Below are 88973 nucleotides of genomic sequence, written 5' to 3' on the forward strand. Positions count from 1 at the left end.
CGGTGATGGTCAGCGACGGGTTCACGCCCAAATTGGCAGTGATCGTCGAACCGTCGATGACGTGCAGCCCCGGATGCCCATGCATGCGGTGGTAGGGATCGACGACACCCTCGGAGCCGGTCTCGCCGATCACGCAACCGCCGATGAAGTGTCCCGTCATCGGGATATCCGCCAGATCCGCCCACGCGCCGCCGGCGATGCCGTCGAGGTGTTCCGCCGCGCGCCGGGCGACCTCGTGGCCGACCGGGATCCACGTCGGATTCGGCTCCCCCACGCCCTGACGGGTCGCCATCCGTCGCCCGAACAACCAGCGCCGCGTGTAGGTGGTCAACGAGTTATCGTGCGTCTGCATCACCAGCAGCGGGATGGTCTGTTCCGACCAGTGCTTCGGGTTTAGCAGGCGCCGGAGGTCTTGGCGTTGGCGCACAATCTCTTTCAGTCCCGTCCGCCAGCGGCCACGACCCTTTCCAAGCCCGTCCAGGCCGTCCACCAGGACGGTGCCGAGCAGCCCCATCAGGTTGGAGCCATGGCCATAGCGGCAGGGCTCCACATGGGTGTGGCCGTCCGGATGGATCGACGACGTGATCGCGACGCCCTCCGAGTAATCCACGTCGTCGCCGCGCGCCCGCACCGCCAGGATCGCCTCGGAGTTGGTCCGCGACAGCTCGCCGAGCCGGGCCGAGACGCGCGGCAGGCTGCCGCGGTCGCGCAACCGGTGCAGCAGCCGCTGCGTGCCCAGGGCGGCGGCCGAGAACACCACCTGCTCGGCGGTGAACGTACGCCGGCGCCGGCGGATCTTGCCCCCGGTGCGGCGCGTGATCACGTCAAATCCGCCGCCGGGACGCGGCCGGACATCGACGACCGTGGTCAGCGGATGGACCTGCGCGCCGAGCTTCTCCGCGAGGTACAGGTAGTTCTTGACCAGCGTGTTCTTGGCGTTGTGCCGGCAGCCCGTCATGCATTCGCCGCAGTGCAGGCAGGCGTTGCGGTCGGGTCCCGCCCCGCCGAAGTAGGGGTCACCGACTGGGGCGCCCGGGGTGGCGGGGACGCCGTCCCCACCGTCGAAGCACACCCCGACCCGGGTGGCATGAAAGGAATCCGCGACCCCGAGGTCGGTGGCGATCTGCAGCATCACCTTGTCCGAGGGCGTTATTCGCGGATAGGTCGCCACGCCGAGCATCCGCTTCGCCTGGTCGTACGGGGCCGCGAGTTCGTCTTTCCAGTCGGTGATGTGACTCCAGCGTGGGTCGGCGTAGAAGGGGTCACCCGGCTCGTACAGCGTGTTGGCGTAGACCAGCGACCCGCCGCCCACCCCGGCGCCGCTGAGCACCACGGCGTCGGAGAGCAGGTCGATGCGCTGGATGCCGTAGCAACCGACCGCGGGCTTGAACAGGTAATCCCTGACATGCCAACTGTTTTTGGCGAAGTCTTCGTCACGGAACCGTCGGCCGGCCTCGAGTACGCCGACGCGGTAACCCTTTTCGCTCAGGCGCAGCGCCGTGACGCTGCCGCCGAAGCCGGACCCGACGACGAGCACGTCGTAGTCGAATTGGGTCATGCGCCGACCCGCTCGGGTTCCTTGGCCGGTTGGACTTCCATGTAGTCCGCGAACGCCACCGTCCGCGCGCGCCGCTGATATTCGCGAACCAGGCCCGGCCAGTTGGTGGTGACCCGCCCCGAGGCGGCGCGGTACCAGGAGTCGCACGTGGTCCACACCCCGTTCTCGAGGCGGGACTGGATGCCGGTGTCGTAGGCCTGTTCAACGCTGCGCCGCACCTCGAACGCGCGACCAGGGGCGCCACTGGCGAGCCGCTCGGCGATCTGGCGGATGTAGCGGGCCTGCTGCTCCATCATCAGGATGATCGAGCTGCTGCCGAGATTGGTGTTGGGGCCGTAGATCAGGAACATGTTCGGGAAGCCGGGCACGGCCATGCCGAGGTGGGCGCGCGCCCCCTGGGCCCACTGCGCGTGCAGATCTCGCCCGTCGCGGCCGGTAATCGTCATCGGCGCAAGGAATTCGGTGGCCTTGAACCCGGTGCCGTAGATGATGACGTCGGCCTCATGCCGCCGGCCGTCGGCGGTGCGTACCCCGGTCGCCGTCACCTCGGCGACTTCGCCGGTCTCGACCGAGACGTTGTCGCGAGCCAGCGCCGGATACCACTCACTACTGAACAGCACCCGCTTGCAGCCGATCGGATAATCGGGGGTCACTTTGGCGCGCAACACCGGATCCTTGATGTGCCGCTTGATGTTCAACGCCGCGACTATGCCTATCAGCCGGGCCAGCGGGGCGACCTTGGTCAGCGCCAACCCGAAGAACTCCGAGATCTCCCAGATCAGCCCTCGCATGGCGGCGGCGAATCCCGGCACCTTCCTGAAGGCGGCATGGTGCGCCACGGTGTAGGCGCGATCCGGCTTCGGGATGACGTACGGCGCGGAGCGCTGAAAGACGGTGACGAGGGCCGCGGCCTCGCGGATGCGGGGGACGAACTGGATCGCCGACGCGCCGGTTCCGAGGACCGCCACGCGCTTGCCGGCGAGGTCGACGTCGTGGCGCCACTGCGCCGAATGGAATGACGGGCCCGCGAACGTGTCCAGCCCCGGGATGGCCGGAAACGCCGGACGGGACAGCTGGCCCACGGCGGGCACCAGGATGTCGGCCTCGACCGTCTCGCCCGCCGACGTCCTCACCCGCCAGGTGGCGGTGCCGTCGTCGTAACAGGCTGAGGTGACCTCCACGCCGGTCCGCACCGAGTCCCGCAGGCCGAACCGGTCGGCGGTGTCACGGATGTAAGCGAGGATGTCGGGCTGCTCGGCGTAACGCCGGCCCCAGTTCGCCTTGCGTGCGAACGAGTAGGAGTACAGGTTCGACGGGACGTCGCAGGCGGCGCCCGGGTAGGTGTTTTCCCGCCAGACGCCTCCGACATCGCCGGCCTTCTCCAGCACCGTCACGTCGGCGAGGCCGTCTTTGGATAGTTCGTACGCGGCGGCGAGGCCACCGAAGCCGGCCCCGATGACCAGCACGCGAGGGCGATGGGTCGACGTCATGGCTCAAACGCTAGGAGGGCGCGACGCGATGCCCGGAGTCGATTGCGGTCGAAAAATCCATAATTCCGGCCACAGCGCCGGACCGACGAACGCGTTCAGACGGCGAGAGACCGCGCGCGGGGCGCCACCGAGCGCTGGTAGCGGGCCGGCGTGGTGCCCGTCCAGCGTTTGAACGCGGCGATGAAGCTGGTCGCCTCGGCGTAGCCCAGGCGCAGCGCGACGTCGTCCACCGAAAGGGCGCCGGTGGCCAGCAGCTCCTCGGCCAGCACGCGATGGACCTCCTCGACCAGTTCCCGAAAGGTCGTGTTCTCCTCGGCCAGGCGCCGGCGCAGCGTCCGCTCGCTCATCGCCAATTGCCGGGCCACGGCCGCGATCGTGTGCGGTTCGCCGTCGATCGACGCCAGCCGTTCTCGCACCTGCAGTGCGACACCTGTCCTGGCCCGGCGGCGTTCCAGCAGGGCGCTGCACTGTTGCTCGCACATGGCCACGCTCATCTCGCTGGCGCGGGGCAGCCGTTTGTCCAGCAGCGCGAGCGGCAGGCGTGCGACATTGGCCGGCGAGTCGTACCGCGGTGCCACGCCGAACGCGTCGTGGGCCGCGTCGGCACCCGACGGCGGCGCCGGGCCGGTGAATTCGATCGAGGTGAACGGGACCCGGCTGCCCAGCAATTCCGCCATGACGCGCGCGATCGCCGCGAGGTCACGGCGCACCAGAAACTCGGCCACCGGACCGGTGAGGTCGGGCAGGTCGAGCCGCAGCGCGGCCACCGGTCCCTCGACGGTGACGGTTGGCAGGCAGAAGCCGTAGCTGAGCTCGTAGTACCGCGCCGCGAAGCGGACGGCATCGCCCAGCGTCGAACTGGTCAGGCAAGCGAAGCCGAAGATCCCGAGCGACCCGACGTGATAGCTGCCGCCAACCCGCATGCCCAGGTTGGCCGCGTCACCCAGCAAGTTCACCAGATTCGTCGCGACCGCCAATTCCTGGCGCCCGACGATCATCCGGTCGTGATCGCGCAGGTCGGCTTCCGACAGTCCCGACCCGTTGAGCACGTCCGCGACGGCAAGCCCGTTCTTGCAACCGAACTCGGTCATCAACGCGACACTGGCCGTGCTCCGCGGGAAATCCCAATGCGACACCTGGGATCCGACGAACACCTGCACATCTCCCAGTATGGCCAATAATCTCCGGCCGAATGGCCGCATCGCCATCGCGCCCCCGGGCGGGCCGCCGACCCTTTACCCGGGTGGACAGCGGGAGTATCGTTCGCGCGTGTCAGCCTGGCGCGGTGAGCGTGGTCGGAGGTGACGCCGGTGGGTCGTGTCGCGGTGATCACCGGGGCCAGCCGGGGAATCGGCGCCGCAACCGCATTGGCCTTGGCGGAGCAGGGATTTCGGGTGGTGGTCAACTACCGGTCCAGCGCCGCGGAGGCCGACGAGGTGGTGGCGGCCGCGACGTCCGCCGGTGGCGAGGCCATCGCGATCCGAGCCGATGTCACCGAACCCGACGACGTCGCCGCGATGATCGGCGAAACCACCCGGAGGTGGGGCGGCGTCGACGTGCTCGTGCACAACGCACTGATCCCCTACGCCGTCACCTCGTTCGCCGACCTGAGCTGGGAGCAACTGGGCGGCAAACTGGACCGAGAACTACATGCCGCCTTCCTGATGACCAAAGCCGTTGTGCCCGAAATGATTTCGCGAAGCTATGGCCGGCTGATCTATCTCACCACGGTGCTGTCTCGCCGGCCCCGGCAGGGCATGATCACGGTGGGAACCGCCAAGGCGGCAATGGACCAGTTTGTCCGGTACGTCGCACTCGAGCTGGCCCCGCACCAGATCACCGCGAACCTCGTTTCGCCCGCCACCGTTGCCGATCCCACGGCGAACGCGTTGCTGACGCCCGCAGAGATACACCAGCTCGGCGCGACGAATCCCATGGGGAGGCTTGTCAGCCCCGGCGAGGTGGCCAACACGGTGGCGTTCCTGGCCGGCGAGGACTCCGGTTTCATCACCGGCCACTGCCTGGAGGTCAACGGCGGCCTGGCCATGAACTGAGAAGGGGATTCGGTGTGCAGACGATCGATCTCGCTTACGTCGGGCGTGGCATTCACGAGGAGCTGGTCGCCCATGTCGCCGATCAGGAGGGCTTCTACCAGGACGAAGGTGTCCACGTCGCCATCCGCGACGGGGTCGGCTGGAAAGCGGAGCGGCTGCGCCACGCCGCGGTGATCGGCCTGGGCCGCGCCCTGCTGTCGCGGCTGCAGGACGGGATCAGCTGGAAAGCGTTGAGCGTCAACACCGATCGCCCGCTGTTCTGGTTTCTCGGCAACGCCGAGGTGAAGTCGATGGCGGACCTTCGCGGGCGTCGACTGGCCGTGCACGCCGGCGACAACCCGCCGGGGACCTTCGCCCGCATCGTCCTGCGCAAGCACGGGCTGGACCCAGACCGCGACCTGCACTGCGTGGTGCGGCATCCGGGTGACTACCAAATGGACCTCCGCCGGTTGCGTGACGGCTCGATCGATGCCGCCTACGTTGGCAGCACCCTCTCCCCCGAACAGGTCGCCGCCGAAGAGGGGTTCCACCTGCTGGCCTGGGTCGGCGACCACTTCCAGATCCCCACGGTGGGCGTCGCCGTCGACCCCGTGCATATCCCACCGGACAGCCCGGCGCTGCAGGCCGTGATCCGGGCCAACCGACGTGCGCTGCGGCTTCTCGCCGAACAACCCGGCCGTGCCGCCGTCTACGTCAACTGGTTCCTCGACCGGCTCACTCCCGACGAAGCGCAACGGCACTACGAGCGTTATGTCGGCCCGTATTTCACTCCCGACTATCGGGTTGACCTGGACGCCGCGCAGCGGGCGATCGACGCGGTCGCCGGGGAACTCGGTGTCGCCCCGATAGCTGCTGCGGCCTTCTATGAATGCGGCGGCGGCCTTCGATCTGCTGGTGAGGCTGTCGCAGACCTCTAACACTCCGTTGGCCGACCTGGCCCGCAGGCTGATCCAGATCGACCACCCCAGCAGATGACCGCTCGGGCCCGAAAAGCCAACGGACGGTGAGCAGTTAGGCAGCCAGGTCGTCGTCGGCGCGGCGGACCGCGGCCGCGCGCTTGCCACGCCGCCAACCACGAACCGCGGCGATCGCGGACTTCAGACCGCGACGGCGGCCGGTCGCCGGATCGGTGCCCACAAAGCCGGGCTCGAGCTCGGCGAACATCCGCTCACTGCGCGTCTCCGGCGCGTTGTCGGCGTCGTCACGCAGATACTTGTTCGGCAGCGAGAGCTTGGCCAGCGTGCGCCATGTCTTGGCATACTGAAACAGGAAAGAGCCTGTGGTGTAGGGCAAGTCGTACTTGTCGCAGACCTGGCGCACCCGCACCGAGATCTCGTGCAGCCGGTTACTCGGCAGGTCCGGGTACAGGTGGTGCTCGATCTGGTGGCACAGGTTGCCGCTCATGAAACGCAGCGCCGGGCCTGCCTCGAAGTTGGCGCTACCCAGCATCTGACGCAGGTACCACTGCCCCTTGGTCTCGCCGATCATGTCGGTCTTGGTGAATTTCTCTGCGCCGTCGGGGAAATGGCCGCAGAAGATCACCGCGTTTGCCCACACGTTGCGAATCACGTTGGCAAGCGCGTTGGCCTTCAACGTGGACTTGTAGGTGGCGCCGGGCGACAGCGACGTCAGAGCAGGGAACGCGACGTAATCCTTGAGTACCTGGCGGCCGGCTTTGGCCAAGAATTCGTCGACCCGTTGCCGGGCCTCGTCGTTGTCCATGCGGCGCTTGGCGATCTTGCCGAGTTCCACGTGCTGCAGGCCAACTCCCCACTCGAAGAGCAGCGCGAGCATGGTGTTGTACACCAGGTTGAGGAGGTTGAAGCGCTTCCAGCGCTGGTCGCGAGTGACGCGCAGCAGGCCGTAGCCGACATCGTCGTCCATCCCGAGAATGTTGGTGTACTTGTGGTGCACGAAGTTGTGCGTGTAGCGCCAGTGCTTGGACGACCCGCTCATGTCCCACTCCCACGTCGAGGAGTGGATCTCGGGGTCGTTCATCCAGTCCCACTGGCCGTGCATGACGTTGTGGCCGATCTCCATGTTCTCGACGATCTTGGCCACGCCCAGGGTCACCGTCCCCGCCCACCAGGCCGAACGCCGCGAGCTGGCGACCAGCAGCAGCCGGCCCGTCACCTCGAGCGCGCGCTGGGCCGCGATGGTGCGGCGGATGTAGCGAGCGTCCCGCTCGCCGCGTGAGTCTTCTACGTCCTGGCGGATGGCATCGAGCTCAACGGCCAGGCTTTCGATATCGGCGTCCGTCAGATGGGCGAATACGTCGACGTCTGTGATCGCCATCGTCGTCATCTCCCTGCGGTCGATTGGTTGGTCTTAACGTTCCAGACCTACGCTATCGTAACCTACGAAGCCGTAGGTTACCTGTGAGTAGCCTTTAAATGTCGAGCACGCAATCGCCCGAAGCCGCGGACACGCAGGTCTGCACCCGAGTCCCCGGGTCGTGCTCCTGGCCGGTCCGCAGATCACGCACGTGCCCCTCGACCAGGCTCACCACGCACGACTGGCAAATCCCCATGCGGCACCCGAAGGGCATCTGCACCCCCACGCCCTCGCCCGCGTCCATCAGCGACGTCGCGGCGTCGGCAGCCGCGGTGCGTCCGCTTTGGGCGAAGGTAACCGTTCCCCCGGCGCCGGTGGGTGCGGCCTTGGACACCGCGAACCGCTCGAGGTGCAAGCGCTCGCCGATGCCCGCGGCCGACCATACGCGCTCGGCCTCGGCGAGCATGCCTTCCGGCCCGCAGGCCCAGGTCTGCCGGTCGCGCCAGTCCGGCACCTCCCGATCCAGCACCGACAGGTCGAGACGGCCCTGCGTGCGTGTCTCGCGTAGCCGCATCCGATAACCGGGATGCTCGGCGGCCAGCGCGGCCAACTCGGCCCGGAACATGACATCGGATTGGGTGGGCGCCGAGTGCACGTGAGCGATGTCACCAATTTGGTTGCGGCGCACCAGGGTCCGCAGCATCGACATCACCGGCGTGATCCCGGATCCGGCGGTGAGGAACAGGATCGACTCGGGCGCCGGGTCGGGCAGCACGAAGTTACCCTGCGGCGCGGCAAGCCGGACGATGGTGCCCGGCTCGACGCCGGCCACCAGGTGCGACGACAAAAATCCCTCCGGCATCGCCTTCACGGTGATGGTCACGGTGCGGCCGGAACCGGAGCGCGCGGTCCCGCCGGCCGGAGCCGAGGTGAGTGAATACGACCGCCAGCGCCATCGCCCGTCTATCAGCAGCCCGATGCCGATGTACTGGCCCGGCTGGTAGTCGAAATTGAAACCCCAGCCCGGCTTGATCACCAGGGTCGCGGAATCTTCCGTCTCGCGGCGCACCTGCAAGATCCGTCCCCGCAATTCGCGCGCCGACCACAGCGGGTTGGCCAGATGCAGATAATCGTCGGGCAGCAGCGGCGTAGTGATGCGGGCTGCCAGCTTGCGCAGTGCGTGCCAGCCGGGATGCCGGTCCGCGCCGGCGACAACGGGTCGCTTGGTATCGACGACGTTGCCCGTGATCGATGGGTTACGTCTGCCCAGGGGAAGCTCCTGCTCACGATGTGTCGTCTGACTTGCGCTCACATTGTGATCGATTCTGTGCGCTCCACGAAACCTACGGTACCGTAACCTACGGTGTCGTAGCTAGCGCCGCAGCGTGGATCACCTCACATCAGCTCCAGCAGAAACGGCAACTCCTGGTTGGCGTACCAGGCCAGATCGTGGTCCTGCGCGTCGCCGACGATCAGGTCCGCGTCCTCGTCACCCAGGTCCGCGGCGTCGACGGCCTCGATGGCCTTCGCCACCGCCGGTTCGGCCCCGGCGTTGTCGACGTAGGCGGCGATCACGTCCTCGATCGGCACCGGACCGGACAGCCGGACCACGGCGTCGTCGAGGTCGGGACGGTACGTGACCTCCTCGACGTCGGCGGCCAACACCGCGCGCCGCGGCCGCAGTGACTCCGCCCCTTCGGCTTCCGTTTCCCGGGCGGCCAGCAGGCGCAGCGACGCCAGCGCCGCCTCGCGCAGCGCCACGTCGGCGAGCTCGTCGTCGTCGCCCTCGGCGTAGGCCTCGCGCAACCTCGGCGTCAGCGCGAACGCGGTGCCGTTGACCGGCCGCAGCGAGCCGTCGGCGACGAGCTGCGCCAACATGGGCAGCGTGGCGGGGATGTATACGACCGTCATAAGCGGCTAGATGAGCGTGGCCGCGTAGTCGTCGACGTACGTCGACAATTCGCGGGGCGGGCGCTGGTAGTTACCGCTGACGACGGGCCGCTCCGGCAGCTTGACCTTCGGCGTCTCGACGTCGTGGTAAGGGACGGTGGACAGCAAATGGGCCATCATGTTTATTCGCGCGTGTTTCTTGATGTCCGATTCCACGATGTACCAGGGGCTCACCGGGGTGTCGGTGTGCACCATCATCTCGTCCTTGGCACGCGAATAATCATCCCACCGGTATAGCGATTCCATGTCCATCGGGGACAGTTTCCATTGCCGCACAGGGTCGTTGCGCCGGGCCTTAAACCGGCGCAGTTGTTCGGCCTCGGAAACCGAGAACCAGTATTTGCGCAACAATATCCCGTCGTCGATCAGCATCTGCTCGAAGATCGGCGTCTGCCGCAGGAACAGCGCATGCTCTTGGGGTGTGCAATATCCCATCACCTGCTCGACGCCGGCCCGGTTGTACCAGGACCGATCGAACAGCACGATCTCCCCTTTGGTAGGGAGGTGGGCGATGTAACGCTGGTAATACCACTGTCCGCGCTCCCGGTCGGTCGGCGCGGGCAAAGCCGCGATGCGGGTGATGCGGGGGTTCAGATATTCGGTGATCCGCTTGATGGTACCGCCCTTGCCCGCCCCGTCGCGGCCCTCGAAGATGACAACCAGGCGTTGTTCGGCGTGCCGCAACCACTCCTGCAGTTTCACCAATTCGGTTTGCAGCCGGAACAATTCGGCTTCGTAGACGTGGTCCGAAATCTTGGGCACGGCCGGCCGGGCCGACTTTTTCTTGTTCGGCGCGCCGTTACTTTTCGCGGTGCTCACAGCAACGAATGATAGCCCCACGCAGGGGTTTTCATCGCCGACTAGGACCGGGACGCCTCGAGTAGTTCTTCGAGCGCCTGGTTCAGCAGCCCGGGCAGCAGGTCGACATCGCTCATGGCTTCGCGGTCGGCGTTGATCCCGTAGTACAGCTCGCCGTTGTACGAGGTCACGCCGATGGCCAGCGCCTGATTGTGCAGCAGCGGCGGCACCGCATAGGTCTCCAGCAACTTGGTGCCCGCGATGTACATCTGCGACTGCGCGCCGGGGGCGTTGGTGATCAACAGGTTGAACGTGCGCTTGGAGAAGCTCGGAAAACTGGTCGCCACCCGGATGCCCATGGCGTGCAGGGTCGGTGGGGCGAAACCCGACAGGGTGACGATGGTCCTGGCGTCCACCAGCTGGGCGGCCGTCGGGTTCGACTCGGTTGCGTGCGCGATCTGCGACAGCCGCACCACGGCGTTGGGCTCTCCCACCGGCAGGTCGACGAGAAACGGCATCACCTGGCTGATCGCCTGACCGGGACCGCTCGCGTCGAGGTCGCCGTCGTCGTAGACCGGCAGCGGCGCCATCGCCCGCACCGTCGCGGTCGACGACACCGCCACTCCCCGTGACATCAGCCAGTTCCCCAGCGCGCCGGCGATCACCGCGAGGACAACGTCGTTGACGTCGCAGTCGTAGCGCGCACGCACGGTGCGGTAATCCTCGAGCCTGCCCCGCGCGACCGTGAACCGCCGGTGCCGCGACACGGTGGCGTTGAGCGGGCTGCTGGGTGCGGTCCCCCGGGCCACGGTGCGCACCAGGTCGACGGCCCGGCGGCCGGCCTCGAGCAGCTCGCCGTGGTTGGTCACCAGACCGCCGATCATCGACCCGACGGCCTGCAGCTGGGCGCCCGGTCCCGTGACCCATTCACTGATCGCGCCCAACACCAGCCGGGTGTTGCCGGGGTCGCGCTCCGGTATCCAGATGTCCTCGGGGAAAGGTGGCGGCCGCTTCGTCCGATCCCCGATGACGTGATTGATCTCCAGCGCCGACATGCCGTTGATCAATGCTTGATGCGACTTGGTGTAGAGGGCCAACCGGTTCTGGGACAGGCCTTCGACCAGGTACATCTCCCAGAGCGGGCGCGACTTGTCCAGCGGCCGGGCGGCCAGCCGCGCGATCAGCTCGTGCAGCTGCTCGTCGCTGCCCGGCGAGGGCAACGCCGAGCGCCGCACGTGATAGGTGATGTCGAAGTCGTTGTCGTCCACCCACACCGGTCGCGCCGTGCCGACCCGCACTTCCCGCACCTTCTGCCGGTAGCGCGGTATCTGTGGCAGCCGCTGCTCCACGGTGGCCAGTAAGTTCTCGTAGCTCAAGCCGGCACGGGGGCGACGCAGGATCGACAGCGATCCGACGTACATGGGGGTCGCGGTGTTCTCCAGCCGATAGAACGACGCGTCCGGCGGGGACAAGCGAGTCACCATGCGGCGCCGTCCTCCTGGTCAGTTCGTCGCCCGTGCGCTCGGGGCCCCTGGACCCGTGGGGCCCGATGTCCCGACCACGGTAATCGTGTGGCAGTGCACCAAGTCAGCGTGGGTACGCGCGCGGCCGAGTTGTGCCATGATGACCACTGACTAACCGCTGTCTGCCCCTCTCCAGCAGGCTTGAAGGTCCGGCCGCAGAGTTGGAGAGTGCGCGTTGAACAGTAGTCCCGTTGCGAATCCATCTGACGCTTTCACCGTCATACCAGTCGCCGACTACGAGCCGCCGACGCAGGACGTTCCGCGCACCGTCCCCCATTGCGGGCAATCCGCCCGACCGCCGTTGCGCCGCCGCAGCAGCCACGCACCCGCGCGGCCCTGCACCGGGCAACCCGGCGGGGGGTCGGCACCGGATCCGAGCGCGGTCGTGTCCCCGCGGCTGCGCCAGGCGGCCGTCTTCGCCGACGCCGCGCTGCGCCGCGTGCTGGAGGTCATCGACCGCCGCCGTCCTCCCGTCCAATTGAATCCGCTGCTGGCGCCAAGCCTGGTGGATTCGGTTGCCGCGGTTGGTCGTTCGGCCGCAAGCCGTAATCGCGACGCCGCCGTATTGCGCCGCATGCGGGTGCAGCCGTCCGGTCACCCTGAGCCGGATTCGGCGGTCGAGGTCTTCGGTTCCTACAGCCGCGGTAACCGGATGCACGCTATCGCCGGCCGGGTCGAGCGGGTCACCGCTGCGGGCGGCACCCGATGGATGGTGGTGGCCCTGCACATCGGATGACGGCGGCCACTCGGTCAGGTCGTCGCTGCGGTGCCGGCCGCCCGCGGGCCGCCGGCGTAACGGGTGAGGATCGGCCCCACGATCGCCATGATGAAAACGTAGGACGTCGCCAGCGCCGCGACGGCGGGCAGCGACTTGCCCGCCAAACCGATGATGATCAGCGAGAACTCACCGCGGGCGATCAGCGCGGTGCCCGCCCTCAGTTGCCCGCGCCGAGCCACCCCGTCGTGCCGGGCGGCGAACATCCCGGTGGCCACCTTGGTCGCCGCGGTCACCGCCGCCAGGATCAGTGCCGCCGGCAGCATCGGAACCAGTTCGTGCGGGTCCACCGAGTAGCCGATCGCCAGGAAGAAGATGGCGGCGAACAGGTCGCGCAGCGGGCCCAGCACCTGGCGCGCCCGCTCGGCCGTCTCGCCGGTCAGGGTGAGGCCGACGAGGAAGGCGCCGACGGCGGCCGAGGCGTGCAGCGACTCGGCCATGGCCGCCACGATCAGGGTGATGCCCAGCACCCGCAGCATGAGCTGTTCGGAGTCGGGGTGTTCCACCAGCCGGTCCACGTGGTGGCCCCATCGGTAGGACGCGGCGAACGCCGCCATCAGCGCGCCCACGGCCACGACCATGCCGCCGACGGCGTGCAGCCACCCGCCGCCCGAGGCCAGTACCGCGAACAGCGGCAGGTAGGCGGCCATCGCGAAATCTTCGAGCACCAGCACCGACAGCACCGCCGGGGTCTCCCGGTTGCCGAGCCGGTGCAGGTCCCCCAGCAGTCGCGCGATGACGCCCGACGAGGAGATGTAGGTGACGCCGGCCAGGCACAGAATGGCCACGCCGTCCAATCCCATCAGCCAGCCGGCGATCGCGCCGGGTGCGGCGTTGAGCACGATGTCGACGCCCGCGGACGGCAGGTGGTGGCGCATGCTGGAGGAGAATTCGGCCGCCGAGAACTCGCAGCCCAGGGTGAGCAGCAGCAACACCACGCCGATGGGTGCGCTGGTGGTGATGAACTGCCCGCCGGCCGCCAAGGGGAGAATGCCGCCGTTGCCCAAGGCCAGGCCCGCCAGCAGGTACACCGGTATGGGCGACAACGCGAATCGCCGTGCGGCGGCGCCCAATACGGCCAGAGTGGCCAGGAGGGCGCCGAGTTGCAGCAGCAGCGTCCCCGAAATCTGCACCGGCTCAGCCTTTGTCGATAATTCTCTCGACGCCCGCGATGCCGTTCTCGGTGCCGATGACGATCAGAACGTCTTGGGCGTGCAGCATCTCGGCCGGCCCAGGCGAGGCCAGCACTTCCTCGTTGCGCACGATCGCCACGATGGACGCGCCGGTACGGGTGCGAGCCCGCGTGTCTCCCAACGGGTGATCCACGAAGGGGCTGCCGGCCAAAATGTGCACCTGGCCCGTCTCGAGTCCGGGGATTTCGCGGGCCAGCTCGGTGAACCGCTCGGCGATCCGCGGCGCCCCCAGGATCTGGGCCACGGCTTCGGCCTCCTGATCGTTGAGGTGGAGCAGCGGCCGGGCCTCGTCCGGATCTTCGCGCGCATACACGACGACATCGAAATCGCCGCTGCGCCGAGCGATGATGCCGATGCGGTCGCCGTTGCGATCGGTGAATTCGTAGCGAAGACCGACCCCGGGGAGCAACACCTCCTTGACATCCATAACGTCAATCCTGACAGGTCGCCCGGCGCTACTGTAAGCGGATGGATGGAAACACCGTCAGCGTCGAGCGTGTCATCAAGGCGCCGCCCGGCGCGATCTTCGCGCTGCTGGCCGACGCGGGCAAGCACGCCGGCTTCGACGGCTCGGGATCGGTGAACCACGCGTCGGAAACTTCGATCCCGCTGACGATGGGTTCGAAATTCTCGATGGCGATGCGGGGTCGCAAGGAAACGCTGTTCATCCCCTACCGCACCACCAACACGGTTATCGAGTACGAACCGGATCGCCGCATCGCGTGGCAGACCTTCGGGATGGGCGGTCTGGTCGGCGGCCGCATCTGGCGATACGAACTCGCGGCCACCGACGCCGGCACGCTGGTGCGCGAAACCTGGGACGTGTCGCGCGACAAGCAGAAGTGGATGATCACCAGCGGTTCCATGCCCCGCCAAACCGAGCAGGGCATGGCCGCGACGCTGGAGCGGATCGCCGCGCTGCTGGAAACCTAGTGCAGTTCCGCCGGTTGGCCGGGGCCTCGGCGCTGGCGGCGTCCTAGCGGCAGCAGCGCCGGTACCTCGCGCCGGTAGTTGCGATAGTCGTCGCCCAGCGCGGCAACCAGGTCTCGCTCTTCGAACTGCGTGGCGATCAGGATGTAGCCCGTCATCGCGATCGAGAAGAGCAGATGCCCGGCCGTCATGGTGGGCGCCGCCCAGAAGGCGATGATGAAACCGAACATGAGCGGGTGACGCACCAGTCGGTAGAAGAACCGAACCCGGAAATCAAGGTCGGTGTAAGGCTTTGCGCGCCAAGCGAAGTAGACCTGCCGGAGCCCGAACAAGTCGAAATGGTTGATCATGAACGTCGACGCCAGGGCGATCGCCCAGCCGAGCCAGAACAGCGTCCACAACGCCAGGCGTCCGAGCGGTACTTCAACCTCCCAGATGACGGCCGACATCGTTCGCCACTGCCAATACAGCAGCACCAGCACGACGTTGGACACCATCACGTAGGTGCTGCGCTCTATCGAAGGCGGCACCAACCGCGTCCACCGCGACTTGAACCCCGGCCGTGCCATGACGGTGTGCTGGAGCCCGAACAGACCGAGCAGCACCATGTTGACCAGCACCGCCTGGCCGATCGGCGCGGATATCCCATGGTCGACCGTCCTCGGCACCCAGAAGTTGCCCAGGAACGCGACAAGATACAGAAATACGGCAAGAAAGAGCAGATAAGCGGCCGCGCCGTAGCCGACCGTCAGATAACGCTTCATTTGCTGATTGTGCGCCTGATCGGCGCGCACGCATATAGGTCATTTGCCCCAATTTTCTGCGGGCGCGGCCGCTGGCGTGGCCGCTCACCGGTCGATCATTTGAGGCAAACGCCTCATGTGGCGGCGCACGGGGCGGACCGATGATCACGGGTGACAGGCCTACCTCGAGAAGCACGGAGACACATCATGAGCGAGTCCACAGGCAACAGCCCTGCCATCGAGCTGCTCGTTGCTCACCCGGCGCACGTGCCGGACGGCGCACGGATCGACGCAATCGATATCGGCCGGCGCGTTGGTGGCCGACAACTCCTGCACGACATGTCGCTCTCCGTCGAGCCCGGCGAACTGGTCGCCGTCGCCGGCGGTAGCGGAGCCGGCAAAACCACGCTGCTGGAGGTCCTCGCCGGGCTGCAACCGCCGTCCGCGGGCGAGGTACGGCACGACGGCGTCGTCCCGCGCAACCGCGCCCGCGCCGGCGCGACGGTCGGCTACGTGCCCCAGGACGACATCATCCACCTCGAGATGCCCCTGCGCCGCACCCTGCGCTACGCGGCGATGCTACGGCTCCCCGGCGGCACATCCGCGGCCGAAGCTGAGCGGGTCGTCGACGAAACCCTGCAAAGCCTCGACCTGTCCGACCGGGCCGACGTGCCGGTGCGTGCGCTGTCCGGCGGCCAGCGCAAGCGGGCCAGCATCGCCGTGGAGTTGCTGACCCGGCCACGCCTCTTCTTCCTCGACGAACCCACTTCCGGGCTCGATCCCTCCACCGCCGCTGAGGTGATCCGCCTGCTGCGCCGGCTCAGCCGGCGGGGCGTCACCGTTGTGCTGACCACCCACGAGCCGGCCGCCATCGAGCAGTGCGACCGCGTGATATTTCTGGCGCGCGACGGCCACCTGGCCTTCGCCGGCACCCCGGGCGCGGCCCGCCGCTACTTCGGCGTGCAAGACCTCACCGAGGTCTACGACCGCCTCGCGGGGGAACGCACTCCGCGGGTCTGGGCGGATCGGTTCGCCGACGGCCGCGAGAAGCCAACGGCCCGGCCCGGATTCACTCGCGAGTCCGTCTCGGCCACGCCGCCCGGCGTCAATCGCACGGGCACGGTCCGGCAATGGTGGCTCCTCACCCGCCGCAACGTCGATGTTCTGTTTCGCAATCGGCTGACCCTGGCGATCCTGCTCGGCTCGCCGGTGCTGGTGACGGCGATGATGGCGACGTTGTTCAAGCGGGGTGCGTTCGATCCGGGTGACGCCGCCGGCGTCGGTCCGGCCCAGATCGTGTTCTGGATCGCCTTCGACGGCTTCTTCTTTGGGCTCACCTACGGCTTGCTACAGATCGTCGGCGAGTTTGCCGTCTTCCGGCGCGAACGCCTGGCCGGGCTCAGCGTGGGCGCGTACGTGGCATCAAAGGTGGCGGCGCTGCTGCCAATTCTCGCGGCGGTGAGCGCGGTGTTGCTGGTGGTGCTGCGGGCGCTCGGCCGACTCCCCGCGCTCGGGTGGCACGTGTACGCCGTGCTGTTCGCGACCGTTGTGATCGAAGCGATCTCGGCACTGGCGCTGGGGCTGTTCGCCTCGGCCGCCGTCTCCAACGCCGCGCAGGCGGCCCTTGCCCTGCCGATGCTGTGCTTCCCTCAGGTCCTGTTCGGGGGCGCCATCGTGCCCGTCGACCAGATGGCCACGCCCGGACGCCTGATGAGCCTGGTCCTGTCCAACCGCCACGCCTTCGACGCGTTGGGCCGCGACCTGCGACTCGACCGCTACACCACCACGCTGCCCGCCATGTCCGCCTACCGGCAGACCTTTCAGGGAGGCAACGTCGTAAGCCTCATCGCGCTCGGCTCGTTCGCCGTCGCCCTCACGCTGGCCACCGCGTGGGTGCTGGACCGGCGATCCCGGCCCGGCGCATCCATGCGATGACCGCCGCGCCGGGCGGGCTTTCGTGGACGGTCGTCAGTTGGCGACGCCGCCGCTCAAGCCGTGCCGGGTCGCGTACAAGCTGGCTCCGATCCGGTTCGAGACCTCGATCTTGGCGTAGATGTGTTCGACGTGATTGCGTACCGTCTTCTCGGAAATCCAGAGTGCCGAGGCGATCTCCTTGTTGGAAAGCCCCTGTGCGACATGGAGCAACACTTCGGCCTCGCGCCGCGTCAATCCCGCCGGCCTGGCGGCTCTGCGCGACGGCCGGTGACCCGCGGCTTCCAGGACGGCTTCGACCGCGTCACCGTCCAGGCGGCCGCGCACCGCCCCGTCTCGCAATTTCCTGGCCGCGGCGTCCCCGTCGTGGGCATCGCGATAAGGCCGCGGTTCCGTTGCGGAGCAATAGCTTTCGGCGGCCGCGAGCACACGGTCACGAACCGACAGGTCATCACCGCGCAGACCGTTCGGGTAGCCCGACCCGTCCAGCCGCTCGTGATGGTTCACCGCGACCTCCCGGACGGCCTTGAGCCCACCGACCCGGGCCAGGATCCTGCCGGTCAGATAGGGGTGCAAATGCACGCGCTCGCGTTCGGCATCGGTCAAGGCGCCCGGCTTTTCCCACACCTGGTTCGACACGCCAATCCGACCGAGATCGTGAACGTAGCCCGCGCGGCGCAGGATGTCGATCTCGTCTTGCGGCAGCCCCGCGCATTGCCCGGCGCTCTCCGCCAGTTGCGCGACGGCACGCGAATGACCAAGAGAAAAAGGGCATTTCAGATCCACGAAGTCACCCATCGCGCACAGAAGTCGGTCCAGCGCCGGTCCGCTCATCGCCTCGCCCGGATCCGGCGCCAGACCGGCGGCCGTCGACCACACGTCTTCGTTCTCGCGTAGCAGGTCGCCGGCGGCCGCGGCGAACACCGCGACGATATCCGGGTCGAACTGTTTGCCGCTGCGACGGCGAATCTCCGAGATTGCGGCGCCCGCGCCGTAAGCGCGATGGTGCACGTCGGCGATGTCGCAGATCTGCGCCACCCGCATCGCCACGGGTATCTGGCTTCCGGCGGCGCCGGCGGGGAGACCGCTACCGTCCCATCGTTCGTACGCGTAGGGCAGGGCTTTACACACATCGGCGCCCAGCCCGATCTCCTCGGCCAGCAGCGCGGCCGACAGGCAGTGGGAGTGCACCAACGCGCCGAGATTTCCGCGCGCGTCCCAGAAAACCTTGGCCGCCAACTGGGCTCGTTTCGGCAACGTCGTCCCACGGCCCAGATTGGTCATGAGAAATCGGCGGTACGGCGCGCCCGACCAGTCGATGTAGTGGCTGTCATGTCGCACCGCGATGTCGTCGCCGAACCACTGCGCATACTCGTGCGAGTCGGCGTGACAGCCGATCCACATCACCAGGGCCGTGTAGAAGACGGTCCCGCACTCGCGCTCGTCGAGGCCCAGCCGCGTCGCCAATCTCGACCCCATCGCCGCCGACCGCAGCATGTGATCCATCGGCTGCCCGAGCCCGAGGTCGATCGCCAGAGATAGCGCCGCCAGGACATCGGTCCGCGACACGGCTCCGTCGAAGGGCATGGAACTCGTCCCTTTCTCGGCCCCTCATCGGCGCGGCGCCTGTATAGCCACACGAAAGCCGATGCCTGATAAGCCTAGGGCATGGGGGTTGCCAGCCGCACGCTGTCGGCGAGCGTGAAGCTAGTCGCGCCCGGGCGAGACGCTAGCTTCACAGTCGGCGCAGGGGCGCCTACGGTCCGATCGCCGGGCTCAGCGCCGCTTGACCGACTTGGGCGACTTGGTGCCGCGGCCCTGTTGCCTCGCCGCGGCGCGGCGCTCACGCCGGCTGGCGCCGCCGGGCACCCCGGCCGGGGCCTTACCATCGCCACCGTTGCGCTGCAGCGCCGCCGAGCCGTCCTCGGACGGACCGGAATAGGTCATGGCCGGCGCCTCGGTCTCGATCCCCTTGGCGCGCAACTGGGTTGGCGCCTCCTCACGCACGGCCGTCGCCGCGCCACCCTGCTGCGCGGCGGCCGCGGTGGCGAATTCCTCCAACCCCTCCGGCGCTTCGACCGGCGCGACCTGCGGGCTGGGTACCGCCTCGACGGTGACATTGAACAGGAAGCCGACCGACTCCTCCTTCATACCGTCGAGCATCGCCATGAACATGTCGTAACCCTCGCGCTGGTACTCCACCAACGGATCGCGCTGCGCCATCGCGCGCAGCCCGATGCCCTCCTTGAGGTAGTCCATCTCGTAGAGGTGCTCGCGCCACTTGCGGTCGATGACGTTGAGCAGCACGTTGCGTTCCAGCTGGCGCATCGCGCCCTCGCCGGCGATCCCCTCGAGTTCGGCTTCCCTTGTGGCGTAAGCGTTTTCGGCGTCTTTCAGCAGCTCCTCGAGCAATTCCTCCCGGGTGAGGTCGTCTCGGTCGGAGTCGGCGTCGTGCTGGGTCAGCGGCGCGTGATCGATGCCCACCGGGTACAGCGTCTTCAGCGCCGTCCACAGGGCCTCCAGGTCCCAATCCTCGGCGTAGCCCTCGGCGGTCGCGCCGTTCACGTAAGCGGTGACCACGTCGCGGACCATGTCCAGCGCCTGCTCCTTGAGGTTCTCACCCTCCAGGATGCGGCGACGCTCGGCATAGATCACCTTGCGCTGCTGGTTCATCACCTCGTCGTACTTCAGGACATTCTTGCGGACCTCGAAGTTCTGCTGCTCCACCTGGGTCTGGGCGCTCTTGATCGCGCGGGTGACCATCTTGGCCTCGATCGGCACGTCGTCGGGCAGGTTCAGCCGGTTGAGCATCGCCTCGAGCGCCGCGCCGTTGAACCGGCGCATCAGTTCGTCACCCAGCGACAGGTAGAACCGCGACTCACCCGGGTCGCCCTGCCGGCCGGAGCGGCCGCGCAGCTGGTTGTCGATGCGGCGCGACTCGTGGCGCTCGGTGCCGAGCACATACAGGCCACCGGCCTCGATCACCTCTTCAGCCTCTTTGGCCGCCTCCTCCTTGACCTTGGGCAGCTCCTCATGCCAGGCCGCCTCGTACTCGTCGGGCGTCTCCACCGGGTCGAGGCCGCGCTCACGCAGCCGCTGGTCGGCGAGGAAGTCGGGGTTGCCGCCCAGCACGATGTCGGTACCGCGGCCGGCCATGTTGGTGGCCACGGTGATGCCGCCGCGGCGGCCTGCGACGGCGACGATGGTCGCCTCCTGCTCGTGAAACTTCGCGTTGAGCACGTTGTGCGGCACGCGGCGCTTCTGGAACTGCCTCGACAGGTACTCCGAGCGCTCGACGCTGGTGGTACCGATCAGCACCGGCTGGCCCTTTTCGTAGCGCTCGACGACGTCATCGACCACGGCGATGTATTTGGCTTCCTCGGTCTTGTAGATCAGGTCGGACTGGTCGGCGCGGATCATCGGCTTGTTGGTCGGGATGGGGACCACGCCCAGCTTGTAGATTTCGTGCAGCTCGGCCGCCTCGGTCTGGGCGGTTCCGGTCATGCCGGCGAGCTTGTCGTAGAGCCGGAAGTAGTTCTGCAGCGTGATGGTGGCCAGCGTCTGGTTCTCGGCCTTGATCTCGACGTGCTCTTTGGCCTCGATGGCCTGGTGCATGCCCTCGTTGTAGCGGCGGCCATAAAGCACGCGGCCGGTGAACTCGTCGACGATCAGGACCTCGCCGTCACGCACGATGTAGTCCTTGTCGCGATTGAACAGCTCCTTGGCCTTCAGCGCGTTGTTGAGGTAGCTGACCAGCGGCGAATTGGCCGCCTCGTACAGGTTGTCGATGCCGAGCTGGTCCTCGACGAACTCCACGCCCAGCTCGTGCACCCCGACGGTGCGCTTGCGCAGATCCACCTCGTAGTGGGTGTCCTTCTCCATCAGCGGCGCCAACCGGGCGAACTCGCTGTACCAGTTCGAGGCGCCGTCGGCGGGGCCGGAGATGATCAGCGGGGTGCGCGCCTCGTCGATCAGAATGGAGTCGACCTCGTCGACGATGGCGAAGTTGTGCCCGCGCTGCACCAGGTCGTCGAGAGAATGCGCCATGTTGTCGCGCAGGTAGTCGAAGCCGAACTCGTTGTTGGTGCCGTAGGTGATGTCGGCGTTATAGGCGACCCGGCGCTCGTCTGGTGTCATCTGCGCCAGGATCACGCCGACGTCCAGGCCGAGGAAGCGGTGCACGCGGCCCATCCACTCGCTGTCGCGTTTGGCCAGGTAGTCGTTCACGGTGACGACGTGCACACCCTTGCCGCCGATGCCGTTCAGGTAGGCCGGCAGCACCGAGGTCAGCGTCTTGCCCTCGCCGGTCTTCATCTCGGCGACGTTGCCGAAGTGCAGTGCGGCGGCGCCCATCACCTGCACGTCGAAGGGCCGCTGGTCAAGCACCCGCCAGGCGGCTTCGCGGGCCACCGCGAAGGCCTCCGGCAGCAGGTCGTCTAGGCTTTCGCCGTCGGCGTGCCGCTTCTTGAACTCGTCGGTCTTGGCCCGCAACTCGGCGTCGGTGAGCTTCTCGATCTCGTCGGACAAGGTGTTGACGTAGTCAGACACCCGCTTGAGACGCTTGAGCATGCGACCTTCGCCAAGGCGCAGCAACTTCGACAGCACAGCTATGTCCCCTGTTGGTAGGAGTCTTGTATTGAGCGACTCCCATGGTAGGCGACGACCCCCCGATGGCCGCCGAACCTCAGGAGAGCCTGATCAGCCCGTAGTCGTAGGCGTGCCGTCGGTAGACCACGCAGGGCCGTTCGGTCTGCTTGTCGTGGAACAGGAAGAAGTCGTGTCCGACGAGCTCCATCTCGTAGAGCGCGTCGTCGACCGTCATCGGCGTGGCCGGGTGCTCCTTGGTCCGCACGATCCGTCCGGGCTCATGGTCGCGCTCCACGCCGTCGTGCCCGTCCGGCGGGGACTGCGCCGCGCTGCGCGGCGGGGCAGGTGGCGGCACCGCGGTGGCGGCGGCCAATGACACGGGGGTCTTGTCGCCGTAGTGCACCTTGCGACGGTCCTTGACGCGGCGCAGCCGGTTCTCCAGCTTGTCGACCGCGGACTCGAACGCGGCGTAGAAACTATTGGCGCAGGCTTCCGCCCGCGTCACCGGGCCGCGGCCACGGGCGGTGATCTCCACGCGCTGACAGGATTTACGCTGACGCCGGTTGGGCGCGTGCTTGAGCTCGACATCGAAGAGATAGATGGAGCGATCGAACCGCTCGAGGCGAGCGAGTTTTTGCGAGACGTACAGACGGTAATGATCGGGGATTTCCACGTTGCGGCCCTTGAACACAACGTCGGCGGTGGTTGTCGGTGGGGCTTGCCCGTCGGTGACGGGCGGTTGGTCCAGAATCTGACCGGAATCCACGGATAGCCTTGACATACGTGACAACTCGTTTCTCTTCTTCACGTCACACGCGCCCTGCGTGCCCGGCTGATTAACGCGCCGACGAGGTGGGAGCGGTTCGAGACTGGCTACCGCCGCAGGCTGCCCGCCGGAGCAAGGTGTCGATTACTCACCCCTTCCCGCGGATGGGTCTCACCTGCACGTTCGCGACCAGTGAGTCAGACCGATGAGTCGTTCTTCGTTGTTCTCGACGTTAGCTCGTGTTCGCCCGCCGATGCCACTAATTTCGTCGAGCTGTTGCATGTTCTTCACAACCTCTTGGCCGGCCCATAAGTTGGCGGCCGCGGCCGATTCAGACCGCGGCGATCGCCAGCACCGCGGCGACCCGAACCCCAGCGGCCTGCAGGATCCGCACCGATTCGCGGGCCGTCGCCCCGGTGGTGACGATGTCGTCGACGAGGATGACTTCGCCGCGCGGCGGCGAGCCGCGCAGCACCACCCGGCCGGCGATGTTGCGCTCGCGCGCCGTGGTCCCCAGGCCCACCGAGTCGCGCGTCAGCGCCTTGAGCCGCAACGCCGGCGCGACCGTGACGTCCGGATGCCGCGCCACCGCGGCGCGCGCCAGCCGGGCGACGGGGTCACCGCCGCGCCGGCGCGCGGCCGAACGCCGGGTGGGTGCGGGCACGACGGTCAGCGGGGTCGGCACGATCCCCCACGACACCAGCCGGTGCACCCCGATGGCCAGTGCGCGGGCCAACGGTTCGACGAGGTCGGCGCGGCCCTGCTCCTTGAGCGCCAGGATCGCGCGCCGCCGTGCATTGGCGTAGCGGCCCAGCGCGAACACCGGGACCTCCGGGTCGATGCGCGGGTTCACCACATGCGGCTGATCGGCGGTCACCGACAGCTCGAGGGCGCACGCGTCGCACCAACGGGTCGACGGCGCCCCGCAGCCGCCGCATTCGGCCGGCAGGAACAGATCGAGCATGGCGTCAGTGTGCCGCCCGGGTGTGACAGCCGCCCGCTCGCGCTACCCCGGCACCGCCTCGATCAGCGCTGCGGGCCCTCCATCGTCCGCACGGCGACGCGCCGCAAACCCGATTGGTCGATATTCGCGACCGTGCGTTTGCCGATCAAAGTGACAACGGCCCGCATTCACGCGCGGCCGGTATTGCCATGGCCTACAAGGTCGTTGAGCACTCACAGGCACGCTGGCGGGCCATCAGCACCCCGCACTTAGTCGCCTCGTCCGTGCCGGCGCGGCGTTCCACGAATGCAAAACTGCTCGAACGCCTCATCGGCATCACGCTCACCGAACCTATCGAGCCAACCGAGACGGAGGTCGGCTGAAACAACACCGATCCACAGGTATTGACAATTGGTGTCATGACCAAATACTGACGGGTATGACCGCTGCCAGAAGAAACCTCTGCATCCTTTACGGTGTGATCGCGCTGGTGGCGCTCATCGCCACTTGGGCGCACAACATCGCGTATTTCTCGGCCGGCGGAGACACGCTCGACTTCCTCGCCAGCTGTTTCGCGAATCACGCGGTCAGCTCCATGACCATCGACCTCACACTTGTCTCCGTCGCAGCGCTGGTCTTCATCGTTGTCGAGGCACGCAGGACCGGCGTCAAGTACCTGTGGGTGTACGTCGCGCTGGGGTTCGTCGTCGATATCAGCGTGGCCGTTCCAGTCTTTCTCATCGCCCGGGAGCGGCGTCTGGCGCAGCTCCAGGACGTTTGACTCCGTGCAGGCTGGCACAGCCACAACATCATTCCCCACTCCTACCCGGACTTGTTGCTTCGCAGCATCGTTCACGTGCTTCCGCTGTGATGACTGGGATACTTGTGTTGGCTGATCCGCGAAGGTGGTCGCGATATCGACGATATCGCCGCCGCCGTCGTGCGCCAGCAATTCAGCGATCACTCTTCGCGTAATGGCCGAAGTGCCAAGCATAATCACCGAACTGACCAGAGCGTAGTACCCCCGAGTCGGTACCTTTGCCGTCAGGGACGGTCACGTATGAGGCCGACCTGGAGGGCTTCGCCTGGGCTGCCGCGATGTGCCTCAGGAGATGCCGCGCGCGGCCCTGGAAGCCTTCGCCGCCATTCTCGACTGATATACGGCACACCGAACCCGCCACGCAGTAGCGAGATCCTGTCTGACGGGTGACGTCCAAAGCCCGCAATCGGGCCTACACCGCGGCGCATCAATCACCCGGGTGAATGTGCGATTGGGGTGATGACACCTCACCCCGTCTTGCCGCACTCTCAGTACATCCAGACCCATGCCGGGGTGTCAGCCCCTTCGGAGCCGCCCTCGCGCTGAGCTGCTTTCGAGCAACGATACGGAGCATGGCGATCGAAACGGATCCGTGCGCCAGTAGGAAGGATGCCCTGTATGAGTTTGAGGGCCAATGGCATACATTCTGGAACGCTGGCGATGAGCCCGCCCGCATCCTCGAGATCATCTCCCCCGCGGGCTTTGAGCAGTTCTTCGACGAACTCTCCGCCCTCGGCGGCGTAGACAGGATATCGAAACAGGACCTGGACGCACTCTGTGCGCGATACGACCTGGAGATGGACATCGACAGCGTCCCCGAACTATGCAAACGCTTCGACTTGAAATTTCCCGGCGAACTCATTTGATAACGAGCTGTACGGGCCATGCGCGCTGGCGCCCCGAAGATAGTTGTGTACCGCGATTTGTTGTTGTGAGATCCCTTCTACCAAGGAGAATTTGATGAAGGCGCTACGCCAGTACGCGGACGGGTTGCGGCTTGAGGAGATTGCCCGACCCGTACCAGGTCCCGACGAGTTGCTCGTTCGCGTCCACGCCGCGGCGATCACGCGGGATGAGCTGACCTGGTCTACCGATCGGCTGCCTGCGATTCCCTCCTACGAGCTGTGTGGCGTCGTCGAGTCGACACACGAGGAGGTCATCGCGCTGACGCCGTTCGATCGCGATGGCGTCGCCGCCGAGTTCGCGGCGGTGCCGAAATCCCTACTTGCGCAGAAGCCTTCCGCATTAACTTATGCGCAGGCGGCGGCGCTTCCGCTGCCAGGGACGACCGCGTGGCAGGCGCTGGTCGTCCATGGCAAGGTCAAAAGCGGCGAGCGGGTGCTGATCACCGGCCCCCATGGCGGAGTTGGACACATTGCCACCCAACTCGCGTCTCACCTCGGGGCGGTTCTGGTCGAAGAAGGCGAGGCCTGTGACCTGCTCTTCGACACCACCGGCGGGGAAGCGCTCGCGCGTAGTGCCGGCGGCGCCGCACGGATCGTCACGGTCGCAGCTGAGGCGCCCGGCGCCCAGTACTTCGTTGTGGAGCCGGACGGTGCGCAACTCCGTGAGTTGCCGGAATTGAAGCCGCAGATCGACAGCGTCTTTCCGCTGGACCAGTTCGAAGCGGCTTTCGCTCGCACCGCCGAACACGGCAAGAAGGGAAAGGTTGTGCTTCGCGTCTCCTAGCTATAACCCGGCCGGCGGAAACGGGTGACACTGACGGTTGAACGTGCGACACGGTGAATTCGACGACGTGTATTGCCGTCCATCCACATCATCGCGACTATCAAACCGAAGGCCGAATCCGTTAACCCCACTAGCGACGGCCTAGCCCGGCAGCACCGGGGCCGCCCCGGGAACCGTCAGCCCGGGGACGTCCGCCCAGCCCTGCTGACCGTCGGCCGACGGCGAATACTGCAGCACCCCTTGCGGACCCGCGACGTAGGCCGTCGACGGGTTGGCGACCACCGTCGTCACCGGCATTTGTAAACCGTGCGGCGGCGCGTCGGAGTTCACCCCGTCGATGTTCACGTACGACACCGGATGGCTGGCGTCGGTACGGGTCACCACGAGGTCATCACCGGTGCGCCACGACAGCGACACCACCGAGTTCCCAAGCCCGAAACCAAGCCGGCGCGGGAAGGTCAGGGCGTACTGCCCGGCCTGGGTCTGCTCGACGCTGGCGAGAATCACCTGGCCACCGATCACCATCGCGGCGCGGGTGCTGTCACGGGACAGCTGCAGGTCGGTGATCGGTCCCGGGAACCGCGTGGCCACCGCCATCGAATCCACCGGCAGGCGCGCGGGTTGGCCGGAGGCCGGCTCCTGAATCGCCCGCAACACGTTGTTGCCGTCGACCACCACCCAGACAACGTCATCCAGCGACCAGGTCGGCCGCGACAGGGTGTGCCCGTCGGCGGACTGCACCGCCTCCTGGCCGAGATCACCGATCCACAAGGACGCGGCCATGTCCGGGGCACCGCGATGCAGGGTCACCACCGACGCCGCCTGCCTGCCGCTGCGCGACAGCGCCGCGCCGGTCTGGTCACCCATGCGCCCGAACGCGCCGGCCACCATCGTCGTGTGCTGGCCGTCCAGCGACACCAGTGAGCCGTTCACCAGCGCGTGCAGACCCGCGCCTGCGCCGTCGGCGGCGCCGGGATCGGTCGCCGCGACATCCGAGGTGGTCCACCCGTCGCGGAACCGGTCGTCCAGCGGCGCGCCGTCGGCGCTGATCACATACGGTCCGCGGATGTCGGCCCTGGCCAGGGTCCAAATGATCTGTGCCGCAAGCAATTGCCGGCTGTGCGGATCGGTGGTGGACAGCTTCTCGAGATCGACGCGCGCACCGCCGTAACCGCGTCCGATGCCGTTCTTGCCGCCGTCGGCCCGGGTCACGGGCCCGCGCAGCCGAAGTGGCGGTGCGAGTAGGTTGCGGACCGTATGCGCCATCTCGGGCCGCGGCCCGGCGATCAGCTTGGAGATCAGCTCGGTGGCCAACTGGTCGTGGTCGGGCACCGCGACATAGCGGGGGTCGGGAACCACCGTCTTGCCGGTCGGGTCGTCGAAGTACAGGGTGTTGCGTTTGTAGGTGGACTGAAACTGCTGCCAGTCCAGGAACACCCCGTTGGGCAGCCGGTCGATACGCCAACCGCCGGAAGTCTTGACCAATTCGATCGGACCCGGGTCGGGCAGCACCCCCTCGGCGGTCTCGAACACCCCCACGTCGGACAGCGAACCCAGTATGTCCGCCCGCATTGTCGCCGAAACGCGTTCGGCCGCACGGGTTTCGACGAACACCACATGGTCGATCAGCAGCGCGCTACCGGCATCGTCCCAGGCGTTGGAGGCAGATTGGGTGAGGAACTGCCGCGCAGCCAGATGCCGGTTCGCGGGATCGGCTGTGGCCTTGAAGAATTCGCGGAGCAGCACGTCCGGGTCCATGCCCGGGGTCGGCTTGGGCAGGTTCGACGGCGCAGGCCGCTCGACCGTGCCGATGGCTTGGGGCGCCGACGAGCTGGGCACCCCGGCGCAGCCGGCGAGCAGCATCGCCAGCATCAGCAGGCCCGACAACCGCCGCATCACAGGGACCTCTCGGCCGGTTCTCGTTGCCGCGGACGGTCTTTCGCGTGCTGAGGGCCGGTGGGCGCGGGCTGCGGAATCGGCTTCATGGGCAGCGGGCTGGTGGTGACCTTGTGGCCGCGAACCAGCGGCAGCGTCAGCCGGAAGCACGAGCCGTCACCCGGTTCGCCCCACGCTTCCAGCCTGCCCTGGTGCAGGCGCGCGTCCTCGATGCTGATCGCCAGGCCGAGTCCCGTGCCGCCGCTGCGACGCACCCGCGAGGGGTCGGCCCGCCAGAACCGGCTGAACACCAGCTTCTCCTCACCCGGTCGCAGCCCGACCCCGTAGTCGCGGACGGTGACGGCAACCGTGTCCTCGTCGGCGGCCATCCGGATCTTGACCGGCTTGTGCTCGGCGTGGTCGATGGCATTGGCGATCAGGTTGCGCAGGATGCGCTCCACGCGGCGCGTGTCGACCTCGGCGATCACCTCCTCGGCCGGCAGATTCACCTTCAGTTCGATGCCGGCGTCCTCGGCCAGATGCCCCACGTTGCTCAGCGCGCTCTGCACGGTGGTGCGCAGGTCGACGGCCTCGACGGACAGTTCGGCGACACCCGCGTCGTGCCGGGAGATTTCGAGCAGGTCGTTGAGCAGTGACTCGAACCGGTCCAGCTCGTTGACCATCAGCTCGGTGGAGCGGGCCAGCGTGGGGTCCAGGTCGGCGCTGTGGTCATAGATCAGGTCGGCGGCCATCCGCACCGTGGTCAGCGGGGTGCGCAGCTCGTGGCTCACGTCGGATGTGAAGCGCCGCTGCAGATTACCGAACTCCTCCAGCTGGGTGATCTGGCGCGACAGGCTCTCGGCCATGTCGTTGAACGACATGGCCAGCCGCGCCATGTCGTCCTCGCCGCGCACCGGCATACGTTCGGACAGGTGGCCCTCGGCGAACCGTTCGGCGATGCGCGAGGCCGATCGCACCGGCACCACCACCTGCCGCGACACCAGCAGAGCGATCCCGGCCAGCAGCACCAGCAGCACCGCGCCGCCGGTGATCATGGTGCCGCGCACCAGCTGGATAGTGGCCTGCTCGTTCTTCAGCGGGAAGATCAGGTACAGCTCCAGGTTGGCCACCTGGGACGACGCCGGCGTGCCGACGATCAGCGCCGGACCGGAGAACCCGTCGGTGTGCACGGTCGCGTACTGATAGGAAGCCTGCCCGGCCTTGACGAAACCGCGCAGCGAGCCGGGCACCTGGTCGACGGGGCCGGCCGTGGTGGCCGCGCGGGGGCCGTCGCCCGGCACCATCAGCACCGCGTCAAAGGCGCCCGCCAGCCCCGCACCCGAGGCCGGATCGGTCTTGGAGGTCAGCGTGTTGCGTGCCAGCTGGAGGCTGCTGTCCAACGAACGCGCCTCTTCGCCGTTGACGATCCCGCCCACGGTGGTGCGCGCCCGCTCGATCTGCTCGATCGCCGCCTTGACCTTGACGTCGAGCACGCGATTGGTGACCTGACTGGTCAAGACGAAGCCGAGCGCCAGGATGACCGCGAGTGACAGCCCCAGCGTCAGCGCCACCACCCGCAGCTGCAGCGAGCGCCGCCAAGCGATAGCCACGGCCCGACTGACCGTACCCATGCCACGAGTCATGGGGCCGGAGCGCCCCCAGCGGCTCCGAGTGCGTCGCCGGGAGCCCCAGATCACCGCCGGCGCTCCCCCCTACGACGCTCTGGACGTGCGCAGGTCACGGAGGTCCGGCCTTGTAACCCACTCCTCGAACGGTCAACACCACGGTCGGGTTCTCAGGGTCTTTCTCGACCTTGGCCCGCAGTCGCTGGACGTGCACGTTCACCAAGCGGGTATCCGCCGGGTGACGATAGCCCCACACCTGTTCGAGCAGCACATCACGAGTAAACACCTGCCGCGGTTTGCGCGCCAACGCCACCAGCAAGTCGAATTCCAGCGGTGTCAGGGAGATCTGCTCGCCGTTGCGCGTGACCTTGTGCGCCGGCACGTCGATCTCGACGTCGGCGATGGACAGCATCTCGGCCGGCTCGTCGTCGTTGCGTCGCAGCCGCGCCCGCACCCGGGCCACCAACTCCTTGGGCTTGAAGGGCTTCATGATGTAGTCGTCGGCACCCGACTCGAGGCCCAGGACCACGTCGACGGTGTCCGTCTTGGCGGTCAGCATGACGATCGGCACGCCGGAGTCGGCGCGCAACACCCGGCACACGTCGATGCCGTTCATGCCGGGCAGCATCAGGTCCAACAACACCAGATCGGGGCGCAGTTCGCGCACCGCAGTCAGGGCCTGGGTGCCGTCACCGATGACCGCAGTGTCGAAACCCTCCCCACGAAGCACGATGGTGAGCATCTCGGCTAGCGAAGCGTCGTCGTCGACGACCAAAATCCTTTGCCTCATGGAGTCCATGGTGTCACCAGATCGGGACAAAACTCGGGCACCACACGGGCGTTTCTCCTTCGAAACGGCCGAATCGTGACAAATCTGTGCTAGTTGGCGCCCAAATCGGCCGCCAACCGGCCCGGATCGACGTCAGCGTCGACGCTGCGCCAGCGGCCGCCCCAGCCCGCGGCGGCCAATTGGGCATAGACCGCGCCCGTGCGTTGCTGCAGCCCGTCGTCGCGTTCGTAGCTGTCGCGCGCCCGGCCCGGATCGGACTCGGCCCGGCTGCGGGCGCGCCTGCCGGCCAGTTCGGCCGGGACCGCGAGCAGCACCTGCCAGTCGGGCGCGGGCAGCCCGAGGCGCTCATATTCCAGCGCGTGGATCCATCGCACGGCAGGCCCGTCGGCGTCCTGGTGCAGACGGGCGGCGGTGTATGCCGCGTTCGAGGCGACGTAGCGATCCATGATCACCACGTCGTGCTCGCGGCGCAGCGCAGCGATCTCGTCGACCGCCCCGGCGCGGTCCAGCGCGAAAAGCATCGCCATCGCGTACACCGACGACGCGAGGTCGCCGTGGTCGCCGTGCAGCGCCTCGGACGCGATGTCGGCGGTCACCGATCGCCCGTACCGCGGGAAGGCCAGCATGCCGACCGACTTGCCGTCGGCCTCAAAGAGGGCGCGGAGCTTGTCCGTGAGCGTCCGCTTGCCGGCGCCGTCGATACCTTCGATCGCGATCAGCACGGCGCGAGCCTATCGCCGCCGAGTGCCGCACCGGCGCGACACTCGGCGGCCGCGCGGCTCAGTAGCGGTAGTGGTCGGCCTTGTACGGGCCGTCGACGTCGACGCCGATGTACTCGGCCTGCTCCTTGGTGAGCTTGGTCAGCACGCCGCCCAGGGCCTCGACGTGGATGCGGGCCACCTTCTCGTCGAGGTGCTTGGGCAGCCGGTAGACCTCGTTGTCGTACTCGTCGTTTTTGGTCCACAGTTCGATCTGCGCGATGACCTGGTTGGAGAAGCTGTTGCTCATCACAAAGGACGGGTGCCCGGTCGCGTTGCCCAGGTTCAGCAGCCGGCCCTCGGACAGCACGATGATCGACTTGCCGGTGTCGGGGAAGGTCCACAGGTCGACCTGCGGGCGGATGTTGGTCTTGGTGGCGCCGGACTTCTCCAACCGCGCGATCTGAATCTCGTTGTCGAAGTGGCCGATGTTGCCCAGGATCGCCTTGTCCTTCATCGCCTTCATGTGCTCGAGGGTGATGATGTCCTTGTTGCCGGTCGTGGTGATGATGATGTCGGCCTCGCCGATCACGTCCTCCACCCGCTTGACGTCGAAGCCCTCCATCAGCGCCTGCAGGGCGTTGATGGGGTCGATCTCGGTGACAGTCACCCGAGCGCCCTGGCCGGCCACCGACTCGGCGGACCCCTTACCGACGTCGCCGTACCCGCAGACCAGCACCTTCTTGCCGCCGATCAGCACGTCGGTGCCGCGGTTGATGCCGTCGATCAGCGAGTGCCGGCAGCCGTACTTGTTGTCGAACTTGCTCTTGGTGACCGAGTCATTGACGTTGATCGCGGGGAACGCCAGGTCGCCGGCGGCGGCGAACTGGTAGAGCCGCAGCACGCCCGTGGTGGTCTCCTCGGAGACGCCCTTGATCGACGCGGCGATCGTGGTCCACTTGTCCTTGTCGGTCTCGAAACGCTCGCGCAGCAGGTTCAAAAACACCCGGTGCTCGGTCGAGTCGTCTTCCTCGTCGGGCGGCACCACGCCGGCCTTCTCGTACTGCGCACCACGCAGCACCAGCATGGTGGCATCCCCGCCGTCGTCCAGGATCATGTTGGCCGGCTCGTCGGGCCAGGTCAGCACCTGCTCGGCAGCCCACCAGTACTCCTCGAGCGTCTCGCCCTTCCACGCGTACACCGGAACGCCCCTGGGCTCCTCCGGGGTGCCGTGCGGGCCGACCACCACCGCGGCCGCGGCGTGGTCCTGGGTGGAGAAGATGTTGCAGGAAGCCCAGCGCACCTGCGCGCCCAGCGCGACGAGGGTCTCGATCAGCACCGCGGTCTGCACGGTCATGTGGAGCGAACCCGAGATGCGCGCGCCCTTGAGCGGCTGCACGTCGTGATACTCCCGGCGTAGCGACATCAGACCCGGCATCTCCTGCTCCGACAGCTCGATGTCCCGGCGACCGTAATCCGCCAACGACAGATCGGCGACCTTGAAATCGATGCCGTTTCGAACCTCGGGAGTGAGTGCGTTTTCGGTCGTCGTCATAGGTGTGTTCTTCCTTCTTCGGCTCGCTCGTATCCAAGCGGTAATTAGCTTAGGTATGTTCTTGGGCCACTGTAGTCGCGGGCCGGCGCGCCTTGCGGGTCAGGGAACGTTGACGACGCCGTGCCGCTCCGCGAACGGCGTCATCAACCGGGCCAGATCGGCCGCCACGTCGTGGTCCGCCTCGGGCGGCATCGACACGTAGCTCAGCGCCAGCCGCACGATGGCACGCGCCAGCACCCCGGCGTCCTCGTCGCTGGCGGCCACCCAGCTGTGCGTCAAAGCCGTGGCCAGCCGCTCGGAGGCGCGGTTGATGATGGGGGCGCTGCCGATGGTAATGATCTGTAGCAGGTCCGGCTTCGCCACCCCGGTGAGCAACGAGATCACCAGCGGGTCGGCCGAGAGCTCGGTGAACAGGTCGCGGAAACCCTGCAGGAACGCCTGATAGATGTTGCCGGCGTTCGCCAGTAGCGCAGCGTTGACGGCGTCGACCAGCCGATCGGCCAGGCGCAGGCCGTACCCCTGCGCCAGGCCCTGCCGCGACCCGAACTCGTTGTAGATCGTCTGCCGGCTGATGCCCGCTGCGCGGGCCACATCGGACAGGGTGACGGCCGACCAGTCCCGGGTCAGCAGCAGATCCCGCATCGCATCGAGCACGGAGTCACGCAGCAGGGCACGCGACGCCTCGGCGTACGGCATCCGCTTCACAGGCGCGACAATAGCGGCTTTCGCTGCGGCGGTGGCTCCGATCACGACCGCGCGATCTCCACCATCTCGAAATCGGTCTTCGCCGCGCCGCAATCCGGGCAGCTCCAGTCCGCGGGGATGTCGGCCCACCGCGTCCCGGGGGCGATGCCATCCTCGGGCCAACCCTTGGCCTCGTCGTACTCGAATCCGCACTGCACGCAGATGAAAAGCTTGTAGTCGTCGCTCATCGGTTCACTCCTTCTCGGATCTGGGTGAAATCGACCTTTTCGCGCACCGCACAATCGGGGCAGCACCAGTCTTCGGGGATGTCACCGAAGGGCGTGCCGGGCCGAAAGCCTTCCCGCGGTTCGCCTTTGGCTTCGTCGTAGGTGTAGTCGCAGCCGGGGCAACGGTAGGCGGTCATGCCGCCACCCCGTAGCGCGCCAGCAGCTTCTCGCGCAGGCGTGGCTGCACGTTGATCCGGGTGATGTCGCCGTCGTAGTGCGCCAGCACGCGATGGTCCATCACCTTGCGCCACAGGGGCGGGAAGTAGGTGAGCGAGATCATCGACGCGTACCCGCTCGGCAGGTTGGGCGCGCCCTCCATGCTGCGCAACGTCTGATACCGCCGGGTGGGGTTGGCGTGGTGATCGCTGTGCCGCTGCAGGTGGTACAGGAAGAGATTGGTCACCACGTGGTCGGAGTTCCAGCTGTGCACCGGCGCGCAGCGCTCGTAGCGCCCGTTCGAATTCTTCTGTCGCAGCAGGCCGTAGTGCTCCAGGTAGTTGACCGATTCGAGCAGGCTGAAGCCGAAGACCGCCTGGACGATCACGAAGGGGATCAGCGCGGGGCCGAAGGCCGCGATCAGCACGCCCCACAGCACCACCGACATCAGCCACGCATTGAGGACGTCGTTGGACAGATACGTCTTGGGGTGCCAAGGGCTGGAGCCCTGCCGGCGGATCCGTTGCGCCTCCAGGCGCAGTGACGAACGCAGGCTGCCGAAGACGCTGCGCGGCAGGAACTCCCAGAAGGTCTCGCCGAAGCGCGCCGACGCGGGGTCCTCCGGGGTGGCGACGCGCACGTGGTGGCCGCGGTTGTGCTCGATGTAGAAGTGCCCGTAACAGGTCTGCGCCAACGTGATCTTGGACAGCCAGCGCTCCAGCGAGTCCTTCTTATGGCCCATCTCGTGGGCGGTGTTGATGCCGACGCCGCCGAGCACGCCGACCGACAGCGCCAGCCCCAGCTTGCCGGCCCAGCCGAGGGCGCCGTCAAAGCCCAGCCAGCTCAGGTTCGACGCGGTGAACAGGTAGGCGCCGAAGACGACGCTGAGGTATTGGAACGGCACATAGATGTAGGTGCAGTAGCGGTAATACTTGTCGTTCTCCAGCTGCTCCATCACCTCGTCGGGCGGGTTCTGCCCGTCGGGTCCGAAGCGCAGGTCGAGGATCGGCAGCAGAAGCCAGAGCAGGATCGGCCCGATCCACAGCGGCACCTGCGCGGCGGCGTGCCAGCCCAGCCGGTTCAATCCCCAGATGAGCGGCAGCATCACGAACAACGCCGTCGGGGCGATCAGTCCCATCAGCCACAGGCGGCGCTTCTTGTCCCGCCAGGCAGGCGGCTCGGATTCCCTGCTCAGTTGCGGTTCGAATGTGGTCATATGCCAAACCTCCTTGTGAGTCACACCACGTTGAGATTGGACAATACCGGCCTTTGCGTCTTCTGTCTAGACAAACGTCGGTAATTTGTAAAGCGATCTGAAAATTTACGGCACCGGACTGTTGGGGTCGGCCTCGAGCGCGCCGGCGTGTTCGGTCTCCCGTGCCGCACGCCGACCCAGCACCGAGTGCCGGTAGCCGTACCCCGCGTAGATGGCCGTGCCGACCGCCAACCAGACCGCGAACCGGACCCAGGTGAGGGCCGTGAGGTTGAGCATCAGCCACACGCACGCGGCAATCGAGGCGATCGGGAGCAACGGAACCCACGGCGCCTTGAACCCGCGCTCCAGATCCGGCCGCGTCCGGCGCAGCACCATCACGCCGGCCGACACCAGGACGAAGGCGAACAGGGTCCCGACGTTCACCATCTCCTCGAGCTTGGTAATGGGGAACACCGACGCCGTCACGGCCACCACCACCGCGACCACCACGGTGATCCGCACCGGGGTGCCGTGCGAGCCCGTCTTGGCCAGCGACCGCGGCAGCAGACCGTCGCGCGCCATCGCGAACAGGACCCGGCACTGGCCCAGCATCAACACCATCACCACGGTGGTCAGTCCCGCCAGCGCCCCGATGGAGATGATCTTGCTCGCCCAATGGATGCCGTTCGCGGTGAAGGCGGTGGCCAGGTTCGCCTGCCCGCGGCCCCCGACCGTCTTGAGTTGGGTGTAGGAGACCATGCCGGACAGCACGACCGCGACAGCGACGTAGAGCAGGGTGACGATGCCCAGCGACGCCAGGATGCCCCGCGGCACATCGCGCTGCGGATTCTTGGTCTCCTCGGCCATGGTGGCGACGATGTCGAACCCGATGAACGCGAAGAACACGATCGACGCCCCCGCCAGCACGCCATACCAGCCGTAGTGGCTGCTGTGCGCGCCGGTCAGCAACGACAGAACGGACTGGTCGATGCCCTTGGCATCGCCGCCCGCCTCCGCCTTCGGGATGAACGGCGAATAGTTGGCGCGCTTGATGTAGAAGACGCCGACCACCACGACGAAGATCACCACCGACACCTTGATCGCGGTGATCACCGCGGAGAACCTCGAGGACAGTTTGGTGCCCAACGCGATCAGGGTCGCCACTCCCGCGACGATCACCAACGCCCCCCAGTCCACCTGCGCCGAGCCGAATCTCGCCGTGCCGCCGGCGAATCCGAACACGGTGCCCAGATAGCTCGACCAGCCCTTGGCCACCACGGCGGCGCCGATGGCCAGTTCGAGCACCAGGTTCCAGCCGATGATCCAGGCCAGGAACTCCCCGAAGGTGGCGTAAGAGAAGGTGTAGGCGCTACCGGCCACCGGCAGCATCGAGGCGAACTCCGCGTAGCACAGCGCGGCCAACGCGCAGGTGCCCGCCGCTATCACGAACGACACCCAGATGGCCGGGCCGGTGATGTCGCCGGTCGTCGACGCGGTAACCGTGAAGATGCCGGCGCCGATCACCACCGCGACGCCGAACACCACCAGGTCCCGCCAGGTCAGGTCCTTGCGCAGCTTGGTGTCCGGCTCGTCGGTGTCGGCGATTGATTGCTCGATCGACTTCGTCCGCCATCGATTGACCATGCATTCGCCCTTTCCCAGCGCTGCGAGCCATTGGTCCGTCACAGTACTGGGTACTCTCGGCAAATGCCGGACAGCGGAGCAACGGCCAGGAATCACGCCGTGGTCATCGGGGGCAGCATCGCCGGTCTTTGCGCCGCAAGGGTGCTTTCGGATTCGTATGCGCGGGTGACGGTGTACGAGCGCGACGAGTTGCCGGCCGAGCCGGCGAACCGGGCAACGGTTCCCCAGGACCGGCATCTGCACATGCTGATGGCGCGCGGGGCGATGGAATTCGAGGACCTGTTCCCGGGCCTGCTGGACGACATGGTGAGCGCCGGCGTGCCCAAATTGCAGAACCGGCCCGACTGCATCCACCTCGGCGCCGCGGGCCACGTGCTGGGTACCGGCCAGACCCTGCGCGACGAGTTCACCGCGTACGTGCCCAGCCGACCACATTTGGAATGGCAGTTGCGAAAACGCGTCCGCGGCATCGACAACGTCACCGTGGCGCGGCGCTCGGTGGCCGAGCCGCGGTTCGACCGGGCCCGACAACGGGTGACCGGCGTGCTGCTGGATCCGGCCGACCCCGAAAGCAACGACCCCGAATTCGTGGCCGCGGATCTGGTCGTCGACGCGGCGGGCCGGGGCACCCGGCTGCCGGTGTGGCTGGCCGAATGGGGATTCAAGCGTCCTGTCGAACAGGAGCTGGACATCGGCATTCATTACGCCACCCAGCGATTCCGCATCCCCGACGGGCTGATTGCGGAGAAGGTGGTGGTCGCCGGCGCGTCGCATGACATGTCGCTGGGGCTGGGCATGCTCTGCTACGAGGACGGCACCTGGGTCCTCACCACCTTCGGTGTGGCCAACGCGAAACCGCCGCGGACCTTTCCCGAAATGCTCGGGCTGGCGCAGCGGCTGCTTCCAGACCACTTCAATGCGGCGCTGACGCGAGCCGAGCCGCTGGGCGATCCGGCGTTTCACGCGTTCCCGGCCAGTAAGTGGCGCCGCTACGACAAGTTGGATCGCCTGCCGGCCGGCATCGTCGCGTTCGGCGACGCGGTGGCCAGCTTCAATCCCACCTTCGGGCAGGGCATGACGATGACCTCGCTGCAGGCCGGGCATCTGCGCCGCGCGCTGCAATTCCCGGACGATCAACTCGCCGCGGAGCTGAACCGGGCCACGGCCAAGAGCACCTTCCCGGTGTGGACGATGAACGCGATCGGCGACGTCACGTTCCACCATGCTGGCTCCAAGCAGCCGATCCCCTGGTGGTGGCGGCCCTCAGGTGCGCTGTTCGATCAATTCCTGGGCGCCGCCGAGACCGAACCCGTTCTGGCGGAATGGTTCTTGCGGCGCTTCTCGCTGCTCGACAGCCTCTACATGGTTCCGCCGCCGCGGATCGTCGGCCGCGCGATGGCGCACAATCTGCGGCTGTGGTTAAGCGAGCGGCGCGAAGCCGCCAAACGGCGGCGCCAGCTCACAACCCAACCGTCGCCCTGAACAGCTTGGTGGGTTCGTGCGCCTCCAGCCGGATCGGGGCGTCGTCGGCCGCCACCCAGGCGGCCATCCCCCGCTTCAACGTGAGCGAGCCGGACTTGCCGTGCACCGTCGTGCAACCCTGGCTGCACAACAGGATCTGTGGGCCGTCGTGGCTGCAGCTCGCGTCCACCTCGTGGCCGACGTACTCGTCGTCCAGCTCCAGCAGGGCGACCGCGAACTCGTCGGTCGGCGTCTCGTAGATCAGTCCCAAGCCCTCACGGCGGATCGGCGGCCGCAGCTGCTCCTCGGTGGTGGGCGCGAAGTCCAGGACGCGCAGCAGCTCGGGCACGTCCACGTGCTTGGGGGTCAGGCCGCCGCGTAACACGTTGTCCGAGTTAGCCATCACCTCCACCGCGAAACCGCGCAGATAGGTGTGCAGGTTGCCGGCGGAGACGAAGATGGCTTCGCCCGGGGCCAGGCTGATGCGGTTCAGCAGCAGCGCCGCCAGCACGCCGGCGTCACCGGGATAGCGTTCGCCGAGCTCCAGGACCGTCTTCGCCTCGGCCGCGAATTCGGTTGCGCCCGAGCTGAGGTATGCGATGGCGCCGTCCAGCACGGCGGCCACGAGCACGTCGATGTCCGGCTGCGGCGCGGTGATCCAGGTGGTGAACAGCGCGCGCAGACCGTCGGCGTCGGACTGGTCGTTCAGCAGGTCGATGAACGGGTCGAGGTCGGAGACGGCCAGGGCTCGCAACAGCTCGACGGTGCGCGAGACCTGCCGGAATCCGGCCAGCGCCTCGAACGGGTGCAGCGCCACCAGCAACTCGGGCTTGTGGGATGTGTCGCGGTAGTTGCGCACCGGCGAGGTCAGCGGAATGCCGACCCGCTCTTCGCGCAGATAGCCCTCGGCCGCCTGCGCGGCGCTGGGGTGCGCCTGCAGGGACAGTGGCTCGTCAGCGGCCAGCACCTTGACCAGGAACGGCAGCACGTCGCCGAATCGCGCCCGCGACGTCTGTCCGAGCTGGCCCTCCGGGTCATCGACCAGCGCCTCGAGCAAGGTGATTTCGCCGTTGTCCGTTTCCAGCCACGCCGGATCGCCGGGGTGCGCCCCAAACCACAGCTCCGCCTCCGGATGCGCCGCCGGTACCGGACGCTCGGTGAATTCGGCGATGGCGGTACGCGAACCCCAGGCGTACGTTCTCAAGGCCCCGCGAAGCAGTTCCACTGTTGTATCTATCCCCGCACCAGTCGCATATAAACCGCGGCCATTTCCAGCCGGACGGCCAATACTGCCAGTTGCTGCTCGGGGAAACCGGGGCCCCCCAGCGCCGGCGAAACGCCGTAGCCGGCCGAGCCGCCGGGCCCGTCGGGCACGTCCTCGGCAGCGAGCAGGTACACGTCGTCGAGCCCGGCGGTCCGCGCAGCGACACCCGTCTGCTCGGATGCCAGGACGACGGCCAGCACACGCAACCGCTGCGGCAAGGGTCCGTCGATCTCTTCGTCGTGGAACAGTGCGGCGTCCGGGTCCTCGAAGCCCGCCGATGCCCCGGCGCGCAAGGCGACCACCGCGTCCGCCAGCCCGGCAGCCGGAGTCACCTGGTTCGCGACCCGCAGCAGCACCGAGCTGCCGTGCCGGGCCAACGCCAGCGTCGCGGCGCCGTCGCCGGCCAACACCACCTGACGCTCGGCGATCCGCGCGGCGAGCAGTTTGGCCGGGTTGGTGAACAGCTCGCGGGCGGCGCTGTTACGCAGCGCCTCGGCGTCCAACTCGTCGGCGAGCAGCGCCAGGTCGACCTTGGGTCGGGGGTCCACGGCGTGCAGCAGGGCGAGCCCGGCGGCAAGGTACCGGCACAGTCCGAACTCGTCAGGAACCCAGAGCCGGGGCGACAGCACCGCGGCGCCCCCGGCGGTGGCATCCCGCAACGGGCCCTCGTAGGGCGCCGCCACGACCACCCGGGCGCCCCGGCGCAACCCGGTGGCGGCCGCAGCGACCAGCGCGGGATCACCCGGATCGCCGCCCGCGACGACCAGCACATCGAGCGGACCCACCCACGGCGGTGCCTCGTCGGCAAGGGTGAAGGGTTGGGAAGCGGTTCCACCCATGGTCGCGGCCAGCATCGTCCCGGCGGTCTCGGCGGTGCCGCGCCCGGCGACCCAGATGACGCTGCGCGGACGGTCGTCGGCGCCCAGCGGCCGCAGCGCCCCCTCCTCGACAGCCGCGGCGACCGCACGCACCTGGGCACCGGCCGACGAGGCGGCGCGCAGCAGGCCGTCGCGGTCGGCGGCCAGCAGGCCATCGGTGTCCTCGAGATCGACCGCCCGGGTGGCGTTCACGGCGCGGCCTTCACGGCCGCCGAGGCCGCGGTGATTTCGGAACTGATCTGGTCGACGACCGCGGCAACGTCCTCGACCGTGCGCGCCTCGACGTTCAGCCGCAGCAATGGCTCGGTATTGGAGCTGCGCAGGTTGAACCAGCTGCCGTCGCCCAGGTCGGCCGTCACCCCGTCCACGTGATCGAGGGAGTGAATCCGCGTACCGAACGACTTCAGTACCGCTTCCGTGCATCGCCCGGCGTCGGCGACGGTGAAGTTGATTTCGCCGGACGATTCGTACCGCTGATAGTCCGCGGTCAGCTCGGACAGCGGGCGGTCCTGCTCGCCGAGGGCGACCAGCACGTGGAGCGCAGCCAGCATCCCGGAGTCGGCACCCCAGAAGTCGCGGAAGTAGTAGTGCGCCGAATGCTCGCCGCCGAAAATCGCGCCGGTGTCGGCCATTAACGCCTTGATATAGGAGTGCCCGACCCGGGACCGCAGTGGTGTGCCGCCGCGCTCGGCGACAAGTTCGGGCACCGCGCGCGAGGTGATCACGTTATGGATGATCGTCGCGCCGATCTCGCGGCTCAATTCACGCGTGGCCACCAGGCTGGTCACCGTCGACGGCGAGACGGGGTTGCCGCGTTCGTCGACGACGAAGCAGCGATCGGCGTCGCCGTCGAAGGCCAGCCCGATGTCGGCGCCGGTCTCGCGCACGAATGCCTGCAGGTCCACCAGGTTGGCGGGGTCGAGCGGGTTGGCTTCGTGATGGGGAAATGAGCCGTCGAGCTCGAAGTACAACGCCTCCAACGTGATCGACCCGATCGGGCCGAGCACGGCGGGCGTGGTCAGACCGGCCATGCCGTTGCCGGCGTCCACGGCCACCCGCAGTGGGCGCAGCCCGGAGGTGTCCACCAGCGACCGCAGGAACTGACCGTAGTCGGCCAGCACGTCGCGCTCGCTCACGTCTCCAGGTTCCCCCTCGTAGGGGTCGACGCCGGCGATCACGTCATCGGCGACCAGCCGCAGCCCGGTCTCGGCGCCGACCGGTTTGGCCCCCGCCCGGCACAGCTTGATGCCGTTGTAGGCGGCCGGGTTGTGGCTCGCGGTGAACATGGCGCCCGGGCAGTCCAGCATTCCGGAGGCGAAGTAGAGCTGATCGGTGGACGCCAAGCCGATGCGCACCACGTCCAGTCCCTGGCTCCTCACCCCGGCGGCGAACGCGGCGGCCAGCGTGGGCGAACTGTCCCGCATGTCATGGCCGATCACGACCCGGCGCGCGCCCTCGCCGCGCATGAGTTTGGCGAAACCTGCGCCGAGATCGGTGACCAGCGGCTGGTCGAGCTCTTCGCCGACTAGCCCACGCACGTCGTAAGCCTTGACGACGCGGTGGACAGTCGCGGCGGGCCGAGACATGCGGGACTCCTGACGACGTGAACTCTTGGCGTCAGCCTATCGGGCCACGGAGAACTGGAGCCCCGGCGGTGCGTGCGGATTTCGCGTCCCGCCGGTCAGGACCGCGCTCCGTGGCGGGTCGCCACCATGGGGCTAGTCGGTGGGATCGGGCAAGACGCGCAAATGTCCGCGGCGCCGTCCGGAGCGATGCTCGGGCGGTGCCAGCACGCTGCTGCTGGGCGCGGTGGCCTGGGATCCGCCGTGATGGATGTGCGCGTCGGCGAAGCCGTTCACCGGCGTCGCGACGCCGGCGTACGGAACGCCGCGATCGCCGCGCTCGCGCACCGCGTCGGCCAGGGCGACCAAGTCGTCCTCGTCGGGGTGGGCGGGCTCAGAGAGGAGGGGCCCGGCATGGCGCATCAGCTCCCACCCACGGGGTGCGGTGATCCGGCCGGCATGGTTGACGCACAAATCCCAGGAATGCGGTTCCCGCGCGGTCGCCAACGGACCGACGACTGCCGTCGAGTCCGAATAGACGAACGTCAGGGTCGCCACGGCGTAGTGCGGGCACCCGGGCCGGCAACAGCGACGGGGAACGTTCACGATCGAAAGGCTATCGTGCGCAAACGTCGCCGAAGCGCCGGACACGCGCAACTCCTCGGCCCTCGATGTGCAACCGTTACCATCGGCGCGTGGGTGATTCGCGCAGCTCCCCGCGAGGTGATCGGTTCTCCGACGGATCGGCTCCGCGCCGGGCCGGGGCCCACCGACTCTTTCGCAGGGGCCGCGACATGCGCGGCCCGCTATTGCCCCCGACCGCGCCGGGGTGGCGCACCCGCGCCGAGCGATTCGACATGGCGGTGCTGGAGGCCTACGAACCCATCGAGCGAAGTTGGCGGGATCGGCTGGCCGAACTCGACGTGGCCGTCGACGAGATTCCCCGAATCTCGGCCAAGGATCCCGAGAGTGTGCAGTGGCCACCCGAGGTGATCGCCGATGGGCCGATCCCGCTGGCACGGTTGATCCCGGCCGGCGTCGACATCCGCGGCAACTCAACGCGGGCGCGAATTGTGTTGTTCCGCAAGCCAATTGAGCGACGAGCCAAAGACACCGTCGAGCTCGGCGACCTGCTGCACGAAATACTGGTGGCCCAGGTCGCGATCTACCTCGACGTTGAGCCGTCGGTGATCGATCCGACGATCGACGACGAATAACTTCTCCGGTCGCGCGTTGAGCGCTGGAGGCTTAACGCTCAGCGCGCGGTGTGATCAGCGTGCGTCAGATGATGCCGCGCTTGAGGCGGCGGCGCTCGCGTTCGGACAAGCCGCCCCAGATGCCGAAGCGCTCGTCGTGCTCGAGGGCGTACTCGAGGCACTCATGCCGCACCTCGCAGCCCAGGCAGATCTTCTTGGCCTCGCGGGTGGAGCCACCCTTTTCCGGGAAGAAGGCCTCGGGGTCGGTCTGGGCGCACAGCGCGCGGTCCTGCCATTGGTCGGCGACCGGCTCCGGCATGGGCTCGGGCTCGAATGCGATTGGGGCATCAGGAACCACGGTCAAATGCGGCCGAGCGGGGCGGTCCAGTGCCGGGTCGATGTCGGTGTGCGGCGTGCTCGCCATTGCGCCTTGAAAAGTTTCGTAAGACATACGGTCGTCCGCCTCCTCAGCTTGATTGAGAGAGTGTGATTGGTTTCCCACTGTTCTGATGTACAGACAATTCGAACAAGTGATCGAATCTCGGTCTGCGACACCGGAGTCGGCCGGCCAACCGGGAAATGACACTGTTGTGATTAGACACGGGTTGATCTGCCGGGTCAAGCACTTCGGCGCATTTCCATACCATCTCGTGATCGAATTTCGGCGTTTCTGTTGTTTCGGGCCTTCGGCGTGTCGATCACAATGCCCTCAACTTCCCCAGAAGTTGCCCACAACCGGTGGGGAACCGCAACTTTGAGGCTCCCCCGATGGGCCCGCCGCGGCGCTGCCGCCGGGCAGTACTGTCGTGCAATGTGAAGGTCACCGTTCTGGTCGGTGGGGTTGGCGGCGCCCGCTTCCTGCTGGGGGTTCAACAGCTGTTCGGGCTCGGTCAATTTCAAACGCAACGGCGCCAGGACACGGAAGCCAACAGTCACGAGCTGACGGCGATCGTCAACATCGGCGATGACGCCTGGATCCACGGACTGCGAATCTGCCCCGATTTGGACACCTGCATGTACACCTTAGGTGGAGGTGTAGATCCGGAGCGAGGGTGGGGGCACCGCGACGAAACCTGGCACGCCAAAGAGGAATTGGCGCGCTACGGGGTGCAGCCGGACTGGTTCGGGCTCGGCGACCGTGACCTGGGCACCCACCTGGTGCGCACCCAAATGCTCAACGCCGGCTACCCCCTGTCGCAGATCACCACCGCACTGTGCGACCGCTGGCAACCCGGCGCGCGGCTGTTGCCCGCCAGTGATGACCGGTGCGAGACCCACGTGGTGATAACCGATCCCGACGACGGCAGCCGGCGGGCCATTCACTTCCAGGAGTGGTGGGTGCGCTACCGGGCCCAGGTGCCCACGCACAGCTTCGCGTTCGTCGGCGCCGAAAAGGCGGCCGCCACAATTGATGCCACCGCGGCCATCGCCGACGCCGACGTCATCCTGCTGGCGCCCTCGAACCCGGTGGTGAGTGTCGGCGCCATCCTGGCCGTCCCCGGCATTCGCGGCGCGCTGCGCGCCGCGAAGGCACCGATCGTCGGCTACTCGCCGATCATCGGTGGAAAGCCTTTGCGCGGCATGGCCGATGCCTGCCTGTCGGTGATCGGGGTCGAATCCACGGCCGAGGCGGTCGCCCGGCACTACGGCGCGCGGCGGGACACCGGCATCTTGGACGGCTGGCTGGTCAGCGAAGGTGACGGGGCCGGATTCGAAGGCGGCATCGACGGCATCGCGGTGCGCTCGGTGCCGCTGGTGATGACCGACCCGAAGGCGACCGCCGAGATGGTCAGGGCCGGGCTCGACCTGGCGGGGGTGACGCCGTGATGCGCGACGACGCAGTGGCTTGCGGGGAACGACGCGATGCGAAGGAGCGGCGCCGATGACTTCGGCGCCCCGCGAGCACGGCACCGCCGCCGCCATCGAAATCCTGCCCGTCGCCGGGTTGCCCGAATTCCGGCCCGGCGACGATCTGGGCGCGGCCGTCGCCGCGGCGGCGCCATGGCTGCGCGACGGCGACGTCGTCGTCGTCACCAGCAAGGCGGTGTCCAAATGCGAGGGCCGGCTGGTGCCGGCGCCGCAGGATCCCGAGGAGCGCGACCGGCTGAGGCGCAAGCTGGTCGACGACGAAGCCGTCCGGGTGCTGGCCCGCAAGGGCCGAACCCTGATCACCGAGAACCGGATCGGCCTGGTGCAGGCCGCCGCGGGCGTCGACGGATCCAATGTCGGCAGCGACGAACTGGCACTGCTGCCGGTCGACCCGGACGGCAGCGCCGCGGCGCTGCGGGCCGCGCTGCGTGAGCGGCTCGGTGTCGAGGTCGCCGTGGTCATCACGGACACCATGGGCCGCGCCTGGCGCAACGGGCAGACCGACGCGGCCGTGGGTGCCGCGGGTCTGGCTGTGCTGCACGGCTATTCGGGGGCGGTCGATCGGCACGGCAACGAGCTGCTGGTCACCGAGGTGGCGGTGGCCGACGAGATCGCCGCGGCCGCCGATCTGGTCAAGGGCAAACTGACCGCGATGCCGGTGGCGGTGGTGCGCGGCATGTCCGTGACCGACGACGGCTCAACGGCGCGGCAGTTGTTGCGGCCGGGCCCCGAAGACCTGTTCTGGCTCGGCACCGCCGAAGCCCTCGAGGCCGGCCGCCTCGAGGCGCAGCTGCTGCGCCGATCGGTGCGCCGGTTCAGCGCCGAGCCGGTGCCGCCAGACCTGGTGGAAGCCGCCGTCGCCGAAGCGCTGACCGCGCCGGCTCCGCACCACACCCGCCCGGTGCGGTTCGTCTGGCTGCAGACGCCGGCCGCCCGGACCCGGCTGCTGGATCGCATGCAGGACAAGTGGCGCGCCGACCTCGCCGGTGACGGGCGGCCCGCCGACTCGATCGACCGCCGGGTGGCGCGCGGCCAGATTCTCTACGACGCGCCAGAAGTCGTCGTCCCGTTCATGGTGCCCGACGGCGCCCACTTTTATCCCGACGCCGCCCGCACCGACGCCGAGCACACCATGTTCACCGTGGCCGTCGGCGCGGCCGTGCAGGCCCTGCTGGTCGCGCTGGCGGTGCGCGGGCTGGGCAGCTGCTGGATCGGCTCGACGATCTTCGCCGCCGACCTGGTGCGCGCCGAGCTCGGGCTGCCCGCCGATTGGGAGCCGCTGGGCGCCATCGCCATCGGCTACGCCGCCGACCCGGCCGGGCCGCGCGATCCGGCGGACGCCGGTGATCGGCTGATCCGCAAGTAATACTGAGCCCATGAAGGGCCAGATCCACCTTGCGCCGCGGCTGACCGGCAACGCCTGGGCGTCGTCGCGGGATCGGCGGAACCGGCGAGGGTCACGATGAGCGTTCGGGAGTCGGCGATCGCGATACTGTCGAATTGGGAGCCGCCCGACCCGGCCCAGGATTCGTTGCGCCACGCCGTGCTGGCGTTCGTGAACGCCCGCAGCGATGCGTGCCGGCGCGAGTGCGTGCCAGGCCACGTGACCGCGTCGGCGCTGGTGGTGGACCATTCGGGCAGCCAGGTGCTGCTGACCTTGCATCCCCGCCTCGGCCGGTGGGTGCAGCTGGGCGGCCACTGCGACGACGAGGACACCGACGTCCTTGCCGCCGCGCTGCGCGAGGCCACCGAGGAGTCCGGCATCGGCGCCCTACGCATCGAACCGCGCCTGGCCGCGCTGCACGTGCACCCGGTGACCTGCTCGCTGGGCGTACCGACCCGCCATCTCGATTTGCAGTTCGTCGCGCACGCTCCCGCCGGCGCGCAGATCGCCATCAGCGACGAGTCGGACGACTTGCGGTGGTGGCCCGCCGACGCCTTGCCCGAGGGGACGGACCACGCACTCGCCTACCTGGTGTCGCGCGCGACGCGACGAATGTGAAGCTAGCTACACGTTCGGCCTCGAGCGTGAACCTAGCTTCACGCTCAAGGGAAAAGTGAGGGCCTCAGACGTCGGACGAGTAGCGGATCCCGCCGTCGGGAATCGACACACCGGGCCACACCCGGGCGCCGCGCAACAACTCGCAGCGCGCTCCGATGTCGGCGCCGTCGCCGATCACGCCGTCGCGGATCAACGCCCGGGGGCCGATGCGCGCGCCGAAGCCGATGATCGAACGCTCGATCACGCTGCCGGCCTCGACCTTGACGCCGTCGAAGATCACCGCGCCGTCCAGCCGGACGCCGGGGCCGATCTCGGCTCCCCGCCCGACGACCGTGCCGCCGATCAGCACCGCGCCGGGCGACACCGCCGCGCCGTCGTGCACCAACTGCTCGCCACGGTGGCCATGCAGCGCGGGCGACGGGGCGATGCCGCGCACCAGATCCGCCGAGCCACGGACGAAGTCCTCCGGGGTGCCCATGTCGCGCCAGTAGCTGGCGTCGACGTAGCCGCAGACCTTCACGCCGGGATCGGCGAGCAGTGCCGGGAACACCTCACGTTCCACCGAGACCTCCCGGCCGCGCGGAATCCGGTCGATCATCTGGCGCGAGAAGATGTAGCACCCGGCGTTGATCTGGTCGGTCGGCGGGTCCTGGGTCTTTTCCAGGAAGCCGGTGACGCGCCCCTCCTCGGTGGTCACGCAGCCGAACGCCCGCGGGTCGCCCACCCGGACCAGGTGCAGCGTGACATCGGATTCTTCAGCCGTGTGGAAGTCGAGCATCTGGCCCAGGTCGGCTCCGGAAAGCACGTCGCCGTTGAACACCATCGCGGTGTCATGCCGCAGATGGCCGGCAACGTTCGCGATGCCGCCGCCGGTGCCCAGGGGCCGCTCCTCGGTGACGTATTCGATCTGCAAACCCAGCTTGGACCCGTCGCCGAACTCGGCCTCGAACACCGCGGCCTGATACGACGTGCTCAGGATGACGTGGTCGATGCCCGCCGCGGCGACCCGCGAGAGCAGATGCGTGAGGAACGGCAGCCCGGCGGTGGGCAGCATCGGCTTGGGCGCCGAGAGCGTCAGCGGCCGCAGCCGGGTGCCCTTGCCGCCGACCAGGATCACCACATCGACTTCTGGAGTTCCCACCTCAGTGTCGCCCTTCTAGGAGTTTCCGCCGCCCGGCGGCGCGCTGAGCACTGCGCACCATCAGGCGCGAACGCACCACCAGCGAGGCGCGCAGCGTCCAGCGCAGCGGAGCGCGCAACCAGCCGGAATGCCGGTCGGCCAGAAACATATACGTGCTCTTGTGGTGCGCGGCCAGGTGGCTGGCCGGGTCCGAGCCGGTGGAGTGGCCCTTGTGATGCAGCACCTCCGCCGACGGCACGTACACCGACAGCCAGCCGGCCTTGCCGAGGCGGTCGCCCAGATCGACGTCTTCCATGTACATGAAGTAGCGCTCGTCGAACCCGCCGATCTGGCCGAACGCCGAACGCCGCACCAGCAGGCACGACCCCGACAGCCAGCCCACCGGCCGCTCGCTGGGCTCCAGCCGCTCCTGGCGGTACGCCGCCGACCACGGGTTCCTCTTCCAGAACGGCCCGACGACGGCGTGCATGCCACCGCGGATCAGGCTGGGTAGGTGCCGCGCCGACGGATACACCGACCCGTCCGGATCGCGGACCAGCGGGCCCAGGGCGCCGGCCCGCGGCCAGCGCGACGCGGCGTCCAGCAGTTCGTCGATGCTGCCCGGGCCCCACTGCACGTCCGGGTTGGCGATGATCACCCAGTCGTCGTGGGGGTCCAGCTGTGCGACGGCGCGATTCACGGCGGTCCCGTACCCAAGGTTGGCTCCCGTGTGGAACAGCCGCACGTTGGGATAGCGGTCGACGGCCGCCTCCGGGGTGCCGTCGGTGGAGCCGTTGTCGGCCAGCAGCACGCACACCTCTCGCTCCGTGGCCAGCGACAGGGAAGCCAGGAAGCGTTCCAGATGCGGACCCGGTGAGTAGGTCACGGTCACGACCGGCAGGACGTCAGTCACGCGTAGAGGGTAACGGTCGATCGGTCGCGGCACCGCTATCGGCGGCGAGCGCCGCGGCAAGCGCAGCGCGCCACGGCCGCAGGGGCCGCATCCCGGCCGCGACGGACTGGCCGCTGGACAACGCGGAGTAGACCGGTCGGGGGGCGGGGCGCGGAAAGCGATCGGTGGTGACGGGCCGCACCCGCTGCGGGTCGGCGCCGCATTCTTCGAACACGGCGCGGGCCTGATCGAACCGCGAGCACGCGCCCTCGTTGGCGGCGTGCAGGATCGGGCCGGGCGTGCGATCGTCGACGATCTGCAGCAGCGCGACGGCCAGGTCGCCGACGTAGGTCGGCGAGCCGGTCTGGTCGTCGACCACGTCCACCGGCCCGTCCCTGGCGGCCAATCGGCGCATGACGGCGACGAAGTCCTTGCCCGTGCCCCCGGTATAGACCCAGGCGGTGCGGACGACCACGCCTTGGGAGGGCTCGGGCAGCGCCGCGAACACCGCCCGCTCCCCCGCAACCTTGCTGCGCGCATACACACTCTGCGGCGCGGTTTGGTCGGTGGGCTCGTAGGGCCGCGGCGCCGCGCCGCCGAAGTCGCCGTTGAACACGTAGTCGGTGGAGACGTGGATCAGTTGCGCGCCGACCCGCGCGCAGGCGCGCGCGATGTGCCCGGGCCCGGCCTCGTTGACCGCGAACGCGCGGGCCTCGTCGGTTTCCGCGCCGTCTACGTCGGTGTAGGCCGCACAGTTGATCACCACGTCCCCGCGCTGCACGATCCGCTCGGCAGCCGCGGGATCGGTGATATCCCACTGCGACGACGTCAGCGCCAGCACGTCACGGACCTGACCCGCCGTGAGCGAGGTCAAATAGCCGCCAAGCTGGCCACCGGCACCGGCGATGACGATCCTGCCTGACATGGTTCGAGTCTGGCATGGCCCAACGAGGCGCAACCAAGCCCGGGGCACGCGGGTGCCGGCTACCAGTGAAGCCCCTGTGTCGCAAGTAATGTAGTGGGATGCCTGTGCAACGTGTGGTTCGTGTGATTGCCACCGCGCTGACGCTCGCGGTCGTCGTCGGCACCGGGATCGCCTGGAGCAACGTCCGGTCCTTCGAAGACGGCATCTTCCACATGTCCGCGCCCTCGCTGGGCAAGGGCGGCGACGACGGCGCGATCGACATCCTGTTGGTCGGCATGGACAGCCGCACCGACGCACATGGCAATCCCCTGTCGCAGGAGGAATTGGACGCGCTGAAGGCCGGCGACGAGGAAGCCACCAACACCGACACGATCATCCTGATCCGCATCCCCAACAACGGGAAGTCGGCCACCGCGATCTCGATCCCACGCGACTCCTACGTCGCCGCCCCGGGCCTGGGCAAGACCAAGATCAACGGCGTCTACGGCCAGACCCGGGAGGCCAAGCGCACCGCCCTGGTCAAGGCCGGCGCGTCGGCTACCGAGGCCGCGGCCCAGGGCACCGAGGCGGGTCGCGAGGCGCTGATCAAGACCGTCGCCGACCTCACCGGCGTCACGGTCGACCACTACGCCGAGATCGGCCTGCTCGGCTTCTCGCTGATCACCGACGCCCTCGGCGGCGTCGACGTGTGCCTCAAGGAGCCGGTGTTCGAACCACTTTCGGGTGCCGACTTCCCGGCCGGCCCGCAGCGACTCAGCGGCCCCGAGGCGCTCAGCTTCGTGCGCCAGCGCCACGAGCTGCCGCGCGGCGACCTGGACCGGGTGGTGCGCCAGCAGGTGGTGATGGCCTCGCTGGCCCACCGGGTCATCTCCGGCCAGACCCTGTCCAGCCCCACCACGGTCAAGCGGCTGGAGGCCGCCGTCCAGCGCTCGGTGGTGATCTCCGCCGGTTGGGACGTCATGGACTTCGTGCAGCAGATGCAGAAGCTGGCCGGCGGCAACGTCGCCTTCGCCACCATTCCGGTGCTCGACGGCGCCGGCTGGAGCGACGACGGCATGCAGAGCGTGGTGCGGCTGGACCCGCATCAGGTCGCCGACTGGGTGGGCGGCCTGCTGCACGATCAGGAACAGGGCAAGACCGAGGAGATCGCCTACACACCGGCGAAGACCACCGCCAGCGTCGTCAACGACACCGACATCAACGGGCTGGCCGCGGCCGTATCGGACGTGTTGAGCGCCAAGGGCTTTGCCGCGGGCACGGTGGGCAACAACGACGGCGGGCACGTCAAGGCCAGCCAGGTGCGCGCCGCCAAGAGCGACGACCTGGGGGCCAAGGAGGTCGCCAAGGAATTGGGTGGGTTGCCGGTGGTCGCCGACACCTCGCTGGCGCCGGGTGCGGTCCGCGTGGTGCTGGCCAACGACTACAGCGGTCCGGGCTCGGGCCTGTCCGGCGGCGAGACGGTCATGCCGGCCAAGGTGTCCACCGCCGGCGCGGTGGCGACCGATCCCAGGGTTCCCGCGCCGTCGCCGATCCTGACCGCCGGCTCCGACAAGCCGGAGTGCATAAACTAACGACCAGTGCAACAACCGATCACGCTGAGCGGGGCCATCCTCGATCCGATGCTGCGGGCGGATCCGGTCGGCCCGCGCATCACCTACTACGACGACGCCACCGGCGAGCGCATCGAACTGTCCGGTGTGACGCTGGCCAACTGGGCCGCCAAGACGGGCAACCTGCTACGCGACGAGTTGGGCGCCGGACCGTCCAGCCGGGTGGCGATCCTGCTGCCCGCGCACTGGCAGACGGCGGCGGTGCTGTTCGGGGTGTGGTGGATCGGCGCCGAGGCCGTGCTGAGCGGCCCAGCCGACTTGGCTTCGGACATCGCGCTGTGCACGGCCGATCGCCTCGACGAGGCCGACGCCGCCGTTTCGGGGGGCGAGGTGGCGGTGCTCTCGCTGGATCCGTTCGGCCACCCGGCACCCGAGCTGCCGATCGGCGTGACGGACTACGCCACCGCGGTGCGGGTGCACGGCGACCAGATCGTTCCCGAACCGCGCCCGGGGCCCCCGCTGGGCGGACGATCGGTCGAGCAGGTGCTGGCCGATTGCCAAAGCTCGGCCGCGACAAGGGGTTTGACGTCGAGCGACCGGGTGCTGTCCGGCGCGTCGTGGTCCAGGCCCGCGGAGCTGGTCGACGGCCTGCTGGCGATCATGGCCGTCGGCGCCTCGCTGGTTCAGGTGGCCAACGCCGACCCGGCCGGGCAAGAGCGCCGAATCGAGACCGAAAAGGTCACCAGGGTGCTGTAAAGCCCTGCGGCCCCGGCGGACCTGCCGTACCAATGCTTCCCGGGTGGCGGCTTGACCGGCGGCGTCCATCCGTATCCGGGCGGCGGACCGAATGCGGGTGGGCGGGGCGGCTGCTGACCCGGATACGGCGGCGGATGGAACCCCGACCACGGGGGCGGATCGACGGACAACGGTGGCTCCTCTGCCGGTGCTGACCCTCCGACCGTAGCCAGACACGCGCCCGGCGCAAGCCGGCCCCACAACACATATTGATATCGCTATATTTCGATGTTAACGTCGTCCGAACATGGGCATAACGCTCCAGACGATAGAAAGGGTGCGGCGATGGCGGTGTACGGGCTCCTGGCGAAGGCAGCAGGCACGGTGGTCACCGGGTTGGTCGGCGTGACGGCCTACGAGGTGGCGCGCAAAGCCGTGGCCAAAGCGCCGTTGCACGAGACCGCGGTCAAGGGGGCCGAGCTCGGACTGCGCGGCACCCGCAAGGCCGAGGAAGCCGCCGAGTCGGCGCGCCTCAAGCTCGCCGACGTCATGGCCGAGGCCCGCGAGCGCATCGGCGAGGAGGCGCCCACGCCGTCGATCGCCGACACCCACGACCACGAGCACTGATCGGGCGACATGGACCTCGCCCTAGTCCCGGACATCGCAGACGAGGTGCGGACCGAAGACTTTGCGCTGCAAGTCGTTTCGGATGCCGCCGGGCGTATGCGGGTCGCCGTCGGGTGGGTGCGGGCCAACTCCCGGCGCGCCGTCGCGGTCGAAGAGGCCGTCGCCAAGTGCGAGGGCGTGCGCGTGGTGCACGCCTACCCGCGCACCGGATCGGTGGTCGTCTGGTACTCGCCCCGGCGCTGCGACCGCTCGGCGGTGCTCGCCGCCATCGGCGATGCGTTGCACGTCGCCGCCGAGCTGATCCCGGTCCGCGCGCCGCATTCGGAGGAGATCCGCAACGCCGACGTGCTGCGCATGGTCGTCGGCGGTGCCGCGCTGGCCCTGCTCGGCGTGCGCCGCTACGTCTTCGCGCGGCCGCCGCTGCTGGGACCCAGCGGCCGGCTGTTCGCCACCGGCGTCACCGTCTTCACCGGCTATCCGTTCCTGCGCGGCGCGCTGCGGTCGTTGCGTTCCGGCAAGGCGGGCACGGACGCGCTGGTCTCGGCGGCGACGGTGGCGAGCCTGGTGCTGCGCGAGAACGTCGTCGCGCTCACCGTGCTGTGGCTGCTGAATATCGGTGAGTACCTTCAAGATCTGACGTTGCGCCGCACCCGGCGCGCCATCTCCGAACTGCTGCGCGGCAGCCAGGACACGGCCTGGATCCGGCTAGCGGGCGGCCCCGAAGCCGGCACAGAAGTTCAGGTGCCGATCGACACCGTGCAGATCGGCGACGAGGTGGTGGTCCACGACCACGTCGCCATTCCGGTCGACGGCGAGGTGGTCGACGGCGAGGCGATCGTCAACCAGTCCGCGATCACCGGGGAGAACCTGCCGGTCAGCGTGGTCGTCGGCGCGCACGTGCACGCCGGATCGGTGGTGGTGCGCGGACGCCTGGTGGTGCGGGCCAGCGCGGTCGGCAACCAGACCACCATCGGCCGCATCATCACCCGGGTCGAGGAGGCACAGCACGACCGTGCGCCGATCCAGACCGTCGGCGAAAACTTCTCGCGCCGTTTCGTTCCCACCTCGTTCATCGTCTCGGCCATCACGCTCGCGGTCACCGGTGACGTCCGCCGGGCGATGACCATGCTGCTGATCGCCTGCCCGTGCGCGGTGGGCCTGGCCACCCCCACCGCGATCAGCGCGGCGATCGGCAACGGCGCCCGTCGCGGCATCCTGATCAAGGGCGGGTCGCACCTCGAGCAGGCCGGCCGGGTGGACGCCATCGTGTTCGACAAGACCGGCACGCTGACCGTCGGCCGCCCGGTGGTCACCAACATTATTGCGCTGCACAAAGATTGGCAGCCCGAGCAGGTGCTGGCGTATGCGGCCAGTTCGGAGATCCACTCCCGGCACCCGCTGGCCGAGGCGGTGATCCGGTCCACCGAGGAACGCCACATCACCATCCCACCGCACGAGGAGTGCGAGGTCCTGGTGGGCCTGGGCATGCGGACCTGGGCCGACGGCCGGACCCTGCTGCTGGGCAGCCCTGGACTGCTGCGCGCGGAAAAGGTGCGGGTGTCCAAGAAGGCCTCGCAGTGGGTGGAACGGCTGCGTCGCCAGGCCGAAACCCCGCTGCTGCTCGCGGTCGACGGCAAGCTGGTGGGATTGATCAGCCTGCGCGACGAGGTGCGCCCGGAGGCCTCCGCCGTTCTGAAAAAGTTGCGCGCCAACGGTATCCACCGAATTGTCATGCTCACCGGTGATCACCCCGACATCGCCGAGGTGGTGGCCGGTGAGCTCGGGATCGATGAGTGGCGCGCCGAGGTGATGCCGGAGGACAAGCTCTCGGCGGTGCGCGACCTGCAGGACCAGGGCTACACCGTCGGCATGGTGGGCGACGGCATCAACGACGCCCCCGCGCTGGCCGCGGCCGACATCGGGATCGCGATGGGGCTGGCCGGCACCGATGTCGCCGTCGAGACCGCCGACGTGGCGCTGGCCAACGACGACCTCCATCGCCTGCTCGATGTGCGCGACCTGGGCGCCCGCGCGGTCGACGTGATCCGGGAGAACTACGGCATGTCCATCGCCGTCAACGCTGCCGGGCTGATCATCGGCGCGGGCGGGGCGCTGTCCCCCGTGCTGGCCGCGATCCTGCACAACGCCTCGTCGGTTGCCGTGGTGGCCAACAGTTCTCGGCTGATCCGCTACCGGCTGGACCCTCCGCGCGGCTCGGCGAACGGCGAGCGCGCCGGCTGAAGGCCCGGCAGCCGCATTCCTCGCCGCGCCCGGTCACGCGCCCTGGCGGACCGCGACGCCGGCGATGGCCGGCCCGGCCGTGACGGAACGCGGAGCACCTCGCGCCCGGGCACCCGGCGCCGGTAGTTATTGTTGCTAACCAGTAGATCGGAAGGGGTTTCGTCGATGGCGCGCACCGACAACGACAGCTGGGACCTGGCCACCAGCGTGGGAGCTACCGCCACCATGGTGGCCGCCGGACGAGCCCGGGCGACCCTGGACGGGCTGATCGACGACCGGTTCGCCGAGCCGCTGGTGCGCGCGGTCGGAGTCGACTTCATGACGCGGTGGGCCGCCGGCGAGCTCGACTCCGCCGACGTCGACGTGCCCGGCGCCGCGTGGGGCATGCAGCGGATGACCGACATGATGACCGCCCGCACCCGCTACATCGACGCGTTCTTCGCCGAGGCGGGAGCGGCCGGCATCGACCAGGTGGTCATCCTGGCCTCCGGCCTGGACGCGCGCGCCTACCGGCTGCCGTGGGCGCCGGGCACCACGGTGTTCGAGATCGACCAGCCGCAGGTGCTCGAATTCAAGGCCAGCACCATCGCCCACCTCGGCGCCGAGCCCACCGCCGAGGTGCGCGCCGTTCCGATCGACCTGCGCCACGACTGGCCGTCGGCGCTACGCCAAGCCGGCTTCGACACCGGGCGGCCCGCCGCCTGGGCCGCCGAGGGACTGATCGGCTTCCTGCCGCCCGAGGCTCAAGATCGGTTGCTGGACAACATCACCGCGCTGTCCGCGAACGGAAGTCAGTTGGTGGCAGAGGTTTTCGCGAATACGGGCGTCAGCGGGGACGCGCTGAACGCGGCGAGCGAGAAGTGGCGGCGCAACGGCCTGGACATCGCCCTGGGTGAACTGGGTTTCCCCGGCGAGCGCAACGACGTGGCCACCTACCTGCAGCAGCGAGGCTGGCAGCCGGTCCGCACTCCGCTGAACCAGATGCTGGCCAACAACGGCCTGCCGCTGCAGTCGACCGACCCCGGCGCGCCCTTTGCGCAGAACTACTACTGCACCGCGGTGTTGCACAGGACAGGTTAGAGGAAGGCAAACGCGATGCCAAACAGCAAGCCGGCCAAGCCACTTGACGGATTCCGGGTGCTCGACTTCACCCAGAACATCGCCGGGCCGATGGCCGGACAGGTGCTGGCCGACCTGGGTGCCGAGGTCATCAAGATCGAGGCGCCCATCGGCGAGGCGGCCCGGCACATCACCGCGGTCCTGCCCGGGCGCCCGCCGCTGGCCACCCTGTTCCTCCCCCACAACCGGGGCAAGAAGTCAGTGATGGCCGACCTGCGCAGCGACGAGGCCAAGCAGCAGATCCTTGCGCTGGTCGATACGGCCGACGTTGTGCTGGAAGGGTTTCGGCCCGGGGTGATGGAACGCATGGGACTGGGTCCCGACGAGCTGCAATCGCGCAATCCCAAACTCATCTACGCGCGTCTTTCCGCGTACGGCGGCAACGGCCCGGAGGGCAGCCGGCCGGGCGTCGACCTGATGGTCGCCGCCGAGTCGGGCATGACCACCGGGATGCCGACGCCCACCGGCAAACCCCAGATCATCCCGTTCCAGCTCGTCGACGCCGCAAGCGGTCACGTGCTGGCCCAGGCCGTGCTGGCCGCGCTGCTCAACCGCGAGCGTCACGGTGTGGCCGACGTCGTGCGGGTCGCCATGTATGACGTCGCGGTCAGCCTGCAGGCCAGCCAGCTGACCATCCACCTGAACAAGCCGACCGAGGCGCCGAAGCCCGACGCGGTGCCAAAGCCCAAGAAACGCAAGGGTGTTGGGTTCGCCACCCAGCCGTCGGACGCCTTCAAGGCCGCCGACGGGTACCTGGTGATCAGCGCGTACGTGCCCAAGCACTGGGACAAGCTGTGCGAGATCATCGGCCGGCCCGACATGCGCGACGACGAGCGGTTCATCGACCAGCGCGCGCGGGCGCTCAACTATCCCGAGCTGACGGAGGAGCTCGAGAAGGCCCTGGCCGCCAAGACCGCGGACGAATGGGTGCGGCTGCTCCAGGACGGCGGCCTGATGGCCTGCCACGCCTACACCTGGAAGCAGGTGGTCGGCACCGCGCTGTTCGCCGAGAACGAGCTTGCCCTGCCGGTCGGCGAGGGCACCGATGAGGTCACGGTAATCCGCACTCCGGCACGCTATTCCAGCTTCGACGCGGCGGCCGCCGAACCCCCGCCGGCCCTCGGCCAGCACACCGAGGAGTACCTGGGCGCGCCGCAGCCCACGTCGTAGGCCTCACGGAGTCAGCTTGACCACCCGGTCGTTGCCGCGGTCGGCGACGTAGACGTTCTGGTCCTTGTCGACCGTCACCGCCAACGGGGTGTTCAGCCCGTCGAACGGCAGGACGGTCCCGGTGGTCGCGCCCTGAGGGTACTTGACGACGTCGTTCTTGTCGTGCTCGGTGACGTACACCGTGCCGCTGTTGTCCACGACGATCCCCCAAGGCACGGACAAGTCATGAAATGGCAACTCCGACGCGGTATTCGACGCAGCGTCGAGCTTCACCACCCTGTTGTTGTCGGTGTCCGCGACGTAGACGTTGCCCGCGGGATCGACGGCCACTCCGTCCGGGTTCTTGAGGCCGTTGAACGGCAGCACGGTTTGGGTGTTGGATCCGGCCGCCAGCTTCACCACCCTGCTGTTGCCTCGGTCGGCGACGTACACGGCGCCCTGGCTGTCGACCGCGACGCCCTCCGGATAGTTCAGGCCGGAGAACGGCAGCTGCTTCTGATTGTTGGAGCCCGCGGCCATGCTGACCACCCGGTTGTTGAAATCGGCGACGTACACCGTGCCCGCGCCGTCGACCGCCAAGCCCTGCGGCTGGTAAAGCCCGTTGAACGGCAGCACCGTCGTGGCGTCCGAACCGGCCGTCAGTTTCACCGCCCGGCCATACATGCCCTCGCTGGTCACGTAGACGTTTCCGGCGCTGTCCAGTACCACCCCGCCCGGAGACAAACGAAAGTCAATGTCCTTGAATGGCAACACACTTTGACCGCTCGCCTGCTTCGGTCCCGAGGATTCGGTGGACAGGTAGCCGACGACCGCCACGACGAAAGCGACGAGCGCGACGAGAGCGATGGCGCCGACGATGATCCACTGTTTGCGCTTGTTGTCGTGCGGGACGGCGGGACGCCCGAAGTCCGTGCCCGGTCCATACATTCGGCCGGAAGTCGTTGGGGCGGCGCGGATCAGCGAGGGGCCGGACCGGTCGCTCCGGCTCGCACCGATGCCCCCCGAGGGCCACGGACCCGCCACGGTGTTGGCGCCCGGCGACGGAACAAACGGATCCGGCCCGCGCGTGAAGCGCTGATCGTTTGCAACCGCACCCAGCGCCGCACTCTCCCCCTCGCGCAGAATGCTGGTGGCCTTCCGTTGCTCGGATGTCGTGAGCGCCTCGTGGGCGGCGGCGGCGAATTCGCCTGCGGTGCGATAGCGCTCCTCGGGACGTTTGGCCATGCCCTTGGCGATCACCTCATCCAAGGCGGGCGGAAACGCGCCGGGGCGCAACTGGCTGGGCGGCGGCGCCGTCTTCGTCAGGTGCGCGGCGACCAGCCGTTCGACGGTGTCGGCCCGGTATGGCGGCGAGCCGGTCAAGCACTCGCTCAAAACACATGCGAGCGAATATATGTCGACGCTATGGGTGACCTCATCGTCGGTGAATCGTTCCGGGGCCATGTAGTAATACGTTCCGATCGCGGTTCCGACCTGAGTCAGGCCTGGATCGGTCGCCGCCTGCGCGATGCCGAAATCCGCCAGGTAGGCGAAGTCGCTGGGGGTGACCAGGATGTTTCCCGGTGTGACATCGCGATGCATCACCCCGGCGGCGTGTGCAGCGTCGAGCGCGGCGGCGACCTGGCGGATGATGGCGACCGCCCGCGGTGGGGCCAGCGGCCCGTCCCGATGCAACAGCGTGCCCAGATCGACACCGTCGACGAGGCGCATGTCCACGTAAAAGCGGCCGTCGATCTCGCCGTAGTCGTGAATCGGCACCACGTGCGGTTCGGTCAGCCGCCCCGCGATGTCGGCCTCGCGTTGCAGGCGGGCGCGGAACTCCGAGTTGCCGGTGAACTGCTGCGAGATCAGTTTCAGGGCCACCATGCGGCGCTTGCGGGTGTCCTCGGCCTCGTAGACCTCACCCATGCCGCCCTGGCGCAGCAGTCGCACGAGTCGGTAGGGGCCGAACCAGGACCCGACCCGCGATGCCGGCCCGCTATCGCTCACCCTCGAACCTCCTTCGCTTGTCCTTAACTCGGTCAGGAAATCGCATTGACCGCGCTCGACAGCTTCGCCGTGAACGAGCTGGGCAGCGGGATGGAGCCATACTGGTCCAAACCGTCCTGGCCCGGCCCGATCGCCGCCTGCATGAACCCCTTCACCGCCTTGCCCGTGGCCGCGTCGGGGTACTTCGAGCAGACGATTTCATAGGTGGCGAGCACGATCGGGTAGGCGCCGGACTGCGTCGGCTTGTAGAACGACGAGGTGTCCAACACCAGGTCGTTGCCCTGCCCACTGAAGGTCGCTCCGGCGATCGTCTTCCCTACGGAGTCCTTGGTGATGGGCACCGCGTCCGGGCCGGCCGACGTGATGATCGACGCCATGCTGAGCTGCTTTCCTACAGCGAAGGACCACTCGTTGTAGGTGATCGACCCCTCGGTGCTCTGCAGCAGCGCCGACGTGCCGTTGTTCCCGCTGGCACCCTGCCCGACGCCGCCGTTGAACGTCTCGCTGCCGCCCTTGCCCCATGCGCCGTCGGAAGCGCCATCGAGATATTTCTGAAAATTCGCAGTGGTACCGGATTTGTCGCTGCGGAAGATGACCGTGATGGGCGTCGAGGGCAGGTTGAGGCCCGAGTTGATCGCCTTCAGCGCCGGGTCGTCCCACTTGGTGATGGTGCCGTTGAAGATCTTCGCGACGGTCGGCCCATCCAATTTCAGCCCGTTCACCCCACTGAGGTGATAGGTGACCGCGATCGGCCCGAACACGGTGGGCAGATCCCAGGCCGGCGAACCACACCGCTGCGCCGCCCGGTCGGTCTGGCCCGTGGAGGGGTCCAGGGGGACATCGGACCCGGCGAGGTCGGTCTGGTTGTTGACGAATTCCGTCACGCCGGCGCCGGACCCGTTCGCGTTGTAATCCAGGGTGTAGCCGGGGCAGGCGCGAACGTAGGCGTAGACGAATTGCTCGATCGCGTTCTGCTGAGCCGTCGAGCCGCTGTCTTTCAGCACCTTCTTGCCGCCGCAGTCCACCGTCGGCGCCTTGGCGCCGGACGAACCCGAGTCACCGCCGCACCCTGTCAGCCCCAGGGCGGTGACGGCCACCAGGCTCAGTGCGACGCCAACTCGAGCGAACCTCACAAAACTCCTTCGATCGTCAACAAAAGTTAACCAATCGCGAATATACAAACCCTTGACAAAGAATAAGAGGTTAATGAGCGGTGACCGCGTGCCGCGCTCGAACACGTAGCATCGGTTGTCAATGCGTCGCGAACAACAAATACCTGCCGCAGTTGCGGTTCCTGTCGCCGATGATGGCCAACTCATGCGCGCGGTCGACCTGACCCTGGGATTCGGCCCCAAGACGGTCCTCGAGCAGGTCAGCCTCGATTTTCCCGCCCGCTCGGTCACCACCCTGCTGGGCCCGACCGGCTCGGGCAAGACCACCTTCCTGCGGACCCTGAACCGGATGAACGACAAGGTCTCCGGATTCCGGCACAGCGGCGATGTCCTGTTAGGCGGGCGCACCATCTTCGCCGACCGCGACCTGATGGAGTTCCGCCGCAGCGTCGGCATGCTGTTCCAGCGTCCCAATCCGTTCCCGATGTCGATCATGGACAACGTGGTGGCCGGCGTGCGCGCTCACAAAATGGTGCCGCGCAAGGAGTTCAGAAAGGTCGCCGAGTCCCGGCTCACCGAGGTCGGCCTCTGGGAGGCGGTCAAGGATCGGCTCGGTGACTCGCCCTTCCGGCTCTCCGGCGGCCAGCAGCAGCTGTTGTGCCTGGCCCGGGCGCTCGCCGTCAACCCGGAGGTGCTGTTGCTCGACGAGCCCACCTCCTCGCTGGACCCCACCACGACCGAAAAGATCGAGGGACTCATCCGATCACTCGCCGACCGGCTGACCGTGGTCATGGTCACGCACGACCTCGCGCAGGCCGCCCGCACCGGTGACCGGACCGCCTTCTTTTTCGAGGGAAGGCTGGTCGAGGAGGGGCCGACCAAGCAGCTGTTCCTGTCGCCGAAGCATGAGGAGACCGTCCGCTACTTTGCCCCGTTCCGGCCGGCCGAGGGCTCCTCGCACGAGGGGGGGTCGCGGACGGTCGACAGCGGGAGAGAGCCTGCCGGAGAAGAAGAAGCGAGGACGTGAAGACCCGTCTGGGTACGCTGCTGGGCCTGGTGGCCATTGCGCCGCCGGCCCTGGGGATCGCAGCTTGCGGTTCGAGGGCGACGGGTGGTGCGGCGAGTACCGGGCCGACCGCCCGCAGCGTCGCCACGGCGCCGGCGGGATCGACGATGGAGCTCTCGGAGACCGGCAGCACACTGCTCTACCCGCTCTTCAGTGAGTGGGGCGCCGCCTATCGGGCGAAGTACCCGAACGTCACCATCACCACCCAGGGCAGCGGCTCGGGCGCCGGGATCTCCCAGGTCGCGGCCGGGGCGGTCATCATCGGCGCCTCCGACGCCTACCTGTCCGAGGGCGACATGGCCGCGCACAAGGGATTGCTGAACATCGCGCTGACGATTTCGGCTCAGCAGGTCAACTACAACCTGCCCGGCGTCCATCAGCACCTCAAGCTCAATGGCAAAGTGCTGGCCGCCATGTACCGGGGCGCCATCAAAACCTGGAACGACCCGCACATCGCCGCCATCAACCCCGGCCTGCAGCTCCCGGATACCCCGGTAGTTCCGCTGCATCGCTCCGACGGCTCCGGCAGCACGTTTCAGTTCACCCAGTACCTGTCCAAGCAGGACCCCGACGGCTGGGGCCGTTCGCCCGGTTTCGGCACCACCGTCGCCTTCCCGGCGGTGCCCGGCGCGCTGGGCGAGAACGGCGACGGTGCCATGGTGACCGGCTGCGCCGCGAACCCCGGCTGTGTGGCCTACACAAGCATCGGCTCGCTCGACGAGGCCGACCAGCAGGGGCTGGGTGAGGCCAAGCTGGGCAACGCCTTCGGCAAATACCTGCTGCCCAAGGCCAAAAGCATTCAGGCCGCCGTCGCCGGCTCCGCCTCGAAAACCCCGGCGAACCAGGCGATCTCGCTGATCAACGGCCCGGCCGCCGACGGCTACCCGATCGTCAACTACGAGTACGCCATCGTCAACGGAAATCAGCGCGACGGCGCCACCGCCCAGACCCTGCAGGCATTCCTGCACTGGGCGATCACCGACGGGAACAACGCCTCGTTCCTGGACAAAGTTCACTTTCAGCCGTTGCCGGACCCGGTGGCGAAGTTGTCGGACGCCCAAATCGCCAAGATCAGCGGATGAGCCAGTAACAAGGGACACCAACGAAAGGGAGAAGACCGTGAAAGTTCGGATGAGTAAGTTGCTGGCGGTGGCCGCCGCCGCGCCGTTGGTGGTGGTCGCGGCCGCGTGTGGTTCGAATTCGCAGAGTGGTTCGCCGAATCAGGGTGGTGGCGGCGGCCCGGTCGCGACGACGCCGGCGTCATCGCCGCTGACGTTGTCCGAGACCGGCAGCACGCTGTTGTACCCGCTGTTCAACCTGTGGGGCCCGGCCTATCACGACAAGTACTCGAACGTCACGATCACCACCCAAGGCACCGGCTCCGGCACCGGGATCTCCCAGGCCGCGGCCGGCGCGGTCGCCATCGGCGCCTCCGACGCCTACCTGTCCGAGGGCGACATGGCCGCGCACAAGGGATTGATGAACATCGCGCTGGCCATTTCGGCGCAGCAGGTCAACTACAACCTGCCCGGTGTCACCGAGCACATCAAGCTCAACGGCAAGGTGCTGGCCGGCATGTACAACGGCACCGTCAAAACCTGGAATGACCCGCAGATCGCCGGGCTGAACCCCGGCGTGAACCTGCCCGCCACGCCGGTGGTTCCACTGCATCGCTCCGACGGTTCCGGTGACACCTTCCTATTCACCCAATACCTGTCCAAGCAGGACCCGGACGGCTGGGGTAAATCGCCCGGCTTCGGCACCACCGTGGCCTTCCCGACGGTGCCCGGCGCGCTGGGCGAGAACGGCAACGGCGGCATGGTGACCGGCTGTGCGGACACCCCGGGGTGCGTGGCCTATATCGGCATCAGCTTCCTCGACCAGGCCCAGCAGAAGGGGCTCGGCGAGGCGCAGCTGGCCAACGCCTCGGACAAGTACCTGCTGCCCGACGCCAAAAGCATTCAGGCCGCGGCCGCCGGCTTCGCTTCGAAAACCCCGGCGAACCAGGCGATCTCGCTGATCAACGGGCCGGCCGCCGACGGGTACCCGATCGTCAACTACGAGTACGCGATCGTCAACAGCAGCCAGAAGGACGGCGCCACCGCCCAGACCCTGCAGGCCTTCCTGCATTGGGCGATCACCGACGGCAACAACGCCTCGTTCCTGGACAAGGTTCACTTCCAGCCGCTGCCGGCCGAGGTGGCGAAGTCGTCGGACGCCCAGATCGCCAAGATCAGCGGCCAGTAGGGGTTTGGTGACCGGCGTGATGGGGGGTGCGCGGGCGCGGATCCGCGGCGCGCGCCGCCCGGGCCTGGCCATCCGCTCCCTGGGTGCGGTGGGCGCGGTAATTCCGCTGCTCGCACTCGTGTTCGTGCTCGCGACCCTGTTGCTCGAGGCGCTGCCCGCGATCAAGGTCAACGGCCTGCACTTTTTCACCGCCACCGAGTGGAACCCCGGCAACACCTATGGCGACGCCGTCTTCACCCGCGGCGTCCAACATCCGGTGGGCGCCTACTACGGGGCGTTGCCGCTGATCGTCGGGACGCTGGCGACCTCGGCGATCGCCCTGGTCATCGGGGTACCGGTGTCGATCGGTGCGGCGCTGGTGATCGTGGAGCGGTTGCCGAAGCGTCTCGCGTCGGCCATTGGGATGGTGCTCGAATTGCTCGCCGGCATCCCCAGTGTCATCGTCGGCCTATGGGGGGCAATGACTTTCGGCCCGTTCATCGCCCACCATGTGGCTCCGGTGATCGCCCGCAACGCCCCCGACGTGCCGGTGCTCAGCTACTTACGCGGCGACACCGGTAACGGGGAGGGCTTATTGGTGTCCGGGCTGGTGCTGGCGGTCATGGTCATTCCCATCATCGCCAGCACCACCCGCGACCTGATCCGGCAGGTTCCGGTGTTGCCCCGCGAGGGCGCCGTCGCGCTGGGGATGACCGACTGGGAGTGCGCGCGGCGGGTCACCCTGCCGTGGGTGTCGAGCGGCATCATCGGCGCCGTGGTGCTCGGGTTGGGGCGCGCGTTGGGCGAGACGATGGCGGTCGCCATGGTCTCGGGCGCGGTGCTGGGCGCGATGCCCACGAACATCTACGCGACGATGACCACCATCGCCGCCACCGTGGTGTCACAGCTGGATTCGGCGATGACCGACTTCACCGACTTCGCGGTGAAGACACTCGCCGAGGTCTCCCTGGTGTTGATGGTGATCACCTTGCTGACAAACGTCGCGGCCCGCGCGATGGTGCGCCGGGTGTCGGGCACGGCGCTGCCGGTGGGACGAGGTGTCTGAGATGGTCGGTGCCCGACGCAAGGTCGTCAATGCGCTGTTTTGGGGCGCGTGCGTGTGCTGCCTCGCGGTGGTGGTCGTGCCGACGCTGTGGATGCTCATCGAGGTCGTCGGGCGTGCGTTACCGGTCTTCAAATTCAGTGTGCTGACCGACAGCACTCGCGGCAACGGCGGCGGGCTGCGCAACGCCATCATCGGCACCGTGGTCATCGGCGTGGGCGTCATGCTGGTCGGGGGCACCGTCAGCGTGTTGACCGGGATATATCTCTCCGAATTCGCCGGCGGCAGAACCCGTTCCATTCTGCGGGGCGCCTATGAGATCTTGTCCGGCATCCCGTCGATCGTGCTCGGCTACGTCGGCTATCTGGCGCTGGTGGTGAAATTCGGATGGGGGTTTTCCCTGGCGGCCGGGGTGCTGACGCTGTCGGTTCTGAGCATCCCGTACATCGCCAAGGCCACCGAGTCCGCCCTGTCTCAGGTGCCGACGTCCTACCGGGAGGGGGCGGAGGCGCTCGGGCTGCCGCTCGGTTGGACCCTGCGCAAGATCGTGCTCAAGTCGGCGATCCCCGGAATCGTCACCGGCCTGCTGGTCGCTCTCGCGCTCGCGGTCGGCGAGACGGCCCCGATGTTGTACACGGCCGGCTGGTCGAATTCGGTCCCGAGCGGAAAGCTCACCGACTCACCAGTCGGCTACCTGACCTACCCGATCTGGACGTTCTACAACCTGCCGTCGAAAGCGGCTCGCGACCTGTCCTACGACGCGGCGTTCCTGCTGATCGTGTTCGTGTTGCTGCTGATCATTCTTGGGCGCATGGTCACCTGGTTCGCGCGGCGGCACTCGGAATCGTAATAACCCCGGTCAGGCCCCGTTGCCCGGCAGCCGCACCACCTGAACGAAGAACTCGTCGATCTGCCGCACGGCCTTCATGAACTGGTCCAGGTCAACGGGTTTGGTGACGTAGGCGTTAGCGTGCAGCTTGTAGCTCTTGAGGATGTCCTCCTCCGCCGAGGAGGTGGTGAGCACCACCACCGGGATTCGCGACAGGTCGGGGTCGGACTTGACCTTCTCCAGTAGCTGGCGGCCATCGTATTTGGGCAGGTTCAGGTCGAGCAGGATGAGGTCGGGCCGCGGCGCGTCGGCGAACTCACCGCGCCGGTAAAGGTAATTGAGCCCTTCCTCCCCGTCGTGCGCGACATGGAGCCTGTTCTTGAGCTTGTTGTGCTCGAACGCTTCTCGGGTGATGAGCTCGTCACCCGGGTCGTCCTCGACGAGCAGGATGTCGATTGCTCTGCCTTCTGGTGTCGTCATTGCTGCGCTCCTTCCAAAGCAACCGAGTCTGGTTCGTCGACGGATTCGGGCATGGGCAGGGTGAATTCGAATCGTGTCCCCTCGGTGTAGGACGGATCGATCCGGACGGTGCCGCCGTGGTGCTCGATGATTTTCTTGACCAAAGCCAGGCCTACTCCGGTGCCGGCGTACACATCCCGGCCGTGCAGCCGCTGGAAGATCACGAAGACCTTGTCGGAGAATTCCTCCGGGATGCCGATGCCGTTGTCCGCCACGCTCAGCAGCCATTCGCGGTCGTGGGAGCCGGCCCCGGGCGAGCAGTCTATGACGATGCGGGGCGCACGGTCCTTGTGCCGGAACTTGATTGCGTTGCCGATCAAGTTCTGCCACAGCATCGTCAGCAGCATCGGATCCCCCAGGATCTGCGGCAGCGGCTGCGCGGGACGCACGATTTGCGCATCGCTTTCCTCGATCGCGGTCGCCAGGTTCGCCAGACCGGCATCGAGCGTCGCGTCGAGTTGCACCTCGGTTTCGGTGGTGCCGAGCCGGCCGACCCGGGAGAAGGTGAGCAGGTCGTTGATCAGCGCCTGCATGCGCTTGGCGCCGTCGACCGCGAACCCGATGTATTCGATGCCGCGCTCGTCGAGCTTGTCGCCGTAGCGTTTTTCCAGCAGCTGGCAAAAGGACGCAACCTTGCGCAGCGGCTCCTGCAGGTCATGGGAGGCGACGTAGGCGAACTGCTCGAGTTCGGTGTTGGATCGCCGCAATTCGGCGGCCTGTTCGTCCAGCTGCGCCTGCGCCGACCGCGACACCTCGAGCTCCTCGACGATGCGCTTGCGCATGTTCTCCACGTCGATCGCCATGTTCTGGATGTCTCTGGGACGCCGCGGAGGGGAGATCCGCTCCTCGAAATTGCCCTCGGTGATGCGTCGGCATGCCGCGGCCAGCGCCGCGATGGGCCGGGTGATCGCGGCGCGACTGAGCAGCCCCAACACCAGGGCCGCCCCGATCACGATCAGCACCGTGGTGCCCAGCACCCAGTCGCGCCAGCCGTTGATCTCGTTGAGCTCGTCGATGGCGGCCGCGGAGGCCGCCGACAGGTGCACGTTCTGCGTATCGAAGAGCTCACGCAGGTGGTCGAATTTGATCTTGCCCATGTCGGCCGTGCGTGGGCTGACATAGGTCGGCGTCTTGGGAGCCACCTCGGCGATCAGTGGCTCGGCATAGTTGGTCCGCCAGTCGGCGGCGGCGGCCTCCACCGCGTCCAGATCGGCGATCAGTTCCGCGCGGCCGCCCACCACACGCCGAATCTCTTCCGCAGCAGCCTGTTCGGCGCGCTGCCCGTCGTAATACGGCGCGAGGAACTGCCGGTCGGCGGCGATCAGGTAGCCGCGCATGCCCGTCTCCTGGTCACGCAACGCCGCCTGCAAGTGCGTCGCGGCGACACGCGCCGGTTGAATGCTGTGGGCCATCTGGCGCGACACCTCGTCGGTGCGATGCAGCAACACGGCGCCCACCAACGCCCCGACGAGCACAATCACGCCCATGACCCACAGCACCAACGCGAGCCATCCCCGCACCGTGAGCTCCGTGAGTCTGAGTGGACGCGACGCGATCACGAGGTAGTCCTTTCGATGCGCAGGACGGCGATGTCATCGGTCAGACCGCCGCGCGGCTGCGCGAGCGTCTGGGCACCGTTGATGAGTGCGTCGACGAACGCGGGGCCGGGCTGGTTCGCGTGCGCGCGGGCCAGTGCGAGCAAGCCGTCCTCGCCGAGACGCTGCGTGCCCTCCCCCGAATATCCCTCGAAGAGTCCGTCCGTCAGCAAGAGCAGCGCGTGCCCGGTGGGCAGGTCCAGCTCCTCGGCCGGCCAGTCGCCGGCGCGCAGGCCCAGTGCCGGACCACCCGCCGGCTCGTGCCAGGCGACGGTTCCCCCGGCCTGCACCAGCATTCCGGGATGGCCGGCGCGGATGACACCGACCCGCGGGCTGTCGGGCGCGATCTCGAGGCTGAGCACCGTCGCGAAGATTCCGGTGTCGGTTCGTTCCGAATACAAGACCCGCTCGAGCTGACGCATTCGTTCGACGCCGTGCACACCGGCGAAGGTGAGCGCGCGGAACGCGATGCGTAATGCCGCGCCCAGGGCGGCCTCATGCGGGCCGTGGCCGGCGACGTCGCCGATCAGGACGTGCACGACCCGGTCGGCCGTCTGGACGACGTCGTAGAAGTCTCCGCACAGCAACGCGTCTTCGCGGCTCGGCCGGTACCGGGCGACGATGTCGACGCCCGGGTTGTCCAGCAGCAGCGGCGAGGGCAGCAGGCCCCGTTCCAGCAGCGCGTTCTCACGGGCCCGCAACCGCGTCGCGTGCAGATCGGCGGCGATGAGTTCGGCGCGCTTGCGCTCGATGGCGTACAGCAGCGCTCGGCGCAACATCTCCGGCTCGACCCGGCCCTTGACCAAGTAGTCCTGGGCGCCGGCGGCCACCGCCGAAGCGCCGAAGTACTCGTCGTTGAGACCGGTCAGCACGACGATCGGCACCGTGGCGTCGAGGTCGGCGATGCGGTTGAGCGCGTCGATCCCGCTGGCATCGGGCAGGTGCAGATCCAGCAGCACGCAGTCGGGCCGGGCGGATTCCAGCTCGCGTTCGGCGTGCGCCATCGACTTCGCCCACACCACCCGGATGTCGGTGACCGCGTCGGTGACCAGGTCTTCCACCAGCACCGCGTCGGCGCGGTCGTCCTCGACCAACAACAACGACAGTGACTGCCAACTCGCCGTCGGCGTCACTGGAGCGCGCACGGGCATCAAATCCCGGCCGTCAGTGGACGGGCATCAGAAGGCACGTTCTGCACTGCAGACCCCTTTGCCGCGATAAGCCCTGTGACAGTGGTCGGTCGGACGTAAGTCGGTGGCTGTTTACCGATCGTCGGTGTGGACTTCACGCACCGAGTGCAGATCCTAAGCGGTGTTGCTCGATTATCTGCAACAGCATCGCCGGAAAACCGTCAGCGCAGCAGCGCTCGCGACATCACCACGCGCTGAATCTGATTGGTGCCCTCGTAGATCTGCGTGATCTTGGCGTCGCGCATCATCCGCTCGACCGGGAAGTCGGTGGTGTAACCGGCGCCGCCGAACAGTTGCACGGCCGCCTCCGTCACATCCATGGCGGTGTCGGAAGCGAAGCACTTTGCGGCCGCGGAGATGAATCCGAGATTCGGCTCGCCGCGTTCGGCGCGGGCGGCGGCGGTGTAGACCATCAGCCGGGCCGCTTCGACTTTCATCGCCATGTCGGCCAGCTCGAACTGCACACCCTGAAAGTCCGAGATCGACCTGCCGAACTGCTTGCGCTCCTTGGTGTAGGCGACGGCGGCGTCGACCGCGCCCTGTGCGAGGCCCACCGCCTGCGCGCCGACCGTGGGCCGGGTGTGGTCGAGGGTCTGAAGTGCGGTTTTGAACCCGGTGCCAGGCTCGCCGATGATCCGGTCGCCGGGGATGCGGCAGTTCTCGAAGTACAACTCGGTGGTCGGCGAGCCCTTGATGCCCATCTTCTTTTCCTTCGGGCCGAAGGAAAAGCCCTCGTCGTCCTTGTGCACCATGAACGCCGAGATGCCGTTGGCGCCCTTGTCCGGATCGGTCACCGCCATCACGGTGTACCAGGTCGACTTGCCGCCGTTGGTGATCCAGCACTTGGTGCCGTTGAGGATCCAGTCATCCCCGTCGGCCTTGGCCTTGGTCCGCATCGACGCCGCGTCACTACCGGCTTCGCGCTCGCTCAACGCGTAGGAGGCCATCGCCCCGTCTTTGGCCAGGGCTGGCAACACCTGCTTTTTCAGCTCCTCCGAGCCCTGCAGGATCAGGCCCATGGTGCCCAGCTTGTTGACGGCGGGAATCAGCGAGGCGGATCCGTCGACGCGCGCCACCTCTTCGATCACGATGCATGCGGCGACCGAGTCCGCGCCCTGACCTCCGTACTCCTCGGGAATGTGGACCGCGTTGAAGCCCGACGCGTTCAGCGCATCCAGGGCTTCCTGCGGGAAGCGGGAGTTCTCGTCCACGTCGGCGGCGTGCGGAGCGATCTCCTTTTCCGCCAGCGCCCGAATCGCCGCCCGCAATTCAATGTGTTCCTCGGGCAATTGGAACAAATCAAAGGTGGGGTCTCCGGCCCACTGAGCCATGTCGGCCTCCTTGCACTCTGCCAATTCTGCCCGGCTTCAGCGGGCCGCTACCCGGCACTTCGTCGCCGGGCTACTGGCCAGTAACCCTACCCTGGCGCTGCTGCAGCGCCTCATCCTTGGCCCGCACGCTGTCCGCCAGCTGCTCGGAGAAGTCGACGATCCGCGCCCGCAGCTCGGGGTCCGACGAGCCCAGGATGCGCACGGCGAGCAGGCCCGCGTTGCGGGCGCCCCCGATGGAGACCGTGGCCACCGGAACCCCGGCGGGCATCTGCACGATCGACAGCAACGAGTCCAGGCCGTCGAGGCGCGCCAGCGGCACCGGCACACCGATGACCGGCAGCGGCGTCGCCGACGCGACCATCCCGGGCAGGTGCGCCGCTCCTCCGGCCCCGGCGATGATCACCTCGATGCCGCGCCCGGCCGCGTCGCGCGCGTAGTCGAACATCACCTGCGGGGTGCGGTGCGCGGAGACGACCCGGGACTCGGCCGGCACGTCGAACTCGGCCAGCGCCGCCACCGCGTCAGCCATCACCGACCAGTCGCTGTCGCTGCCCATGATCACCCCGACGCGAGGCGCTCTAGTCATGTGGATCCCATCCGTCCGCCCACTGCCCGTGTGACAACCAGTGTGCCGCCAGGTCGGCGCGTTCCCGCAGCTTCCCGACGCTTTCCTGGTCCGCCGGCCCGGAGCCGACGAAGTTGATGTGCCCGACCTTGCGGCCGGGACGCTCTTGCTTCCCGTACAGGTGGACGCGGGCGTCGGGCATTCGTGCGAACAGGTGATGCAGCCGCTCGTCGACGCTCATCGCCGGGACTTCGGGCGCGCCCAGCACGTTGGCCATCACGGTCACCGGTGCCAGGGCGTCGGTATCCCCGAGCGGGTAGTCCAGCACCGCGCGCACGTGCTGTTCGAACTGACTGGTGCGCGAGCCGTCGATGGTCCAGTGCCCGGAGTTGTGCGGCCGCATCGCCAGTTCGTTGACCAGCAGTTCGCCGTCGGCCGTCTCGAAGAGCTCGACGGCGAGCACCCCGACCACGCCGAGCTCGGCGGCCAGCCGCAACGCCAGCTGTTGTGCGGTTGCGGCCCGGTCGGAGGGCAGCTCCGGCGCGGGAGCGATCACCTGCACGCAGATCCCGTCTTTCTGCACCGTCTCGACGACGGGCCACGCCGCGCCCTGGCCGAACGGCGATCGCGCCACCAGGGCCGACAATTCGCGTCGCAGGTTCACCTGCTCCTCGGCCATCAGCGGCACACCATCGGCCAGGAAGGCGGCAGCGATCTCACGGGCGTGCGACGGGTCGCGCGCCATCCGCACGCCGCGCCCGTCGTAACCGCCGCGAACCGCCTTCACGACCACGGGCCCGGCTATGCGACTCGCGAAGGACTCGAGTTCTTCGACGCTGCGGATCTCGGCATAGCGGGGAACCGGGACACCGAGGGCCTCGAGCCGGCGGCGCATCACGAGCTTGTCCTGCGCGTGCACCAGGGCGTGCGGCGGCGGCGCCACGTTGACACCTTCGGCGACCAGCTTTTCCAACAGTTCGTTGGGCACGTGTTCGTGGTCGAAGGTCAGCACGTCGGCGCCTGCCGCGACCCTGCGAAGGTCCTCGAGATCGGTGTGCGAACCGATGACGACGTCGGGCGCGACCAGCGCGGCCGGCTCGTCGGCGGCGGTGGCCAGCACCCTCAGCGTGTGCCCCAGGCCGATCGCCGCTTGGTGGGTCATCCGGGCGAGCTGACCGCCGCCGACCATCGCGACCACGGGGACGGCGCGCGGGACGGCTCGGGTCCCCGCGACGGGGGCTGCGCCCGGAGGGCGGCGTGTACTCGGCACGGCCATCATGGTGTCACGGCGGGACAAATCGGCGCCAAAGGCGTGTTGACCGGGGCCGACACCGAATTGTTATGTACGATTTTGCGTCGAATTTGTGTCCGTCCGTAGACTGACGTGTTGTGTCCTTCGCCGAAGCCACGATCGCGCGTCTACCTAGGGTTATGCAGCCCTATTTGCTGCGCCACCATGAACTGATCAAATTCGCCATCGTCGGCGGAACCACATTTGTCATCGACTCGGCGATTTTCTACACGCTGAAGCTGACAATTCTCGAATCGAAACCGGTGACCGCAAAGGTGATAGCGGGCATCGTCGCGGTCATCGCGTCCTACGTGCTGAACCGGGAATGGAGCTTCCGCAACCGCGGCGGGCGCGAGCGCCACCACGAGGCGCTGCTGTTCTTCGCGTTCAGCGGCGTCGGCGTGCTGCTGTCCATGGCTCCGCTGTGGTTCTCCAGCTACGTGTTGCAGCTGCGCGAGCCGACGGTCTCGCTGGCGGTGGAAAACGTCGCCGACTTCATCTCGGCCTACATCGTCGGTAACTTGCTGCAGATGGCGTTCCGGTTCTGGGCGTTTCGGCGGTGGGTGTTTCCGGACCAGTTCGCGCGCGACCCCGAAAAGGCCCTGGAATCCGCGCTTACCGCCGGCGGTATCGCCGAAATCTTCGAGGACGCGATGGAGGGCGGCCTGGAAGACGACAACGTCACGCTGCTGCGCGCCTGGCGCAATCGCGCCAGCCGCCTGGGTCAGCTGGGCGATTCCTCGGAACCCAGGGTGTCGAAGACTTCGTGATACAGCAGCGCGTGCACCTCGCGCAGCCGCGGAATGTCGTAGAACTCCAACGGATCCTGTGACGCGGATTCGATGATCAGCGTCCCGGTGCGGAACATGCGCTCGGTGATCCGGTCGCGGAACTCCACGCTGTTGATCCGGGCCAGCGGGATATCGATGCCGGTGCGGGTCAGCACCCCGTGCCGGAACATCACCCGCCGGTTGGTCACCACGAAATGGGTGGTCAGCCAGCTTCCGAACGGCCACAGCGTCAGCCAGCCCACGATCACCAGCCAGATGCCCCAGATGACGCCGTAGATGATGTTCTTGGCGAGCTGCTCCCAGTGCGTCGAGTTGAGGTATCCGGAGCCGAATGCGGCCAGCCCGGTCACCAGGATGAGAACCAGCACCGGCCAGATCAGCCGCTTCCAGTGCGGGTGGCGGTGCACGATGACGTGTTCGCCGGCGGCCAGAACATTATCCGGGTAGCCCATGCCCGCCGACATTAGCTGGGCGACGCGACGATCCGTGGATGACCGGGCCGCTGGTGATCGCCACAGCCGGCGCCTGCGATCGCCGCTAGCGCAGATGCACCACGTCGCCGGCCGCGACGACTACGGTCTGCCCGCCGCTTTCCAGGCAGAGCCTGCCCTGGTCATCGATGGCGCTCGCGGTCCCGTCGACCTGTTTGCCGCCGGGCAGGTGCGCGCGTACCCGGGCGCCGATGGTCAGGCTGCGCGCCCGGTAGTCGGCGGCCAGCGCCCAATCAGCCCCCCGCGCGGCGCGCCAGGCCAGAATCCGCCGGCCCAGCTCCCGCAGCAGGGCGGAGACGAGCCGGGTGCGGTCCGGCGCGGCGACGCCCAGGTCGAGTAGCGACGTCGCGCCGGGACCGTCGATCTCGTCGGGTGACTGAGTCACGTTGAGCCCCAAGCCGATAACGACGACGGGCTTCGCCACCTCGGCGAGGATTCCGGCCAGCTTGCCCGGCGAATCCGGCGGGCCGGCCAGCACGTCGTTGGGCCATTTGAGACCCGCCTGCGCCCCGGCCCCCGCCAGCAACGGCGTCACGGTGTCGACCACTGCCACCCCGGTGGCCAGCGGCAGCCAGCCCCACCCGGTGGTCGGGACGTCGACGACGCTGACGCCCACCGACATGGTGATCTGGGCCCGCGGCGTGGCCGACCAGCCGCGGCCGTGCCTACCCCGCCCCGCGGTCTGGTGCTCGGCGATCAGCACGGCACCGGCGACGTCGTCGCCCGACGCCGCGCGCGCCAGCAGGTCGGCGTTGGTGGAGCCGGTCTGCTCGACGACCTCGAGTTTGCGCCAGCCCAGCCCGGTGCCGATCAACTCGGCGCGCAATGCGCTCTCGTCCAACGGTGCTCGGAGCTGATCTCGTTCTGTCACCGCACCCAGCCTAGAACTCAGGGCCGGCGGTCGCGCATGTCCAGCACGGCCAAGTGGCTGAACAGCATGCTGGTTCCGATCGGGTTGCCGCCGCCGGGATAGGCGGTGCCGCTGGGCGCGGCCATGGTGTTGCCCGCCGCGTACAGGCCGGGGATGGGGTTGCCGGCGCGGTCGAGCACCCGCGCCGCGGTGTCGGTGCGCAGCCCGCCCTTGGTGCCCAGGTCGGAAATGCCGAAGGCGGCGGCGTGATACGGCGGTGAGTCGATGGCCACCAGGGGCGACGCGCCCGCCGAGAACGCGCGGTCGAACGCCTCGTCGCCGCGGCCGAAGTCCTCGTCGACGCCGGACGCGGCGAAGCCGTTGAACCGGGCCACCGTTGCCGCCAACTGCCCACCCGGAATGCCGATCTTGGCGGCCAGTTCCTCCAGCGTGTCCGCGGAGTGCCACAGGCCGGCGGCGACGTACTTCTCGGTCTCGACGATGGACACGTTGGCCGCCTTCACGGGCGGCACCTCGCCGTCGGAGTCGTCGTAGATCATCCAGTACGGCAACGTGATCGAGCCGTCGCGCAGCTGCGCGATGATCTCGCGGCCGGCGCGGTCATACGCCCGGGACTCGTTGACGAACCGGTTGCCGGACTGGTTGACGAAGATGCCGCCGGTGAACCACAGCGCGAATGCCGACCGTCCGTCGGGATGGGTCATGCCGGGCGACCACCAGGCCTGATCGAGCAGGTCGGTGTCAGCGCCCGCGGCGATGCCGGCCTGCAGCGCCAGCCCGCGACTTCCCGGGCCGCCCATGGTGTCTCGCGACGTTCCCGGCACGCCGTAGCGCCGGCGCAGTTCCTCGTTGGCTTCGAAGCCCCCGGCGGCCAGCAGCACTCCCCGGCGGGCGCGGATGGCGCGGCGTTCGCCTGCGGTTTCGACGATCGCGCCGGTGACCCGGCCGTCGGACCGGACCAGCTCGACCAGGGCGGAGTCGCGCCGCAGCGACGCCCTCGGGTACTGCCCGATGGCCTTGAGGAATCGCGCGATCAAGGCGCGGCCGCCCAGGTAGTAGTCCGACGGGGGTTCGGCGCCGAGCCGGTCGGTGTCCAGCGGACCGCGGATCGCCTCGCGCAGCTCCGGCGCGGCGTCGACCTTCAGCGGCTTGGCGGCGATGTGGCGTCTGCCGTCCAGCCGAGCCTTGGGCGCCTTGCCGTAGTAGTCCGGCCAGGGCAGCGGCACGAACTTCAGGTTGGGGTCGTGCTCGAGGTACTCGATCAGCGCCGCGCCGCCACGGACGTAGGTTTCCTGCAGCTCGCGTGGGGTCCGGTCGCCGACCACGGCGTGGTAGTAGGTGAGCGCGTCCTCGATGGTGTCGTCGTCCATGCCGGCACGGACCAGCACGGGATTGCACGGGAACCACACGCCACCCCCGCCCGAGTACGCGGTGGTGCCACCGAATTTCGACGTCGCCTCGACCAGCAGCACATCGAGGCCCTCGCGCGCGGCCGTGTACGCGCCGGTCACGCCGCCGCCGCCGGACCCCGCCACCAGCACGTCGCATTCTTCGAACCAGTCGACCATCGCTACTCCTGCGCTGCAGTCCCCTGTTGTCCCGGCGGCGCGAAACTCAACACCCGTTTATATCTGCAAACCGCCGACGACTACTTAAGGGCTGCTTAAGGGAGACCGACGGGGTTGCCGATAACATCGCTCCCATGACGAGCGTTACCGACCACACTGCGGAACCGGCCGCCGAGCACCACATCGACATTCACACCACCGCGGGCAAGCTGGCCGAGCTGCACAAGCGGCGCGAAGAGTCACTGCACCCGGTGGGCGAAGAGGCCGTCGAGAAGGTGCACGCCAAGGGCAAGCTGACCGCCCGCGAACGCATCCTCGCCCTGCTCGACGAGGACTCGTTCGTGGAACTCGACGCGCTGGCCCGCCACCGCAGCAAGAACTTCGGCCTGGAGCACAACCGCCCGCTGGGCGACGGTGTGATCACCGGCTACGGCACCGTCGACGGCCGCGACGTGTGCATCTTTAGCCAGGACGCCACGGTGTTCGGCGGCAGCCTCGGCGAGGTGTACGGCGAGAAGATCGTCAAGATCCAGGATCTGGCGATCAAGACCGGTCGTCCGCTGATCGGCATCAACGACGGCGCGGGCGCACGGATCCAGGAGGGCGTCGTCTCGCTGGGCCTGTACAGCCGCATCTTCCGCAACAACATCCTGGCCTCTGGCGTCATCCCGCAGATCTCGCTGATCATGGGGGCCGCCGCCGGTGGCCACGTCTACTCCCCCGCCCTGACCGACTTCGTGGTCATGGTCGACCAGACCAGCCAGATGTTCATCACCGGACCCGACGTCATCAAGACCGTCACCGGTGAGGACGTCACCATGGAGGAGTTGGGCGGCGCCCACACCCACATGGCGAAGTCGGGCACCCTGCACTACGTCGCGTCCGGCGAGCAGGACGCCTTCGACTGGGTCCGCGACCTGCTGAGCTACCTGCCGCCCAACAACGCCACCGACGCGCCGCGCTACGCCGAGCCGCATCCCCCGGGCGCCATCGAGGACAACCTCACCGACGAGGACCTCGAGCTGGACACCCTGATCCCGGACTCGCCCAACCAGCCCTACGACATGCACGAGGTGATCACCCGCATCCTCGACGACGACGAGTTCCTCGAGATTCAGGGCGGCTACGCGCAGAACATCGTCGTCGGATTCGGCCGGATCGAGGGCCGCCCGGTCGGGATCGTGGCCAACCAGCCGACCCAGTTCGCGGGCTGCCTGGACATCAACGCCTCGGAGAAGGCCGCCCGATTCGTGCGGACCTGCGACTGCTTCAACATCCCGATCATCATGCTGGTGGACGTCCCGGGCTTCCTGCCCGGCACCGGCCAGGAGTACAACGGCATCATCCGCCGCGGCGCCAAACTGCTGTTCGCCTACGGCGAGGCCACGGTCCCGAAGATCACCGTCATCACCCGCAAGGCCTACGGCGGCGCCTACTGCGTGATGGGGTCCAAGGACATGGGTTGCGACGTCAACCTGGCGTGGCCGTCGGCGCAGATCGCGGTGATGGGCGCCTCGGGCGCGGTCGGGTTCGTCTACCGCAAGCAACTGAGCGAGGCCGCCAAGGAGGGCAAGGACGTCGACGCGCTGCGGCTGCAACTGCAGCAGGAGTACGAAGACACCTTGGTCAACCCGTATGTCGCCGCCGAGCGAGGTTACGTGGACGCGGTGATTCCGCCGTCGCACACCCGGGGTTACATCGGCACGGCGCTGCGCCTGCTGGAACGCAAGATCTCCCACCTGCCCCCCAAGAAGCACGGGAACATTCCCCTATGACCGAGCCGACCGACGACGTGCAGATCGATGGGACCGCGGACGCTTCGCAGCCGCATGCGCACGAGCCGCACATCCAGATCCTCAAGGGTCAGCCCACCGCCGAGGAGGTGGCCGCGCTGGTCGCGGTGCTGGGCTGCGCCGGCGGGGCGCCGGAGCCCGAACAGCCCGAGCGAACCCGCTGGGGTTTGCCGGTCGACCGGTTGCGCTTCGCGATGACCAACTATCAGCGGCTCACGTTCCAGCAAATGACCCACATGAGGCATTGACCCGCCTGGTGCTGGCGTCGGCATCGGCCGGCCGGCTCAAGGTGCTGCGCCAGGCCGGCGTCGATCCGCTGGTCGTGGTCTCCGGCGTCGACGAGGATGCCGTCGCGGCCGCGCTGGGCCCGGACGCGTCCCCGCGCGACGTGGTGTGCGCCCTGGCGCGGGCTAAGGCCGAACAGGTGGCGGGCGATCTCGACGGCGACGTCGCGGCCGATTGCGTTGTCATCGGCTGTGATTCGATGCTGTCCATCGACGGCCGGCTGTGCGGGAAACCGGGATCGGCCTATGCCGCCGCGAGCCAGTGGCGGCTGATGGGTGGCCGCTCCGGCGAACTGCACACCGGGCATTGCCTGCTGCGGCTGCGTGACGCTGCCATCACCCACCGCGAAGTCGAATCACAATGCACGACAGTGCGTTTCGCCATACCAGCGGATGAGGACCTGCGAGCGTATGTCGCCCACGGTGAACCGTGGCACGTGGCCGGCGGCTTCACCCTAGACGGCCTGGGCGGCTGGTTCGTCGACGGCATCGACGGCGACCCGTCGAACGTGATCGGCGTCAGCCTGCCGCTGCTGCGGACGCTGCTGGCGCGGGCCGGGTTGTCGGTGTCCGCGCTGTGGGCCGGCAACCAGCCCTGGCGGTAGGCTCGGCAGCGTGGCATTACCTCCCGATCCAAGCCCGACATTGCAGGCGTACGCCCACCCGGAGCGACTGGTCACCGCCGACTGGCTGTCCGCTAACCAAGGCACGCCCGGCCTGGCGATCGTCGAATCCGACGAGGATGTCCTGCTCTACGACGTCGGTCATATCCCCGGCGCGGTGAAGGTCGACTGGCACACCGACCTCAACGACCACCGGGTCCGTGACTACATCGACGGCGCGCAGTTCGCGGAGCTGATGGACCGCAAGGGCATCGCCCGCGACGACACCGTGGTGATCTACGGCGACAAGAGCAACTGGTGGGCGGCGTATGCGCTGTGGGTGTTCACGCTGTTCGGACACCCCGACGTGCGGCTGCTCAACGGCGGCCGGGACCTCTGGCTGGCCGAACGCCGGGAGACCACGTTGGACGTGCCCACCAAGACATCAAGCGGATACCCCGTCGTCACCCGCAACGACGCACCCATCCGCGCATTCAAGGACGACGTGCTGGCCATTCTCGGCAGCGAGCCGCTGATCGACGTGCGCTCGCCGGACGAATACACCGGCAAGCGCACGCACATGCCCGAGTACCCCGAGGAAGGCGTGCTGCGCGGCGGCCACATCCCCACCGCCCGGTCGATTCCGTGGGCCAAGGCGGCCGACGAGAGCGGGCGGTTCCGCAGCCGCGAGGAGCTCGAAGAGCTGTACAGCTTCATCGAGCCGGACGACAAGACGGTCGTCTATTGCCGCATCGGCGAACGCTCCAGCCACACCTGGTTCGTGCTGACGCACCTGCTCGGCAAGCCAGGGGTGCGCAACTATGACGGATCCTGGACGGAATGGGGCAACACCGTGCGCACACCGATCGTCGCGGGTGAAGAGCCGGGCACCGTCGAGGTCTGATGGCGCCGCGATGAGTATGCCCGCGCCGCTGGCAGAGGTGGTGTCCGACTTCGCCGAAGTAGAGGGCCAGGACAAGCTCGCGCTGCTGCTGGAGTTCGCCAACGAACTCCCGGCGCTGCCGTCCGACCTCGAAGAAGCGGCCATGGAGCCGGTGCCCGAATGCCAGACCCCGCTGTTCCTGCACGTCGATGCCCGTGACCCCGAGCGGGTGCGGCTGCACTTCAGTGCGCCGGCCGAATCGCCGACCACGCGCGGGTTCGCGTCGATTCTGGCCGCCGGCCTGGACGAGCAGCCGGCCGCCGACATCCTGGCCGTGCCCGAGGATTTTTACGCCGACCTCGGGCTGGCCGCTCTGATCAGCCCGCTACGGCTGCGGGGCTTGTCGGCGATGCTCGCCCGGATCAAGCGCAGGCTGCGCGAGAGTGCCTAGAAAACCACAAAATTCCGGACCGCCTCGTCGGGCCGAACGGCGCGGCGCTTAGACTTCCCGAGAACTCGTTGTAAGAAATTCTCTTAGAGAAGTCCGCAGAAATACGTCTGCGGATATGCCAAACAGGAGGCGCAGTGGCTAGTCACGCCAGCTCGAGGATCTCCAAGGTGCTCGTCGCCAACCGCGGCGAAATCGCAGTCCGGGTGATCCGCGCGGCCCGCGATGCGGGCCTGTCCAGCGTGGCGGTGTACGCCGAGCCCGACGCTGACGCGCCGCACGCGCGCCTGGCCGACGAGGCGTTCGCTCTGGGGGGCCAGACCTCCGCGGAGTCCTACCTGGACTTCGGCAAGCTGCTCGACGCGGCGGCCAAGTCGGGCGCCAACGCCGTGCACCCCGGCTACGGGTTCCTGTCAGAGAACGCCGATTTCGCGCAGGCGGTCATCGACGCCGGGCTGATCTGGATCGGCCCCAGCCCCCAGTCGATCCGTGACCTCGGTGACAAGGTCACCGCCCGCCACATCGCCGCCCGCGCCCAGGCGCCCCTGGTGCCCGGCACACCCGACCCCGTCAAGGACGCCGACGAGGTGGTCGCCTTCGCCGAGGAGTACGGCGTGCCGATCGCCATCAAGGCGGCCTTCGGCGGCGGCGGCCGCGGCATGAAGGTGGCCCGCACCATCGAGGAGATCCCGCACCTGTACGAGTCGGCGGTCCGCGAGGCCGTCGCCGCCTTCGGCCGCGGCGAGTGCTTCGTGGAGCGCTACCTGGACAAGCCGCGCCACGTCGAGGCGCAGGTGATCGCCGACCAACACGGCAACGTGATCGTCGCCGGCACCCGCGACTGCTCGCTGCAGCGCCGCTTCCAGAAGCTGGTGGAGGAGGCTCCCGCTCCGTTCCTGACCGACGCGCAGCGCAAGGAGATCCACGAGTCGGCGAAGCGGATCTGCAAGGAGGCGCACTACTACGGCGCAGGGACCGTCGAATACCTGGTCGGCCAGGACGGCCTGATCTCCTTCCTGGAGGTCAACACCCGTCTGCAGGTCGAGCACCCGGTCACCGAGGAGACCGCCGGCATCGACCTGGTGCTGCAGCAGTTCAAGATCGCCAACGGCGAGAAGCTGGACCTCACCGAGGACCCCACGCCGCGCGGGCACGCCATCGAGTTCCGGATCAACGGCGAGGACGCCGGACGCGGCTTCCTGCCCGCGCCCGGCCCGGTCACCCGGTACGACATCCCGACCGGCCCCGGCGTCCGCCTGGACTCGGGTGTCGAAGCCGGCTCGGTCATCGGCGGTCAGTTCGACTCGATGCTGTCCAAGCTGATCGTGTACGGCGCCACCCGCGAGGAGGCGCTCGCGCGCTCCCGCCGTGCCCTGGACGAGTTCCATGTCGAAGGCCTGGCCACGGTCATCCCGTTCCACCGCGCCGTGGTGTCCGACCCGGCATTCATCGGTGACGGCGACGGCTTCTCGGTGCATACCCGATGGATCGAGACCGAGTGGAACAACACCATCGAACCCTTCACCGGCGGCGAGCCGCTGGACGAAGAGGACGCCCGGCCGCGCCAGAAGGTTGTCGTGGAGGTCGGCGGTCGCCGGCTCGAGGTGTCGCTGCCCGGGGACCTGGCGCTGTCCAGCGGTGGAGCGGCGGACCCGGCCGGCGTCATCCGCAAGAAGCCCAAGGCGCGCAAGCGCGGGGCGCACGCGGGCGCGGCTGCTTCCGGGGACGCGGTGACCGCACCCATGCAGGGCACCGTGGTCAAGGTCGCGGTCGAGGAAGGTCAAGAGGTTGCCGCGGGCGACCTGGTGGTGGTGCTCGAGGCGATGAAGATGGAGAACCCGGTCACCGCGCACAAGGACGGTGTCATCACCGGACTCGCGGTCGAGGCGGGCGCCGCCATCACTCAGGGCACGGTCCTCGCCGAAATCAAGTAGCGCTCCCTGAGAGTTTTCCCAGACTGCGTTGTCGACCCTGGCTATCGCGCGTAGTGTCTCGGACAAGGTTGAGTTCACAGCCGCCCGGGATACGTCGGTGACGTGGGGGTAGGCGGAATTCCTTCTTCTCCGAACTTTTTTCACCTCGCTGACGTATCCACAGCATGATCTCCCCGAATGGGATGGAGTCAGCAATGTCTGTGGCGCAATCATGGCAACAAAGCCGCACAGCACAATTCACCGCCCGCTGGGGCCCGACCGGAACCCTGATCACGGTGGACGGCGAGCTCGACGCGGCCAACGCCGATCAACTGATCGCGTACGTGCAGCAGAGCACCAGCCGCTCGCGGCGGGTGATCCTTGACCTGCGCGGCCTCAAATTCATTGGCACTGCGGGCTTTTCGGCCCTGCACCGGATCAACGTGGCATGCTCGGGCGCTCAGGTGTCCTGGGCCATGGCGCCGAGTCCGGCGGTAGCCAGGTTGCTGCGGGTCTGCGACCCGGACGCGACGCTGCCGGTGACGACGCAGCGGGCCGAGCCGCTGCTGGAGCCGTTGTGGGTTGAAGAGCCCCGGCCGCTACTGCAACTGGTCACGGAGCCGCGTTAGCGACTTCGCCAGTAGCCGCGACACGTGCATCTGGGAGATGCCGACCCGATCGGCGATCTGCGTCTGCGTCATCGACTCGAAGAATCGCAGCACCAGCACCGTCCGTTCCCGCTCGGGCAGCGCCTCGAGCAGCGGACGCAACGATTCCTGATCCTCGATCCGGTCCAGGCCGGTGTCGACGTCACCGAGGGTGTCCGCGATCGCGCGGGCTTCCTCTTCCTCGCCGCCGCCACCGCTGTCGATGGACAGGGTGTTGTACGAGCTGCCCGCCACCAGCCCCTCGACCACCTCTTCGCGGTCCATGTCCAACTCCGCGGCGAGTTCCGTCGCGGTGGGCGCCCGGCCCAGCCGCTGCGACAGATCGGCGGTGGCGGTGCCCAGCCGCAGGTGCAGTTCCTTGAGCCGCCGCGGGACCTTGACCGACCAGCTGTTGTCGCGGAAGTGGCGGCGAACCTCCCCCATGATCGTGGGCACCGCGAAGGACACGAAGTCCGAGCCGGCGTCGACGTCGAACCGGACCACCGCGTTGACCAATCCGACGCGCGCCACCTGAACCAGGTCGTCACGCGGTTCGCCGCGGCCCTCGAAACGGCGCGCGATGTGGTCGGCGAGCGGCAGGCAGCGCTCGACGATCTTGTCCCGTTGACGTTGAAATTCCATCGAGTCGGGCTTGGTAGCGGCCAACTCACGGAACATGTCCGGAACATCGGCGTATTCGTTCGGACGAGAAACCGAACCGCCGGCAGCTCGCGCTGTCACCTGCTGGAGGCCGCCCGTCGCGCCGTCAGTGTGATGCCGAAAACACTGCCGGTTTCATTGGGTTCGCGACCGTCATGGAAGGTCTGGACGTCGTCGGCGAGCGACGTCAGCACATGCCAACTGAAGCTTCCGGGCGCCACCACGTCGTGAGTGTCGCATGCCGCGGAAGCTTCCACTACCAATTGGTCGTCCTGGGGGTCGACCACGACGATCAGGGTTGCGTCGGGGGTGGCCGAACGAATCAACCGGGTGCACACTTCGTCGACCGCGAGCCTCAGGTCCGCCACCGCATCGAAATCCAGGTCCTCGAAGGTGCCGATGGCACCGACCAGGGTGCGCAGCATCGCCAGGTTCTCCAGTCGCGCAGCTACGTGAAGTTCGACGGCGCGATGGCCGCGCGGACGCCTTTTAGCGTGCGATCCAGCATCGTTCATATGGTCTCCCGGCAATGTTTGACTGACACTACTACTGCTCCGCAGTCCGCCCTGGACCTCGCGTTCGAGCCGGTTAGTCATGGTCGCCGCCGGGTATTGGGCCCGCTGTCGCCGGGCTTGGCACGACCGACAGAATCGCGCCGCGCCGACACCGGCGCTTCGCGGTGATCGCCGGGGTCACGCTGGTCATATCGATAGTCGTCGCAGTAGGCATATACATCGGTGTATCCGTGATTCCGTCCCCCATGATGGGGTGACCACGCAACCGTTCCGGCACTCATCATGGTGCAAACCTGATACCCACAAGTTCAGGCCCGTAATCCCGCAATCATCCGCGCATGCGCAATATCACACCGCGCGACGTCGCGGCAGGTCACGCAGAAAAAACACGATCGAGGGCGGCGTGCCGATTGGTCGGCGGCCCGCCCTAACTCGCCGGCCGTTGCCGGTACACGTCCGGATGTTCGGTGTACCAGCGATCGCAAATCCGGCGAATCCGGCGGTGCTCCACCGCCAGCCAGGCCAGCCCCAGCACCGCGGCGATGACCCCGAGGATCCCCGCCGTCATGCCCTCGTGGTGATGTCCGCTGCCGAAGGCCGCAAGGCTGCCGCAGGTCCCGATCACGCCTGCGACGACTAGGAGGTATCCGGGCCAGTGCAAAACGTCGATCAGCGACTCGCCGGCGAGCGGCCGTGTTGTCCTCAGATGGTCGACGGGGTCGTGGTAGGTGTCTCCCATAGCTGCTCCTCACCGCACCTTCAACGTTAGATCGCGGGAGGACAAACCTAAAGGGCCAGTACCGGACCGGCGATCGGCGCCACGCCCATGGCGACCATCAGCGCCATCGCGGTCAGCAAGAACCAGCCCGCGCCGTGCCAGCCCCACCAGGTCCCCCTGGCCTTCCAGACCAGATAGGTGCGCACGAAAGCCCATATCCCGGCGCCGAACGCGATCAGCGGACCCCCGAACGCCAGCAATGTGCGCTGCGGTGGCCCGCACGCCACCGTGTCCACGCTCACCCCCGGGCAGGTGCTGACCCACACCGCGGCGATCAACAGGAAGCCGACGGCGGCCAGCGTGGACAGGACGGCGAAACGGATGGCGGCGTGCACCTCGCCGTCCTCCTGGCCCAGGCGATCACCGCCCGATCGCGCGTCCGCTTTCTGCATCGTTGTTCACCTCCCCGTCGGAAACCCGCGCTGAGTTCATCGCTCGCTACGTCGCATTAGTTACATGGCGGCAGTGCCTGCGCTGGTAGCTGCGGAAAGCGCACGAATTCACATACCCCGCGGCAAACCCCCGTAAACGGGATCATTGCTGGCAGGCCGAGGGTGTTCCGGCGCAGACCGCGAGCGGCCACCGGGACGTTTGCACCCATCCTGTACCTGCCTGCCCAACGACGAGCCAGACGATGCCATCGCGCTCAACGATGCTGCGCCGCAAGGTCTTTGCCTTCAATCCGCACCACCGATGTCGGCGAGTCGGAGCGGTTTCTGACCGAATCCGACTGCCCAGTAGCCGATGTCGGCATCGGCACCTCCGGAGCGGAGATCGGCGGCGTGTTCGGCGGTAAGCGGGAGGGTAGCCGCGGGCGCGAATCCCGCACGGCCGGCCGGAAGGCCTGCGTGCGCCAAAGTGCCGACACCGTCAATTATTCCGGTGACTTATCGCTGGCCCGGGGCGTGAAGCCCGATGAAAGCAAAGTGGCTGGCGGCTCATGGCGCATGGGTACTATCTGACACATGCCAACTGCCCGCAGGCGCTTGTCTCCCGAGGATCGACGCGCTGAGCTGCTCGCTCTCGGAGCGGAGGTCTTCGGGAAGCGGCCCTACGACGAGGTCCGCATCGATGAGATCGCGGAACGCGCCGGAGTGTCCCGGGCCCTGATGTACCACTACTTCCCCGACAAGCGCGCATTCTTCGCGGCGGTCGTCAAGGACGAGGCCGACCGCCTGTACGAGAACACCAACATGGACGACGTGACCGGTCTGACCATGTACGAGGAGATCCGGGCCGGCGTGCTGGCCTACATGGCTTACCACCAGCAGAACCCGGAGGCCGCGTGGGCCGCGTACGTCGGCCTGGGCCGGTCCGATCCGGTCCTGCTGGGCGTCGAGGACGATGCCAAGAACCGTCAGAGGGATCACATCATGTCCCGGATCAACCGGTTGCTCGCCGAGCTCAACGCGCCCAGCATGGCGCCCGACGTCGAGCGGCACCTGCGGGTGATCCTGAACGGCTGGCTGGCCCTGACCTTCGAGATCTGCCGGCAACGGATCATCGACCCCACCACCGACGCCGAGAAGCTGGCCGACGCCTGCGCGCACGCGCTGCTGGACGCGATCGCACGGGTTCCGGAGCTCCCGGAGGAACTCACAGGGGCGATGTCCACGTCGCGCCTGTGAGCGGAGCGGCGTCTTGTCGGTGGCCGTTGGCACGATGGACAGGTGAGCACTCGCGCTGAATCCGGGCCGTCCGGCCGCCCCGACCCGTTGGGCCGGTTCAGCGCGATCACCCGCGAGTGGTTCACCAGCACCTTCGACGCACCGACCACCGCGCAGGCCGACGCTTGGAACGCCATCGCCGACGGCAACAACACCCTGGTGATCGCGCCCACCGGCTCGGGCAAGACGCTTGCGGCGTTCCTCTGGGCGCTGGATAGTCTCGCCGGCTCCACGGAGCGCCCGCCCGGCACGCGCGTGCTCTACGTCTCTCCGCTCAAGGCGCTGGCGGTCGACGTCGAGCGCAACCTGCGCACTCCCCTGGCCGGGCTCACCCGCATCGCCGAACGGCACGGCCTGCCGCGACCGGACATCAGCGTCGGAGTCCGTTCCGGCGACACCCCGCCCGCCGCCCGTCGCCAACTGATCAACCGACCGCCCGACGTGCTGATCACCACTCCCGAGTCGCTGTTTCTGATGCTCACCTCGGCCGCCCGCGAGACCCTGGCCGGCGTCCAGACGGTGATCGTCGACGAGATCCACGCCATCGCCGCCGGAAAGCGCGGCGCGCACCTGGCCGTGTCGCTGGAGCGTCTCGACGCGCTGCGGGCGGACAAACCCGCGCAGCGCATCGGATTGTCGGCCACGGTGCGTCCGCCCGAGGAACTCGCGCGGTTCCTGTCCGGGCAGGCGCCGACGACCATCGTGGCCCCGCCGTCGGCCAAGACGGTCGAGCTCAGCGTGCAGGTGCCGGTGCCCGACATGGCCAACCTGGCGAACAACACCATCTGGCCCGACGTCGAGAACCGCCTGGTCGACCTGATCGAATCGCACAACTCCACGATCGTCTTCGCCAATTCGCGGCGGCTGGCCGAGCGACTTACCGCCCGCCTCAACGAGATTCATGCGGAACGCAGCGGGGTGGAACTGACCACGGACGCCAATCCGAAGGTGGCCGGCGGCGCCCCGGCGCACATCATGGGCAGCGGGCAGACCTACGGCGCCGACCCGATACTGGCCCGCGCCCACCACGGTTCGGTGAGCAAGGAACAGCGCGCCCTGGTCGAAGAGGACCTGAAACGCGGGCTGCTCAAGGCGGTGGTGGCCACCTCGAGCCTGGAGCTGGGTATCGACATGGGCGCCGTCGATCTGGTGATCCAGGTGGAGGCGCCGCCTTCGGTGGCCAGCGGCCTGCAACGCATCGGCCGCGCCGGCCACCAGGTCGGCGAGGTCTCGCAGGGTGTGCTGTTCCCCAAGCACCGCACCGACCTGATCGGCTGTGCGGTCAGCGTGCAGCGCATGCTCACTGGCCAGATCGAAACCATGCGGGTGCCGGCCAATCCGCTCGACATCCTGGCGCAGCAGACCGTGGCGGCGGCCGCGCTGGAACCGTTGGACGCCGACCGGTGGTTCGACACGGTTCGGCGCGCCGCGCCGTTTGCGACGCTGCCGCGCAGCGTGTACGAGGCCACCCTGGACCTGTTGAGCGGCAAGTACCCGTCCACCGAATTCGCCGAGCTGCGACCGCGGTTGGTGTACGACCGCGACACCGGCACGCTGACCGCCCGCCCCGGCGCGCAACGGCTGGCCGTGACGTCCGGGGGCGCCATCCCCGATCGGGGGCTGTTCACCGTCTACCTCGCCTCCGAGGCCGAAAAACCTTCGCGGGTCGGCGAACTCGAAGAGGAAATGGTCTACGAGTCGCGTCCCGGCGATGTCATCTCGCTTGGCGCCACCAGCTGGCGCATCACCGAGATCACCCATGACCGGGTGCTGGTGATCCCCGCACCCGGCCAGCCGGCCCGGTTGCCGTTCTGGCGCGGCGACGGCCTGGGCCGCCCCGCCGAGCTGGGCGCCGCGCTCGGCGCGTTCACCGGCGAGCTGGCCGGCTTGAAGCGGGAGGCCTTCGACACGCGTTGCGCCGGACTGGGTTTCGATGCATACGCGACCGACAACCTTAGGCGCCTGCTCGACGAGCAGCAAAGCGCCGCCGGGGTGGTGCCCACCGACACCACCCTGCTGGTCGAGCGGTTCCGTGACGAACTGGGCGACTGGCGGGTGATCCTGCACTCGCCGTACGGCCTTCCGGTGAACGGACCGCTGGCGCTCGCGGTGGCCCGCCGGCTGCGCGAACGCTACGGCATCGACGAGAAACCCACCGCGTCCGACGACGGCGTCGTGGTGCGCCTGCCGGACATGTTGTCCGACACCGGGGACACCCCGCCCGGTGCCGACCTCTTCGTCTTCGACGCCGAGGAGATCGACGCGATCGTCACCGCCGAGGTGGGCGGTTCGGCACTGTTCGCCTCACGGTTCCGCGAGTGCGCGGCCCGGGCCCTGCTGTTGCCGCGCCGGCACCCGGGGCGCCGCTCGCCGTTATGGCAGCAACGCCAGCGCGCCGCACAGTTACTGGAGGTGGCCCGCAAATACCCCGACTTCCCGGTGGTGCTGGAGACCATCCGTGAGTGCCTGCAGGACGTCTACGACGTGCCGGCCCTGGCCCTGCTGATGACGGGTATCGCGCAGCGTCGGGTGCGGGTGCTCGAGGTCGAGACGCAGCGGCCGTCGCCGTTCGCGGCGTCGCTGCTGTTCGGCTACGTCGGCGCGTTCATGTACGAGGGCGACAGCCCGCTGGCCGAGCGCCGGGCCGCCGCACTCTCGCTGGACAGCACGCTGCTGGCCGAGCTGCTGGGCCGGGTGGAGCTGCGCGACCTGCTCGATCCCGAGATCATCGCCTCGACCGGCCGTCAGCTTCAGCACCTTTCGGCCGACCGGGCCGCCCGTGACGCCGAAGCCGTCGCGGACCTGCTGCGGCTGCTGGGCCCGCTGACCGAGCAGGAGGTGGCCGCCCGCACTGACGTCACCGACGGCAAAAGCGTTGCCGGCTGGCTGGAGGGGCTGCGCGCGGCGCGCCGCGCGCTCACCGTGTCGTTCGCGGGCCGCAGCTGGTGGGTGGCCATCGAGGACATCGGCCGGCTGCGCGACGGCATCGGCATCGCGGTTCCGCTCGGGGTGCCTGCCGCCTTCACCGAGGAGGTCGCCGACCCGCTGGGCGAATTGCTGGGTCGCTACGCGCGCACCCACACCCCGTTCACCACCGCCGAGGCGGCCGCCCGGTTCGGGCTGGGTCTACGAGTGACCGCC

The 88973-nt window shown here is 68.0% G+C and carries 83 protein-coding genes and 1 pseudogene (1 of these 84 cut by a window edge); 36 read left to right on the top strand and 48 right to left on the bottom strand.

Annotated features, from left to right (window positions below; all coding sequences use genetic code 11):
• The 3 genes from AC5Y4H_RS15030 to AC5Y4H_RS15040 all read right to left on the bottom strand — a co-directional run.
• Positions 1-1558, bottom strand: the 5' portion of a protein-coding gene (locus AC5Y4H_RS15030; RefSeq protein ID WP_499982954.1) for a GMC oxidoreductase. Its footprint begins 170 nt before the window's first position; only the first 1558 of its 1728 coding nucleotides appear in the window; it begins with the start codon at positions 1556-1558; the stop codon falls past the left edge of the window.
• Positions 1555-3048 carry a flavin-containing monooxygenase gene (locus AC5Y4H_RS15035; RefSeq protein ID WP_499982957.1) on the bottom strand — a complete coding sequence of 498 codons (1494 nt, stop codon included), beginning with the start codon at positions 3046-3048 and terminating at the stop codon, positions 1555-1557. Before AC5Y4H_RS15035 ends, AC5Y4H_RS15030 begins: the two co-directional genes overlap by 4 nt.
• Positions 3049-3143: 95 nt before the next feature.
• A complete protein-coding gene (locus tag AC5Y4H_RS15040) occupies positions 3144-4208 on the bottom strand; it encodes an AraC family transcriptional regulator (protein WP_499982958.1) in 1065 nt (354 codons plus the stop codon).
• A 150-nt stretch (positions 4209-4358) separates the two neighbouring features.
• On the opposite strand from AC5Y4H_RS15040, the gene AC5Y4H_RS15045 reads away from it, so the two are divergent.
• Genes AC5Y4H_RS15045 through AC5Y4H_RS15055 form a run of 3 tightly spaced genes read left to right on the top strand, consistent with a single transcriptional unit; the run spans position 4359 to position 6077 of the window.
• Positions 4359-5102, top strand: a complete 744-nt coding sequence (locus AC5Y4H_RS15045; RefSeq protein ID WP_499982960.1) for an SDR family NAD(P)-dependent oxidoreductase — start codon at positions 4359-4361, stop codon at positions 5100-5102.
• Positions 5103-5116: 14 nt separating this feature from the next.
• Entirely contained in the window at positions 5117-6019 is a 903-nt protein-coding gene (locus AC5Y4H_RS15050) for an ABC transporter substrate-binding protein (RefSeq protein WP_499982961.1), read from the top strand.
• A complete protein-coding gene (locus AC5Y4H_RS15055; protein WP_499982964.1) occupies positions 5967-6077 on the top strand; it encodes an ANTAR domain-containing protein in 111 nt (36 codons plus the stop codon). Before AC5Y4H_RS15050 ends, AC5Y4H_RS15055 begins: the two co-directional genes overlap by 53 nt.
• A gap of 36 nt (positions 6078-6113) precedes the next feature.
• Here AC5Y4H_RS15055 and AC5Y4H_RS15060 read toward each other — a convergent pair whose 3' ends face one another.
• The 5 genes from AC5Y4H_RS15060 to AC5Y4H_RS15080 form a co-directional block, all read right to left on the bottom strand.
• Positions 6114-7397 (bottom strand): fatty acid desaturase family protein, encoded by a 1284-nt coding sequence (locus tag AC5Y4H_RS15060; protein ID WP_499982965.1) that lies wholly within the window; start codon positions 7395-7397, stop codon positions 6114-6116.
• A gap of 94 nt (positions 7398-7491) precedes the next feature.
• Positions 7492-8646 carry a ferredoxin reductase gene (locus tag AC5Y4H_RS15065; protein ID WP_499983048.1) on the bottom strand — a complete coding sequence of 385 codons (1155 nt, stop codon included), beginning with the start codon at positions 8644-8646 and terminating at the stop codon, positions 7492-7494.
• Between the two features lie 125 nt (positions 8647-8771).
• Positions 8772-9287, bottom strand: a complete 516-nt coding sequence (locus tag AC5Y4H_RS15070; RefSeq protein WP_499982968.1) for a DUF6912 family protein — start codon at positions 9285-9287, stop codon at positions 8772-8774.
• A 6-nt stretch (positions 9288-9293) separates the two neighbouring features.
• A complete protein-coding gene (gene ppk2, locus AC5Y4H_RS15075) occupies positions 9294-10145 on the bottom strand; it encodes a polyphosphate kinase 2 (protein ID WP_499982971.1) in 852 nt (283 codons plus the stop codon).
• 41 nt (positions 10146-10186) lie between these two features.
• Positions 10187-11608, bottom strand: coding sequence for a WS/DGAT/MGAT family O-acyltransferase (locus tag AC5Y4H_RS15080; RefSeq protein ID WP_499982972.1), 1422 nt, complete (start codon positions 11606-11608; stop codon positions 10187-10189).
• A gap of 214 nt (positions 11609-11822) precedes the next feature.
• Between AC5Y4H_RS15080 and AC5Y4H_RS15085 the strand changes: the two genes are divergently transcribed.
• Positions 11823-12383 (top strand): Rv3235 family protein, encoded by a 561-nt coding sequence (locus AC5Y4H_RS15085; protein WP_499982973.1) that lies wholly within the window; start codon positions 11823-11825, stop codon positions 12381-12383.
• 14 nt (positions 12384-12397) lie between these two features.
• Here the strand turns inward: AC5Y4H_RS15085 and AC5Y4H_RS15090 are convergent, their stop codons facing one another.
• Positions 12398-13555 carry a cation:proton antiporter gene (locus AC5Y4H_RS15090; RefSeq protein WP_499982974.1) on the bottom strand — a complete coding sequence of 386 codons (1158 nt, stop codon included), beginning with the start codon at positions 13553-13555 and terminating at the stop codon, positions 12398-12400.
• A 4-nt stretch (positions 13556-13559) separates the two neighbouring features.
• A complete protein-coding gene (locus AC5Y4H_RS15095; RefSeq protein WP_499982976.1) occupies positions 13560-14042 on the bottom strand; it encodes a cation:proton antiporter regulatory subunit in 483 nt (160 codons plus the stop codon).
• A 41-nt stretch (positions 14043-14083) separates the two neighbouring features.
• Between AC5Y4H_RS15095 and AC5Y4H_RS15100 the strand changes: the two genes are divergently transcribed.
• On the top strand, positions 14084-14548 hold the full coding sequence (locus AC5Y4H_RS15100) for an SRPBCC family protein (protein ID WP_499982978.1): 465 nt from the start codon (positions 14084-14086) through the stop codon (positions 14546-14548).
• Here AC5Y4H_RS15100 and mddA read toward each other — a convergent pair.
• Positions 14545-15309 (bottom strand): methanethiol S-methyltransferase, encoded by a 765-nt coding sequence (mddA, locus tag AC5Y4H_RS15105; RefSeq protein WP_499982980.1) that lies wholly within the window; start codon positions 15307-15309, stop codon positions 14545-14547. The genes AC5Y4H_RS15100 and mddA overlap by 4 nt on opposite strands.
• Positions 15310-15495: 186 nt before the next feature.
• Here mddA and AC5Y4H_RS15110 point away from each other — a divergent pair, with 186 nt between their 5' ends.
• Positions 15496-17223 (top strand): ABC transporter ATP-binding protein/permease, encoded by a 1728-nt coding sequence (locus AC5Y4H_RS15110; RefSeq protein ID WP_499982981.1) that lies wholly within the window; start codon positions 15496-15498, stop codon positions 17221-17223.
• 33 nt (positions 17224-17256) lie between these two features.
• Here the strand turns inward: AC5Y4H_RS15110 and AC5Y4H_RS15115 are convergent, their stop codons facing one another.
• From AC5Y4H_RS15115 to AC5Y4H_RS15130, 4 genes are all read right to left on the bottom strand, one after another.
• Positions 17257-18807, bottom strand: a complete 1551-nt coding sequence (locus tag AC5Y4H_RS15115) for an HD domain-containing phosphohydrolase (RefSeq protein ID WP_499982983.1) — start codon at positions 18805-18807, stop codon at positions 17257-17259.
• A 189-nt stretch (positions 18808-18996) separates the two neighbouring features.
• Positions 18997-21825: a preprotein translocase subunit SecA gene (secA, locus tag AC5Y4H_RS15120; RefSeq protein WP_499982985.1), complete on the bottom strand. Its 2829-nt coding sequence runs from the start codon at positions 21823-21825 to the stop codon at positions 18997-18999.
• Positions 21826-21904: 79 nt separating this feature from the next.
• Positions 21905-22573, bottom strand: a complete 669-nt coding sequence (gene hpf, locus AC5Y4H_RS15125; RefSeq protein WP_499983049.1) for a ribosome hibernation-promoting factor, HPF/YfiA family — start codon at positions 22571-22573, stop codon at positions 21905-21907.
• 331 nt (positions 22574-22904) lie between these two features.
• Positions 22905-23537, bottom strand: coding sequence for a ComF family protein (locus tag AC5Y4H_RS15130; protein WP_499982987.1), 633 nt, complete (start codon positions 23535-23537; stop codon positions 22905-22907).
• A gap of 108 nt (positions 23538-23645) precedes the next feature.
• Between AC5Y4H_RS15130 and AC5Y4H_RS15135 the strand changes: the two are divergent.
• The 4 genes and pseudogenes from AC5Y4H_RS15135 to AC5Y4H_RS15150 form a co-directional block, all read left to right on the top strand.
• Positions 23646-23899: pseudogene (locus tag AC5Y4H_RS15135) on the top strand (IS256 family transposase); the annotation flags it as partial.
• Positions 23900-23955: 56 nt separating this feature from the next.
• Entirely contained in the window at positions 23956-24297 is a 342-nt protein-coding gene (locus tag AC5Y4H_RS15140) for a DUF2834 domain-containing protein (RefSeq protein WP_499982989.1), read from the top strand.
• A gap of 611 nt (positions 24298-24908) precedes the next feature.
• Positions 24909-25202, top strand: coding sequence for a cupin domain-containing protein (locus AC5Y4H_RS15145; RefSeq protein ID WP_499982991.1), 294 nt, complete (start codon positions 24909-24911; stop codon positions 25200-25202).
• Positions 25203-25296: 94 nt separating this feature from the next.
• Positions 25297-26025 (top strand): NADP-dependent oxidoreductase, encoded by a 729-nt coding sequence (locus AC5Y4H_RS15150; protein WP_499982992.1) that lies wholly within the window; start codon positions 25297-25299, stop codon positions 26023-26025.
• A 141-nt stretch (positions 26026-26166) separates the two neighbouring features.
• Here the strand turns inward: AC5Y4H_RS15150 and lpqB are convergent, their stop codons facing one another.
• From lpqB to AC5Y4H_RS15200, 10 genes are all read right to left on the bottom strand, one after another.
• A complete protein-coding gene (gene lpqB / locus AC5Y4H_RS15155) occupies positions 26167-27921 on the bottom strand; it encodes an MtrAB system accessory lipoprotein LpqB (RefSeq protein WP_499982993.1) in 1755 nt (584 codons plus the stop codon).
• Entirely contained in the window at positions 27921-29597 is a 1677-nt protein-coding gene (gene mtrB, locus AC5Y4H_RS15160) for an MtrAB system histidine kinase MtrB (protein WP_499982994.1), read from the bottom strand. The genes lpqB and mtrB overlap by 1 nt, the downstream gene beginning before the upstream one ends.
• 40 nt (positions 29598-29637) lie before the next feature.
• Positions 29638-30324 carry a two-component system response regulator MtrA gene (gene mtrA / locus AC5Y4H_RS15165; RefSeq protein ID WP_007168097.1) on the bottom strand — a complete coding sequence of 229 codons (687 nt, stop codon included), beginning with the start codon at positions 30322-30324 and terminating at the stop codon, positions 29638-29640.
• Positions 30325-30404: 80 nt separating this feature from the next.
• Positions 30405-31037 (bottom strand): dTMP kinase, encoded by a 633-nt coding sequence (locus AC5Y4H_RS15170; RefSeq protein ID WP_499982996.1) that lies wholly within the window; start codon positions 31035-31037, stop codon positions 30405-30407.
• Between the two features lie 58 nt (positions 31038-31095).
• Entirely contained in the window at positions 31096-32568 is a 1473-nt protein-coding gene (gene ahcY / locus AC5Y4H_RS15175) for an adenosylhomocysteinase (RefSeq protein ID WP_499982997.1), read from the bottom strand.
• 99 nt (positions 32569-32667) lie between these two features.
• Complete coding sequence (gene alkX / locus AC5Y4H_RS15180; protein ID WP_499983050.1) at positions 32668-33264, bottom strand: TetR family transcriptional regulator AlkX; 597 nt, start codon at positions 33262-33264, stop codon at positions 32668-32670.
• A 50-nt stretch (positions 33265-33314) separates the two neighbouring features.
• Positions 33315-33500, bottom strand: coding sequence for a rubredoxin (locus AC5Y4H_RS15185; RefSeq protein WP_499982999.1), 186 nt, complete (start codon positions 33498-33500; stop codon positions 33315-33317).
• Positions 33497-33676, bottom strand: coding sequence for a rubredoxin (locus AC5Y4H_RS15190; RefSeq protein WP_499983000.1), 180 nt, complete (start codon positions 33674-33676; stop codon positions 33497-33499). Before AC5Y4H_RS15190 ends, AC5Y4H_RS15185 begins: the two co-directional genes overlap by 4 nt.
• Positions 33673-34911, bottom strand: a complete 1239-nt coding sequence (locus AC5Y4H_RS15195; RefSeq protein WP_499983001.1) for an alkane 1-monooxygenase — start codon at positions 34909-34911, stop codon at positions 33673-33675. The genes AC5Y4H_RS15190 and AC5Y4H_RS15195 overlap by 4 nt, the downstream gene beginning before the upstream one ends.
• A 105-nt stretch (positions 34912-35016) precedes the next feature.
• The gene (locus AC5Y4H_RS15200; RefSeq protein WP_499983002.1) at positions 35017-36534 is read right to left on the bottom strand and encodes an APC family permease; all 1518 of its coding nucleotides are present in this window, start codon (positions 36532-36534) and stop codon (positions 35017-35019) included.
• Positions 36535-36633: 99 nt separating this feature from the next.
• Between AC5Y4H_RS15200 and AC5Y4H_RS15205 the strand changes: the two genes are divergently transcribed.
• On the top strand, positions 36634-38016 hold the full coding sequence (locus AC5Y4H_RS15205; protein WP_499983051.1) for an FAD-dependent oxidoreductase: 1383 nt from the start codon (positions 36634-36636) through the stop codon (positions 38014-38016).
• Here the strand turns inward: AC5Y4H_RS15205 and manA are convergent.
• The 4 genes from manA to AC5Y4H_RS15225 all read right to left on the bottom strand — a co-directional run bounded on the left by manA (position 37994) and on the right by AC5Y4H_RS15225 (position 42305).
• A complete protein-coding gene (gene manA, locus AC5Y4H_RS15210; protein ID WP_499983003.1) occupies positions 37994-39220 on the bottom strand; it encodes a mannose-6-phosphate isomerase, class I in 1227 nt (408 codons plus the stop codon). The genes AC5Y4H_RS15205 and manA overlap by 23 nt on opposite strands.
• An 8-nt stretch (positions 39221-39228) precedes the next feature.
• Entirely contained in the window at positions 39229-40329 is a 1101-nt protein-coding gene (locus tag AC5Y4H_RS15215; protein WP_499983004.1) for a TobH protein, read from the bottom strand.
• Entirely contained in the window at positions 40326-41723 is a 1398-nt protein-coding gene (locus tag AC5Y4H_RS15220; protein ID WP_499983005.1) for a phosphomannomutase/phosphoglucomutase, read from the bottom strand. The genes AC5Y4H_RS15215 and AC5Y4H_RS15220 overlap by 4 nt, the downstream gene beginning before the upstream one ends.
• A gap of 132 nt (positions 41724-41855) precedes the next feature.
• Positions 41856-42305 (bottom strand): DUF3499 domain-containing protein, encoded by a 450-nt coding sequence (locus tag AC5Y4H_RS15225; RefSeq protein ID WP_499983006.1) that lies wholly within the window; start codon positions 42303-42305, stop codon positions 41856-41858.
• 188 nt (positions 42306-42493) lie between these two features.
• Between AC5Y4H_RS15225 and AC5Y4H_RS15230 the strand changes: the two genes are divergently transcribed.
• Positions 42494-42916 (top strand): metallopeptidase family protein, encoded by a 423-nt coding sequence (locus tag AC5Y4H_RS15230; protein WP_499983052.1) that lies wholly within the window; start codon positions 42494-42496, stop codon positions 42914-42916.
• 64 nt (positions 42917-42980) lie between these two features.
• On the opposite strand, the gene AC5Y4H_RS15235 is transcribed toward AC5Y4H_RS15230, so the two are convergent.
• Entirely contained in the window at positions 42981-43319 is a 339-nt protein-coding gene (locus tag AC5Y4H_RS15235; protein ID WP_499983007.1) for a WhiB family transcriptional regulator, read from the bottom strand.
• 389 nt (positions 43320-43708) lie between these two features.
• Here AC5Y4H_RS15235 and cofD point away from each other — a divergent pair, with 389 nt between their 5' ends.
• The 3 genes from cofD to AC5Y4H_RS15250 all read left to right on the top strand — a co-directional run bounded on the left by cofD (position 43709) and on the right by AC5Y4H_RS15250 (position 46766).
• Positions 43709-44722 carry a 2-phospho-L-lactate transferase gene (gene cofD / locus AC5Y4H_RS15240; protein WP_499983008.1) on the top strand — a complete coding sequence of 338 codons (1014 nt, stop codon included), beginning with the start codon at positions 43709-43711 and terminating at the stop codon, positions 44720-44722.
• A gap of 55 nt (positions 44723-44777) precedes the next feature.
• The gene (locus AC5Y4H_RS15245) at positions 44778-46130 is read left to right on the top strand and encodes a coenzyme F420-0:L-glutamate ligase (protein WP_499983009.1); all 1353 of its coding nucleotides are present in this window, start codon (positions 44778-44780) and stop codon (positions 46128-46130) included.
• A 96-nt stretch (positions 46131-46226) separates the two neighbouring features.
• Positions 46227-46766, top strand: a complete 540-nt coding sequence (locus AC5Y4H_RS15250) for an NUDIX hydrolase (RefSeq protein WP_499983010.1) — start codon at positions 46227-46229, stop codon at positions 46764-46766.
• A 64-nt stretch (positions 46767-46830) separates the two neighbouring features.
• Here the strand turns inward: AC5Y4H_RS15250 and manB are convergent, their stop codons facing one another.
• Genes manB through rfbD form a run of 3 tightly spaced genes read right to left on the bottom strand, consistent with a single transcriptional unit; the run spans position 46831 to position 49703 of the window.
• Positions 46831-47907: a mannose-1-phosphate guanylyltransferase gene (gene manB / locus AC5Y4H_RS15255; protein WP_499983011.1), complete on the bottom strand. Its 1077-nt coding sequence runs from the start codon at positions 47905-47907 to the stop codon at positions 46831-46833.
• Between the two features lies 1 nt (position 47908).
• A complete protein-coding gene (locus AC5Y4H_RS15260) occupies positions 47909-48799 on the bottom strand; it encodes a glycosyltransferase family 2 protein (protein WP_499983012.1) in 891 nt (296 codons plus the stop codon).
• Positions 48792-49703, bottom strand: a complete 912-nt coding sequence (rfbD, locus tag AC5Y4H_RS15265) for a dTDP-4-dehydrorhamnose reductase (RefSeq protein WP_499983013.1) — start codon at positions 49701-49703, stop codon at positions 48792-48794. The genes AC5Y4H_RS15260 and rfbD overlap by 8 nt, the downstream gene beginning before the upstream one ends.
• A gap of 98 nt (positions 49704-49801) precedes the next feature.
• On the opposite strand from rfbD, the gene AC5Y4H_RS15270 reads away from it, so the two are divergent.
• From AC5Y4H_RS15270 to AC5Y4H_RS15295, 6 genes are all read left to right on the top strand, one after another.
• Positions 49802-51274: an LCP family protein gene (locus tag AC5Y4H_RS15270; RefSeq protein ID WP_499983014.1), complete on the top strand. Its 1473-nt coding sequence runs from the start codon at positions 49802-49804 to the stop codon at positions 51272-51274.
• A gap of 6 nt (positions 51275-51280) precedes the next feature.
• Positions 51281-52009, top strand: coding sequence for a TIGR03089 family protein (locus AC5Y4H_RS15275; protein WP_499983015.1), 729 nt, complete (start codon positions 51281-51283; stop codon positions 52007-52009).
• A 324-nt stretch (positions 52010-52333) separates the two neighbouring features.
• Positions 52334-52615: a DUF1490 family protein gene (locus AC5Y4H_RS15280; protein WP_067168307.1), complete on the top strand. Its 282-nt coding sequence runs from the start codon at positions 52334-52336 to the stop codon at positions 52613-52615.
• Positions 52616-52624: 9 nt separating this feature from the next.
• On the top strand, positions 52625-54856 hold the full coding sequence (gene ctpC / locus AC5Y4H_RS15285; RefSeq protein ID WP_499983016.1) for a manganese-exporting P-type ATPase CtpC: 2232 nt from the start codon (positions 52625-52627) through the stop codon (positions 54854-54856).
• Between the two features lie 165 nt (positions 54857-55021).
• The gene (locus AC5Y4H_RS15290) at positions 55022-55936 is read left to right on the top strand and encodes a class I SAM-dependent methyltransferase (protein WP_499983017.1); all 915 of its coding nucleotides are present in this window, start codon (positions 55022-55024) and stop codon (positions 55934-55936) included.
• Between the two features lie 15 nt (positions 55937-55951).
• The gene (locus tag AC5Y4H_RS15295) at positions 55952-57145 is read left to right on the top strand and encodes a CoA transferase (protein WP_499983018.1); all 1194 of its coding nucleotides are present in this window, start codon (positions 55952-55954) and stop codon (positions 57143-57145) included.
• Positions 57146-57148: 3 nt separating this feature from the next.
• Here the strand turns inward: AC5Y4H_RS15295 and AC5Y4H_RS15300 are convergent, their stop codons facing one another.
• Together AC5Y4H_RS15300 and pstS (AC5Y4H_RS15305) are read right to left on the bottom strand one after the other, a co-directional pair.
• Positions 57149-59134, bottom strand: a complete 1986-nt coding sequence (locus AC5Y4H_RS15300; protein ID WP_499983019.1) for a serine/threonine-protein kinase PknD — start codon at positions 59132-59134, stop codon at positions 57149-57151.
• A 32-nt stretch (positions 59135-59166) separates the two neighbouring features.
• Positions 59167-60267 (bottom strand): phosphate ABC transporter substrate-binding protein PstS, encoded by a 1101-nt coding sequence (pstS, locus tag AC5Y4H_RS15305; RefSeq protein ID WP_499983020.1) that lies wholly within the window; start codon positions 60265-60267, stop codon positions 59167-59169.
• A gap of 184 nt (positions 60268-60451) precedes the next feature.
• On the opposite strand from pstS (AC5Y4H_RS15305), the gene AC5Y4H_RS15310 reads away from it, so the two are divergent.
• Genes AC5Y4H_RS15310 through pstA form a run of 5 tightly spaced genes read left to right on the top strand, consistent with a single transcriptional unit; the run spans position 60452 to position 65451 of the window.
• Positions 60452-61273: an ATP-binding cassette domain-containing protein gene (locus AC5Y4H_RS15310; RefSeq protein WP_499983021.1), complete on the top strand. Its 822-nt coding sequence runs from the start codon at positions 60452-60454 to the stop codon at positions 61271-61273.
• Complete coding sequence (pstS, locus tag AC5Y4H_RS15315; protein ID WP_499983022.1) at positions 61270-62394, top strand: phosphate ABC transporter substrate-binding protein PstS; 1125 nt, start codon at positions 61270-61272, stop codon at positions 62392-62394. Before AC5Y4H_RS15310 ends, pstS (AC5Y4H_RS15315) begins: the two co-directional genes overlap by 4 nt.
• Positions 62395-62443: 49 nt before the next feature.
• Positions 62444-63559, top strand: a complete 1116-nt coding sequence (gene pstS / locus AC5Y4H_RS15320) for a phosphate ABC transporter substrate-binding protein PstS (RefSeq protein ID WP_499983053.1) — start codon at positions 62444-62446, stop codon at positions 63557-63559.
• Positions 63560-63578: 19 nt separating this feature from the next.
• Positions 63579-64604, top strand: a complete 1026-nt coding sequence (gene pstC / locus AC5Y4H_RS15325; RefSeq protein WP_499983054.1) for a phosphate ABC transporter permease subunit PstC — start codon at positions 63579-63581, stop codon at positions 64602-64604.
• A 1-nt stretch (position 64605) separates the two neighbouring features.
• A complete protein-coding gene (gene pstA, locus AC5Y4H_RS15330) occupies positions 64606-65451 on the top strand; it encodes a phosphate ABC transporter permease PstA (protein WP_499983023.1) in 846 nt (281 codons plus the stop codon).
• A 9-nt stretch (positions 65452-65460) separates the two neighbouring features.
• Here the strand turns inward: pstA and AC5Y4H_RS15335 are convergent, their stop codons facing one another.
• The 6 genes from AC5Y4H_RS15335 to AC5Y4H_RS15360 form a co-directional block, all read right to left on the bottom strand.
• On the bottom strand, positions 65461-65910 hold the full coding sequence (locus AC5Y4H_RS15335; RefSeq protein WP_499983024.1) for a response regulator: 450 nt from the start codon (positions 65908-65910) through the stop codon (positions 65461-65463).
• Positions 65907-67508: a sensor histidine kinase gene (locus AC5Y4H_RS15340; protein WP_499983025.1), complete on the bottom strand. Its 1602-nt coding sequence runs from the start codon at positions 67506-67508 to the stop codon at positions 65907-65909. The genes AC5Y4H_RS15335 and AC5Y4H_RS15340 overlap by 4 nt, the downstream gene beginning before the upstream one ends.
• Entirely contained in the window at positions 67505-68695 is a 1191-nt protein-coding gene (locus tag AC5Y4H_RS15345) for a PP2C family protein-serine/threonine phosphatase (RefSeq protein ID WP_499983026.1), read from the bottom strand. The genes AC5Y4H_RS15340 and AC5Y4H_RS15345 overlap by 4 nt, the downstream gene beginning before the upstream one ends.
• A 200-nt stretch (positions 68696-68895) precedes the next feature.
• The gene (locus tag AC5Y4H_RS15350) at positions 68896-70065 is read right to left on the bottom strand and encodes an acyl-CoA dehydrogenase (protein ID WP_499983027.1); all 1170 of its coding nucleotides are present in this window, start codon (positions 70063-70065) and stop codon (positions 68896-68898) included.
• A 70-nt stretch (positions 70066-70135) separates the two neighbouring features.
• On the bottom strand, positions 70136-70651 hold the full coding sequence (gene purE / locus AC5Y4H_RS15355; RefSeq protein ID WP_499983028.1) for a 5-(carboxyamino)imidazole ribonucleotide mutase: 516 nt from the start codon (positions 70649-70651) through the stop codon (positions 70136-70138).
• Positions 70644-71909: a 5-(carboxyamino)imidazole ribonucleotide synthase gene (locus AC5Y4H_RS15360; RefSeq protein WP_499983029.1), complete on the bottom strand. Its 1266-nt coding sequence runs from the start codon at positions 71907-71909 to the stop codon at positions 70644-70646. Before AC5Y4H_RS15360 ends, purE begins: the two co-directional genes overlap by 8 nt.
• Before the next feature lie 110 nt (positions 71910-72019).
• Here AC5Y4H_RS15360 and AC5Y4H_RS15365 point away from each other — a divergent pair, with 110 nt between their 5' ends.
• Positions 72020-72691, top strand: coding sequence for a GtrA family protein (locus AC5Y4H_RS15365; protein ID WP_499983030.1), 672 nt, complete (start codon positions 72020-72022; stop codon positions 72689-72691).
• Here AC5Y4H_RS15365 and AC5Y4H_RS15370 read toward each other — a convergent pair.
• From AC5Y4H_RS15370 to AC5Y4H_RS15380, 3 genes are all read right to left on the bottom strand, one after another.
• Complete coding sequence (locus AC5Y4H_RS15370; protein ID WP_499983031.1) at positions 72646-73164, bottom strand: PH domain-containing protein; 519 nt, start codon at positions 73162-73164, stop codon at positions 72646-72648. The two genes, AC5Y4H_RS15365 and AC5Y4H_RS15370, sit on opposite strands and share 46 nt — an antisense overlap.
• A gap of 85 nt (positions 73165-73249) precedes the next feature.
• Entirely contained in the window at positions 73250-74074 is an 825-nt protein-coding gene (locus AC5Y4H_RS15375; RefSeq protein ID WP_499983032.1) for a biotin--[acetyl-CoA-carboxylase] ligase, read from the bottom strand.
• A gap of 17 nt (positions 74075-74091) precedes the next feature.
• Complete coding sequence (locus AC5Y4H_RS15380) at positions 74092-75642, bottom strand: FAD-binding protein (RefSeq protein ID WP_499983033.1); 1551 nt, start codon at positions 75640-75642, stop codon at positions 74092-74094.
• 134 nt (positions 75643-75776) lie between these two features.
• Here AC5Y4H_RS15380 and AC5Y4H_RS15385 point away from each other — a divergent pair, with 134 nt between their 5' ends.
• The 7 genes from AC5Y4H_RS15385 to AC5Y4H_RS15415 all read left to right on the top strand — a co-directional run bounded on the left by AC5Y4H_RS15385 (position 75777) and on the right by AC5Y4H_RS15415 (position 82194).
• Positions 75777-77417, top strand: a complete 1641-nt coding sequence (locus tag AC5Y4H_RS15385; RefSeq protein ID WP_499983034.1) for an acyl-CoA carboxylase subunit beta — start codon at positions 75777-75779, stop codon at positions 77415-77417.
• On the top strand, positions 77414-77683 hold the full coding sequence (locus AC5Y4H_RS15390; protein ID WP_499983035.1) for an acyl-CoA carboxylase subunit epsilon: 270 nt from the start codon (positions 77414-77416) through the stop codon (positions 77681-77683). The genes AC5Y4H_RS15385 and AC5Y4H_RS15390 overlap by 4 nt, the downstream gene beginning before the upstream one ends.
• A complete protein-coding gene (locus tag AC5Y4H_RS15395; protein ID WP_499983036.1) occupies positions 77680-78324 on the top strand; it encodes a Maf family protein in 645 nt (214 codons plus the stop codon). Before AC5Y4H_RS15390 ends, AC5Y4H_RS15395 begins: the two co-directional genes overlap by 4 nt.
• Positions 78325-78334: 10 nt before the next feature.
• On the top strand, positions 78335-79225 hold the full coding sequence (locus AC5Y4H_RS15400; protein WP_499983037.1) for a sulfurtransferase: 891 nt from the start codon (positions 78335-78337) through the stop codon (positions 79223-79225).
• Positions 79226-79235: 10 nt separating this feature from the next.
• Complete coding sequence (locus AC5Y4H_RS15405; protein WP_499983038.1) at positions 79236-79655, top strand: SufE family protein; 420 nt, start codon at positions 79236-79238, stop codon at positions 79653-79655.
• 134 nt (positions 79656-79789) lie between these two features.
• Positions 79790-81586 carry an acetyl/propionyl/methylcrotonyl-CoA carboxylase subunit alpha gene (locus tag AC5Y4H_RS15410; RefSeq protein WP_499983039.1) on the top strand — a complete coding sequence of 599 codons (1797 nt, stop codon included), beginning with the start codon at positions 79790-79792 and terminating at the stop codon, positions 81584-81586.
• A 182-nt stretch (positions 81587-81768) separates the two neighbouring features.
• Complete coding sequence (locus AC5Y4H_RS15415; RefSeq protein WP_499983055.1) at positions 81769-82194, top strand: STAS domain-containing protein; 426 nt, start codon at positions 81769-81771, stop codon at positions 82192-82194.
• On the opposite strand, the gene AC5Y4H_RS15420 is transcribed toward AC5Y4H_RS15415, so the two are convergent.
• From AC5Y4H_RS15420 to AC5Y4H_RS15435, 4 genes are all read right to left on the bottom strand, one after another.
• Positions 82165-82953, bottom strand: coding sequence for an RNA polymerase sigma factor SigF (locus tag AC5Y4H_RS15420; protein ID WP_499983040.1), 789 nt, complete (start codon positions 82951-82953; stop codon positions 82165-82167). The genes AC5Y4H_RS15415 and AC5Y4H_RS15420 overlap by 30 nt on opposite strands.
• Positions 82950-83387 carry an ATP-binding protein gene (locus AC5Y4H_RS15425; RefSeq protein WP_499983041.1) on the bottom strand — a complete coding sequence of 146 codons (438 nt, stop codon included), beginning with the start codon at positions 83385-83387 and terminating at the stop codon, positions 82950-82952. The genes AC5Y4H_RS15420 and AC5Y4H_RS15425 overlap by 4 nt, the downstream gene beginning before the upstream one ends.
• 427 nt (positions 83388-83814) lie before the next feature.
• On the bottom strand, positions 83815-84126 hold the full coding sequence (gene usfY / locus AC5Y4H_RS15430) for a protein UsfY (protein WP_067355828.1): 312 nt from the start codon (positions 84124-84126) through the stop codon (positions 83815-83817).
• A gap of 47 nt (positions 84127-84173) precedes the next feature.
• Positions 84174-84557, bottom strand: coding sequence for a hypothetical protein (locus tag AC5Y4H_RS15435; protein ID WP_499983042.1), 384 nt, complete (start codon positions 84555-84557; stop codon positions 84174-84176).
• A 573-nt stretch (positions 84558-85130) separates the two neighbouring features.
• On the opposite strand from AC5Y4H_RS15435, the gene AC5Y4H_RS15440 reads away from it, so the two are divergent.
• Together AC5Y4H_RS15440 and AC5Y4H_RS15445 are read left to right on the top strand one after the other, a co-directional pair.
• Positions 85131-85793, top strand: coding sequence for a TetR/AcrR family transcriptional regulator (locus AC5Y4H_RS15440; RefSeq protein ID WP_499983043.1), 663 nt, complete (start codon positions 85131-85133; stop codon positions 85791-85793).
• A 42-nt stretch (positions 85794-85835) separates the two neighbouring features.
• Positions 85836-88973, top strand: a 3138-nt coding sequence (locus tag AC5Y4H_RS15445) for a DEAD/DEAH box helicase (protein WP_499983044.1), incomplete at its 3' end; no start/stop codon positions are given.

The organism is Mycobacterium sp. NGS58 (assembly GCF_059812385.1).

Bases quoted from the DNA above. Each gene is read 5' to 3' on its own strand.
- AC5Y4H_RS15145 (WP_499982991.1), top strand. From the start codon at position 24,909: ATGGCGATCGAAACGGATCCGTGCGCCAGTAGGAAGGATGCCCTGTAT.
- usfY (WP_067355828.1), bottom strand. From the start codon at position 84,126: ATGGGAGACACCTACCACGACCCCGTCGACCATCTGAGGACAACACGG.
- AC5Y4H_RS15245 (WP_499983009.1), top strand. From the start codon at position 44,778: ATGACTTCGGCGCCCCGCGAGCACGGCACCGCCGCCGCCATCGAAATC.
- AC5Y4H_RS15335 (WP_499983024.1), bottom strand. From the start codon at position 65,910: ATGACGACACCAGAAGGCAGAGCAATCGACATCCTGCTCGTCGAGGAC.
- AC5Y4H_RS15440 (WP_499983043.1), top strand. From the start codon at position 85,131: ATGCCAACTGCCCGCAGGCGCTTGTCTCCCGAGGATCGACGCGCTGAG.
- alkX (WP_499983050.1), bottom strand. From the start codon at position 33,264: ATGCCGTACGCCGAGGCGTCGCGTGCCCTGCTGCGTGACTCCGTGCTC.
- ahcY (WP_499982997.1), bottom strand. From the start codon at position 32,568: ATGACGACGACCGAAAACGCACTCACTCCCGAGGTTCGAAACGGCATC.
- AC5Y4H_RS15390 (WP_499983035.1), top strand. From the start codon at position 77,414: ATGACCGAGCCGACCGACGACGTGCAGATCGATGGGACCGCGGACGCT.
- AC5Y4H_RS15345 (WP_499983026.1), bottom strand. From the start codon at position 68,695: ATGCCCGTGCGCGCTCCAGTGACGCCGACGGCGAGTTGGCAGTCACTG.
- AC5Y4H_RS15115 (WP_499982983.1), bottom strand. From the start codon at position 18,807: ATGCCCTTCGACGGAGCCGTGTCGCGGACCGATGTCCTGGCGGCGCTA.
- AC5Y4H_RS15070 (WP_499982968.1), bottom strand. From the start codon at position 9,287: ATGACGGTCGTATACATCCCCGCCACGCTGCCCATGTTGGCGCAGCTC.
- AC5Y4H_RS15140 (WP_499982989.1), top strand. From the start codon at position 23,956: ATGACCGCTGCCAGAAGAAACCTCTGCATCCTTTACGGTGTGATCGCG.
- AC5Y4H_RS15230 (WP_499983052.1), top strand. From the start codon at position 42,494: ATGCGCGGCCCGCTATTGCCCCCGACCGCGCCGGGGTGGCGCACCCGC.
- AC5Y4H_RS15295 (WP_499983018.1), top strand. From the start codon at position 55,952: ATGCCAAACAGCAAGCCGGCCAAGCCACTTGACGGATTCCGGGTGCTC.
- AC5Y4H_RS15055 (WP_499982964.1), top strand. From the start codon at position 5,967: ATGAATGCGGCGGCGGCCTTCGATCTGCTGGTGAGGCTGTCGCAGACC.
- mddA (WP_499982980.1), bottom strand. From the start codon at position 15,309: ATGAAGCGTTATCTGACGGTCGGCTACGGCGCGGCCGCTTATCTGCTC.
- AC5Y4H_RS15380 (WP_499983033.1), bottom strand. From the start codon at position 75,642: ATGGTCGACTGGTTCGAAGAATGCGACGTGCTGGTGGCGGGGTCCGGC.
- AC5Y4H_RS15405 (WP_499983038.1), top strand. From the start codon at position 79,236: ATGAGTATGCCCGCGCCGCTGGCAGAGGTGGTGTCCGACTTCGCCGAA.
- AC5Y4H_RS15290 (WP_499983017.1), top strand. From the start codon at position 55,022: ATGGCGCGCACCGACAACGACAGCTGGGACCTGGCCACCAGCGTGGGA.
- AC5Y4H_RS15195 (WP_499983001.1), bottom strand. From the start codon at position 34,911: ATGACCACATTCGAACCGCAACTGAGCAGGGAATCCGAGCCGCCTGCC.
- AC5Y4H_RS15360 (WP_499983029.1), bottom strand. From the start codon at position 71,909: ATGATGGCCGTGCCGAGTACACGCCGCCCTCCGGGCGCAGCCCCCGTC.
- AC5Y4H_RS15250 (WP_499983010.1), top strand. From the start codon at position 46,227: ATGAGCGTTCGGGAGTCGGCGATCGCGATACTGTCGAATTGGGAGCCG.
- AC5Y4H_RS15100 (WP_499982978.1), top strand. From the start codon at position 14,084: ATGGATGGAAACACCGTCAGCGTCGAGCGTGTCATCAAGGCGCCGCCC.
- AC5Y4H_RS15190 (WP_499983000.1), bottom strand. From the start codon at position 33,676: ATGACCGCCTACCGTTGCCCCGGCTGCGACTACACCTACGACGAAGCC.
- pstS (WP_499983053.1), top strand. From the start codon at position 62,444: ATGAGTAAGTTGCTGGCGGTGGCCGCCGCCGCGCCGTTGGTGGTGGTC.
- AC5Y4H_RS15220 (WP_499983005.1), bottom strand. From the start codon at position 41,723: ATGTCTCGGCCCGCCGCGACTGTCCACCGCGTCGTCAAGGCTTACGAC.
- AC5Y4H_RS15270 (WP_499983014.1), top strand. From the start codon at position 49,802: ATGCCTGTGCAACGTGTGGTTCGTGTGATTGCCACCGCGCTGACGCTC.
- AC5Y4H_RS15425 (WP_499983041.1), bottom strand. From the start codon at position 83,387: ATGAACGATGCTGGATCGCACGCTAAAAGGCGTCCGCGCGGCCATCGC.
- AC5Y4H_RS15235 (WP_499983007.1), bottom strand. From the start codon at position 43,319: ATGGCGAGCACGCCGCACACCGACATCGACCCGGCACTGGACCGCCCC.
- pstA (WP_499983023.1), top strand. From the start codon at position 64,606: ATGGTCGGTGCCCGACGCAAGGTCGTCAATGCGCTGTTTTGGGGCGCG.
- AC5Y4H_RS15200 (WP_499983002.1), bottom strand. From the start codon at position 36,534: ATGGTCAATCGATGGCGGACGAAGTCGATCGAGCAATCAATCGCCGAC.
- rfbD (WP_499983013.1), bottom strand. From the start codon at position 49,703: ATGTCAGGCAGGATCGTCATCGCCGGTGCCGGTGGCCAGCTTGGCGGC.
- AC5Y4H_RS15110 (WP_499982981.1), top strand. From the start codon at position 15,496: ATGAGCGAGTCCACAGGCAACAGCCCTGCCATCGAGCTGCTCGTTGCT.
- mtrA (WP_007168097.1), bottom strand. From the start codon at position 30,324: ATGGACTCCATGAGGCAAAGGATTTTGGTCGTCGACGACGACGCTTCG.
- AC5Y4H_RS15350 (WP_499983027.1), bottom strand. From the start codon at position 70,065: ATGGCTCAGTGGGCCGGAGACCCCACCTTTGATTTGTTCCAATTGCCC.
- ctpC (WP_499983016.1), top strand. From the start codon at position 52,625: ATGGACCTCGCCCTAGTCCCGGACATCGCAGACGAGGTGCGGACCGAA.
- pstC (WP_499983054.1), top strand. From the start codon at position 63,579: ATGGGGGGTGCGCGGGCGCGGATCCGCGGCGCGCGCCGCCCGGGCCTG.
- AC5Y4H_RS15150 (WP_499982992.1), top strand. From the start codon at position 25,297: ATGAAGGCGCTACGCCAGTACGCGGACGGGTTGCGGCTTGAGGAGATT.
- AC5Y4H_RS15130 (WP_499982987.1), bottom strand. From the start codon at position 23,537: ATGCTCGATCTGTTCCTGCCGGCCGAATGCGGCGGCTGCGGGGCGCCG.
- lpqB (WP_499982993.1), bottom strand. From the start codon at position 27,921: ATGCGGCGGTTGTCGGGCCTGCTGATGCTGGCGATGCTGCTCGCCGGC.
- purE (WP_499983028.1), bottom strand. From the start codon at position 70,651: ATGACTAGAGCGCCTCGCGTCGGGGTGATCATGGGCAGCGACAGCGAC.
- AC5Y4H_RS15415 (WP_499983055.1), top strand. From the start codon at position 81,769: ATGGAGTCAGCAATGTCTGTGGCGCAATCATGGCAACAAAGCCGCACA.
- AC5Y4H_RS15370 (WP_499983031.1), bottom strand. From the start codon at position 73,164: ATGGGCTACCCGGATAATGTTCTGGCCGCCGGCGAACACGTCATCGTG.
- AC5Y4H_RS15080 (WP_499982972.1), bottom strand. From the start codon at position 11,608: ATGGTGACTCGCTTGTCCCCGCCGGACGCGTCGTTCTATCGGCTGGAG.
- AC5Y4H_RS15385 (WP_499983034.1), top strand. From the start codon at position 75,777: ATGACGAGCGTTACCGACCACACTGCGGAACCGGCCGCCGAGCACCAC.
- AC5Y4H_RS15185 (WP_499982999.1), bottom strand. From the start codon at position 33,500: ATGAGCGACGACTACAAGCTTTTCATCTGCGTGCAGTGCGGATTCGAG.
- AC5Y4H_RS15035 (WP_499982957.1), bottom strand. From the start codon at position 3,048: ATGACGTCGACCCATCGCCCTCGCGTGCTGGTCATCGGGGCCGGCTTC.
- AC5Y4H_RS15435 (WP_499983042.1), bottom strand. From the start codon at position 84,557: ATGCAGAAAGCGGACGCGCGATCGGGCGGTGATCGCCTGGGCCAGGAG.
- AC5Y4H_RS15095 (WP_499982976.1), bottom strand. From the start codon at position 14,042: ATGGATGTCAAGGAGGTGTTGCTCCCCGGGGTCGGTCTTCGCTACGAA.
- AC5Y4H_RS15280 (WP_067168307.1), top strand. From the start codon at position 52,334: ATGGCGGTGTACGGGCTCCTGGCGAAGGCAGCAGGCACGGTGGTCACC.
- AC5Y4H_RS15310 (WP_499983021.1), top strand. From the start codon at position 60,452: ATGCGCGCGGTCGACCTGACCCTGGGATTCGGCCCCAAGACGGTCCTC.
- AC5Y4H_RS15060 (WP_499982965.1), bottom strand. From the start codon at position 7,397: ATGGCGATCACAGACGTCGACGTATTCGCCCATCTGACGGACGCCGAT.